The sequence below is a fragment of the Rhizobium sp. JAB6 genome, from assembly GCF_003024605.1.
Lineage (GTDB): Bacteria > Pseudomonadota > Alphaproteobacteria > Rhizobiales > Rhizobiaceae > Rhizobium.
The window spans coordinates 221,458-333,670 of the sequence record NZ_PYJQ01000005.1; the positions used below are offsets into that span (position 1 = coordinate 221,458).

A 112,213-nucleotide genomic window follows, 5' to 3' on the forward strand; every position below is an offset into this window, starting at 1 on the left:
CGTGGCTTTGGTCGCGTTCTGGGCGGTCTCGCCAGCCTTCTGTGCGTTCTCGTCGATCGTATTCTTCACCGCGTTGCTGGCTTGATTGACCACATTGCCGATCGGGGTCTTGTCGCCGTTGATGCGCGGCATCACGAAGAAGACCATCAACAGGGTCGCAATTGCCAACACCAACAGAGCCAGCCACCCGGCACGGTTCTTCATCATCATTCATCTCCACGCGGCGAAGTCGTCGCAACTCCTGAAATTGCTAGCGATTTCGCCTGCTTTTACAAGCTTTCTCAGCCATTTTCGCATGTAGTGGCACAAGTTTTCCTTTGAAAAATCTTGACTGAGCATCTGCAGCATAGTTGTTTGCATCTATGACCGACGATTCCACGCCAATTCGATCCATTTGCGTCTATTGCGGCTCACGGCCGGGACGCGATCCCTCCCATATGGCTGCCGGCCGCGAACTAGGCAAAAGCATTGCCGAAAACGGCCTGCGCCTGATCTATGGCGGCGGAACGAAGGGCATCATGGGCGCTGTCGCTAGCGGCGTGCTGTCACACGGCGGTCAGGTTACCGGCATCATCCCGGAATTTCTCGTCGATATGGAAGCGACGCGCCATTCGCTCGGTCAACTCGATGAGCTCATCATAACGCCTGACATGCATGCGCGCAAACATGGCATGTTCGAACGCGCCGACGCCTTCGTGGCATTGCCAGGCGGTATCGGCACGCTGGAAGAGATCGTCGAGATCATGACCTGGGGTCAGCTCGGCCGACACGAAAAGCCGATGGTCTTTGCCAACATCAACGGTTTCTGGGATCCAATGATGGAGCTTATCCGCCATATGACGGAAGAGGGCTTCGTCCATACCGCCCATCGCGTCCAGCCGCTCGTCATCGACAAGATTGCCGATATCATTCCGGCCATCCGCAAACACGCCGCCGAGACGCATGGCGACCGCGGCGGCGAAGAGGCCGTCATTTCCAAGCTTTGAGGAAGCGCTAACCAGGTCCGCTGGTCAGCGCTCTCTGCTCTGACGCAGCATCGACCAGCTGTAGAGCACGAGACCGGCCCAGATCAGCGAGAATGCGAGGAGCTGTGGCGTGTCGAACGGCTCCTTGAACAAAAAGACGGCGATCAGGAAGACCATGGTCGGTGCGATATACTGCATGATGCCGATGGTCGACATTCGGAGAAGCTTCGCGCCGTTGGCAAAGATCATCAGCGGCAGCGCCGTTACCAGCCCACAGCCGAGCAGAAGCGCCGTATCCGAAAGGCCGGTCTGGTAGAAGTGACCTTCGCCGCGCGCCTCGAGATAGAGGATGTAAAGCGCTGCCGGAACGCAGAGCAGCAGCACCTCGATGAAGAAGCCCTGATTGGCGCCAACAGGCAGGGTCTTGCGGAAGAAGGCATAGAAGCCCCAGGAGAAGGTCAGCGTCAGCGCCACCCAAGGTACGGTGCCGGCCTTCACCGTCAGGATGATGACAGCGATCGCTGCAAGGCAGATGGCAACGATCTGCGTCGGCGCCAGCTTTTCCTTGAGCAGGATCGCGCCGAGCGCGATGCTGAATAGCGGATTGATGAAGTAACCGAGGGCGGCATCGAGCGAATGGCCGGCGCCGATGGCCCACACATAGGTTCCCCAGTTGACGGTGACGAGCGCTGCGGTCAGCGACGCCATGGCGATCGTGCGCGGATTGCGAAATGCCGCCTTGATATCACCCAGACGGCCAAGCGCCAGCAACACGATGCCGGCCACGGGCACCGACCAGACAATGCGATGGGCAATGACCTCGAACGCCGAGATATGCGCGAGCGCCTTCATATAGAGCGGCAGAATGCCCCAGAAGAGATAGGCGGTCAGTGCGAAGCCGAAGCCCCGGACAGCGTCGTTGTTCTTGGTTTCAGGTTGGACCGCATCGGTGGCCATGAATTTTTCCCGTCATTTTCTGTTATTTGAGACGGGATTACTCCAATGCATGCGGCATGGCTAATTCATTTCATTGACGGCATCGTCAAGCTTTTTGATGGGCGGCGGATCACTCCGCCGCGATCCTGCCGGCCATATGCCGGTTTTTCATCAGCTTGTAGATGACGGAATCCATCAGGGCCTGGAACGATGCGTCGATGATGTTTTCGGAGACGCCGACCGTCCACCACCGTACGCCGTCGCTATCCGTGGATTCGATCAGAACGCGGGTGATGGCCTCCGTGCCGCCATTGAGGATACGCACCTTGAAGTCGGCCAGTTCCAGATCGTCGATCTCGTGCTGGTACTTGCCGAAATTCTTGCGCAGCGCCAGGTCGAGCGCGTTGACCGGACCGTCGCCTTCGGCAACCGACATGATGGTCTCGCCGTCAATGATGATCTTGACCACTGCTTCCGAGACGATTTTCACCCGGCCGTGGGAATCGAAGCGGCGTTCAACCATGACGCGGAAACCGTCGATCGCGAAAAATTCCGGGATGGTGCCGAGCGTGCGCCGCGCCAGAAGCTCGAAGCTCGCATCCGCGCCTTCGTAAGCATAGCCTGTCGCTTCCCGCTCCTTGACGATCTGGATCAGCTGGTCGAGCTTGGGGTCGTCCTTGCCGACCTCGATGCCGCGCCGCTTCAGCGCATTGATGAAGTTCGACTTGCCGCCCTGATCGGAGACCATAACCTTGCGGAAGTTGCCCACACTCTCCGGCGGCACGTGTTCATAGGTGCGCGGGTCCTTCAGCAGCGCCGACGCATGAATGCCGGCCTTGGTGGCAAACGCAGAGGCGCCGACATAAGGAGCCTGATGGTCCGGAGAGCGGTTCAGCAGCTCGTCGAAGGCATGCGAAAGGCCGGTCAGGCCCACCAGCCGCTCGGCATCGATCGTCGTTTCGAAGCGCTCGCTATAGGCTCTTTTCAGCGCCAGCGTCGGGATCAGCGTGATCAGGTTGGCATTGCCGCAGCGCTCGCCGATGCCGTTCAGCGTGCCCTGGATCTGCCGCGCTCCGGCTTCGACCGCGACAAGCGAATTGGCGACCGCCTGGCCGGTATCGTTATGGGCATGGATGCCAAGACAGTTGCCGGGAACGCCGCAGGCGATGACGGCCTCGACGATGGCGCGCACCTCCGGCGGCTGCGTGCCGCCATTGGTATCGCAGAGCACGACCCAGCGGGCTCCGGCATCATAGGCGGTCTTGGCGCAGGCGAGCGCATAAGTGGGATTGGCCTTGTAGCCGTCGAAGAAGTGCTCGCAATCGACGAGAGCTTCCTTGCCGGCGCCAACGGCCGCTTTGACGCTTTCTGCGATGCTTTCGAGGTTCTCCTCGTTGGTGCAGCCGAGCGCCACCTTGACGTGATAGTCCCAGCTCTTGGCGACGAAACAGATGGCGTCGGACTTCGCCTGCAGCAGGCTCGCCAGACCGGGATCGTTGGAGGCGGAGATGCCGGCGCGCTTCGTCATGCCGAAGGCGACGAAGCGCGCCGATTTCGTGCGTTTCTCGTTGAAGAAGGCCGTATCGGTCGGGTTGGCGCCGGGGTAACCGCCCTCGACATAATCCAGGCCGAATTCATCCAGCATGGTCGCAATCGCAATCTTATCCTCGACCGAGAAATCGATGCCGGGCGTCTGCTGCCCATCGCGGAGCGTCGTGTCGAAGAGATAGATTTTTTCGCGTGTCATACTGTTCCTCCGGCGAACCGGTTATTGTAACTGAGGCACTCGGCCTATGCTTTGCCTGCAAACTTGTCGGTGGCGCGGATCAACTGATCGAGAATGCCCGGCTCGGACACAGCATGGCCCGCGCCTTCGATCAGATGAAATTCCGCCTTCGGCCAGGCCTTGTGCAGTGCCCAGGCATAGCGTGCCGGGCAGGGCATGTCGTAGCGGCCATGGACGATGACACCTGGAATGTCCTTCAGCTTGTAGGCGTCGCGCAGCAACTGGCCCTCTTCGAGCCAGCCGGCATTGACGAAGAAATGGTTCTCGATGCGGGCAAAGGCGTGCGCATATTCCGCATCCTCGAACTGGGCGCTGACGGAGGGCTCCGGCAGAAGCGTGATCGTCTCGCCTTCCCATATCGACCATGCCTTGGCGGCCTCCAGGCGGGCAGCCTTGTCCGGATGCGTCAGCAGCCGATGGTAGGCGGCCATCATCTCATGGCGCTCTTCCGGCGGAATGGGTGCCACGAAGCGCTCCCATTTGTCGGGAAACATTTCGGAGACGCCGAACTGATAATACCAGTCGAGCTCGGCTTTCGTCAGCGTGTAGATGCCGCGCACGACAAGCTCGGAAACACGCTCCGGATGCGTTTCGGCATAGGCGAGTGCCAGCGTCGAACCCCAGGAGCCGCCGAAAACAAGCCATTTCTCCACGCCGGCCATTTTGCGCAGCCGCTCGATATCATCGACCAGATGCCAGGTCGTATTGGCTTCCAGGCCGGCATGCGGCGTCGAGCGCCCGCAGCCGCGCTGGTCGAACAGGGTCACGTCGTAAAGCGCGGGATCGAATAGGCGGCGATGGGTCCGCGAGATGCCGCCGCCCGGTCCGCCATGCAGGAAGACGGCGGGCTTGGAGCCGGGCGTTCCCACGCGTTCCCAATAGATCGCATGACCATCGCCGACATCGAGATGGCCGGAAGCGTAGGGTTCGATTTCCGGATAAAGCGTGCGCAGTATCTCGGTCATATTTTCAGCCCCTCCGCCGGCCAGACATCGGTATCGTGATCGGGATGCTGGAAGGAAATGATGTGCTCCTGCCGCGAATAGAGATCCGGATCCTGATAGACGGGCTTTTCGAAAATCGTCTCTACCCAAGGCAGACGATAGGCGTGGTTGACCTGGATCTGCGGGGCGAGATCGTCGCGCTCGTCGAAGGCGCCGATGGCGATTTCGAGGCCGCCCGGATGACGGTATGTCAGCGGTGTGCCGCAGTTCTTGCAGAAGCCGCGGTCGATGTTGACGGATGACTGGAAGTAGCTCGGTTCGCCGCGCGTCCATTCCACGCCGTCTTCAGGCGCGGTAACAAGCGCGGAGAAGAAATTGCCGAACTGCTTCTGGCACATGCGACAATGGCAGATCGACGGACGGCCGAGTTGGCCGCGAATGCGAAACCGCACGGCGCCGCATTGGCATCCCCCACTTCTGGTAGCTTCAGTCATGGTTCTTCTCCTCTGGCCAGCTTGAGGTATCGTGATCGGGATGCTGGTACGAGACGATCTCCAGCACGAAAGGCGCCTGCTCGGCGTCCTCTTCCGTCCGGTGTCCCGGCAGCAGATGCAGCCGGTCGACGAAGCCGATCTTGGCTTCCGTTCCATATTGCACGACAGGTGGCAGTTGCGAGGGATCGTCGAAGGCGCCGGCCGCGACTGCGAGACCATCGGGCGCCTCATAGGTCAGCGGCGTGCCGCAATCCCCGCAGAAGCCGCGCTTCACTAGATTGGACGACTGGAACAGCTTTCGCTCCCCGCGCGTCCATGCGAGCTCGGCGCCGCGCGTCGAGACCAGAGGCGCATAATAGGCGCCGAAAGCCTTCTGACACATGCGGCAATGACAGATGGAGGCATCCTTCAGCTCGCCCCGCACCCGGAAGCGAACGGCGCCGCACTGACAGCCGCCGGTGTAGGTCGAGACGATCATGATCTAGCCTTTCCGGCGACGGTGAGGAGATGCATGCAGACGTTATCGATATCCCTTAGGACATCGTCATTCCAGAAGCGCAGGACGGTCCAGCCATCTGCTTCGAGACGGCGGGTGCGACGCTGGTCATAGGTCTGATCACGATTATTGCCGTGGTGCGAGCCATCGACTTCGACGATGAGCTTTTCTGAAAGGCAGGCGAAATCGATGATATAGCCGGCGATGGACAGCTGACGGCGAAAGCCGAGGTCCATGAGGCGGTGAGCGCACAGTTCATTCCAGAGGCGCAGTTCCGCGTCCGTCATTACCTGGCGCATGCGGCGGGCATTGCTTCGGATTTTCGGCGGGACTGGAGTGTGCGGCAATGGAACCAGACTCACCGCTTGATCTCCCAAGTCGTGATGCGCTCGCCCGTCGCCGCATCCTTGCCGTCCTTGAGCTGGATGCCAATTTCCGTCAGCTCCTCGCGAAGCTTGTCGGCCTCGGCGAAGTTCTTTGCCTTCAGCAGTTCCAGACGCTGGCGCACCTTGGCATCGATCTTCGCGACCACAGCTTCGTCCATCTCTGCCTTCGTCGGCAGCACGCCGAGTAGATCGGCGCTGGCCGCGAAGACCGGCAGGAGGCTGGCATCGGCATTGGCGGCCTGTGCGAGGGCATGCAGCGCCTGGATGGCGGCGACGGTGTTGAGATCGTCGGCGAGAGCGGCCAAGACCGTCTGATCCGGTGCCGCGTCGCCAATATCCGCCGCCGGCCATTTGGCGATCAGCCGTTCGGCTTCCTCGAGGCGCTTGACGGAAAAGTCGATCGGCTCGCGATAGTGCGTCATCAGCATGGCAAGCCTGAGCACATCACCCGGCCAGCTGCGGCCGCCGAGCTTGTCCGTCTGCAGCAGCTCGTGGATGGTGACGAAATTGCCTTCCGATTTCGACATCTTGCGGCCTTCGACCTGCACGAAGCCGTTATGCATCCAAACGTTCGCCATGGCATGCGTGCCATGGGCGCAACGCGACTGGGCGATCTCATTCTCATGATGCGGGAAGATCAGGTCGAGCCCGCCGCCATGAATGTCGAAGACCTCACCGAGATAGCGTCCGCTCATGGCCGAGCATTCGATATGCCAGCCCGGACGGCCGCGGCCCCAGGGGCTTTCCCAGCCCGGCTCGTTCTCGTCCGACAGCTTCCACAGCACGAAATCGCCGGGGCTCTTCTTGTGCTCGTCGACGGCGACGCGGGCGCCCGCCTGCTGCTCGTCGAGATTGCGCTTCGAGAGCTGGCCGTAATCGGTCATCGACTTGGTGTCGAACAGCACTTCGCCGGCGGCGCGATAGGCATGACCCTTGGCGAGGAGTGTTTCGATGATCGCGATCATCTGTGCGATATTGTCCGTCGCCCGCGGCTGCACCGTCGGCTCCATGCAGCCAAGTGCCGTCGTATCCTCCCGGTACTGCCGCTCGGTCTTTTCCGTTACCAGGCGGATAGCCTCGTTCAACGGCAGGCCGGGATGGTCGCGCAGTGCGCGCGCGTTGATTTTGTCATCGACATCGGTGATGTTACGGACATAGGTGACATGGCTTTCGCCATAGACATGCCGCAGCAGGCGGAACAGCACATCGAAGACGATGGCGGGGCGGCCATTGCCGATATGGGCGAAGTCGTAAACCGTAGGGCCGCAGACATACATGCGGACGTTGTCGCGGTCGATCGGCTGGAAATCGACCTTTTCGCGCGTCAGCGTGTTGTAGAACTTCAATTGCGGCTCGGCGGCCATATCACTCTCCCAAGGCATAAATCCGAAAAATACCGTCACCGGCAGGCCGGACGTTTGTCATCTTGGATTTTGGGAGACGAAAACGGCCAGGCCAGCGAAACGCTAGCGAATAATCTTCCGGCAGATAATGCAGATAACCGTTTTCATGGGCGGCTTTATCGCGCGCCGGATGAATTTGGTCAAGTAGGGATAAGGCGTCTCGCGTAAAGGCCTGGGATGTTTTTATTCCGGCATCCGATAGCCGACGAGCTTGTTCTCGCGCACGACGAAGAGCTTGCCGGTTTCGGTTACATCGCGGCCGACCAGAGGCAGGATCGCCTGGGCGACCTCTCGCGGATGCGGCAGCGTATCCGGATCTTCGCCGGGCATCGCTTGGGCGCGCATGGCGGTGCGGGTAGCACCCGGATCGACGCTGGTAATGCGCAGAGGCGTGCTCTGTGTTTCCCCGGCCCATGTCCGCGCCAGCGCCTCGACGGCGGCCTTGGAGGCGGAATAGGGACCCCAGAAGGGCCGGCAGCGATGGGCGGCGGCCGAAGAGAGGATGACGGCGCGGCCCGCCTCGGCGCGCATCAGCAGCGGCTCGACGGAACGGATCAGCCGCCAGGTGGCGGTGACATTGATCGTCATCACCTTTTCGAAGACCTTCGCTTCGACATGGCCGATCGGCGAGATCACGCCGAGAACACCCGCATTGGCGACGAGAATATCGAGTTTGCCCCAGCGTTCGAAGATCGAAGCTCCGAGCGCATCGATGGCATTCATGTCGGCAAGGTCGAAAGGAACGAGCGTTGCCGAGCCGCCGGCAGCCTTGATGGCATCGTCCAGCTCTTCGAGCCCGCCCACCGTACGGGCGCAGGCGATCACATGCGCGCCGGCCTTGGCCAGCTCCAATGCCGTGAAATAGCCGATACCGCGCGATGCGCCGGTGACGAGGGCGATCTTGTCCTTGAGATTGACGCTCATGCTGCCTTGATCCGGATATGTTGCGAAGGAATAGGGGCAGAGCGCCCCCGTCCTTTCTGGGGTCAACCGCTTATAAGGTCAACCATTGCTGGCGAGAACGGAAAGCTTGCGCACGTTGCTGGTGCTCTCCTTGTCGAGCAGGCGGGTCGGATAATCGCCGGTAAAGTAATGGTCGGTGAACTGCGGCTGCGCATTGTTGCGCGGCTCGCCGCCCACGGCCCTGTAGAGCCCGTCGATCGACAGGAATTCCAGCGAATCCGCGCCGATATAATCGCACATGGCCTTCAGGCTGCTGTATTGATTGGCGAGCAGCTTGTCAGCGTCCGGCGTATCGATGCCGTAGAAGTCGGGATGGAAGATCATCGGGCTTGCGACGCGGATATGCACCTCGCTGGCACCCGCATCGCGGATCATCTGCACGATCTTCACCGAGGTCGTGCCACGTACGATGGAATCGTCGACGAGCACGACGCGCTTGCCGGCAATGATCTCGCGGTTGGCGGAATGCTTGAGCTTCACGCCGAAGGCGCGAATCTGCTGCGTCGGCTCGATGAAGGTACGGCCGACATAATGGTTGCGGATGATGCCGAGCTCGAAGGGAATGCCGCTTGCCTGCGCATAGCCGATGGCGGCGGGCGTACCACCGTCCGGCACGGGCACGACAACGTCGGCGGCGACGGGCGCTTCCTTGGCGAGGTTGATGCCCATGTTCTTGCGGGCAACATACACGTTGCGGCCGCCGACAACGGAATCGGGGCGGGCGAAATAGACGTATTCGAACAGGCAGAGACGCTCCGGACGGGAAACTTCCGGCTTGCGAGCATCGATGGTGATCGAACCATCAGGCTGGATCTCGCAGATGATGACTTCGCCATTTTCAACGTCGCGGACATATTTCGCGCCGATAATGTCGAGAGCACAGGTCTCCGAGCAGAAGATCGGCTTGCCGTCGAGTTCGCCCATGACCAGCGGCCGGATGCCGATCGGGTCGCGGGCGGCGATCAGTTTCGTGCGCGTCATGGCGAGCATCGAATAGCCGCCTTCCATCTGCCTGATGGCATCGATGAAGCGATCCGACGAGGAGGCCTGCTTGGAGCGGGCGATGAGATGCAGCACGACTTCGGTATCCGAGGTCGACTGACAGATGGCGCCGTCGGCGATCAGCTGCCGGCGCATGGTCAGGCCGTTGGTGAAGTTGCCATTGTGGGCGATGGCGATGCCGCCGACTTCCAGCTCCGCAAACAGCGGCTGGACGTTGCGCAGTATCGTCTCGCCCGTGGTCGAATAGCGCACATGGCCGATCGAGCGGTCGCCGGGCAGCCGCGCGAGCGTTGCGGGGTCGGTATAGTGGTCGCCGACCAGACCCATCCGCCGTTCCGAATGGAAGCGCTGACCATCGAATGAGACAATGCCGGCCGCTTCCTGCCCGCGATGCTGCAGGGCGTGCAGACCGAGCGCCGTAAGCGTCGCCGCGTCCGGATGTCCCAAGATGCCGAAGACGCCGCATTCTTCATGCAGCGTGTCGCCGTCGATGTCGTCCTCGAAAGAAACGGAATGGTTCATGGCTGCGGGCCTTTGCTCTCAACGTGGGCGGATCGGGGCGGCGTCACGAGTGACCATTAAAATAGCTCAAAATCCGGCCGGAAAAAATATCGGGCCGGATCTTCTATTGTCACGCCGCTCAAATGGCGATTCTCGCGCGGCAGGTCAAGCCTGTAAACACGCCATCAGTTGTTTGTCTGCGGTGCCGGCGCGTCGTCCGAGGGCGCGGTATCGTTCGGCGCAGCGTTATCACCGCTTCCTTGCTGCTTCGGCGCGATCTTGTTGAGGATCTCGGCCGGCAGCCTTGCCTGAATGTCCTGCGGTAGCGCTGCGGTCAGCTTCTCCACCATGGAATCGAGGAATGGCTTCGACTTGGCATTGTTGACCCAGTCCGGACGGGCGGCCGGCGCTACCAGCCAGTTCCAGAAAGCGACGACGACCACCATCAGGAGCAGGCCGCGAGCCGCGCCGAAGAGGAAGCCGAGCGTGCGGTCGAGGGCGCCGATGCGGCTGTCGATGATGAAATCGGCGATCCGGATGGTGATGAAGGAAATGATGATGAGCGCCAGCAGGAAGATGACGGCGGCGGACGCGATCGTCGCGATCTTCGTATCCGCCTTGTATTGCAGGGCGTAGGGAACGAGCAGCGGATAGAGATAGTAGGCCGCGACTGCGGAGCCGCCCCAGCTGACGATCGAGAGAATTTCGCGCGAGAAGCCGCGAACCATGGCCAGAATGGCGGAGAAGAGAATAACGCCGATAACAATACCGTCGAAAATCGTAATGGGCATCTATAATCCACTTCAAGACTTGCAGACCTTTTGGTCGGCATCGGCCTCAATCAGGAGCCTCTTCTTCGCCAAGAACGGCTGAAGTAAGGCTCAGTCCTCATCTTCCACGCGCTTGAGCGCGCCCTTTGGTCCGGCAATGCGCGCCACCAGATCCGGCAGGCTGTCGATCTCGCTCCAGCGTCCGCCGTTGACCTTCGGCAGATCGGCGGAAGCGGCGGGCAGAACGGCCCCTGAAAATCCCAGCTTCTCGGCTTCCTTGAGGCGCTGGGCGGTGTGCGCGACCGGCCGGACGGCGCCCGACAGGCTGACTTCGCCGAAATAGACGCAATCGGCGGGCAGAGCAAGACCGGCCAGAGAGGAAACCAGTGCAGAAGCGACGGCGAGATCAGCAGCCGGCTCGGAAATGCGATAGCCGCCGGCGATATTGAGGTAAACGTCATGCTGGCCGAGCCTGACGCCGCAATGCGCTTCCAGGACGGCGAGAATCATCGATAGCCGCGCCGAATCCCAGCCGACGATAGCGCGGCGCGGCGTGCCCAGCGATGTCGGGGCGACCAGCGCCTGCACTTCGACCAGCACGGGGCGCGTCCCCTCCATGCCGGCGAAGACTGCCGCCCCCGGCGATTTTTCGTTGCGTTCGCCAAGAAACAGTTCGGACGGGTTGGGCACGTCACGAAGGCCGCTATCGGACATTTCGAACACGCCGATTTCATCCGTGGGACCGAAGCGATTCTTCACGGTGCGCAGGATTCGGTAGTGATGACCCCGATCGCCTTCGAAATAGAGAACGGCATCGACCATGTGCTCGACGACGCGCGGTCCCGCGATCTGGCCATCCTTGGTGACGTGGCCGACCAGCACCATGGCAGCGCCCGTCTGTTTCGCGAAGCGGATCATCGCCTGTACGCCGGTGCGTACCTGCGTGACCGTACCCGGCGCGGATTCGGCAAGCTCGCTCCACAGCGTCTGAATGGAATCGATGATGATGAGATCCGGCCGCTTGCCTTCGGACAGCGTTGCGAGAATGTCCTCGACATTGGTCTCTGCGGCCAACAGCACTTCCGTGTCGGCCGCCTTCAGGCGTTGGGCTCTGAGGCGGACCTGCGCCACGGCCTCTTCGCCCGATACGTAAACGATCTTGTGCCCCTGACGGGCGAGGGCGGCCGCCGCCTGCATCAGCAGCGTCGATTTGCCGATGCCGGGATCACCGCCGACGAGAACGGCCGATCCCCGTACGAAACCGCCGCCCGTTGCGCGGTCGAGCTCGGATATACCGGTGTGGATACGCGGCGCCTCTTCGATCTCACCCGAAAGCGATGTGAGCGTTACGGGCTTTCCCTTTCGTGGCGTCTTTGCCGGCCCGCCACCGATCCCGCCCAGCGGATCTTCCTCGACGATGGTGTTCCATGCACCGCAACCGTCACACTTGCCGGCCCAGCGATTGTGGACCGTGCCGCAGTTCTGGCAGATGAATTGTGTGCGGGCCTTTGCCATCGGATGCTGTTCTCAAGTTCAAATGCTGCGCTTTTCGCGACGAATCGCGATCGGCTGACAGATAATGTCTTCCCACGCCTATCAAAACTAATGATTTCCGTATCAATGACGATCGTGTCAGCCTTTATGCCGGGTTTTTATGGATAACGACCGATGTTTGACTATTCGCTTGCCCACTGGATCGCCTTTCTCACCGCTGCAACCCTCCTCAATCTGTCACCCGGGCCGGATATCGCCTTCATTCTCGGCCATACGATCCGAAGCGGTATGCGCTCCGGCTTTGCAGCGCTGTTCGGCATATGGAGCGGCGCGTGCCTGCATGTACTGATGGCGGCTGCCGGCCTTTCGGCGATCCTTGCTGCCTCCGCGCTGGCCTTCTCGACCGTCAAATGGATCGGCGCCGCCTATCTGATATGGCTCGGCGTGCAGGCGCTGCGCTCGAAGGGCGAGGCGGCGTGGATCAAGGAGGCTGGTAAGACCTTGTCCTTTGGCCGCATCTATCGCCAAGGCATCCTGGTCTCGCTGCTCAATCCTAAGGTCGCGATCTTCTTTTTGGCTTTCCTGCCGCAATTCGTCGTCGAAGGCGCAGGTCCCGTCTGGGCGCAACTTCTGCTGCATGGCAGCCTGATTATCGTCGTTGCAGCCTTCATCGAGCCGCCGTTGATCCTGCTTGGCGGCCGCCTGAGCGAGGCTCTGCGGCGCAATCGAAGCCTCGGCCTATGGCTCGACCGAGGTCTCGGCGCGCTCTTCGTCGCCCTTGGCGTCCGGCTGGCAATCAGCGCCCGCTAAATATTCTGAGGAGTAGCCGAGCTATTCCTCCGTTTCTTCCGAGATATACCGGCGCTCGTGGCGCAGGCCCATGCTGGTCAGCATCTCGTAGCCGATCGTTCCGGCCGATCTTGCGGCCTCGTCGACGGAGATGTTGCTGCCGAAAAGCTCGATATAGTCGCCGGCGCGCGCCAGGTTGTCCGGCAGGTCGGTGACGTCGAAGATGGTAAGATCCATTGTGATGCGGCCGGCGACCGGCACCTTGTGTCCGGCAATGAACCCATGGCCGCCTGGGATGCCGGTCTGGCGCAATGGCACGCCGGCGCTCGACTGGCTGCGCATATAACCGTCGGCATAGCCTGCAGAGACGATCGCCAGCCGGCTGTCGCGGGTCAATTGCAGGGCACGACCATATCCCACCGTCTCGCCTGATTTGACCGAGCGGGTCTGAATGATCCGCGCCTCGGCCGTTGCCACCGGCCGCATCGGATTGGCCATGCCGGGAACGGCCTCGCCGCCATAAGTGGCGATACCGGGACGTGTGAGGTCGAAATGATAGTCGGCCCCAAGAAATATGCCGGCCGAATTGGCAAGGCTCGCCTTGATGCCTTCGAAAGCGGTACTGACTTTGCGGAAAGCCTCGAGCTGCTGCCTGTTCATCGCGTTGGACGGATCGTCGCCGCAGGCGAGATGGCTCATCACGAGAACCGGCGCAAAGCTTGCCGGGCGGGAGACGTCATCGGCCAGCGCGATCGCATCGTCCATCGGCAGACCGAGCCGGTTGAAACCCGTGTCGACCTGCAGCGCACAGGGATAGTCGCCATAGTCGGATAGAACGGACATCCAGAAGGTCAGCTGCTCCTCCGACGCGATGACGGGCACGAGATCGTTTTCGAAGAACCGACGCTCCATGCCCGGCCAGATGCCGCTGAGCACGAAGATGCGCGCCTCGGGAGCAAAGAGCCGGAGGGTCGCGCCTTCATCCGCGGTGGCGACGAAGAAATCGCGCGCACCTGCAGCATAAAGCGTTTCGCCGACATCCTCGATCCCCAGCCCGTAGGCATCGGCCTTGACGACGGCCGCCGTGCGGGCCTTTCCCGAGCGGCGCGCGAGGTCGCGCCAATTTTCGACGAGCGCGCCGAGATCCACCGTCAGCCGCAGGCCGGCGGAAGCGAAGGCATCATCGTCATTAAAATTATCTGTCATGGAGCGCCCTGAACAAGGAAGTGGCCGGAGGTGATTGGCTCGAGCCAGGATACTGGCCGTCGATGAAAAGAAAAAGTGCTGCGAGGCATGTATGCGGAACTGGACAAAACTGCCACCACATTTCTGATGTCGGCCTCCGGCGGGGCCGGAAGCCGACAGATTGTTCGAGGCCCAAATTGGCTGAGGAGCAGCCTTCAGCACGCATGCTGTGTGCGTCGTCTGGAAAGGCGGAGCCCATTGGCAATCGCCAATCGCCGGAATAGAGCTCAGCCGTCACGCCATTTCACCGCCCATGAGGCCGTATCGTGGTCGGGATGCTGGTTGTTGCTCTCCCTGATCGCCGCTGCCCAGTCGGCGCCGTTGTTTTCGGTCACGCCGGTGTTTTCTATGTCCGTGATCGTATCGAACCACGCCACCATGTTCTCGGTGCAGGTATTGGCATGCGGCGGGAAGGCGTGCGGATCGTCCAGCGAACCGATCATCAGGTTGGTGCGGCCGTTTTCGAGCTGATGGAAGAATAATGGCGTGCCGCAATTTGCGCAAAAGCCGCGCTCGACAAGCTCCGAGCTTTTCCAAACGCTCGGCCTGCCGCGTGTCCAGGTGAGCGCATCGTCGGGTGCGGCAAGGAGTGCGGCAAAGATATTGCCCGAAGCTTTCTGGCACATGCGGCAATGACAGATATGCGAATTGTCAAGCATGGCGGTTGCGTGATAGCGCACGGCCCCGCACTGGCAGCCGCCGCTCACCTTCATCTCGATGCGTTTCAATTTGTCTCCTCCTTCAGCGGCGGGTTTGGGACTTAAATGCTTTTTAGGTTTTCATCTTTTGTTCGTCCAGCAGAGCGACGGATCCGATCACGCGTTCTCAAACGCCTGCCTGTGACTTCCGCTCCGGCTGCCGGCTATAAGCGGTGGCCGGAGTTCGCAGAGACTGTTGGGTCCGCTCGGGCTCGCGCCTTCGCGGCCACCTCCTCACGGTCGCGAGGAGGTTGAGACGTTTCCAGCGAATAGAGCAATTCCCGGGCGCAGTTCGCAATCGACAGGACCGCGCTCTCGAACACAGCCTCGTTGCGTTTCGACGGCTTGTTGGTTCCGCTCAGCTTGCGCACGAACTGTAGCGCTGCATCATGGATTTCCTCATCCGTCGCCGGCGGATCGAAATTAAAGAGGGGTTTGATATTTCGGCACATGCCCTGCTTCCCTTTATCGTCTTTCCACCACTCACAGGCGTGGCGTCCTATCAAAACTAGCCACGTGAGGGTGAATTACAACAAAGTGCAGGCAGAATTCCAGCGAATGACCGCCCAAAGCGGGCCGCGATCTTTCAGCTTCGCTTCCCACTTTGGGTCTTTGATTTGGCGCATGCCGTTGTCGCAAAACCGCTGCATTTTTCGCGCGACATGCTTTAGCGTCGGATACCGCCGTCCTACGCCGCATTGGTGCATAACGCCTTATGCACGCGCCGCAGAGCACGGCTGTCAGTGCTCCTCATACTGCATAAAGGAGGAATCGGCGAGATCGGCAAAGCGGGTGAATTCCGACTGGAAGGCGAGCTTCACCGTGCCTGTGGGTCCGTGACGCTGCTTGGCGATGATGACGTCGGCCGTGCCCTTCACGCGGTCGAACAAAGCTTCCCATTCCCCGTATTTGGGGTCGTTCGGATCGCGCGGCTCCTGGTTCTTCACATAATATTCCTCGCGGAACACGAAGAGCACCACGTCGGCGTCCTGCTCGATCGAGCCGGATTCACGCAGGTCCGAAAGCTGAGGCCGCTTGTCGTCACGGCTTTCGACGGCACGCGACAGCTGGGAAAGCGCGATGATCGGAACGTTGAGCTCCTTGCCGAGCGCCTTTAGGCCGGTGGTGATTTCGGTGATTTCCTGCACGCGGTTTTCGCCTGATTTCTTCGAGCCGGTCATCAGCTGTACGTAGTCGACGACCAGAACGTCGAGGCCGCGCTGGCGCTTCAAGCGGCGGGCGCGGGCGGCGAGCTGGGCGATGGAGATACCGCCGGTCTGGTCGATATAGAGGGGCACCTTCTGCATCATCATCGAGCAGGCCACCAGCTTTTCGAAATCGGCATCGTTGATGTCGCCGCGGCGGATTTTCGAGGAGGAGACTTCCGTCTGCTCGGAGATGATACGCGTGGCGAGCTGTTCCGACGACATTTCCAGCGAGTAGAAGCCGACGACGCCGCCGTTCTTCGCCTTCATCGAGCCATCAGGCTGCACTTCGCCTTCATAGGCGGCGGCGATATTATAGGCGATGTTGGTGGCCAGCGAGGTCTTGCCCATGCCGGGGCGGCCGGCAAGGATGATCAGGTCGGAGCGCTGCAGGCCGCCCATCTTGCTGTCAAGCGAGTGGATGCCCGTGGAGATGCCGGAGAGGCCGCCGTCACGCTCCTTGGCAACGGCCGCCATGTCGATCGCAAGGGCCACGGCGTCGTTGAAGGACTGGAAACCGCCGTCGTAGCGGCCATTCTCGGCAAGCTCGAACAGCCTGCGCTCCGTATCCTCGATCTGCGCCTGCGGCGGCATGTCGAGCGGCGCGTCGTAAGCGATGTTGACCATGTCCTCGCCGATGGTGATCAGCGCTCGGCGCAGCGCCAGATCATAGATGGCGCGGCCGTAATCTTCCGCATTGATGATCGACACGGCTTCGACGGCAAGCCGCGCGAGATATTGCGCGACCGTCATGTCGCCGACCTTCTCGTCTGCCGGCACGAAGCTCTTGATCGTCACCGGGTTGGCAGTCTTGCCCATGCGGATGATGTCGCCGGCGACCTCGAAGATCTTGCGGTGCAGCGGTTCGTAAAGATGGATCGGCTTCAGAAAGTCGGAGACGCGGTAATAGGCATCGTTATTGACGAGGATGGCACCGAGGAGCGCCTGTTCCGCCTCAATGTTATTGGGCGCTTCGCGATAATGCTGGTCGGCGGGAGCAATGGCGGCGAGCTTGCGCGCTGCTTCGTTCATTTTCCATCTCTTCGTACTTTAGGGCGTCGTCTGGTTTGCGACGATCCGATGTCATGGTCAACCGTGCAAACGGGCGGCCATACCGACCTTTTAACGTTGTTCCACTCGTCCACAGGGACAAGTTTCCGCCACGTAAAAAATCCCTTGTGGCCACTTTGCAACGCAAAGATCGACACACGAATCACTTATGCAAACTATCCGTGGGAGTATTTTAGCCGGGTCTTTCGCTGCACGCATCAACTGTTGCGGCTATCCTGCTTGAAAAGCTGGGAAAATCCAGGTATTCCATTGAATTCGGGTAGGATGCTAATAGTATAAAGTTGCAATAATGCCAGGTGCGCCATCAAGACAAGAACTCTTCGACGACCTTTCCGCCTTCAATCGCAAGCTGAGGGCGGCTTTCGACGCTCTCGTTCGCGAACACGGCATGACCCTTTCCCGTGCGAGGGTTTTTCGCAAGCTCTCCCGCCGGGACGGGATAAACCAGAGAGAGCTCGCCGATGAGCTGGAGCTGGAAACGCCGACGCTCGTGCGCATCCTCGATGCGATGGAGGCGCAGAATTTCATCGAACGCCGGGCCGCCGTATCGGATCGCCGCGCCAAGCAGATCTTCATGACGGAATCGGGGAAAGTCGTTGCCGCCGAGGTCGAAGCTCTTGCCACCAGTGTGCGAGCGGATATCTTGGAAGGGATTTCGGACAAGGATGTCGGAATGGCGCTCAAGGTTATTCGCGCCATGACTGCCAATCTTCAGAATATCGGCAAATCATGAGGTAATGCATGAGCGGGGATCCGGGCCCGGTCGCCAATGCGCAAGCCAACGCCGTCCCGCCCGCTCCACCGCCTATGCCGGGCTGGAAAGTGCCGCTCTATATTGCGGCATCCGTCATGTTCTTCCTGACCCAGGGCCTCGGTCTTAATCTCGCCTTCGCCAATCTGACGCAGATCCAGGGAACCATCGCGGCGACCACCACCGAATCCGCATGGCTTTCTGCTGCCTATATGGCGCCCAATGTCAGCCTGGCCATCGCGTTGGTGAAGATCCGCCTTCAATATGGCGTGCGCAATTTCGCCGAGGTGAGCATTCTCGGCTTCGTGCTCGCCTCCCTGCTCAATCTCTTCGTCTCCGACCTTCATTCCGCGATCGTCGTCCGCTTTTTGAGCGGGATAGCCGCCGCGCCGCTATCGACGCTCGGCTTCCTTTATATGCTGGAGGCCTTCGAGCCGGCGAAGAAGATGACCGTCGGCGTCAGCCTGGCGATGATGAACACACTGCTTGCCGCTCCCATCACCCGCCTCGTGTCGCCTTCGCTGCTGGATTATGGCGAATGGCGCGGCCTCTATACGCTTGAGATGGCACTGGCGCTGCTCGTCATGCCGATCATCTATCTCTTGCCGCTCACACCGCCGCCGCGCGTCAAGGTCATCGTGCTGGGCGATATCTTCAGCTATCTTCTCGTGGCGATCGGTTTCGGCTGTCTGGCTGTCGCCCTGTCGGTCGGGCGTCTCTACTGGTGGCTGGAGGTGCCATGGCTCGGCGTCGTGCTGGCGATTGCCGTTGCGTCCCTGACCGTTGCCATCGTCGTCGAGCTGAGGCGGTCGACACCTTTGATCGACGTCCGCTGGCTGCTTCGGCCTGAAATTCTGCACCTGACGGCGATCCTTCTGGTCTTCCGCATCATTGCCGCCGAGCAGACCTCCGTCATCATGACCTTTTATCAGAATGCCGTCGGGCTGCTCTATGATCAGCTTTCCATACTGTACTGGATCATCCTGGCCTTCTCCATCATCGGGGGCCTCGTCTGTACCGTGTTCATGAGCTACGGCTTCGGCTGGCAGATCCAGGCCGTCGCGCTCATCCTGATGGGGGTAGGCGCGCTGATGGATTCGCAGGTGACGAACCTGACCCGTCCCGAGCAGATGTATCTCAGCCAGGCATTGGTGGCGGCCGGCGCGGCTCTCTTCCTGCCGCCCTCCATGTCGCAAGGCTTCAAGGAGGCTATATCCAGGGGGCCGCCTTATCTGGTGACGTTCTTCGTCGTCTTCACTTTCACGCAGAGCATCGGCGGGCTGATCGGCTCGGCTTTTTACGGCACGCTGATCACCATTCGCGAAAAGTTCCATTCAGCCGTCCTGACGGAGCGCGTGCTCCTGACCGATCCGCATGTGGCCGCACGCGTCAGCCAGCTTTCATCCTCCTATGGCAAGGTGATTGGGGATAGCGCGCTTCTGAAGGGGGAGGGGCTGGCGCTGCTGGGTGCGCAGGTCAGCCGCGAGGCTAACATGCTTGCCTATGGAGACGCCTTCTTCGTCGCCGCCGTAATCGCCTTCCTTTCGCTTGCCGGCCTGACCATCCATGTTCTCTACCGCTTCGTCAGCGCTCGCCTGGGCGATGACCGCGTAGAGGTCGCGACATCCAACCCATGAGGATATGAAATAGCTCCATGTCGAGGCTCGTTCGCTCCCCAATCGAAGTCATTGCGGTTCTTGCCGGTGTCGGCGGCGTCATGCTGGTGCTCTACGCCTGGCATCTACCGCCGTTCAAAACCTCGGTCGAGACCACGGACGACGCCTATGTCAAAGGCTATGTCACGACCATCAGCCCGCAGGTCAGCGGTTATATCACCGACGTGCCGATCAAGGACTACAAGCTCGTCAAGGAGGGCGATGTGCTCGCCCAGATCGATAACCGCATCTACAAGCAGAAGGTGGCCCAGGCGCGGGCAACGCTGGACGGACAGAAGGCGGCACTCGCCAATTCGCAGCAGCAGGAGCAGGCTGCCAGGGCCGGCATCGTCTCCAGTCAGGCGCAGATCGACAGCGCCAATGCTGCTCTGAAGCGCGCCCAGCTTGCGGCCGATCGCGTGACGACGCTGGTCTCGAGAGGCGTGTCGACGACAAGCGATGCCGAACAGGCGCAGGCGACGCTGCAGCAGGCTCAGGCTTCGCTCAACCAGGCGAAAGCCGGTCTCGACGTCTCTCAGCAGAACCTGACGACGATCATCGTCAACCGCGCCTCGCTCGAGGCCGGTGTCAGCGGCGCGGAGGCTGCCGTGCAGCTCGCCGATATCGATCTCGACAATACGACCATCAGGGCGCCGCAGGACGGCCGTATCGGGGAGGTCGGCGTACGCCTCGGCCAATATGTGACGCCTGGCACGCAGCTGATGAATCTGGTGCCGAAGGACGTCTGGGTCATCGCCAATTTCAAGGAAACGCAGCTCGACGGCATGAAGCTCGATCAACCCGCCACGATCTCCGTCGATGCGCTCGGGCATCGCGAAATCAAAGGCCGCATCCAGCGCTTCTCCCCCGCCGCGGGCTCGGAATTTGCCGTCATCAAACCCGACAACGCCACCGGCAATTTCACGAAGGTCGCCCAGCGTCTCGGTGTCAGGATCAAGATCGAGGATGGGCAGCCGCTCGCCGATCAGCTGGCACCCGGCATGTCCGTCGTCGTTTCGATCGACAAGGATTCGGCTCCGTTGCCGGAGCCCAGGACCGGTGACTGAAAATCAAGCTTTGTCCCGTGCAAGGCAGCATATTGTGCCAAGCCTTGCACCAGAGCGCGCTCTATCCTCGCGCCCAAGCGCGAGGCCTCGAAGGGCGAGGGCGGCTCGTGCATTCCAACCAACAAAAAAGCCTGGGCCGCAAGACCCAGGCTTTTTCATTCGCACTACTGCGAAAGCTTGAAGATCAAGCTTCTTCGTCGCCGTCGCGGTCTGCTTCCGGATCGAAGAAGTCTTCCGGACGCAGGGCGTCTTCGTCAACGCCGTAGATGGCGTCGGCGGAGGTGAGGGTTTCGCCCTTGGCCTGACGCTCTGCTTCTTCGGCGGAACGGGCAACGTTGAGCTCGATCGTGATTTCGACTTCGGCGTGAAGTCCGATCGTGACATTGTGCAGGCCGATGGCCTTGATCGGCGTATTCATGTGAACCTGGCTGCGACCGATGTTGAAGCCTTCTGCGGCGAGGATTTCAACGACGTCACGGGCAGCGACCGAACCATAGAGCTGACCGGTTTCGCCGGCCGAGCGAACGACGATGAAGGACTTGCCGGCGAGAACGTCGGCAACCTTCTGGGCTTCGCTCTTGCGCTCGAGGTTGCGGGCTTCGAGCGTGGCGCGCTCGGCTTCGAAACGAGCCTTGTTTGCGGCGTTGGCGCGCAGCGCCTTGCCGAGCGGCAGCAGGTAGTTGCGGGCAAAGCCGTCGCGAACCTTGACGGTTTCGCCCATCTGGCCGAGCTTGGAGATGCGTTCGAGAAGAATGACTTCCATTTTCGTTGTTCCTTTCGATGTCAGATTTTCGTGTCTTGTTTGGGTGTGTCGGCATTCTTGTTCGGGGTCAGCGATATCGCCTTGCGGGTATCGTAAAGACCGAGAACAAGAATGATGAAGAGCGGCAGCGTCACAAAGAAGCATACCAGGTAGCAGATGATCAGAACGGGCAGGCGCCAGTCCTTGCCCCGCGTCCGGTAATGCAGCGAAGCAAAGCCGGAAACGATGAAGCCAGCGCCGAAGGCGCCGAGCACGGCGGCGGCGATGAGGCCGAGGACGCCGCCGAAGAAGATAGCGACGATCGCCACGAGAAAGACGAAGATCGCATTGCGGTTCATGCGCAGCGACGAGGGGATATCATCGCGCGGGCGCAGATTGTGGCTCGAAGCCGCGACGATGCGGGTCGCCACATAATAGGCGGCCAGCAGCATCATGACCCAGATCATGCCCCAGGCGATCGGGATCATGTAGAGCATCAGCGACTTCATTTTCGCGATCGCAGCCGGATTGAGCTGAAGATCGGGAGACTGCTGGTTCACCGCGGCGGTGTAGGCGTCGACGACCTGGCTCACCAGATCGGCGCCGTAGCCCATGACCGCGCCGGCGACGATGATGACGACGGCTGCAAGGCCGCACAGATGCAGCATGATGTCGGAGAGCGGATACCAGGCCATGAGATTATCCGGCCCGCCGAGTTCGGAGGCGGGACGCGCCAGATTAGCGAGATGGCTGAGCCACGCGGGGATCAGCGTCAGGAGAATGACGAAAAGCCCGAAATAGACGGATTGCGTAACGGTTCCTACGATGCCGGCGACGATGACGGCAACAATGACGGCCATATTGCCCCAGCCGAGGCCGACGATCAGGATCGGGAGAGCGGAAAGCGCACCGAACAAAATGAACAGCAAAGGCTGTACCGTCGCGCCGTACACGAGTAGGGCGGCGGTCAGACCGGCGAGTGCGCCGATGCCAAGCTCTTTTGCGTTCAACTTTTTCACGTCGCTGTCCTGCTTCGCATCGAGCAGTTAGAGGATGCCTTCGCCACGCGGGTCTGAAAGCTTATCCCCAACATGGGGTTTCAAGGTTCCGATCCGCGCCCACCGCGAAAGGGAGAAGGGAAGGCATCGCTGCCTTCCCCTTATTCATTCTGCGTCAGGCGCTGTTAGGCGACGACGTAGGGCAGCAGGCCGAGGAAACGGGCGCGCTTGATCGCCTGGGCGAGTTCGCGCTGCTTCTTCTGGGAAACGGCCGTGATGCGGGAAGGAACGATCTTGCCGCGCTCGGAAATGTAGCGCTGCAGGAGACGAACGTCCTTGTAGTCGATGCGCGGCGCATTGGCGCCCGAGAACGGGCAGGTCTTGCGGCGGCGATGGAACGGACGGCGGACCGGTGCGGAAGAAACTTCAGACATCTCTCAAATCTCCTTATACGCGGTCTTCGCGCGGACGGCGCGGACGGTCTTCGCGGTCACCACGATCCGGGCGCGGACCACGATCGCCGAAGCTGCGTTCCGGACGGTCGCCATCGCGGCGCGGACGGTCGTCGCGGTCGCGCTTCTGCATCATGGCGGACGGGCCATCTTCGTGCTTCTCGACAGCGATCGTCATGTAACGCAGGACGTCTTCGCTGATGCGCATCTGGCGTTCCATTTCCTGGATCGCAGCGGCCGGAGCATCGATGTCCATCAGGGCGTAGTGAGCCTTGCGGTTCTTCTTGATGCGGTAGGTGAGGGACTTGAGGCCCCAGTTCTCGATACGCCCGACTTTTCCGCCGTGAGCTTCGATGACACCCTTGTACTGTTCTACGAGGGCGTCGACCTGCTGAGCGGAAATATCCTGTCGGGCAAGGAATACATGTTCGTAAAGAGCCATGGATAGCTTTGCCTTTCTTGCGTTGGTCTGAACCCGATATTCGGCGGCTAAGCCTCAACGACTGCTCCTGAGAGGGTAAACCCAAGCAAGAAAAGCGTTTCCGAGACGGTCGAGAGCGGAGACACGGGAGGCTGGAACGCTTCCGTTCCGAACGGCTTCTCTTACGAAAAACCGGCCCTCCGTTCAGCCACCAGCCAGAAGACCGGGTTGCGAACAGGGCGGCTTATACGGATTTTTCTTGGAAAGGCAAGGGTAGAGGGGAAATTATGCCGCTTGCCCCGAAGCCGCGCCGATCCCAGGGCTATATCGCGAGCTTCCATCCGCCGCAGCGTTGCACCCGCCGCGCTCTCCCATATGATGGGAGGCGAATTGCAGCAACAGGGATGGTTCATGCGCATCTTTCTCGTTCGGCACGGCGAATCCCTCGGCAATATAGACGACCGAGCCTATCGGCAGTTCGGCGATCATAACGTGCCCCTAACGGAATGGGGCTATCGGCAGGTGCTGGAGGCGGGTGAGGCGATATCAGCCTATCTGAAGGCATTGCCATCAGCCGAATTACGCAAGCTGAGCGTCTGGTACTCGCCCTTCCTGAGGACGCGGCAGAGCAAGGATGCCCTGCTGGAGGTTCTGCCTGCCGAACTCATCGGGAATACGAGAGAGGATTATCTCCTGCGCGAGCAGGATTTCGGGCTCTTCACCGAAATCTACGACCATGCTGAACAGAAGCGGAAGTTTCCCGACGAGTTCGAGAAATGGGCAAGGCTGCGCAACAATAACGGCAAGTTCTATGCGCGTCCGCCGGATGGCGAAAGTCGCGCCGACGTCGCCCAGCGTGTGCGCTTGTTTCTGCAGACCGTCATGCACGACGCCGAAAACGGAAAGAACAATGTCATCATCGTCGGCCATGGCGTCACCAACAGGGCTTTCGAGATGAACTTCCTGCACCACCCCGTCGATTGGTTCAAGCGCTCGGACAATCCGGGAAACGCCGATGTCACCTTGATCGAGGGGCGGAGTTCGGAAGGCTATCGCTCGATCCTGCTTCATAAGTCCGTGGACCGCGTGAAAGGGCAGGAGGAATTGAAGGCGGCTTATGGTTCCGAATTGGCGATTGCGCCGAAGACGGGGCAATAGGCCGCTTGCCGTAAGCATGGCTTTCCCGCTGCCGTATAGATCTGCTTTTATTTCATCGGCACGGCCGACTCTCTCGAATGAGTATTTGCAATCACGGCTTGTGAAACGGCTGGAGCTGTGGAATTCATGGTTTGGCTGCAAGGGGGTAGGCTGTGAAGACTGTGAAGAAAAGCTTTGCTTTGCTGGGTTTTGCTTTAAGCTTCGCCCTTCTTGCGCAAGACGCTGCGGCTCGGTTGAGCTACGACGTTCGAACTGCGGATGATGGAACTACCTACATTACGGTAATTGGCAGCTTCGAAGCCGACGATGATTTGAGCTTATTCCGCGATAAGGCTGTTTCCAGCCACGCTGACTACGTCGGCTTCGACAGCGGCGGCGGAAATGTATCCAAGGCATTGGAGCTCGGCCGGCTGATTAGATCTCTGGGACTCAGCACTCTCGCTGTAAGAAGCGCCGAATGCTCCTCGGCTTGTTCCTTGTCATTTCTTGGCGGAGTGGGGCGTTTTGCGGAACCGGGCTCGATCGGCGTTCACAAATCCTCGTTCAGCGATACAAAAGGAATGGATGTCGAGACTGCCGTTGCAGCCGTCCAACGGCAGACTGCCGACGTGATCGCCTATATGAACGAAATGGGTGTCGATCCAGGTTTGCTGCAGCTCACGCTCAAATATGACAGCAACGATATTCGTTATCTGTCATCGAGCGAAATGACACAGTTTCGGGTAACAACCGTGTCATACCAGGAGATTCAGGAGTTCGCAGCAAAGTCGTCGTCTATCAAGGCTCCGGCGGCGAGTGCTGAAGCGAGTAAGGCAACTCAGCCACTGAGCGAGCAGTCGCCGCTTCTGCAAATTCCAATCCCCAGAAACGGCATTGTTCAAGACGACACAGGAGCGGCCCTGCTGAAGACAAGCCGGAACATGAGCGCCAAGACGATTGCGGCTTTCCCGAATGGGAGCGAGTTGACGATCAAGAAGAGCATTGGCGACTGGTATCGTGTGTCGATCGGTAAAAAGTCCGGCTATATGCGTCAGACCTCGGTGTGGGTGCGTGAATTCGAAGAAAATCGCTTTGGCAAACAATATATACAAATATTCGTCGATCATTCGTTGACCACAGCCATACGGTTGGCCAGGGGGCAAACCCTCCTATGGCGGTCCATTTGACCGCGCAGGGGCGGTATGCCCTTACCATTAAGGACGTCTACGACAAAAATATCGCTCCGCTGGTATATCAACACCTGCTGGGGAGTAAAAAAATCCCTCTCGACGCCATCATCACTCATGGCAACGACTACGTTCGCGAAATCTGCTGCAGTGCTTCCGCTGCAGCGGCCGAATAAACGGGCAAACTTGCCCGTTTATTCGTTTCGCATGTTACCGGTAGGCTCTTCACATCGGCATCGGATACTTGCGATGCACCTGCTCGATTTCGGCCAATGCCTCTTCCGGAAGCGTCACATAAGCGGCAGCCACGTCGGTTTCGAGCTGCGCCATCGTCGTCGCGCCGATGATGACGGAGGTCATGAAGGGCTTGATGAGGCAGTAGGCCAGTGCCAGCTTCGATGGGTCGATGCCGTATTTGGCGGCGATTTCGAGATAGGCCTTTACCGGCGGTTCCTGCAGCGGCTGCAGGCGGCCGCCGATGTCTTGATTGATCGAGCCGCGCGAGCCGACCGGCCTTGCGCCGCCGACATATTTGCCGGTGAGGATGCCGCCGGCGAGCGGCGAATAGGCGAGCAGCCCGACATCTTCGTGATGGGACAACTCGGCAAGATCCAGGTCGAAATGGCGGTAGAGCAGGTTGTATTCGTTCTGCGTGGTGGCGACGCGCGGCAGGCCCTTTTGCTCGGCAATCGTCAGATATTTCTGGATGCCCCAGGTCGTCTCGTTCGAGAGGCCGACGGCGCGGATCTTGCCGGCCTTCACCAGCTCGCCCATCGTCTCCAGGATCTCGGTGATCTCGGCGATGACTTTCTCGCGATCCTGATTGAAGGGGTTATAACGCCAGTTCTGACGGAAATGGAAATGGCCGCGGTTCGGCCAGTGGACCTGATAGAGGTCGATATAATCGGTCTTCAGCCGCTTCAGGCTGGCATCGACCGCTGCATTGATATTGGCGGCGTCCGGACCTTGTCCGCCGCGCAGATATTCGCGGCCTGGGCCGGCGACTTTGGTGGCGAGCACGATATCCCTACGCTTGCCGGTCTTCTCGAACCAGGTGCCGATATATTCTTCGGTGCGGCCCTGAGTCTCCGGTCCGACCGGCGTCGTCGGATACATTTCGGCGGTGTCGAAGAAATTGATACCCTTCTGGACGGCATAGTCCATCTGCTCATGCGCTTCGGCTTCGCTGTTCTGCGTGCCCCAGGTCATCGTGCCCAGGCAAATCTGCGAAACGGAAATATCGGTGCGGCCTAATCTCTTATATTTCATGGGAAAACCTTGGGATGGGAGAAGGTCAAATGAATGAGGTCGCGCAAACTTAGGCTCGATCTGAGCGAGCGCAAGAAAAAAATCATTGCGCTTCGCAGGCGCAAAAGCCTGTGGCAGCGGGGCTTGCACTATTGACTCCGCCGTAAACAATGTCATTGGGAAGCAAAACGACCCCCAAAAGGACGCTTTATAATGACTGTTGCTTTCACATTTCCCGGCCAGGGCAGCCAAGCCGTCGGCATGGGCAAGGACCTCGCCGACAATTTCGCCGAGGCGCGCGCCGTGTTCGAGGAAGTTGATGAAGCGCTCGGTGAAAAGCTCTCCGACGTCATCTTCAACGGCCCGGAAGACAGGCTGACCCTGACCGCCAATGCGCAGCCTGCGCTGATGGCGGTGTCGATGGCAGTTATCCGTGTCCTGCAGGCGCGCGGCCTGGATCTGAAGAGCAAGGTCGCCTATGTTGCCGGCCATTCGCTCGGCGAATATTCCGCGCTCTGTGCCGCCGGCACTTTCTCGCTTGCCGATACGGCGCGCCTGCTGCGCATCCGCGGCAATGCCATGCAGGCGGCAGTTCCCGTCGGCGTCGGCGCCATGGCTGCGATCATCGGCCTTGAACATGCCGACGTCGTCGCGGTTTGCGAGGAAGCCTCCGCGATTGGCGCCTGCCAGATCGCCAACGACAATGGTGGCGGCCAGATCGTCATCTCCGGCGAGAAAGCCCCGGTGGAAAAGGCAGCGGAACTTGCGACCGCCAAGGGCGCCAAGCGCGCCATCCTGTTGCCCGTCTCCGCGCCTTTCCATTCTGCGCTGATGGCGCCGGCTGCCGATGCCATGCGTCAGGCACTCGCCGGCGTCGCCAAGGCCAATCCGGTCGTGCCCGTTATCGCCAATGTGAAGGCGGCTCCGGTTACCGACGCCGATGAGATCGCGCGGTTGCTCGTCGAGCAGGTCACCGGCCAGGTGCGCTGGCGCGAGACGGTGGAATGGTTTGCCGCCAACAATGTGACGACATTGTATGAAATTGGCGCCGGCAAGGTGCTGACGGGTCTTGCCCGCCGCATCGACAAGTCAGTCAACGGCATCGCCGTCAACAATGCTGCCGATATCGACACGGCGCTCGCCGCCTTGCTCGGCTAATAGATTAAGGAACGAGGGACACACATGCTTGATTTGACCGGCCGCAAGGCCCTGGTAACCGGTGCATCCGGTGGCATCGGCGAAGAAATTGCCCGGCTCCTGCACAAGCAGGGCGCCATCGTCGGCCTGCACGGCACCCGCGTCGAAAAGCTCGAGACGTTGGCCTCCGAACTCGGCGATCGCGTCAAGATCTTCCCGGCGAACCTCTCGGATCGCGATGAGGTTAAGGCGCTTGGCGCCAAGGCCGAAGAAGAGCTCGGTGGCGTCGATATTCTCGTCAACAATGCCGGCATTACCAAGGACGGCCTGTTCGTTCGCATGAGCGACGAGGATTGGGACAGCGTGCTGGAAGTCAATCTGACCGCCGTTTTCCGCCTGACACGGGAGCTCACCCACCCGATGATGCGCCGCCGCTATGGCCGCATCGTCAATATCACCTCCGTCGTCGGCGTAACCGGCAATCCGGGCCAGGCGAACTACTGCGCCTCCAAGGCCGGCATGATCGGCTTCACCAAGTCGCTGGCGCAGGAAATCGCGACGCGCAACGTCACGGTCAACTGCGTTGCCCCCGGTTTCATCGAAAGCGCCATGACGGGCAAGCTGAACGACAAGCAGAAGGAAGCCATCATGGGCGCCATCCCCATGAAGCGCATGGGCACCGGCGCGGAAGTCGCTTCCGCCGTTGCCTATCTTGCATCTTCGGAAGCAAGCTACGTCACGGGTCAGACGATCCACGTCAATGGCGGCATGGCGATGATCTAAAGGAATTGCTGTTGGAGGGGCTTTCCCGCCAATAGCATGTTGAGCAACCCGCAGCCGGCTATTTTCTGGCTTTGCGACGGACTTAAACCGTGTTAAGCGGGCCATGACTGTGAACAGTCGTCCGGAAAATTCAGGCGGACTGGGCCATATTCAAGGCGCAGGACCGGATCTCAATGCCGGGTTGAACGGGTTTGCCAGCGGCGTCGGAACAGATGCTGCAGGTTTGAATTAGGGTAGGGATGTCACAAGGCATTCTCATCAGGACATAAGGTCGAGGAAACCGACATGAGCGATATCGCAGAACGCGTAAAGAAAATTGTTGTTGAGCATCTTGGCGTTGACGCCGACAAGGTTGTTGAAAGCGCAAGCTTTATCGACGATCTCGGTGCGGACTCGCTCGACACCGTCGAACTGGTCATGGCCTTCGAAGAAGAATTCGGCGTTGAAATTCCGGACGACGCAGCTGACTCGATCCTGACGGTCGGCGACGCGGTAAAGTTCATTGAGAAGGCCCAGGCCTGATCTTTCGCGCTTTTTGACGGGGCGGGCTGAAGAGTCCGCCCTATTTCGTCCGGCGAAGCCGGCCGAAACCTACATATACGCATATCATCATAAAAAGACGGGGGTCTGCGGGCGATGAGACGTGTCGTTATCACGGGTACCGGCATGGTATCACCTTTGGGCTGTGGCACTGAGGTGTCCTGGACGCGTTTGCTCGCTGGGCACAACGGCGCCCGCCTCGTAACCGAATTCGAGGTCGAAGACCTCGCGGCGAAGATTGCCTGCCGCATTCCTGTCGGCGACGGCACCGACGGCACCTTCAACGCCGACGATTGGATGGAGCCGAAGGAGCAGCGCAAGGTCGATCCCTTCATCATCTATGGCATGGCCGCTGCCGACATGGCGCTGGCCGACGCCGGCTGGCATCCGGAAGCGGATGAGGATCAGATTGCAACGGGCGTCATGATCGGCTCGGGCATCGGCGGTCTCGAAGGTATCGTCGAAGCCGGCTATACGCTGCGCGACAAGGGTCCGCGCCGCATCTCGCCCTTCTTCATCCCCGGACGTCTCATCAATCTCGTTTCGGGCCAGGTCTCGATCCGCCACAAGCTGCGCGGCCCGAACCATGCCGTCGTCACGGCATGTTCCACCGGTGCGCACGCAATCGGCGACGCCGCCCGTCTCATCATGCTCGGTGACGCCGATGTCATGGTCGCCGGCGGCGCCGAGGCCCCCGTCTGCCGCATTTCGCTTGCCGGCTTCGCCGCCTGCAAGGCGCTGTCGACGGAATATAACGATACGCCGCAGAAGGCTTCGCGCCCCTATGATCGCGACCGTGACGGCTTCGTCATGGGCGAGGGCGCCGGCATCGTCGTGCTTGAAGAGCTGGAACACGCCAAGGCGCGCGGCGCCAAGATTTATGCCGAAGTGGTAGGATACGGCCTCTCCGGCGATGCGCATCACATCACCGCTCCGTCCGAGGACGGAGAAGGTGCTTTCCGTTGCATGACGTCGGCTCTGAAGCGCGCCGGCCTGACGCCAGCCGATATCGATTACATCAACGCGCACGGCACCTCAACCATGGCGGATACGATCGAGCTCGGCGCGGTCGAGCGGCTGGTCGGCAATGCCGCGTCGAAGATTTCCATGTCGTCCACCAAGTCGGCGACCGGTCATCTCCTCGGAGCAGCCGGCGCCATCGAGGCCATCTTCGCAACACTCGCCATTCGCGACAATATCGCCCCGCCGACACTCAATCTGGACAATCCGGAACGCGAAACCGCCATCGATCTCGTTCCGCACAAGGCCCGCAAGCGCGAAATCAACGTCGCGCTCTCGAACTCATTCGGCTTCGGCGGCACGAATGCGTCGCTTGTTCTGCGTCGCTATGAGGCTTAATAACAACGCGTAACTTTGAGGGCGAGAATGCCTTTCGGCAATCTCGCCCGAATCCTTGATTGTTGTTGCGCGCCTTCGCCTTCTCCGGAATGCGGCGCGGGAACGCCTGATCGGTCGAAGTCGGAGCCTTAGGTTCCGCCTTATCTTCTGAACCTGTTTTTTGCCGCATTGCTTGGCCAAAGAGCAGGCAATCACAAAAGGGAAGGGATTGCCGGTGAGCGATACGAACCAGAGCAACGGAACTCCGAACGGGCAGAAAGGGCCGATCATTCCGAAATCGGCCAACGAAGCCCTGCGTCCGGAGCGTGTTCCGGACCCGCCGAAGCGTTCGCGCAAAGCCCGCAGCCAGATGGTCATCTTCCTGAACTTCCTGATGACGCTGGCAGTTTTCGTTGCTGTCGCTGCGATCGGCGGCGCCTATTACGCCTTTTCGATCTATCAGGGTCCCGGTCCGCTGACGACCAACACGAATTTCATCGTGCGCAATGGTGCCGGTCTCAGCGAGATTGCCAACCGTCTGGAATCCAACAACATCATCACGGATCAGCGCATTTTCCGCTGGCTGACGACCACCTATCTCCGTGACGGCGAAACTCTGCGGGCCGGCGAATATGAGATCAAGGCCGGCGCCTCCATGAAGGACATCATGGAACTGCTGAAGTCCGGCAAATCGATCCTCTATTCGGTCACCCTGCCCGAAGGGCTGACGGTTCGGCAGATGTTCAACAAGCTGCAGGCCGATACCGTTTTGGAAGGCGATCTGCCTTCGGCGCTGCCGCCGGAAGGCAGCCTGAGGCCTGACACCTACAAGTTCACGCGCGGCACCAAACGCACGGAAATCATTCAGCAGATGGAGGCCGCGCAGACGAAGCTGGTCGAACAGATCTGGGAAAAGCGCGACTCCAGCGTGCAACTGGCGAACAAGCAGGATTTCATCACGCTGGCCTCGATCGTGGAAAAGGAAACCGGCCTTGCCGATGAGCGCGCGCACGTCGCTTCCGTCTTCTTGAACCGCCTTAGCAAGGGAATGCGTCTGCAGTCCGACCCCACCGTCATTTACGGCCTCTTCGGCGGCGAAGGGAAGCCGTCCGATCGTCCGATCTATCAGTCCGACCTGAAGAAGGACACGCCTTATAATACCTATCTCATCAAGGGATTGCCGCCGACGCCGATCGCAAATCCGGGCAAGGACGCGCTGGAGGCCGTTGCCAATCCGTGGAAGACGCAGGACCTTTATTTCGTCGCCGACGGCTCAGGCGGACATGTCTTCGCCGCGACGCTGGACGAGCACAATGCCAATGTCAGACGGTGGCGCAAGCTGGTTGCTGAGAAGGGTGAAGATCCCAGTGCCATCGCCGTGGATGGTCAGCCGGACGACTCTGCGGTAGCCCCCGGTTCCGGCGCACAGCAGAAGAAGAAAACCAACTAATCCCCAATGCGCTGCGGCTAACCTAGGAAGCGCGGCGCGGATTCACTTTACATTGATCCCTATTGCGAAGATTTTTCGTTGGATGAGGGATGGAACTATCGGAGGCTTGCATGGCATTGCAGTCCATGACCGGCTTTGCCCGGCGTGAGGGAACGAGCGGTCGCGGCCGATGGGCATGGGAACTGCGCTCTGTGAACGGCAAGGGATTGGACATCCGCCTGCGCTTGCCGCCAGGCCTCGAGCGCCTTGAGGCTGATGTTCGCAAGTCGATTGCGGATCGGCTCACGCGTGGCAATCTGCAGGTCGGCCTGTCCCTTTCCATCGAAGAGAGCCGCGTCGAGGTCGTGGTGAATCAGGATGCGCTGGCGGCGGTGCTGGCGTTGCGCGATCAGCTGGCCGGCATCGTTGATCCCTCGCCATTGCGGCTGGAAAGCCTGATGTCTGTGCGTGGCCTGGTGGAATTCAAGGAAGCCGAGGAAGACGAGGATGCGGTCGCAGCGCGAGACGCCGATATCATGGCGGGCCTTCAGGCGGCGCTGGACGATCTTCGCGACATGCGCCGCCAGGAAGGCGATGCGCTCGGCAAGGTTCTGCTCGGTCATGTCGCAACGATCGAGATGCTGACGACGACGGTCGAACGCGATCCCTCCCGTTCGCCGCGGGAAATTGCCGCAAGGCTTGCCACGCAGGTGTCGATGCTTCTCGATGGCTCGTCGGGCCTCGACCGCGACCGGCTGCACGCGGAGGCAGCGCTTCTCGCCACCAAAGCCGATCTGCGCGAAGAGATCGATCGTCTGAAGGCGCATGTGGCGGCTGCGCGCGATCTCATCTCCAAGGGCGGTCCCGTCGGCCGTAAGCTCGATTTTCTTGCACAGGAATTTAACCGGGAATCGAATACTATCTGCTCGAAATCGAATGCTGCGGCCGTGACTGCCGCCGGCATCGAGCTGAAGGTGGTAATCGACCAGTTCCGCGAACAGGTCCAGAATTTGGAGTAGGCCATGAAGCCGGCGACATCCACATCCATTCCGATCGCCCGCCGTGGGTTGATGCTGGCCATCTCCTCGCCGTCAGGTGCCGGCAAGTCGACGATCGCGCGCACATTGCTTGATAGGGATAAGCAGGTAAGCCTCTCCGTCAGCGTGACGACGCGGCAGCGCAGACCCAGCGAAATCGAGGGCGTGCACTATCACTTTGTTTCGCAGCGTGAATTCGAGCGCCTTCGCGATTCCGACTCGCTGCTCGAATGGGCCGAGGTGCACGGCAATTTCTACGGCACGCCGCGCGAGCCCGTGGAGACCGCCATGGCGGAGGGCCGCGACATGCTCTTCGACATCGACTGGCAAGGCGCTCAGCAGTTGCAGGAGAAGATGCCGGCCGATGTCGTCTCCATTTTCGTGCTGCCGCCAACCATGACGGAGCTGCAGTCGCGCCTGCATCGCCGTGCCGAGGACTCCGAAGAGGTCATCGCCATGCGCCTCGCCAATTCGCGGGCCGAGATCGCTCACTGGCGCGAATACGACTATGTCATCGTCAATGACGATCTGAACGTTGCCTTCGATGCGGTTCAGTCGATCGTCAAAGCCGAGCGCCTGCGCCGCGACCGCCGGCACGGCATGTTCGATTTCGTTCGGGACCTGCTGGAAGAGACGCCGAAGCTGTAAAGCCGGTCAAAGGCTGTTTGCCAACCGGCAGAATTCTTCCACCGAAAGCGTTTCGGCGCGGCGCTGCGGATCGATATCGGCCTTTTGCAACAGGACTTCGCCGCCAAGCGGCTTGAGGCTCTGGCGCAGCATCTTGCGGCGCTGGCCGAACGCGGCCTGTGTCACCTTCTCCAGCTTGTCGATTGAGCAAGGAATGGGGTTTTCCTTTGGTGTCAGGTGTACAACCGTCGATGTGACCTTCGGGGGTGGGGTGAAGGCCTGCGCAGATATGTCGAACGCCATGTGAGCCAGTGTCCGCCAGCCGCAGAGCACGCCGAGCCTGCCGTAATGGTCGTCATCCTCCTGCGCCACGATCCGCTGGCCGACTTCCTTCTGGAACATCAGCGTCAGCGACTGCCAGAAAGGCGGCCATCGCGCCGGCAGCAGCCAGTTTACCAGAAGCTGCGTCCCGACATTATAGGGCAGGTTGGCGATGATCTTCACCGGCCCTTGTGGCGCAAGGGCGGCGAAATCTGTCTTCAGCGCATCACCTTCGATTACTTCGAGCCGGCCCGGATAGTGATCGGCGATTTCCGCCAGCGCCGGCAGGCAGCGCGCATCGCGTTCGACGGCGATGACCTTGGCCGCGCCGAGCGCCAGGATAGCGCGCGTAAGACCGCCGGGTCCGGGCCCGACCTCGAAGACGGTGACGCCCTCGAGAGACCCGGCTGTGCGCGCAACCTTCTGCGTCAGATTGAGGTCGAGAAGGAAATTCTGCCCAAGCGCCTTGCGCGCATCGAGGCCATGGCGCTGGATGACATCGCGAAGGGGAGGTAAACCGTCCAGTGCGGCCATCAGGGATTGTTTCCGGTCTTGCTGCTGATCTCGCTTGCCAGCTTGAGGGCGGCGACAAGGCTGTCTTCCTTGGCAATGCCCTTGCCGGCGATACCGAAGGCCGTGCCATGATCCGGGGAGGTGCGAACGAAGGGCAGACCGAGCGTGACATTGACGGAATCGTCAAAGCCAAGCGCCTTGGCGGGGATCAAAGCCTGATCGTGATACATGCAGATGGCAACGTCGTAACGTCGACGCGCGTCGTCATGGAACATGGTGTCGGCGGGCAGGGGGCCGAATGCATCGATGCCCTCGCTGCGCAGCATATCGATCGCGGGCCGGACGATCTCGTCGTCCTCCTTACCGAGAGCGCCGTTCTCTCCGGCATGCGGATTGAGGCCGGCAACGGCAAGACGCGGCTTGGAGATGCCGAAGCGGCTGCGCAGATCGTGATCGGTGATCCGGCATGTCTCGGCGATCAGATCGGAGGTCAGTGCCTCAGGCACCTCTTTCAGAGCAATATGTATGGTGACCGGAATGGCGCGGAGCTTCGGGCCGGCCAGCAGCATGACCGGCATGACCGGTTTTCCGGTTGCGCGCGTCGCGAGATCCGCCAGGAACTCCGTATGACCGGGAAAGCCGAAGCCGGCATCGTAGAGCACGGATTTGGCGATCGGGTTGGTGACGACTGCGGATGTCTGGCCGCTCATGCTGAGAGAAACGGCGGTTTCGATGGCGGCAATCGTGCCCTTGGCAGTCGCAACATCCGGTTCGCCGGCGATGACACTCATTCCGGCTTCGATCGGCAGGATAGGTAGGGCGTCCGGAAAGATATTGCGGGCATTTGTCGGATCGGTGACCGCAAACGGCACGGTCAGCCCGAGCTGAGAAGCCCGTGCCGCAAGCACGGCGGCATCGCCGAGAAACAGGAAGGGTGGCAAATTCAGCTCGGCACGGCGAAGCCAGGCGGCGAGCGTAATATCGGGACCAATGCCGGCCGGATCCCCCTGCGTGAGGGCAAGGGGGAGGGAAGAGCGCGGTGGCATCGTCAAATCAGCGATAGACGATCTGCGCCTTGGAGCGCAGTTCGTCCATGTACTTCTTGTCGTTGGCGCTCACACCCTCTGCCTTGGCCTTGCCAATATCCTCGGCGCGGAACACGGCAGCCGCGGCAACGTCATCATTCACCTGGCGCTGCGAGCAAATGGCAACATATTCGACCCCACGATCGGTCACGATAGGAGCGGTCGTGTTGCCGGAAGCCTTTTCCAGCAGCGGCTTCCACATTTCCGGGACTTCCGGTGCAAGCACGCGGCCGAGATCCTGGACGGAGACGTCGCGCATCGTAGCGGCAAAAACCTTTGCTTGATCGCAGCCGGGGAATTTGGACCGCGACGCCTCGGCTTCTGCCTTGCGCGCATTCAGGATCGCGTTCCGCTTTGCCGCCGGTACGACGAAAATGATCTGCTTCAGAAAATACTCGGTCGTAACGGGCTTCGTCTTGTTTTCCGTCATGCGCGTCACGAGATCGTCGTTCGACATACGGCTTCTTGCACCGAAGCGCGCGTTGACGATCCGCGGCCAGCTCATGGAAACGGCGATATAGGATTTGAAATGATCGACGCCGACGCCGGCCTTTTCCAGAATCTGGCTGAGCTGCGCCGTCGACATCTTGTTGCTGGAGGCGAAACGGGCGAAGGCAGCATCGACGTCCGTCGTCGAAACGGACATGCGCAGGCGGGAGATCTCCGCGCGCTTCAACGTTTCGTCGACGAGTTGCTCCTTGGCAAGCTTGTTTAGGTCACCCTTCTGGCGCTGCAGCTTGAGGAAGGCGACGCGCTTGGCTATGTCGCCGGATGTGATCACCTGGCTGTTGACGAGGACCTTCACTTCGCTTGCTGCGAAAGCGACATCGCTGCTCGGCACGGCGAAGCTCGCCATGATCAAGGCCGCCGCTCCGAACGCCAGAGCTCGCATCGGTGTCTTTCCAGAAAACATCAACTACCCCTTCCCAAAGGTATTTCCTGCCAGCATTGCGCCGTTTTGATACGCCTGTCGCGCAATACGGCAACTTTGCGCCACATGTCTACATCAAGCGCGATGAATTGCAAAATCCTTGCGGCGAAACAATGACGCCGGTAACCGCAACCGCATCCATGCAAAAGAGCCGGCGGTGAAGCCGGCTCCCTGCAAGTTCGATCTTTATCAGAACGTCGCTTCCTGGACGCTGCCGAGATTGACGTCGCCCAACGTACGGAAGGTCAAACGGGCACCGATCGACCAATTGGTTGCCGAACTGGCGGTCGTATCCTTCTTGTCGAGGAACGACACGGTAAAGATCGTGCATTCGTCCTCGTAGGAAAGGCCGACACCCTGGCGGGTGATCTGATTGTTGTTAAGATCGTAGCTGACCGTACCGAAGACGGACCAGTATTCCTTGAACTTGATCTGCGCGCGCGACTGGATTTCGTCCTGATTGGTGGTGAAACCATATTGCGGCTGGGCCGCAATATGCGTGTAGATCAAGGATGTCTGGAACACATCGTTCGAGAAGCCGACGGATGTATCGCCACGCTTGAAAGCGAAATCCTTCTGATCGAAGCGATAGGATGTTGCGAGCGAGATTCCCTGCGGTGTCGTTAGACCGAACATGGTGACGTAGTCGGAACGGGTCGTCTCAAGACCGGAATCCGAACCGACGCCGGCCAGATCGTTTGTCGCAAACGAGTTGCGGCCCGCGAGCTGATAGGACTGTCCGAAGATATGCTGCAGCTTGTAACCGCTGTCGAAGCTGGCCGTATAACGCCACCCGACATTGGCGCGTGTGCCACCCTCGATGCGATCGAAGCCCGAGAACTTGTCACGATCAAAGAGGTTCGTCGCATCGAAAACGAGGCTCTGTGCATCTTCGTTGGGCAACCGGCCGGCAAGCTGCTCGTCCGGCCGCACATAGATCTGCGCGATCGGCTCGAACACGTGCGTGCTGTTGCTTGTCGTGATCAGGAACGGGTATTTGGCTTCGAGACCCGCCGTGACCATGCCGCGCGAGGCATAGTCGCTGGTATCGTAATTGCCGGGATAGCTGAACGATGCGCCGAAGGAGTTGGGCGAGTTCATATCCAGACCATAGACGTCACCGCGCGCCGCCGCCAATGGCGTCAGCACAAGGCCCTCATCGGTCGTAAAGGTACGCTGCCACTGCAGTTCTGTGCTGAAGCGGGTATAGCTGCCGGAGAGACCGAGGAAACGGTCGTTCAAGTTGGCGTCACCAAGATTGACGACGTTGTCGAGTGCGGATGTCTTCTCACGCGACAGGTGCGTGAAATTCATCGTCGCCGACAGTTCGCCGCCATAGACCGATTTCGGATCGACATAGTGATAGTCCACGCTCGGATAGACATATGCCTGCTGCTTCTGTGCCGTGGCATTATTGTCTGTGTCCTGCACGTTATAATAGAAAGCGCGCATATCGAAGAAATTGCGCTTTCCGATACCTGTCAGATAGGCTTGGTTCGTATGGGTGGTTTGGTTGAGACCGTCCAGGCTGTAGGTGCGCGAGAAGTTATTATCGCTTTGCACCATGACATCCCAGCCGAAAGTCCAGCGAGGATTGATCCTGAAATCGGCCTTGGAATTGATCATGCCGCGAGTTTTGTGCTCGGCATCGGTCGTACCGGCGACGAAGGCATCCGGATTCATCTGATTGATGCCGGCAACGCGCAGGATATGGGTGCCATTCTCGAAACGCTGGCGGAACTCACCTTCGAGCAACAGCCCCTGATTGGTAAAGCCCGTGGCGGTGACCGTCGCATCCATGCTCGGCGAGATGACGTAATAGTATGGAACCCTTACGCCGACGCCGAGACGCTGCGAGACGCTAACCGACGGAAACAGGAAGCCTGACTTGCGCTTGACTGTGTTGTCGGGAACTTCGACCCACGGAACATAGGCGATCGGCTGACCGAACAATTCGAAACGAGCATGCTCGAGACGAATGGTATGGGTCACGCCGTTCTGGACCACACGTTGGGCTTTGACCTGCCACAGCGGTGCGCGCCCCTGTTCGGAACAGGCCATGCAGGCGGTATAGACGCCCTTTGTGAGAATCAGCTGATTGCCGCCGACCCGCTCGCCCTTTTCGGCGACCATGCGGGTGTTGTCAGGCATTTCGATGCGCAGGGCATTCACGAACCCGTCGGAGAAGCTGTCGGTGACGTCCATTTTGTCACCGTACATGCGATTGCCGTCGGGGGTGATCAGCTCGACATTGCCGAGAGCCGTCATTCGCCCGGACTTCTGATTATACTCGACCTTCTGGGCGACCATCTTGTAGCCGCCATAGTTGATCTGGACCGCACCGCTTGCGGTGACGATCTGCGCATCCTTGTTATAGACCAGTTCGTTGGACGAAAGGACTAGCTTTGCGCCTTCCGGCACCTTCACCTTGATAGGAGAAGTGGTAGCGCCGGCGCCGCCATTGTTATTGCTGGCACTATTATTGTTGACCTGGGCGTAAGCGCCGACCGGGCTCAAAACATATGCACATGCGGCCGTGCCCGTAACCAGGGCAGCCACAAACTTTCTGATACTCTTGCGGTTGCCTGCCGCCACTTAGCCGTCCTCCTGATGAAGCAGGATCGTTGCTCCGAATGCCAATGCGACGATCACGGGTATCCATGTCGCCACGTAGGGAGGAACCACTCCGCTGCTCCCGAATGCCTTTACAAGCACGGTGACAACATAAAGCACGAAGCCGGAGAGGATTCCACCCAGAATCACAGAGCGCGATTGATTGAATCTACTGAATTTTAGGGACACAGTTGCCGCAATCAGAGTCATTGCCACCAGAAGGAACGGCTGCGACAGAAGCGAATAAAACTGTGTCTCAAGTGCGTTGGTCGATATGCCGAAGGTGCGTGCGACCTTTATTCGATTAGAAAGATCATAAAAAGCAATGGTTTCCGGTTGAGCCAGACGTTGCGAAACAAAATCCTGTTTCAGATTCGTACGAACCTGTACCGAACTCTTGTGGTCGGGAATTTCACCGGGCCGCCGCTCGACGACATTGTTAAGAAGCCAGTAACCATCTTGCAACTTAGCCGAGTCGGCATCCTGCCGCAGGACGATATTTCCCTGTGAATCAAAGTGGATAAACACGACACCCGTCAACGTCGTTCCGTTGTTCAGAATGGCCTTGGCACCGATGATCGTGTCGTCTTTTCCGCTGGATTGACGCAGCCACGGAATAGAAAGCGTATTGCGATAGGATGGGTCTCCGCGCAGGTCGGCTTCGATGGTTTCGGCATGTCGCTGACCCCACGCCGCGACCGGATTAAGCGCGAGCATGGTCATAAGACCGACGCAGAAAGCACCCATCACGAAGGGCGTCATGAACTGCCACACGGAAATGCCGGCCGCGCGCGCGATAACCAGTTCACGGCGGCGGTTGAGGGCGATCAGCACCGTCATGCCGACGAACAGCGCGATGAACGGTACCGTCTGCTGCAGGATGAACGGCAGCCTGACTGCCGTCATCAGCAAGCCGACGGAGACGGTGTATCCGGGCAGCCCGGCAAGACGCCCGGCGGTTTCGCTGAAATCGACAAGATAGACGATCGAGATGACGCCGAGGAAGAACCAGAACGTCGTCACGATGTAACGCGTGAAGAAGTAGCGCCAGAGCGTGCCGAAAATCATGCACCGCCCCCGTTCGAGCTGCCGGGTGCGGTCGGCATGCGGTCCTGGACTTTTTGCCGCCAGTTGTTGAGGCGGTTGCGGATCGAGACGGGCATCGTCATCTTCCGGGTCCGCAGCAGGAGGACGATTGCGATCAGCGCCGCGATGATATTGATGGCGTAGAGAACGCCGATGAATTTGGTTGAATGATCGATCTGGTTGGCAGCGTAGAAATCAGCCCAGCGCAGCGCGAACGATATGCCGAGCGCCGACACCATCGGATGCAGCCGCGCCTCGCGATGTGATCGCGCATCGCCTGCAATCACCAGAGATATCAGCGCGAAGATCGCCGGCAGCGCCCAGTCGTTGAGCCGGCGGTGCAATTCGGCCCGGTAATCGCCAGGTCTTTGCTTATAGTCCGGATCGTTCGTATCCGGATTGAGCAGGAAGCCAAGGCTGCGGTCGCTGGCCCGCGCATTCGGCTGGCCACGATTTTGCGTCATATCAGACAGGTCGAAGGAGTAGGAATCGAACTTGATGACCGAGACGCTGCCGTCGGGTGTTTTGCGGTGAACTTCGCCGTCCTTCATGAGCAGCGACGTACCGCTGGGGTCGACCGCCCCTTCCTTAGCATAATAGATGAGATCGAAGGCGGGATCGCGCGAATCGACCACGAACAATCCCTTGAGAATGCGCCCCGACAGACGCTGCGAAATCTGCACGTAGAGCCCGTCTTCGATGCGCCGGAAGTTCTTCTCTTCGATGACTGTGGATAGAAGGTCCGCATAGGCTTCAGCCACCATCTGACGCGCGGCCACGCGGGCTCTCGGTTCGACGACGTTATCCACGAAGAACGAAAACGCGCTGATCACGATCGCGAGAATCATGATCGGGCGGATGATGATGCTGCGCTTCGCGCCCGCGGCCTCCATGACTGTGAGTTCGGAGTCGCTGTTCATCGCGGTCAGCGTCTGCGTAATGCCGATGACGAGCGCAAAGGGCAGAACGATAGGGATGATCGTCGGCAGGATGAGCGTCGCGAGCTTTGCGAAGGAGCCCATGGACTGACCACTGTCGGTCACGAGGTTGATGCGCTGCAGAACCTGGGTGGTCCAGATAATGGCGAGCACCGGCAGCAGTGCTACCAGGAACATCATACCGACACGCCGTACGATATATGTCTCGAATAACTTCATGCCGGCCCTTAAACGCAACAGCTGCCGGGCGAGCCGACAGAGATTCACCCTCCTCTACGCTGTTTGCGTTTTTTTGGCGACAACCAACTCGAAAAAAATTCGTTAATTTTCCGAGATTCTTCTGCCGTGTGGCGTTTGAGATAGAGCGAGCAGGGCGGCGAATATGACGGGCGAAGAAAGCCAGCGGAGGACGGCATCGGAGAGATAATGTGCGCCAAAAACTACCCTGGGTGCGGGAATCAGCAGTGAAACCGCCGCGATCGGCAGGGCTGCGGCCGATCGGAACGGCTGCGGGATGAGGATGAGACAGAATAGCCGGCCGGCCGCCGCGGCCTCGCCCGAGATGAAAGAGCAGTTGCCGACACATTTGCGGAGAAAGAGCCTGCATGCAGGAAATCGAACGTGCCGCCGCAGAGATCGGTCTGCCGTGGCCGCGGACGGCCTGAGAATGCCTTCAGCCAGAGATTGACGATCAGCGCCGGTCCAGGGTTCTGTGCGCATTGAAGATCGCGCCGGGATCCTGCCAGCATCCAGAGCAGCGCGAAGGCGACGGCATAGGGCAGATGAATGAAGATTTCCCTCACCAGGTACCGCGGGGGCAGTTAAAACACTCTCACGCTTGGCCTAATCCTGCTGAATGACAGGGATTTGAAGCAGCCGGACGTCTCTTATGGAGAGAAACCGCGCCGAAGCTTGTATTCCTTCTTGAGACCTTGAATGATGGTTGTGCAAAGTTCTGTCACTACGACGCATATTTATCGGAGCAGAAATGTCTGTGAAATTCGAGATTTCCTTTGCCAAGTCGGCACGTCTCAGCGGTGGTCTGGCCATTCTCCTGAAAGACACGGACAGTGAGCTGCCGGCGGGTGCGGAGAGCGCCGATCCGGCGAATGTTTTCGCCAGGGCGGCGCCCGTATCCGGCTTCAAAGGCAAAGTTCTGAGCAGTCTGGATATCATCGCGCCGGAGGCGGCGCCCGTCGATCGAATCATGGTGATCGGTGCCGGCAAGGCCAAGAACCTGACCGCGCACGACTGGCTGAAACTCGGCGGCAGTGCGGCGGCAAAAATCCGCAATACGGAGATGGTCGCGATCTTCCTCGATGCGCGCAACATCGAAGTCGGCCCCAAGGAGGTCGCCGATTTTGCCTTGGGTATGCTTTTGCGCGCCTACAGTTTCGATACATACAAGACGAAGAAGGGCGATGACGACGAGAAGGGGGCCTCGCGCAAGGCGGTGAAGGTCACGATCGTCACCCAGGAAGCGGCAGCCGCCAAGAAGCTCTACGCGACCTCGGAAGCCGTGGCCGGCGGCGTGATTCTTGCACGCGATCTCGTCAACGAGCCGCCGAATGTTCTCGGCCCGGTCGAATTTGCGGCTAAGGCCAAGGAATTGGAAAAGCTCGGCGTCGAGATCGAGATCCTGACGGAGCGTGAAATGCGCCGGCTCGGTATGGCCGCCCTGCTGGGCGTCGCGCAAGGTTCGGCCCGGCCGCCGCGGCTCGTGGTCATGCAATGGAAGGGCGGCAAGGCAAAGGACAAGCCGGTCGCCTTCATCGGCAAGGGCGTCGTCTTCGACACCGGCGGCATTTCGATCAAGCCGGCTGCCGGGATGGAGGAGATGAAGGGCGACATGGGAGGAGCTGCGGCCGTCACCGGGCTCATGCATACGCTTGCCGCACGCAAAGCCAAGGTCAACGCCATCGGCGTCATTGGCCTTGTGGAAAACATGCCCGACGGCAATGCACAGCGCCCGGGCGATATCGTCACCTCCATGTCCGGCCAGACGATCGAGATCATCAACACGGATGCCGAGGGTCGTCTCGTTCTCTGCGATGTGCTCTGGTACACGAACGACCGCTTCAAGCCGCAGTTCATGATCGATCTGGCGACCCTGACCGGCGCGATCCTTGTCGCGCTCGGCAACCTGCAAGCCGGCCTCTTCTGCAATGACGATAGGTTGGCGGGCGAGCTGACGGCGGCAGGTCTTTCGACAGACGAGCGTCTGTGGCGCATGCCGCTCGGCAAGGATTACGACAAGATGATCGACAGCAAGTTCGCCGATATGAAGAATACCGGCGGTCGTCATGCCGGTTCGATCACCGCCGCCCAGTTCCTCAAGCGCTTCGTCGGCGACACGCCCTGGGCCCATCTCGATATCGCCGGCACGGCGATGGGCTCCGTCCAGGACGAGATCAATCAATCCTGGGGTTCGGGTTTCGGCGTGCGCCTGCTCGACGAACTGGTCCGCGCCAATTACGAATCGTGACCGGCCGGATTGTGTGAGATAGAGCCTTTCCGCTTTTCTTCGAATTGCGAAAACGCTCTATCCTTTTTGTGACGCAATTCCGAACGGAAAACCGCTTCGCACTTTTCCTGGAATTGCTTTAGAAGTGGCGCCATGACCGACGTTCTCTTCTATCACCTGACGGAATCGAAGCTCGAAGACGCCCTGCCGCCGTTGATCGACAAGAGTGTCGAACGCGGCTGGCAGGTCGCCGTGCAGATGCGCGAGCCGGCCCGGCGCGATCTCCTCGATAGCCATCTCTGGACCTATCGCGAGGACAGCTTTCTGCCGCACGGGACGGATGAGGGAGACATGGCTGACCAACAGCCGGTGCTGCTGACCATTTCCTCCGACAACAAGAATAATGCAACGGTACGCTTCTTCATCGACGGCGCCGAAGCCACGGACGTCGGGGCCTATCAGCGCGTCGTGCTGATGTTCGACGGCTATGATCAGGAACAGTTGGAAAGCGCACGCGCTCAATGGAAGCGGCTGAAAGGCGAGGGGCACAACCTCACCTATTGGCAGCAGACGCAGGACGGCCGCTGGGAGAAGAAGGCCTGACTTTCTTCCGCTTTGTCGGAAGGCGATTTACGCGCCTTCCGACAGGATCTTCTGGATGAAATCCTTCTTCGCCGCCGTATAGGACGCGCGATCATTGGCATATCTTGCCGCAAGCTCGATCTTCAGTGCCTCATAGGCATGCGCCAGATCCGGCTCCCTGCGCAATCGGTCGCGAAAGATCAGGAAGTTGCGCCAGGTCGGGCCGCCATGTTCGACCACATGCACGAGATGCGTGCGGGTATCCCCTTGAATGTCACGACCGAAAATATGATCGTCCGGCACGATATTGCTGCCCGCATAGACGTAGCCGATGGAAGCCATCGGCTCGATACAGGCAAGCCCATCCTCGAAGCGCCGCACACCGACGGCAATATCGATGATCGGCTTTGCTTTTATCGTTGGGATCGACGTGCTGCCGAAATGCTGGACATCGACGGCGAGATCGCCGAGCGCCTTGCGAATGGCAGCTTCCTCCAGCAAATAGGCTTCGTGCCAGCTCTGGTTCGGGTCGGCAAGCTTGACGGACTTGTTGCCGACGCCGAGGCCGAAAGATTGTTCATGCTCCGATGCCATAGGCATCTCTCCAGTGAAGACGATGCGCCACGCTAGCACGCCGCGGGCAGCATTGTCTTTACCGGGAAGGGCCCATCAATCGTAAAATGCTTCGACAAATTTGCGCTTGCCGAGCATGAAGGCATCGGCGACGTGGCGCAGTGGTGAAAGATCGACGTCGGAGGTACCGGCTTTGACGATCTCCGCAAAACGGCGATAGAGCGAGGGATATTCGGCCTCGGGCTCGGAGAATGTCAGCTCGCCATTGAACGAAAGCTTGGAGCCGCCTTCGGCGAGAACCATCTGGCCGGCATCCGTTTCGGCGACGATATCCCAGCTCTGCTTGCCCGTCTGGCGCCAGTCGAATTCGGCATGGACCGGAAGGCCGGTTCCGCTCTTGAAGTGCAGGTCGGCCGCGATCGGCGAATCGCGGTTTTCCGGGAATTCGAGCGTCGCCCCGGTCAGGAACAGCGGTGGCAGGATATGGGTTACGATCGACAGCGCATTGATGCCCGGATCGAAGACGCCGAGGCCGCCAGCCTGCCAGATCCATTCCTGGTTCGGATGCCAGTGGCGCACGTCTTCCTTCCAGATCACGTGAGCGCTGCGGATAGTCGTTCCCGCGAGGAAGCTCTTTGCAGCCTCCACGGCCGGCGCATAGCGTGAGTGCCAGCTTGCGAAGAGCGAGACGCCCTTGGCCTTGGCGAGGTTTTCGAGATCGGCCACTTCGCTGAGAGTCGCGCCGGGAGGCTTTTCAAGGAAAACATGCTTGCCGGCCGAGAGCGCCTTGTAGGCGGCTTCATAGCGATATTGCGGCGGCATGCAGAGAGAAACGGCATCGATCGCCGGCACGGCATCGAGCATGGCTTCGATCGTGGTGAAGGCCGGAATTCCGTCAACGGTGCCATGGCGGCTCGCCGTGGCGATCAGTTTGAAATCCGCGTTGTTCGCGATGGACGGAAGATGTTGGTCGCGGACGATCTTGCCGACACCGACGATAGCGAGGTTGATGGGGGACATGGGTGTCTCTCGATTAGTATGATTATTGATGCGATCTTTATCAGAATGCCTGATGTGGGCAAGGGCGGCAAATCGCAAATGCGGGCATCAGGCCCAATCTTGGATCATTCCCAATCGTGGACCATTGTGGTCAAGTGTCGTCATGCTTGGAAAACGAGTGCCGGCTCTTGATTCACAGCCTGAAATCGGCACTCTTTCCCCGCGCGGCCAAAAGATCCGGGAAGAATCGCTGCGGGGGGAAATCATGAAAACATTGCTCGGCTTCAGCCGAATTGTCGATTATGTGGCTGAGATAATAGGAAAATCAGTCTCATGGCTTATTCTGGTCGCCGTCTTGGTCAGCGCCGGAAACGCGCTCGTCCGCAAGGTCTTCAATACCTCGTCCAATGCCTGGCTGGAAGCGCAATGGTATCTGTTCGGCGCGGCCTTCATGCTCGCAGCCGCCTATACGTTGCGCCAGAACGAGCATATCCGCATCGACATCGTCTATGGTTCGCTGCCGCGCCGGGTGCAGCACTGGATCGATCTTATCGGCCATTGCCTGTTCCTGATGCCCTTCGTGCTCCTGATGGTCTATGATCTCGTGCCTTATGTCCGCACGTCCTTCCTGTCGGGAGAGGTATCCTCCAGCGCCGGCGGCCTGATCATCTGGCCCGGCAAGGCGCTGTTACTGGCCGGGTTTTTTCTGCTGGCGCTGCAGGGGGTCTCCGAGATCATCAAGAAGATCGCCGTCATGCGCGGCGATATGGAGGATCCGACCCCCTATGTGCCGAGCCATGCACCCCTCGAGGTCGAAACGCCGGCAGGGGAGGCGCGCTGATGCTCGAATTCATTGCCGTGAACATGGCGCCGATCATGTTCGCCTCGCTGATCATTTTCCTGCTTCTGGGCTATCCGGTCGCCTTCGCGCTTGCCGCCAACGGGCTGCTGTTCTTCTGGATCGGCGTCGAGCTCGCCCCCTATTCGGGTGGCACCATCAATCTCTCATGGCCGCTCCTCAATGCTCTGCCGGATCGCTTCTGGGGCGTGATGTCGAACGACACGTTGCTAGCGATTCCGTTCTTCACCTTCATGGGCATCGTGCTGGAGCGATCCGGCATGGCCGAAGACCTGCTCGATACGATCGGCCAGCTGTTCGGGCCTATTCGCGGCGGTCTCGCCTATGCGGTGATTTTCGTCGGTGCGCTGCTGGCGGCCACAACGGGTGTCGTCGCGGCTTCGGTTATCGCCATGGGGCTGATCTCGCTGCCGATCATGCTGCGTTATGGCTATGACCGGCGGGTCGCTTCCGGCGTTATCGCGGCCTCCGGAACCCTGGCGCAGATCATTCCGCCGTCGCTTGTCCTGATCGTGCTTGCCGACCAGCTCGGCCGTTCGGTCGGGGACATGTATGCCGGCGCACTCATTCCCGGCCTGGTGCTGACGGGCATTTACATGGCCTATGTGCTGATCATGACGATCATCAGGCCGGATTCCATGCCGGCCTTGCCGAAGGAAGCCCGCTCGCTCGGCTCCGGCGTCACGTCCTTGCTCATCGCTTTGCTTATATGCGCCGGCGTAGCCTATGGCGCACACGTTTACCTGACGCCCACCTATGGCGAAAACGCGGATATTCTCGGTGCTACCGTCGGCGTTGCCGTCATCTATGCCGTTGCCGTCGTGGACAAGGGGCTGAAGCTCAACGTGATGTCACGGCTGGCGCAGCAAGTCATCATCGTGCTCATTCCGCCCTTGGCGCTGATCTTCCTTGTGCTCGGCACCATCTTCCTCGGCATCGCGACGCCGACGGAAGGCGGCGCCATGGGAGCGGTCGGCGCTCTGGCGATGGCTGCGGCCAAAGGTAGGCTGAACATGGAGGTCGTGCGCGCGGCATTGACCTCGACAACCCGGCTTTCGGCCTTTGTGCTGTTCATCCTGATCGGCTCGCGCGTCTTCTCGCTGACCTTCTATGGCGTCAACGGCCATGTCTGGGTCGAGCATCTGCTGGTATCGCTGCCCGGCGGCGAAGTCGGCTTCCTGATTGCCGTCAACTTGCTCGTCTTCTTCCTGGCTTTCTTCCTCGATTTCTTCGAGCTTGCCTTCATCATCGTGCCGCTGCTGGCACCCGCGGCCGACAAGCTCGGCATCGATCTGATCTGGTTCGGCGTGCTGCTCGGCGTCAACATGCAGACGAGCTTCATGCATCCGCCTTTCGGCTTTGCGCTCTTTTATCTCCGCTCCGTGGCCGCGCGCGTGCCTTATCTCGACAAGGTGACGGGCAAGCAGATCGCGCCTGTCACGACGGGGCAGATCTATTGGGGATCCGTGCCTTTCGTCGGCATCCAGATTCTGATGGTGGCGTTGACCATCATGTTCCCGCAGATGGTCATGCACTACAAGGGAGCAGGCACGGGCGTCGATCCCAACACGATCAAGATCGAGGTTCCCGGTTTCGGGGCGCCCGGCCAGGATAATGGCGGCGGCCTCGGTCTGCCGGGGCTGCAGCTTCCAGGCGGCAATCCGCTTGACGGCAAGCCGGCGGACCAAGGCGGTGGCGATCAGCCGAAGTCCCCGGCCAACGATCTCAGCCAGCCGCCATCTTTTAATTGATCACGCGGTCCGCATCGGTCAGCTTTTCGATCGGACACAACGAAAAACCCCGAAGCGTCGCTCCGGGGTTTCCTTCTTTGCCTCAGCTATTCGATTAGATCTTCCCGGCCCGCTGCAGCGTCATCATGTAGACGTCGTAGCTGTATTCGGCGACCTGGGTATAGAGATAGTGCTGGCCGCGGAAGCCCTTGATCGATTCCCAGATCTTCTTGAAGGTCGGATTGTTGGCTTCCATCTCGGCATAGACCTCGTTGGCCTTGTCGAAGCAGGCATTCATGATCTCGGTGCTGAAGGGCCTGAGCTTCGCCCCTTCGGCAACGACCCGCTTGATGGCGGCCGGGTTCAGGTAATCGTATTTCTGCAGCATGTTGGCGTCCGTCGCCTGGGCGGCCGTGCGCAGCAGCGATTGATAGGCCTTCGGCAAGCGTTCATAGGCCGCCTTGTTGAACATGACATGCACCGTCGGACCGCCTTCCCACCAGCCGGGATAGTAGTAGTAGGGTGCTACCTTGTAGAAGCCGAGCTTCTCGTCATCATAGGGACCGACCCATTCGGCCGCGTCGATCGTGCCCTTTTCCAATGCCGGGTAGATGTCGCCGCCCGCGATCTGCTGCGGCACGACGCCGAGGCGTTCGACCACCTTGCCGGCAAAGCCGCCGATGCGCATCTTCAGACCCTTGAGATCGGCAACCGTAGTGATTTCCTTGCGGAACCAGCCGCCCATCTGCACACCGGTATTACCGGCCGGGAAGCCGATCAGCCCCTGCGTCGCCAGGAATTCGTTGAACATGTCGATGCCGCCGCCGTGATATTGCCAGGCATTCATGCCGCGGGCGTTGAGCGCGAAAGGAACGGCAGCTCCCAGCGCCCAGACCGGATCCTTGCCCCAATAATAATAGGCGACCGAATGGCAGGCCTCCACGGTTCCGGCCGAAGTTGCGTCGGCGGCCTGCAGGCCCGGCACGATTTCGCCGGCCGCAAAGACCTGGATGTTGAAATTGCCGTCAGTGGCTTCAGACACATATTTCGACAGCACTTCGCCGCCGCCATAGATCGTATCGAGCGACTTCGGAAACGACGATGTCAGGCGCCAATTGATCTTCGGATTGCTCTGTGCAAGGGCCGGAGCAGCAAGCGTTGCGGCAGCAGCCACCGACCCCGCGCCGGCGACGCCGGCCTTGCGCAGAAATGAACGACGATCCATCTAATATTCCCCCCGGATACGAGCGGGCGGACTCACCCGCTCTTCGTGATCACGGCCGCAGCTAATCATGCCGCTAGGCGCGTTTCAAGCGTATCCGCCGCTGGCGCAACCATTGATTAGGTTATTGGACCGCGCTTCTTGCAGGGTCGCCTCAGCGGACCATCTTCGTGTCGGCCTGTGCGACCAGATTGGTCGCCGGGGCTGGCTCGCGCTTGTATTTCAGCGTCACGACCTTGTAGCCATCATTCTCGAGCCGGCTCAGGAGAGCGGGCAGCATCCTGACCGTGCGCTGATGGATGTCGTGCATCAGAACGATGCCACGGCCACGCTGACGAAGCTCTTTCATAGTGCGATCGACCACCGAGGCAGGCGTTGACGTGAAGTAATCCTTGCTGTCGATATCCACATCCATGACGATCATGTCGCGGGCTGCAATGGCGGAGCGCAGGCGCTTGGAGTCGGCAAGATAGGGGAAACGGAAGAAGGGAACATCCGTGCCGATCGCCTTGGTAACGGCATCCATGCCGCGGGCAATCTCGGCCATCGCCGCATCGAAGGTCATCTTGTCGAGATCGGGATGGCGGAAGGTGTGGCTGCCGATCGCATCGCCATGTGCAAGTACTTCGCGCGCGGTTGCCGGATGAGCCTGCGCCATTTCGCCGACCATCATGAAGGCGGCCTTGACGCCGAACTTGTCGAGCGTGGCGAGAATGCGGTCCGTCTTGCCGGGGGCCGGGCCATCGTCGAAGGTCAGGAGGACCTCCTTGTCGGCCAGCCTGATATCCTTGAGCGAGGAGACTTCCAATGTCCGTCCGGCGAGTTTGTGCGGGCCGTTCATGCCCGCCAGATCATCCCGGGTTTCGAGATCGGCAACGAGCCATTTCTTCGGCTCCATCTCGATGGGATCGTTGGCCTTCAGCGGCTTATGGCGGGGCTCTTCGGCGGCATAGCTGCTCTTGAGCGATGCTTCATTGCCCGGCTTCGTGGCGCATCCTCCGAGAGCCAGGGACACGGCGAGGCAAGCCAGCAACACACGGTAGTTCATCAGAATCGCTCAACAATATGTCTATGAAAATCGAGCGTATTTTCTGCAGTTATGGTTAATGATCGGTTAGGACCGGCTGCGAATTCCTTAACGGAGCGTCGGCTTCAGCCGGCCATGCCGCTCTCATATTCCGACGACAGTTCCAGCCATTGCTCTTCGGCGGCCGCGAGCTTCTCGGCGGCATCCGCACGCTGCTTTGCCTTTTCCGCAGCCTTTGCGGGCGCTTTCTCGTAAAGGGCGGGGTCCGCAAGTTCCGCGTCAAGGGCCTGAATCAATTTCTCAAGCTTGCCGGTCAAGGATTCGATTTCATTGATCTTCTTCTTGAGCGGCGCGAGCGACGCGCGTCGATCGGCATTGAGCTTGCGCTGATCCGCCTTGGAAACCGAATCGTCGCCGGCGCTCGCCTTGGCCTTGTCGTCCTTGGCCTTCGGGCTGGCAACGACGAGGCTGCGGTATTCTTCAAGATCGCCGTCGAAGATCGAGACAGTGCCATCGCGCACTAGCCAGAGCCGGTCGACGGTGGCTTCGATCAGATGGCGGTCGTGCGAGATCAGGATGACGGCGCCGGAATAGTCGTTCAGCGCCTGGATCAGCGCATTGCGGCTGTCGATATCGAGATGGTTAGTCGGTTCGTCGAGGATCAGCAGGTTCGGTGCGTCGAAGGCGGCAAGTCCCATCAGCAGCCGCGCCTTCTCGCCGCCGGAGAGATCCTTGACCTGCGTGTCCATCTTCTCCGTCGCCAGGCCCATCTGCGCAACGCGGGCACGCACCTTCGCCTCGGGCGTTTCGGGCATGCGGCGGCGTACATGTTCGACGGCCGTCTGGTTCGGAATGAGATCGTCGAGCTGATGCTGGGCGAAGAAGCCGATCTTCAGGTTCGGTGCCAGCCTGACTTCGCCGCTCTCCGCGCCCAACCGGCCCGAAATGAACTTCGCGAAGGTCGATTTGCCGTTGCCGTTCGAGCCGAGCAGGGCGATGCGGTCGTCGGCGTCAATGCGCAGGTTCAGGCGCTTGAGGATCGGCTTGCCCGGCTCGTAGCCGACGGCCCCGCCGCTGATCGCGATGATCGGGGAGGCGGGCTGCTTCTCCGGCTCCGGAAAGCTGAAGCCCATCACGTGGTCTTCGATGACGGCGGCGACGGTGCCCATGCGTTCGAGTGCCTTGATGCGGGACTGCGCCTGTCGCGCCTTCGAGGCCTTGGCCTTGAAGCGGTCTATGAAGCTCTGCAGATGCTTGCGCGCCGCGTCGTTCTTCGCCTTCGCCTTCATCTGCAGCTCGTCGGCCTCGGCCTTCTGCCGCTCGAACTGGTCGTAGGAGCCGCGATAGAAGGTGAGCTTCTTCTGGTCGAGATGCACGATGGAATTGACCGCTGTGTTCAGCAGATCGCGGTCGTGCGAGATGATGATGACCGTATGGGGGTAGCGGCGGATATAGTCCTCCAGCCAGAGCGTGCCTTCAAGGTCGAGATAGTTCGTCGGCTCGTCGAGCAGCAAAAGATCAGGCTCGGAAAACAGCACCGCGGCGAGGGCCACGCGCATGCGCCAACCGCCGGAGAAGGAGGAGGCCGGGCGCTTCTGTGCCTCGTGGTCGAAGCCGAGGCCGGCAAGAATGCTGGCAGCGCGCGCTTCGGCCGAATGCGCGTCGATATCGGCAAGCCGCGTCTGGATATCGGCGATGCGGTGCGGATCGGTCGCGGTTTCCGCTTCCGCAAGCAATGCGGAGCGCTCCTTGTCCGCTGCAAGGACGATATCGATCAGAGGCTCCTCGGTGCCGGGCGCTTCCTGCGCAACCTGGCCGATGCGGGCATTGCGCGGGATCGAAACCGAGCCGCTTTCGGCTGAGAGATCGCCGGTGATGATCCTGAACAGCGTGGATTTGCCGGCACCGTTCTTGCCGACGAGGCCAGCCTTCGTGCCCGCCGGAAGCGTCACGCTGGCATGGTCGATGAGAAGGCGGCCGGCAATGCGGGCGGAAAGGTCTGAAATCGAAATCATGGCGCGGTTTTGGCCGAACTCGGCGCCGAAGGCAAGAGTGCTGGGCGTTCAGGCGCCTGTGCTGCGCGACGGTTTCGGCACGTGCGCGCAGTTCCGCAGCCGCTCGGTCAACTCCGTCTCGTAGAGCATGAGATTGCTCAGCGTCGCGTTGAGGGTATCGAGAGCGTCATTGGCATGCTGTGCCGTTTCGGTTTCGCGAGCAAAACGCTGCTTCTTCATCAGCCCCTTGGCGAGCTGATCCGCCACTTCTCGCAGCATTTCGGCCGCATCGCTTTCCGATTTGCGCGCCACCAGCCCGCAATGGCTGACGAGACGATACTTCAGCCCGATCTCGTCCAGCCCGCTTTGCGAGGGAAGGGGGCCGAGCGCATCGATCTCTTCGGCAAGACGGCGGTCCTGCCCGTAGAGCGCTTCGTAAAATAATTGGTAGTTGCGCGGCAGGTTCTTCACTTTCAGCCGCGTCATGAAGCGGCCGATGACCTCGAGCTCGGTTTCCGTCTCATCATCATCGATGGAATACGCCGAAACGCTTGTCTGCGAGTTCTTCATGCCTGCTTCTGACCGTGAGCTGATATATCCCGTCAATTTGCAGGTCGGCAGGTTAAGGGAACATGAACAAAATGCCCTATTCGCGTTGCGTCGCAACAAAGTGAGGCAGCTGCTCAACGTTTGGGCGAAAGCAGAAAAGAGCGGTTCGCCTTACGCTCACATCCAGTGCGTCCCTTCACTGCGCAGGAAGTGCAGCAGGTCGAGCACCAGCGACGGTTTGCCCATGGATGTGAGGATAGTATGGCACTGGCCGCGGTGGTGGGTGTGGTGATTGAACATATGGGAGACCGCCGCATGGAGGGGAACCGTAATGGCGCCCGGTCGCAGGATCGAGGTGTAGGTGATATCGACGGCAAGTGCATCGGCATCGAGCGTTTCCAGCCAGGTAATGATATTTCGATCTTCCGCCTCCCGCAGGCGATAGAGTCCTTCAAGGGTGTCATGCAGGATGGTATCGAGCGACGCCGGCACCCCGCCGGTGCCGTTGAAACGGTGCATCCACAGCCGGTCCGCTACCAGCAGGTGATTTAGCGTTCCATGGAGCGAGCCGAAGAAGGCGCCGCGGTCTTCATTGAATTCTGCGTTACTGAGTTCGGCGGCGGCATTATAGACCTGAACATTGGCCCAACGATTATAGTCGGCAAGCATCCTGAAATGTTTGAGCATACGGCTTCTCCTCGACGGTGCGGCGATGTTGCCGCCAAGTTTGCAAATAAATCTTCGCAGTGCCACCGGCCCGATCGCGAATCGGACGCGCGGACTGTGACACCGGCGTGAAATTGGGCGATCCCCCTTGTTTTCGGGCCTTGGGGCAGGTAAAGACCGCCCACTTTTCTCTGATTACAAGGAATGGACCCATGGCGATTGAACGTACTTTCTCGATGATCAAGCCGGACGCGACGAAGCGCAACCTGACCGGCGCCATCACCAAGGTTTTTGAAGACAACGGCCTGCGCGTCATCGCCTCCAAGCGCGTCTGGATGAGCAAGCGCGAAGCTGAAGGCTTCTACGCCGTTCACAAGGAACGTCCGTTCTTCGGCGAACTCGTCGAAGGCATGACCTCCGGCCCGACCGTCGTTCAGGTCCTGGAGGGCGAAAATGCCATCCTGAAGAACCGCGAGATCATGGGTGCGACCAATCCGGCCAATGCTGCCGAAGGCACGATCCGCAAGATCTTCGCCCTGTCGATCGGCGAAAACTCGGTTCACGGCTCGGACGCTCCGGAAACGGCTGCCGTCGAAATCGCCTATTGGTTCTCCGAAACCGAAATCGTCGGCTGAATCAGCCTTTCAGCTTCGGCGCCGAACGATTTGAATTGACTCACGAAAGCCGGGATCTTGCATCTCGGCTTTTTTCATGCCGGGCAGGCAACGTCATGCCCGTAATCGGCGCTGCCGTCACCCTTGAAAATATCCGGATTGGCCGTGTAGGCCGGCCCGACGACCAGCGGCTTCGTGGGCAGCACGGTCTGGTCGAGATCGGATTTGACCTCGGTCTTGATCGTCTGGATCGTCTTGTCGCTGGCATCGACCAGCTTGATCGAGACGGAATAGGGACGGTCCTTGCGGACACAGCGCAGATCTGGGCTTTCCAGCGTGATCTTGTCCCAGAACGTATAGATCTTCTGATTGATGACGAGCGGATCGCCGCCGGCAGGGTTTTCAAACTCGGCCACGGCTGTCGTTCCCTCAGGGATCGGGGCGATCTTCTTGAGCGTAATCATATAGCTCGCGCTCGCCACGCGATAGTTGAAGACGAAGAGGCGGCCGGTGAGTTGGGTCGGCCCCTCATCCTCCTTCCGCTGGCAGCCTGTCAGCGCCAGGCCGGCGACGATCCCGGCACCTATCGTTGTCAGTATAATCTTTCTTATTTTCATGGCGCAGTCTCCTCCTTCTTGCGCCGGTAGTGGCGGCTGGCCTTGGCGCGATTGCCGCAAACCGCCATGTCGCACCAGGCGCGGCTCCTGTTCTTACTGCGGTCGATAAAAAGCCAACCGCAGTTGCGGCATATTTTCATTCGTTCCGGGTCGGGCATGGCGATGAGGCGCAGCGTCGAATGCGCGGTTGCAGCATCGAGCCCGTCGGATGAGGCGCGCTTCAGAACTCTCGCCAATGCCGCAAGCAGATCCGCAAGCAGCAGATCGGCAGCCTCCCCAAGAACCCGAGCGCGGAAATAACGATCGATCAGTTCACGGAGGGCGATGAAATCGGCCCGGTTTTCCCGCTTCACCGGCAGGATGTCGCCGAACAGCGCCCGCTCCGCGCAGAAATTGGCAGCCGCCTTGGGGAAGCTATCCATCTGTCCCTGTGCTTCGAAACGGTCGGTCCGGCGCTCGTCGTCGTGGCGCAGGATCACGCTGTTGGCGACATCGAGCGCAAGCGCGCCACCGGAAAAGCGATGTGGGGTCCAGGAAAAACTCATGACGAAAGTTATAACTGGTAAAATGAATTTTGCCAGTTACTATTTGCTGATTCTTCGGAGGGGTGGAATGGCTTATCTTCTGCAGCAACTGGCGAATGCCGTTCCGCTCGCTGCGCTCTATGCGGCTCTGGCCTTCGGCTATTCCATCGCATTCGGGGTCATGAAGCGAGCCGACATCACCTATGGCGCGCTCTTCGCCTTTGCCGGCCAGATGCTCGTGCTCTTCACCGATGTCGGTTACACGAAGATGTATCTCATCCTGCCTGCTGCCTTTGCTTTCGGCGCCGTCATCGCTGTCGGCTATACGATCGGTACCAGCTTTCTGGTCGGCCGCGCGATCATGCTGCCGCTGTCGCGCAAGTCGCCGAACACTGTCATCGTCGCAGCACTCGGCGTGATGATCGTGCTCATGGAAACGGCGCGGCTGGCGTCGAATACGCGCGGTATCTGGCTGCCGTCCTTCCTGAACGGCGCGGTCGTGTTCTGGGATAGCGGTAGTTTCCGCGTGACGCTGACCGAAATTCAGCTGCTTAACACCGCCCTGATGATCCTTGTCATCCTCGCAGGCGCCTATGTGCTGAAATGCACCGGCTGGGGCCGCATCTGGCGAGCGGTAACGGACGATTCCCTTGCGGCCGAGCTTTGTGGGGCGAGTGCCAGCCGTGTCTTCCTGCTGGCCTATGTCGCGTCAGCCATGGTCGCAACCATCTGCGGTCTGCTCGCCACCTCCTACTATGGAACCATGGATTTCGGGGCTGGGCTGATGTTCGGGCTGAAGGTTCTGATGATAGCAGCAGTCGGCGGCTATTCCGATCCGCTGAAATCGGCCGGCGGGGCAGCGCTCCTTGGCCTCGCCGAGACCATGTGGGGCGCCTACGGCCCGTTCCTGTGGCGCGATTTCGTTATCTTCTCGCTGCTGGTGCTGTTGCTGGTGTTGAGCCGCCGCGAGCGGGTCGTCCCGTAAACCTATTTATTGCCGCTCCACTTGGCGCGGGCCGCATCGTCGGCATCCTTGGCCGAGACCCAGCCGCCTTCAGTGCCATCCTTGCCGTGTTCCTTCTTCCAGAAGGGCGCGGAGGTCTTCAGGAAATCCATGACGAAATTGGCGCCGTCGAAAGCCGCTTGCCGATGCGATGCAGCGGCAATGACCAGCACGATGTTTTCGCCGGGCTCGATTTTCCCGTAGCGGTGGATAGCGGTCAGGCCAAGAAGTTCGAAGCGTTCGACGGCCAGCTTGGCGATGCGGGTGATCTCCGCTTCCGCCATGCCGGGATAGTGCTCGAGTTCCAGGGCTCCGAGCGAACCCCCTTCGTCACGGCAGAGCCCGGAGAAGGTCACGACCGCCCCGATATCGCGCCGCCCCGACCTCAGCCTGTCGATTTCCGTCTGTAGCTCGAAATCCTCGCGCTGAACCTTGACGAATGGTGAAATCATCGCAATTTCCTTGATCGCCCTCTCAAACAGTTTGAGGGGCCTCCGGCCCTTCGCTTTCGCTCAGGGTGTTCGTCGCTCGGGCTCTGCCCAACCGCTCCTCACCCTCCCGTCATCGGCGGGAAGAGCCCGATCTCCCGCGCCCCGGCGATCGGCTCATCGTGCTCCGCATGCTCCATGTTGATGGCGACACGGATTGCGTTGGGAAATTGAAGTGCCGCCTCGTATTCTTCGCCCAAGTCCTTCAAATGATTCAGGAGATCGCTGACGGTAACGACATCGGCGGGCAGGGAAACTTCCTCTTCCGCTTTGCCGATCCGCTCACGCACCCAGGCGAAATAGACGAGTTTCGTCATCATTCCTCATCCACGACATGCTTCAGCCCGGCACGGAAATAATCATAGCCGGTGTAGATGGTCAAAAGCGCCGCGACCCAGAGCAGGACGATGCCCATCTCCGTCGTATAGGGTAGCACCTTGTCGCCCGCCGGCCCAGCCAGCAGGAAGGCGATGGCCACGAGCTGGGCGGTCGTCTTCCATTTCGCGATGCGCGTCACGGGAACGCTGACCTTCAGTGCCGCCAGATATTCGCGCAAGCCCGAAACCAGGATTTCGCGGCACAGAATGATGATGGCGGCCCAAAGCGACCAGCCGGCAATGGTGCCATCGGCGGCGACCAGCAGCAGGATCGCGGAGACCAGCAGCTTGTCGGCGATCGGATCGAGCATCCGGCCGATATTGGAGGTCTGGTTCCAGATGCGCGCAAGATAGCCGTCGAGAAAATCGGTGATCGAGGCGATGACGAAGATCCAGAGTGCGACCCAGCGCGCGAAATCCGACCCCTCCAGCTTGCCTTCGATGAAGAAGCACAGAACGATCAAGGGTACGCAGAGGATGCGGCCGTAGGTGAGCAGATTGGGGATGCTGTAAGCGCGCGAAGCCATGGAAATCGTTTCGTTTCTGTTGTCTTGGCGGATCGCGATGAGGCTCGATTTCGGGACTCACCATGCTCCGGGCATTTGATTATCTCGATCTTCTCCAAAAACCGCTTCGCACTTTTTGGGATCAAATCCTAGATGATGGTTTGGTGGCCTTATCGTCAATATTGTTTCTGTTTTTTCATCGCCATTGCGTGGAATTTGCGACCAGCATTTCTTATTTCGCGGCGTCCTCGTGGAAATGGTTGTACACCTGCCGCGCGACGGCTTCGGAGATGCCTTCCACCGCCATCAGATCCGACAGGGCTGCGCGCGATACCGCTTTGGCGGTGCCGAAATGCTGAAGCAGCGCGCGCTTGCGCGAAGGGCCGATGCCGCCGATCTCGTCCAGCGGATTCTTCACCATTTCCTTCTTGCGCCGGGCACGGTGCGAGCCGATCGCGAAGCGGTGGGCTTCGTCGCGCAGGCGCTGGATGAAATAGAGCACGGGATCGCGCGGAGGCAGGGTGAAGCTCTCGCGGGATGGCGCGAAGAAGCGCTCGCGACCGGCATCGCGGTCGACACCCTTGGCGACGCCGATGGCGATGACGCTGTCGGTAATGCCGAGCTCATCGAGAATGGCGCGCACCGCCGTCATCTGCCCCTGGCCGCCGTCGATGAGAATGACATCGGGCCACGCCGGGAAGGGCTGGTCGGCCGCATCGGTGCCGGAGGTCTCTACGGCAGCTGTCCGATCGGGCTTTCCCTCTTCCTTCAGCAATCGCGAGAAGCGGCGCGTCATGACCTCGCGCATCATGCCGAAGTCGTCGCCCGGCGTGATGTCGGTCGACTTGATGTTGAACTTGCGGTACTGGTTTTTGACGAAGCCTTCCGGCCCGGCCACGACCATGCCGCCGACGGCATTCGTGCCCATGATATGGGAGTTGTCGTAGATTTCTATGCGTTGCGGCGTATAGGGAAGCTTGAAGGTTTCCTTGAAGCCTTCCAGCAGCCGGGATTGCGAGGCGGTTTCCGCCAGCTTGCGGCCATGCGCCTCGCGCGCATTGGCGATGACATGCTCGACCAGATCGCGCTTTTCGCCGCGCTGCGGCACGAGGATCGCGACCTTATGGCCGGCTTTCTCGCTGAGCGCTGCCGCCAATAGTTCCATTTCCTCGATGGTCTCCGACAGCAGGATCTGCCGCGGCACGGGCTTGTCGTCATAGAATTGCGCGAGAAAAGCGTTCAGCACCTCCGCGCCGGAGAGCGACGGATCGGCCTTCGGGAAATAGGCGCGGTTGCCCCAGTTCTGTCCGGTGCGGAAGAAGAAGACCTGGATGCAGGAAATGCCGCCCTCGTGATGGATGGCAAAGACATCCGCTTCCTCCACTCCGGCCGGATTGATGCCCTGATGGCTCTGCACATGCGAGAGCGCGGCAAGCCGGTCGCGAAAGAGCGCGGCGCGCTCGAAATCCAGATCTTCCGCGGCGGCATTCATTGCTTCGGCCATATGGGCCTTGACGTTCTGGCTCTTGCCGGAAAGGAAGTCCTTCGCCTCCTGTACCAGTTCCGCATAACCTGCATCACTGATCTCATGCGTGCAGGGGCCGGAACAGCGCTTGATCTGATAGAGCAGGCAAGGCCGGGTGCGCGTCTCGAAGACGCTATCCGTGCAGGTGCGGATCAGAAATGCCCGCTGCAGCGAGTTGATGGTGCGCCCGACCGCCCCAGCCGAAGCGAAGGGGCCGAAATAGTCGCCCTTCCGGGCGCGGGCACCGCGATGCTTGAAGATCGCCGGCGCACGATGATCGCCCGTGATGAGAATATAAGGAAAGGATTTGTCGTCGCGCAGCAGAACGTTAAAACGCGGGCGCAAGCGCTTGATAAGATTCGCTTCCAGCAGCAGCGCTTCCGTTTCCGTGCGCGTGGTGACGAATTCCATATTCGCGGTTTCGCGCACCATGCGAGCGATGCGGTTGGAATGTACTTTGCCCAGCGCGTAGTTGGAAACGCGCTTCTTCAGGTTCCGTGCCTTGCCGACATAGAGTACGTCGCCGGCTTCGTTGAACATGCGGTAGACGCCAGGATTGTTCGGTAGCCGCTTGACGAATTCGGCGATCAGTTCGGCGCCGCGAAGCCCGGTCTCGTTCTTTCCGCCTTCGTTCCAATCGACAGGTGCGACAGGGGCGGCGGCGGCATCGCCCTCCACCTCGATGTCGTCTTCGATATCCTCTGATTCGTCGTAGAGAACGCCGCCATCGGGCAGCTTTCTTCCATTCATTCCGCACTCTCCGACACGTCTGGCGTTTCCCAGGCAAGGTGCTGGCCGCCATCGAGCGCTATCATTTGGCCCGTGATCGAGGGCGTGTCAAAAAGAAAGCGGATGGTCCTGCCGAATTCTTCGAGCCTTGGCGCCGCCTTCAATATGAGGCCGTCGATCTGCGCTTGAAAGTCCTCTTCGGTCTGCCGCAGGCTGCGCACCGTCGGGCCTGGACCGATCGCATTGACGCGGATGCGCGGCGCAAAGCTCTGCGCCATCGTCTGGGTCGCGGTCCAGAGGGCTGCTTTCGACAGCGTATAGGAATAGAAGCGGGGATTGAGCGCCCAGACCCGCTGATCGACCATGTTGACGATCAGGCCCGCGTAGGGCTCAGGTAGCTGCCTTACGAAATCGGCAGCCAGAATCGAGGGCGCGCGCACGTGGACGGCGAAATGCGCCTCGAAGGCTTTGGCGTCGAAACGCTCCGCGGAATCGCCGAGGAAAGCCGAGGCGTTGTTGACCAGAAGATCGAGTGGACCGAAGGCATGCACCACCTTCTCGACGAGGGTTGATGTCTCGCCCAAATTCTGCAGATTTGCCTTGATCGCGATGGCTCTTCGACCCGCTTGCCGCAGTTTTGCCGCAATTTCCTCCGCATCGGTCAGGGATTGGTTGGCATGCAACGCAACCGCGAAGCCATGAGCCGACAAATCCTCGGCGATTGCCAGACCTATTCTTTTGGAAGCGCCCGTTATCAGCGCCGTGCGTAGTTTTTCCTGGCTCAAGGGATCGCCTTCTGCTCGTCTTTACCCAATCGACGTTCATATAGGGCGTCGATACACCATGTGAAAAGATGTGCGGGCAAATGAGGCCCTTCGGAACTTCTTATGTAAAACTTGCCATATATTTAGTCTAAAATAAGTATACATGCTTTAATCATTAATTATGGTTAACAATTCATCTGTTGCGATGAAGCAACATCGAAATTCAGCCACGTCTGTGCCACAATGATATCATATTTTGGCTCTTCCAATTCCTCATTTGCATTCCAATTTCAACCTCGATCCGGGAGGGATATGTTTAATTGCTCGTGCCGCTTCGCAGTCAAGGACAGTAAGCGAGGCACACGGGCCTGAAAGGAGAAAAGTATGCGTACTCTTATCAAGACCCTCATGGTCTCGGCTCTCGCCCTCGGCGGCTACACCGCAGCTCACGCCGCTGACGCTGTCGAGCAGATCCCGCAGCCGCCCGTCGCTCAGGAAGCAGCTCCGGTCGTAAACAACTGGTCGGGCTTCTACATCGGTGGCGCAGGCGACTGGAACAAAGGTCACTTCACCCGCAATGGCAACGGCTATGGCTTCGGCGGCCAGGCTTTCACCGGCTACAACTGGCAGCAGGGCCAGATCGTATACGGCGTTGAAGCAGACCTCGGCTATGCAGGCATTGACAGCACCCGCAACGGTCTGACCGCCAAGAACGGCGTCAACGGCTCTGTTCGCGGCCGCCTTGGTTACGACTTCAACCCCTTCATGCTGTACGGCACGGCCGGTCTGGCACTCGGCCAGAACAAGCTCGAAGACGCTACCTCGTCCGACAGCAAGACGGCTGTTGGTTACACGGTCGGTGCAGGTGCTGAAACCTTCATCACCAACAACATCACGGCTCGTCTCGAGTACCGTTACACCGACTACGGCAAGAAGAACTTCGACCTCGACTCCGGCCGGTTCTCGCGCGGTTACGACGAGCAGAGCGTCAAGCTTGGTATCGGCGTCAAGTTCTAATCGCTTGATCGCATGCAATGAAGAAAAAGCCGGGGTGAAAACCTCGGCTTTTTTGTTTGCCCGATATCAGATGCCCCCGCTATCATTTGCCGATGTGACGCACGACGTCGCAGAGCCGCGTCAGGCCTGTGGCTTCATCGCCGGAAAATCAGGGAAATGCTTCTCGAACTCGTGTGCCCAGGCAACGAGTTCCGTGCAGTCGGTTTCCCATTGGCCCTCGAAGCGCAATTGAAGGTAGCCGATGAGGGCGGCAAGCGCAAAATGACCCGCGTGCAGCTTCTTGCCGATCTTCGGCGGCTCGGCAGCGAGATGGGTGAGGGCACGGCTCGCCTTCGTCCACTGCCGTTCGATCCAGGGCTGATGCTGCTTTTCCATCTCCCGAAAGCGGCGTTCGTAGACGATCGACAGCAGGCACTCGTTGGTGCCGTCGATCAGCGCTTCCAGGACCTCGATCTCGGTACGCTTGCTCTTTTTCGAAGGATAGAGCCCGCCCGCGCGCCGGTCGAAATAATGCATGATGGCGCGGCTGTCGAAAATGGCGTCGCCGTTGCTGGTGAGCAAGGTCGGGATCTTGCCGAGCGGATTGTTGTCGATCAGCAGTGTCGGCGCCGCATTCGTGTCGACATGGATTTCCTCCAGCTTGATGCCGAGATGGCGAGCGGCCATGCGCACCTTGCTGGAGAAGGGCGAGGTGGACGAGCAAAGAAGTCTCATGAAAATCACCTGTGGGATATGTATGTGGAAAGTCTCAATGTTCGCCACGCAGCCAGAAGGCGCGCTGAGAAGCGAAGCGGTCCTGCGCCAGAATGTCCTTCAAAGCCGGCAGCAGTGCATGCAACTCATCCTTCAGCGTAAAGGGCGGATTGACGATGATGAGGCCTGATCCGGTAAGCCCGGTAAAGCCGCGATCGCTTTTGACGCTCAGCTCGGCGCAGAGCATTTTCGGAACTTCCAGCGCTCGCAGCGCGTCGTGGAATTCCTTGATCGGCGCATCCTTCTTGATCGGATACCAGAGGCAATAGGTGCCGCCCGGAAAACGGCGCCAGGCCTTCGCAAGGCCCTCGATCAGCCGCTCGTATTCGCCTTCCTGTTCGAAGGGTGGATCGACGAGCACGATCCCACGCTTCTCCTTCGGCGGCAGGTGCGCGCCGAGCGCCAGCCAGCCGTCGAGCTCCGTAATACGGGCGTGATGATCACCCTCGAACAGCCGGTGAAGCCGCTGAAAATCATCCGGATGCAGCTCCATCGCCGAAAGCCGGTCCTGCGGGCGGAACAGCATTCGGGCGAGCTTCGGCGAACCGGGATAGAGCCGGACGCCGCCTTCCGGGTTCAGTTCGCGGATGGCTGCAAGATAGGGCTCCAGGAGCGCCGCCACCTGCGGTACAAGTTCCGCCTGCAGCACCCTGCCGATGCCGTCGCGCCATTCGCCGGTCTTCTGCGCTTCCTCGGAGGAGAGATCGTAGAGCCCGATGCCAGCATGCGTATCAAGGACGCGAAATGCCTTATCCTTGTTCTGCATATAGCGGACGAGGCGCGCGAGAGCGGCGTGTTTCAAGACATCGGCAAAATTGCCCGCATGGTAGATATGCCGATAGTTCATTGTCGGTGAAGTCCGCATGAATTGTTGAGATGGGCCGGATTGTCTCTAGTGGCCGGTCCTCGCTTGAAATATACAAACCTCATGAACATTGCGACCCCCATCCAAGCCAAATCGCGCATCGGCCACACCGCCTGTCCGCATGACTGTCCCTCCACCTGCGCGCTGGAGGTGGACCTGACGGAGGACGGCAAGATCGGCCGGGTCCGTGGCGCCAACGATCATTCCTATACCTCCGGCGTCATCTGCGCCAAGGTTGCCCGCTATGCCGAGCGGCTCTACCATCCAGATCGCCTGATGAAGCCTCTGCGCCGTGCCGGCGCCAAGGGGGAGGGGCGCTGGCAGGAAATTTCCTGGGACGACGCGCTGGATGAAATCGCCGAAGCCTTCGTGAAAGCGGAAGCCAGGGACGGCAGCGAGGCGATTTGGCCCTATTTCTATGCCGGCACGATGGGCTGGGTGCAGCGCGATTCCATCGAGCGCCTGCGCCATGCCAAGCGCTATTCCGGCTTCTTCTCCTCGATCTGCACCAATCCGGCCTGGACGGGTTTCACCATGGCGACGGGCGTGCTGCGCGGTCCCGATCCCCGCGAGATGGGCCGCACGGATTGCGTCGTCATCTGGGGCACCAATGCCGTGGCCACCCAGGTCAACGTCATGACCCATGCGGTGAAATCCCGCAAGGAGCGCGGCGCCAGGATCGTCGTCGTCGATATCTACGACAACCCGACGATGAAGCAGGCCGATATGGCCCTGATCGTCAAACCGGGCACGGACGCGGCGCTTGCTTGCGCCGTCATGCACATCGCCTTTCGCGACGGCTACGCCGACCGCGGCTACATGGCCAAATATGCCGACGATCCCGCCGGCCTGGAAGGGCATCTGAAGTCGAAGACTCCGGCCTGGGCTGCGGATATCACGGGACTTTCGGTCGATGAGATCGAAGCCTTCGCAAAACTCGTGGGAACGACGAAGAAGACCTACTTCCGTCTCGGCTACGGCTTTACCCGGCAGCGCAACGGCGCGATCGCGATGCATGCCGCAGCGTCGATCGCAACCGTTCTCGGCTCCTGGCAATATGAGGGCGGCGGCGCCTTTCATTCGAACAGCGATATCTTCCGCATGGACGCGAGCGAACTCACCGGCCGCGCGCTGAAGGATATGGACATCCGCATGATCGACCAGTCGCAGATCGGCCGCGCCTTGACGGGCGATGCCGTGGCGCTGCGCCATCGCGGCCCGGTCACGGCCATGCTGATCCAGAACACCAATCCGGTGAATATCGCGCCTGAACAGCGGCTGGTGAAGCGTGGTTTTGCCCGATCCGACCTTTTTGTCGCCGTGCATGAGCAATTCATGACCGATACGGCTGAGATGGCCGATATCGTCATCCCAGCCACGATGTTCGTCGAGCACGATGACATCTATCGGGCCGGCGGCCAGAACCATATCCTTCTCGGCCCGAAGTTGGTCGAGCCGCCGCCAACCGTGCGCAGCAATCTTTTCGTGATCGAGGAGCTGGCGAAGCGTCTCGGCGTTGCGGATCGCCCCGGGTTCGGTTTCTCCGCCCCCGAGATGATCGACCGGGTCCTGTCGAGAAGCGGCTTACCGGATTACGATTATTTCCTCGAGCACAAATGGTTCGACCGCCAGCCGGCTTTCGAGGAGGCGCATTTTATCGACGGTTTCGCGCATCCCGACGGCAAGTTCCGCTTTCGCCCCGATTGGACGAACCAGCCGGCGCCGAACCGTCCGCCAGCATCCGTCGGTCTGCTCGGCCCTCATGTCGAACTGCCCGAGTTTCCGGATCAGGTCGATGTCATCGAGGTCGCCGACCCCGAGCATCCGTTCCGGCTTGCGACCTCGCCCTCGCGTAGTTTCCTGAATTCGAGCTTTTCAGAAACGAAAACGTCGCGGCAGAAGGAAGGCCGCCCCGAAGTGATGATCAATCCGGCCGATGCCGAGCGGCTCGATATCGTCAATGGCGAGCTGATCCGCATCGGCAATGGCCGCGGTGATATCCGCATTCATGCGCGTGTGACGACGGACGTAAAGCCGGGCGTGCTGATCGCCGAGGGGCTGTGGCCGAACAAGGCTCATGTCGACGGCGAGGGGATCAATGTGCTCACCGGCGCCGATCCGGTCGCGCCCTATGGCGGCGCGGCGGTCCACGACAATAAGGTATGGCTTCGCAAGGACGTGGCATGAGTAAATTCGAAAAGGCTAGGGCCGAGATCGTCAGCGAAAAGACGCTGGCGGATCAATGGACGCGGCTCAGCACCTTTGAGCTCGATTACACGGATTCGCGCGGCGAAAAGCATCGCCTGAAGCGCGAGGTCTATCATCGCACGCCGGCAGCCTGCATTCTCCTCTATGACCCCCGCCATGAAACCGTGGTGCTTGTTCGGCAACATCGTCTGCCGGCCCAGCTGGTCGGCGAGCCGGCCTGGATGATCGAAGTGCCCGCGGGATTGCTCGACGGCGACCATCCGGAAGCCGCGATCCGCCGCGAGGCCATGGAGGAAACCGGTTTTCGCGTGCGCGACGTGCGCTTCCTGTTCAAGGCGATGACCTCGCCCGGCTCCTCGACGGAGGTCATCCATTTCTTCGCCGCCGTGATCGATACGACCGACCGTGTTGCCGATGGCGGCGGCCTTGCTGAAGAGCATGAGGATATAGAGGTGCTGGAAGTTCGCCTGTCCGATGCGATTGTCATGATCGAAAAGGGTGATATCCGCGACGCCAAGACGATCATGCTGCTGCAATGGGGAGCTTTGAATGCCGCCGGCCTGAAATAGGCCGCTGCGTGGGTGGGAGCTTGCTCTCCCATCATCACAATGTCACGAATCGAGCTTACCGGGGCGTACTGGCCGAAGACACTCGAATGTTTCCGCGCCCCCTTCGTTTATGGACGCTGTTTCAGGAGAAAGCCGATGTGGCTCAGCAATTTCACGCTCGTTCTTCCTCATGAAGTCGTCGAGAAGGGCGCAGTGCGCATTGAGGACGGGATGATTGCTGAAATCCGCTCGGAGCCGGTGGGCCAGCCGACGTTCGATGGCGGTGGCCGCCTGCTGATGCCGGGCTTCGTCGATCTGCATTGCGACATGGTAGAGCGCGAGATCGCGCCACGGCCGAATGCGATGATGCCGATCGATTTCGGCATTCATGAGCTGGACAAGAAGCTTGCGGCGGCCGGCGTCACCACGGCCTTTGCGGCGCTCTCCTTTGCAACCGAAAGCGTCTACGGCCATGTCCGTTCGCTCGAAACCACCTCGGCGGTGATCCGTGGCATTGGCAGCCTGCGCGATGACCTGCTGATAGACCACCGTGTCCATGCACGTTACGAGATCACCAATCTCGGCGCGGCGCCGGCTCTGGAGCGGCTGCTGGAGGAAGGCGTCGTCGATATGATTTCGCTCACCGACCATACGCCGGGGCAGGGGCAATATAATGACATCGAAAGCTACATCCGCAGCATGTCCGAGCGCCGCTCCATGTCGCACGAGGCGGCCGAGGAGGTTGTGGCAAAGCGCATCGCGCAACGCGAGGACCCTGCGATCGAACGCAAGCTGCATGAGGTGGTCGAGCTTGCGCTGAAGCACAAGCTGTCGCTCGCCTCGCATGATGACGACAGCCCGGAGAAGGTGGCAGCAATGCACGATCTCGGCGTGACGATCAGCGAGTTTCCGGTGACGGGGCCAGCAGCGGAGGAAGCCTGCCGCCGCGGTCTCTGGACCTTGATGGGCGCGCCGAACGCGCTGCGCGGCCAGTCCATGTCCGGCAATCTCAGTGCCCTGGATGCGGCGCGCTCCGGTCTGCTCGGCATCATCGCCGCCGATTATCACCCGGCGGCCTTCGTTCCGGCGATCTTCAAGATCGCCGATGTTGTTACTGGCGGTCTGCCGGCGGCCGTTGCGATGGCAACCTCGAATGCCGCCCGTTCGGCCGGTCTGACGGATCGCGGTGAGATCGCTATCGGCCAGCTTGCCGATCTGGTCGCGGTCGAGCCCGGCTCGGTTCACCGCATCCGCGCCACCTTCCGCGGCGGCCGCATCGTCTATAGCGACGGCACGCTGCACCCACTGATGGCGATTGCGGCTTGAGGAAGGGCGATTAGAGGTGTTCCGCACCCCCTCATCCGCCCTTTGGGCACCTTCTCCCCGAGGGGAGAAGGGGTTTTTGCCAGCCGCAGCAGCTCGGCAAAAGTATCTCGCTGAGAGGGTGATGTTTCCACCTTCCAATGAAGTTACGCAACGCCGGACGGGATAGCTTCGTTATTGAAACGGCAGCATCCGAAGCGCTCCCTCCTTCTCCCCTGGGGGAGAAGGTGCCCGAAGGGCGGATGAGGGGGCGGGTTGCCGCCGGAATTCCCTATTTAACCTGCATCACCAAGCAGCGACAAAATCTGCCGACCATCGACAGCACGCGCCTTGCAGAGGCTCACGGCCTTGCCGCCTTCCATCCTGACCTTGCCTTCCGCCAGCAGCCGCAGCGATTGCGGATAGAGCTGGTGCTCGACCGTCAGCACGCGGGCGGCAAGACTATCGGCGCTATCGTCGGTCAAGACGGGCACGGCAGCCTGGCCGACGATCGGGCCTTCGTCCATGCCTTCGGTGACGAAATGCACGGTACAGCCGGCGATGCGCATGCCGGCATCGATGGCGCGCTGATGCGTGTGCAGGCCGGGGAAAAGCGGCAGCAACGAAGGATGGATATTGATGATCCGGCCCTCATAGGCCTGGATGAAGCGGCCGGAGAGCAGCCGCATGTAGCCGGCAAGGCAGATGATGTCGGGGGAGAGGGCTTCGAGCTGCGCAAGGATTGCCTCTTCATGGGCTTCCTTGCTGGCAAATTCCTTGCGCACGAAAGCGAAGGTCGCGATGCCCTCGGCGGCAGCCTTTGCAAGACCGCCCGCATCAGCCTTGTCGGAGATGACGCCGACGATCTCGGCCGGGTAGTCCGCTGCCTTCGTGGCTTTCAAAAGAGCCAGCATGTTGGAGCCGCCGCCAGAGATGAAGACGACGACGCGTTTGCGCGGCGTGGTCATAGAGCGAGCGTGCCCTTGTAGACGGTGCCGGGAGCGCCTTCTTCGCGGGCGACCATGCGGCCGAGCGCGATAACCGCTTCACCTTGGGCCTCGAGTGCCGCCTTCACGGCATCGACATTTTCTTGAGCGACGACCACGATCATGCCGATGCCGCAGTTGAAGGTGCGCAGCATTTCCTTGGCCTCGACGCCACCCGTTTTGGCAAGCCACGAGAAGACCGGCGGGACCTTGACCGCGGCCAGATCGATCTCGGCGGCGAGATGCTTCGGCAGTACGCGCGGAATATTCTCCGGAAAGCCGCCGCCGGTGATGTGGGCGAGAGCCTTCAGGGCATGAGTTTCGCGGATCGCCTTGAGCAGCGGCTTTACATAGATGCGCGTCGGCGTCAGTAGCGCTTCGCCCAGCGCCTTGCCATCGGCGAAGGGGGCCGGCGCATCCCAGCCAAGCCCTGAAAGCTCGACGATCTTGCGCACCAGCGAGAAGCCGTTGGAGTGCACGCCGGATGAGGCGAGGCCGAGAATGATATCGCCTTCGGCAATGTCGCCTGACGGCAGCAACTGGCCGCGCTCGGCGGCGCCGACGGCAAAGCCCGCCAGATCGTAATCGCCATGAGAGTACATGCCCGGCATTTCCGCCGTCTCGCCCCCGATCAGCGCGCAGCCCGCCTCGCGGCAGCCGGCCGCGATGCCGCCGACGATCGTCGCACCTTGGTCGGGGTCGAGCTTGCCGGTGGCGAAGTAATCGAGGAAGAACAGAGGTTCGGCGCCCTGGACCACCAGATCGTTCACGCACATGGCAACGAGGTCGATGCCGACGGTGTCGTGATAGTTGGCGTCGATCGCGATCTTCAGCTTGGTGCCGACGCCATCATTGGCGGCGACCAGCACCGGATCGGCGAAGCCGGCGGCTTTGAGGTCGAACAGGCCGCCGAAGCCGCCGATCTCGCCATCCGCACCCGGCCGGCGCGTCGAGCGGACGGCGGGCTTGATCTTTTCGACCAGCAGGTTGCCGGCGTCAATATCGACACCCGCGTCGCTATAGGTCAGACCGTTTTTTCCAGACTGGCTCATGCTTCCGCCTCCGATGGCCGCCCGTCCATTATGACAGGGCTTTGATCGGGTCGCCATTGCATGATAGGGGCCTTTATGCAAGGCGCAAGTGCCGCAAACCCTTCGATTTTCCCCGCTTCCCATTGCCCAAGGGAGATTTCCAGACGCAGGCTTGACCATAATTGCGGCATCATCCTATGTCCTAAGCACACGGAAAACGGGCGCGAAGTAACGGGGAAGACGATGGAGCAGAAGGTCAGCGGAGCGAGCCTCAAGCGTCAAGTCACCTTCTGGGTGATCGTGCTCGTCGTCTTCGTCGCCTTTGTCTATATTTTCAGCACGATCCTGCTGCCATTCATAGCCGGCATGGCGGTCGCTTATTTCCTCGATCCGATAGCCGACCGGCTGGAGCGGATCGGCCTCAGCCGTCTGATGGCGACAGTGGTGATCCTCGTCTCCTTCGTACTGGTCTTCGCGCTGGCGCTGACCATCTTCATTCCGATCATCGTCAACCAGTTCAACGATTTTATCCAGCACATTCCGACCTATGTGCAGCAGATCCAGCAGCTGATCGCCAAGGCGCAGACGATGGTGCTGCCGGATTGGATCCGCAACCAGCTCGGCGCGATCAAGGACAATTTCTCCAGCATCATGTCCGAAGGTTTGGGCTTCGTCGGCGGTCTGTTCGCGCAGCTATGGAGCTCGGGCAAGGCGCTGGTCAACATCATCTCGCTGATGGTCGTCACACCCGTCGTCGCCTTCTATATGCTGCTCGATTGGGATCGAATGGTCGCCAAGGTAGACGACTGGATCCCGCGCGATCATGTTGCCACCGTCCGCCAGATCGCTCGCGAGATCGATCAGGCGATCGCGGGTTTCATCCGGGGGCAGGGCTCTCTCTGCATTATTCTCGGAGTCTATTACGGCGTCGGTCTCTCGCTGGTCGGCCTGAACTTCGGCCTGCTGATCGGCCTTTTTGCCGGCATGATCAGCTTCATTCCCTATGTGGGCTCGATGGTCGGTCTCGTTCTGGCCGTCGGCGTCGCGCTCGTTCAGTTCTGGCCGGATTATCTCTGGGTCGGCCTGACGCTCGTCGTCTTCTTCACAGGCCAGTTCCTCGAAGGCAATGTGCTGCAGCCTAAGCTCGTCGGCGAAAGCGTCGGCCTCCATCCGGTCTGGCTGATGTTCGCCCTTTTTGCCTTTGGCGCGCTCTTCGGCTTTGTTGGGCTGCTGATTGCGGTCCCGGCGGCCGCCGCCTGCGGCGTTCTTGTCCGCTTCGCCCTTTCGCGCTACCTTCAGAGCGATCTCTATTACGGACGCTCGGAAGCGGGCAAGGCGCGCAGAGCCAAGGCCCGCAAGCCCGAGAATAGCTAGACATGACCGACGCAAAGAACGCTGATCTAAGGCGCAAGGCCGCCGAGCAGCTGCCCTTGGCCTTTACGCATGATCCCGCAACCGGGCGTGACGATCTGCTCGTCGCCGATCCCCTCCACGCGGCGGTGAAGATCGTCGATTCCTGGCCGAATTGGCCGTCGCCTGTCGTCATCCTGGCGGGGCCGGTCGGCTCGGGCAAATCGCATCTTGCCAGCATATGGGCCGAGCGGTGCGGCGCCGTTCACATTCATCCTGTCGGCGGCTCCGATGCCGCAGTCGCAGCGGCAAACGGCCCCGTTATCTTCGAAGACGTGGATCGCCTCGGTTTTGACGACACCGAGCTCTTTCACGTCATCAACAGCGTTCGCGAAAACGGCACCAGTCTGCTGATGACGAGCCGCCTCTGGCCGATGTCATGGCCGGTGACGCTGCCTGACCTGCGTTCCCGCCTGAAGGCTGCGACGGTGGTCGAGATCGGCGAGCCGGACGAGGAGTTGCTGTCGCAGGTGATTGTCAAGCTCTTCGCCGACCGCCAGCTTTATATCGATGACAAACTCGTCCTCTATATCGTCAATCGCATGGAGCGTTCGCTGAATGCGGCGCAGCTGATCGTCGACAGGCTCGACCGGCTGGCATTGGCGCGAGGAACAAGGATCACGCGCCTGTTGGCCGCCGAGGTCTTGAACGAGCTGGGTGGCTCCGGTCAGCCGGATTGAGTTGGCATCGACTGTCACAGTTCCGTCGTCAAACTGATATACGTGGCACAGGATTGGAAAGAGGGTAGGTGGAACATGGACTCGGCACTCACGGAACATCAGGACGCCAACCAGGAAAATCCAGAGGCCGCACCTGCGGTCAGCGAATTGCTGAGCAGCCCCGAGCGCTTCATCAACCGCGAATTCTCCTGGCTGCAGTTCAACCGTCGCGTCCTTGAGGAGACGCTGAACACGGCCCATCCACTGCTGGAGCGCGTTCGCTTTCTCTCCATCTCCGCCGCCAACCTCGATGAATTCTTCATGGTGCGCGTCGCCGGCCTCGAAGGCCAGGTGCGCCAGAAGATCCTGGTGCGCACGCCGGACGGCAAGACGCCCGCCGAGCAGCTCGACGATATCCTGCGCGAGATCGACAATCTTCAGATGGAGCAGCAGGCCTCGCTCGCCGTCCTGCAGCAATATCTCGCCAAGGAAGATATTCTGATCGTCCGTCCGGCTGCCCTTTCCGATGCCGATCGCCAATGGCTCCATAACGAGTTCGAACAGGCGATCTTTCCGGTTCTGACGCCGCTCTCTATCGACCCGGCCCATCCGTTTCCGTTCATTCCGAACCTCGGCTTCTCGATCGCGCTGCAGCTGAAGAGCATGAATGGCCGCGAGCCGATGACGGCGCTGCTGCGCCTGCCGCCGGCGCTCGACCGCTTCGTTCGCCTGCCGGATGCCAGCAACGTCATCCGCTACATCACGCTGGAAGACGTAGTGAACATCTTCATCCACCGGCTCTACCCAGGCTACGAGGTGCAGGGTTCGGGTACGTTCCGCATCATCCGCGACAGCGATATCGAAGTCGAGGAAGAGGCCGAAGATCTGGTGCGCTTCTTCGAAACCGCGCTGAAGCGTCGCCGCCGCGGTTCGGTGATCCGTATCGAAACCGACTCCGAAATGCCGCTCGAGCTTCGCCAGTTCGTGGTGGAATCGCTGAACGTACCGGGAAACCGCATCGCGGTTCTGCCCGGCCTGCTCGCGCTTAACACGCTGTCGGAAATCTGCAAGGCGCCGCGCGACGATCTGCGTTTCGAACCCTATAATGCCCGATTTCCTGAGCGTGTGCGTGAGCATGCCGGCGATTGCTTCGCCGCGATCCGCGAAAAGGACATGGTCGTCCACCACCCCTACGAATCCTTCGACGTGGTGGTCCAATTCCTTCTCCAGGCTGCTCGGGATCCTGATGTTCTGGCGATAAAGCAGACGCTTTACCGCACGTCGAACGACAGCCCGATCGTCCGCGCGCTGATCGATGCCGCCGACATGGGCAAGTCCGTGACCGCGCTAGTGGAGCTCAAGGCCCGCTTCGACGAAGAGGCGAACATCCGCTGGGCGCGCGACCTGGAGCGCGCCGGCGTTCAGGTCGTCTTCGGCTTCATCGAACTCAAGACACACGCGAAGATGTCGATGGTCGTACGCCGCGAGGACGGCAAGCTGCGCACCTACTGCCATCTCGGCACCGGCAATTACCATCCGGTCACCGCCAAGATCTATACCGATCTTTCCTACTTCACCTGCGATCCGACCATCGCCCACGACATGGCGAATATCTTCAACTTCATCACCGGTTACGGTGAGCCGGAACAGGGCATGAAGATCGCGGTTTCCCCGTATACGCTGCGTTCGCGCATCCTCCAGCATATTGAGGGCGAGATCGAGCACGCCAAGAACGGCCGTCCGGCTGCGATCTGGATGAAGATGAATTCGCTCGTCGATCCCGACATCATCGACGCGCTCTATCGTGCCAGCAATGCCGGGGTCGAGATTGACCTCGTGGTGCGCGGCATCTGCTGCCTGCGTCCGCAGATCCCCGGCCTTTCGGAGAGGATTCGCGTCAAGTCGATCGTCGGCCGCTTCCTCGAGCATAGCCGCATCTTCTGCTTCGGCGATGGCCATGGCCTCCCGTCGGACAAGGCACTGGTCTATATCGGCTCGGCCGACATGATGCCGAGAAACCTCGATCGCCGCGTCGAAACTCTGGTACCGCTCACCAATAAGACCGTGCACGAACAGGTGCTTTCGCAGATCATGCTGGGCAATATCATTGACAATCAGCAAAGCTACGAGATATTGCCGGACGGGACTTCACGGCGCATGGAAGTGCGTCAGGGAAAAGAGCCATTCAATGCGCAGCAGTATTTCATGACCAATCCCAGCCTGTCCGGCCGTGGTGAAGCCTTGAAATCCAGCGCACCGAAACTCATCGCTGGGCTGCTGTCGGGCCGCAACAAATAAATTGGACCTGCATGGTTGAATCAGAAGCCCAGGGGCGTCTTCCGGGCATCGCCCCTGTCTCCGTTGTCGATATCGGGTCGAATTCGGTCCGTCTCGTCGTCTATGAAGGCCATTCGCGGTCTCCGACCATCCTCTTCAACGAAAAAGTGCTATGCGGCCTGGGCAAAGGCATAGCACTGACGGGAAAGATGGACGAGGAAAGCGTCGCACGGGCGCTTGCCGCGTTGCATCGCTTCAAGGCGCTCTCCGATCAGGCGCGTGCCGCTACCATCTACGTTCTGGCAACGGCTGCCGCGCGCGAAGCCAGCAATGGTCCGCATTTCATCCATCAGGCCGAAGCCATTCTTCAGCGCAAGGTGCGGGTGCTTTCGGGCGAAGAAGAGGCACGTTTCTCTGCACTCGGCATCATCAGCGGTTTTTTCCACCCCGACGGCATCGCCGGCGACCTTGGTGGCGGCTCGCTGGAGCTGATCGACATCAAGGATCGGGAGATCGGCAAAGGCATCACGCTGCCGCTCGGCGGCCTTCGTCTCTCCGAATATGCCGGCGGCTCGATCGAGAAGGCGCGCAGCTTCGCCCGCAAGCACGTCAAGACGGCAAAGCTCTTGAGCAAGGGCGAGGGCCGCACCTTCTATGCGGTCGGCGGCACGTGGCGAAACATCGCCAAGCTGCACATGGAAATCCGCAAATATCCGCTGCATATGATGCAGGGCTATGAAGTGCCGCTGGACGAGATGCTGCGCTTCCTGGATCAGATCGTCGAATCGAAGGATTCGAAGGATCCGGCGTTGCAGGCGGTGTCCAAGCATCGCCGTTCGCTGCTCCCCTTCGGCGCAGTCGCAATGCGGGAAGTGCTGACGGCCATGAAGCCGTCCGTCATCTCCTTCTCCGCTCAAGGCGTGCGTGAGGGTTATCTTTATTCGCTGCTGACGGAGGCGGAACGCAACAGCGATCCGCTGCTCGTGGCGGCCGGCGAACTTGCCATCCTGCGCGCCCGCTCGCCGGAACATGCCCGCGAGCTTGCTGATTGGACCGGGCGGATGATGCCCTTCTTCGGTATCGCCGAGACCGAAGAAGAGAGCCGCTATCGCCAGGCAGCCTGCCTGCTTGCCGATATCAGCTGGCGTGCCCATCCCGACTATCGCGGTCTTCAGGCGCTGAATATCATCGCGCACACGTCCTTTGTCGGTATCACCCATGCCGGCCGCGCCTTCATCGCGCTTGCAAACTACTACCGCTTCGAGGGCTTGAACGACGACGGAGCGACCGAGCCGCTGGCGACGATCGCAACTCCGCTCTACACAGAGCGCGCCAAGCTGCTCGGCGGCTTGCTACGCGTCGTCTATCTGTTTTCGGCGTCGATGCCGGGCATCGTCCGCAACCTGTCGTTCCGCCGTTCGACCAATCCGGATCTGGATTTGGAATTCGTCGTCCCCGCCGAATATCATGATTTTGCGGGCGAAAGGCTGGACGGGCGCCTGCAACAGCTCGGCAAGCTGACGAACCGCCGGCTGGCCTTCCGCTTCGAGAATTAGGTATGAAACCTCTCCCCGCATGACAGGGAGAGGCGGTGTTTTCGCGACTTACTTCGCGTTCAGGAAATCGCCCACTTCGAGCAGGCTGAACTCGTTATCGTCGGCCTTGTCAACGGCGCGGCCGGCGGAGAAGGGCAGGTTGTTGTCGTTGCCGATGATGACGTGCGAGGCATCGACGCGATCGACGTTCTCAATGGTGACGAAGGGCATGTCGTAGAAGCCTTCGCCGCCGCCCTGGCGACGCTTATGGTCCGGATCTTCGATGCGCATCAGGTCGATGTAGCCGATCTGGCGAACGGACTTGCCGACATTGGCGTCGCTGAACTCGATCTTGTAGACACGCTTCAGCTCGGCTGGAGCCTCGAAGCAATCCGGCTTCGGCTGCTTCGGATCGGCGCAAGCCTTGTCCTTCGTGCCGGCGCCATTGTCGCGTTCGATCACCAGCGCCGTCGTTGCGTCGAGCATGTTGAAATCGCCGATCGACACACCCTTATCAGCGAAGGGATAGAGCCAGCTGCGGCCGGTCCAGCTCTTCGAGGCGACGTCGAATTCGATGATCCGGATGGCCGTCTTGCCGTCGACGCTCTCCATCTGGCCGTCTTCCTTGTAGATCGGGCCTTCCAGGAGCCCGTAGAGCTTGGAGCCGTCCTTCGACATGGCGAGGCCCTCGAAGCCGCCGGAGCGCTTGAGGTTGAAGGCCGGCATCTTCTGCGTGGGGGTGCCCGGCAGCTGGATCAGCGGATTGTCGGGCGACATGACCGGCTTGCCGTCGAGCGTCGTTGCGAAAACGTCCGTCAGCTGGCCGTTCGTGTCGAATTTCAGCAGGTAAGGGCCGAACTCGTCGCCGATCCAGAAGCCATCGGAGACCGGCTGGATCGATTCGATGTCGAAATCGGCGCCTGTCAGGTAGCGCTTGTCGGCGCCTTCCATGACGATCGGGAAGGGGGCTTTCTTGTTCGGGTCGGACAGGAACAGGTTCTTGACGACCTCAACCTTGCCGCTGTCCCAGTCGAACTTCAGCTGATGCAGGAAAAGCATCGCATCCGACGAGTTCTGCTTGGAGCCGAAGCCGTTGTCGGAGAGCGTCCAGAAGGTGCCGTCAGGCATGGACTTGATGCCGGAAAAGCCCTGGATCGGCTGGCCGGCGAACGGCAGTTTCAGGTCGGTGACGCGGGCGCCATCCTTGCCCGGCACGGTGCCGAGAGCGTCGGTGCGCTTGCGATCTGGCGTGGTGAACTTGCCCGAGGTCTTCAGGAAATCGGGGGCATCGGCAGGAGGGGCGGTAATGGTGTTGGCCGGCAGGATCGCCTGCCCGACGAGCTTTGCCTTGAACTGCTGCTCGTCTGCCTGCGCCGAGGCGGCAAGCAGAATGAAGAGCGCCGCGGAGGCGGAAAGGATTCGGGTCATCATGTCACCTCGTGGTGGGGTTGGTGAAAACAACCCCGCTTAGCAGGCGACCTGTGTCCGCGAGTTAACGCTTAGGTGAAGATTTGGTGACTGTGGACAACCTATAGGATATGAAGCTCAGACGTGCATCCGTATCGAAACGCAGCCACTAATTCGTATTATTTACAATCCGCCGCGAGCGGTCTTCAGCGCTTGCCGGTCTTGTGTATGAAGGGCGATGACGCCAAGGTGCTGATCGCGGCCGCGAACGGCATGTTCGCCGAGCTCTTCCTTGATGATCTCTTCCGGAAGCTCCATCCGTCTGGCAAGGTCGCTGGAAATCAGCACTTGGCGCTCCAGCGTTTTGCAAAGTGACTCCAGCCTTGCCGTCGTATTCACGGTGTCGCCGAAATAGGCGATCTTGTGATGGTCGACGCCGATTTCCGCCGTCACGACGCTGCCGCCATGCAGAGCGGCTCGCAATCGCGGCACCCTGCCGTAGGACTTCAGCCATGTCTCGGCATTCTTTTCGATATCGTCGAGGATGTTGAAGACGCAGCGCACGCAATTGTCATTCTTGACGCCCCGTTGAAGCGGCCAGGTGATGATGGCCGCATCGCCGATATAATCGTCGATCGCCCCCTTGTGCCGCCGCACCGGCTCGGCCATGGCACTGAACACCGCGCCTAGGAATTCTTGCGTTTTCAAGTCGCCATGTTCCTCGGCAAAGGCGGTGGAGCCGACGAGATCGATGAAAAGGAAGACACGCTCCTCCTGCACCGGATTGCGGTAACGGCCGGTCAACAGACTGGAGAAGACGTCGCGACCGAGCAATTCCCGTACGCGGCCGATGAAAATGACGATGGCGGTTACGACGACGGCGTAGAGGTAGACGTCTATCGTCAGCAGCGTGAGATCTTTCCAGGAGCCATTAACCAGCCCCAGCAGCTTCATGAGACTGCCAGCCATGGCGTAGCCGGCGCTCATCAGCAGGAAATCGACCAGCAGGGCCGAAAGGATGAAGGCCGGCGTCGGCAGCCGATGCATCCAGTCGTTCAGCCGCGGCAGGATCATGCGGCGTTCGAACACCAGCAGCGGCATGCCGCAGAACAGCGCGAAGACGGCGCCGATATAGGCCGGCGCCTGTGGAAAGAACAGCTTGCCGTAGATGACGCCCGTCGAAGCGACGAACAGCGATGTCAGGATCCAGTTGCGCATCGAATGGAAAATGCCCATTCACTTTTCCGCCAAGAAGCGGCGCCGTCATCGACGCGGGATTGCGCCGGCAAACTGGAACGCCATCGAAGATAACGAGTCATCAGACGTTCATTCCACGAGATTTGCGGCGCAATCGTGATCGCGACCGGCATCTCGATGCGCCAATCATACGCAATCGCCAGGAGCCGGAAAAGGAGAATGTCGCGGTTAGAGAGCGACAGTCTCGATCCGCTTACCGACGAAGCGCAGAGCCACTTGCCCCTGGATCAGCTGTAAGGCCGTCTCGCCGAAAAGGTCGCGCCGCCAGCCGCTCAGAGCCGCGACGTCGGCCTTTTCTCCTTCGGCGGCGATCTTGTCGAGATCGTCGCTGTTGGCGATCACTTTCGGCGCGACACCATGCTTTTCCGCAATCAGCTTCAGCAGCACCTTCAGCAGTTCGGACGCAGCGGCAGTGCCTTCCGGCGCCTGATGATGGCGTGGCGGATGCGGCATTTCGGATTTCGGCAGTGCCAGCGCCGCATTGATCGCTTCGAGCACCGCCGTACCGCCGGCCGAGCGCTCCCACCCCTTGGGGATCGTTCGCAGGCGCGCCAGCGCCTCGGTGTCCTTCGGCTGCTGTTGCGCGATCTCATAGATCGCATCGTCCTTCAGCACGCGTGCTCGTGGCACATTGCGTGCGCGGGCCTCGCGTTCGCGCCAGGCGGCCACAAATTTAAGAACGGCCAGTTCCTGCGGTTTGCGCAGCCGCATCTTCAGCCTCTGCCAGGCATCGTCGGGGTGCAGGTCGTAGGTCTCGCGTGCCTCGAGGATCGCCATCTCCTCCTGCAGCCAGGAGGCGCGTCCTTCGCGCTGTAATTGCTCCTTCAGCGAGAGATAGACGTCACGAAGATGGGTGACGTCGGCGAGCGCATAGTCCAGCTGCTTTTCCGAGAGTGGACGCCGGCTCCAGTCGGTAAATCGCGAGGATTTATCGATATGGACGTTCTTGATACGGCTGACGAGCTGGTCGTAGGACACGGAATCGCCGAAGCCGCAAACCATTGCCGCGACCTGCGTATCGAAGATCGGATGCGGAATGAGGTTGCCGCGATGGAAGATGATTTCGATATCCTGCCGGGCAGCATGAAATACCTTCAAAACAGACGGATTGGCCATCAGTTCGAAGAAGGGCGCCAGATCCAGCCCCTTGGCCAGCGGATCCACCAGCACCTCGGTCGTAGAGCTTGCCATCTGTATCAAACACAGCTCCGGCCAGAAGGTCGTTTCTCGCAGGAATTCCGTATCGATGGTAATGAATTCCGACTTGGCCAGCTCTTGGCAGGCCGCCTCCAATTGGGCGGTAGTTTCGATCATATCAACACATTCAATGGTAAAATACTTTCTTAACTTCCTTCTCCTTTCAGCCGGATATGTCAATACTTTCGCGGACAAAGCCTTCGCCGCATTTCGCTTTTCGCTGAAATTGCCGGCAGCAGGGACGGCTTTGACCAAGGCCACGGGTAATTGAAGCGGCCCGCGACCGGCTATGCCACCCGCACGTAACTCGTCATGCCCGTCTTCTGATGCTCGATGATATGGCAATGCAGAAGCCAGTCGCCGGTATTGTCGGCGACGAAGGCGAGCTGCACCTTTTCATCCGGCTGGATCAGATAGGTATCGGAGACGAAGGGCTGCACCTGCCTGGTCGAGGAGGAGAGAACCGTAAAGCTCATCCCGTGCAGGTGGATCGGGTGGCTGTGCGGGGTGACGTTTTCCAAGTCGAGGACATAGCTCTTGCCCAGTTTCAGTTCGGCGAGCGGCGCCGAGGGATCGGGGGTATCGCCCGGCCACGGCACCTTGTTGATCGCCCAGAAGCTGTAGCCGAGGGAGCCGCAAATGCTGTTGCCGGCGGTGTTTTCCGCCGTCGAGCTCAGGATCAGCGGAATATGGGTGGCGGAGCCGATATCTGCCTTCTGCACGGGATTGTCTTCGAGTGGCGCCAAGTCACGCACGTCGCGCTTCAATGATGCGCCTACGGCGCGCAGTGTCGCCAGCACCTTCGGATTGGTGCCCTTGATATCCTCGAGCTTGACGACTGCGCCTTCGCTGTCCGGCATCCGCACGGCGAGCTCCAGCCGTTGCCCCGGCCCGAGCTGGAGGAGATCGAGCGGAAAGCGCTGCGGCACGGGGTTGCCGTCAATCGCGATCACGGTCGCCTCGGCGCCGTCCATGCGGAAGGAATAGATGCGCGTGACGTCGGTGATGGCAATGCGCAGCCGCACCAGCCCGCCGGACGGCGCATCATATCGCGGCTCCTGCTGCCAGTTAGCGGTCCGCACCGTACCGTAGGTGCCGGACTTGGCCGCGTCGCGCGGCTTGAATTGCACGATGAACTGCCCGTCTCCCCCCAGGCGCCAGTCGCGCAGATTGAGCACGACTTCCGAATCGAAGGCCGGATCCCTGGGGTTTTCGACCACAACGACGCCGGTCATGCCGTGGCCCATCTGCTCCAGCGTATTGCAATGCGGATGATACCAGAAGGTGCCGGCATCGGGAGGCGTGAAGGCGTAATCGAAATGATCGCCGGTATAGACATAGGGCTGGGTGAGGAACGGCACGCCATCCATCGCGTTCGGAAGCCGGATGCCGTGCCAGTGGATTGTCGTCGGATCGTCTATGCCGTTGATCAGCCGCGCCGCGAAGGGTTCACCTTTCTTCATGCGTACGACCGGCGGCATGCCGGCATCGCCATAGGTCAATACGTTCTTGGTCTTGCCGCCATCAGTAAGGCTGGCCTCGATCTTCGCCGTCTTCAGTATGAGCGGCTCGGCTGCCGCCGCTTTGGCCGTAAACTTCCCCGCGATGCCGAGGCCGACACCATAGGCACCGGCAACGGCCGAAGCTTTCAGGAGATTGCGGCGGGTAAGGATCGGCATGTCGGGCTCCCGGGGGCGAAGAGATATGGATGTCTGTTTAAAGTTGACCCGGGCATTCAGCAATAGCGCCGTTGCAGCCAAACTGCCGCAGCGGCGACTTACGGATGCTATTATGGGTAGCGCATAACTCTCGTTTGAGTGGATATTGGTTAAATTGCACGCTTTATAGACGGTAACTAGGAGAACTCATGCGCCGCGACGTGCCGGATCGATTGCGCCAATTCGCCAAGGCAATGCGCAGTGATGCCACCAAGGCTGAAAACATGCTTTGGCAGGCTTTGCGTCGAAGTCAGCTTGGGGGCTTCAAGTTCAAGCGGCAGGTTCCCATCGACGGATACATCCTCGATTTCGTATGCTTCGAAGCGCGGTTGATCGTTGAGGTGGATGGCGTGCAACATGCCGAAAGCACCAAGGATCTTGCGAGAGACGCCCATTTCTCGAAGCAGGGCTTTCGTACTGTGCGGGTCTGGAACCACGAAGTGACGACAAATCTTGGGGGAGTCTGCCTGACGATTCTGGCAGAGCTGAAAAATAGCGGGGAATGAGCGAGAGGGTGAAGTTGGCGCGGCTCTATCTCGCCCCTGGCGGGCGAGAAAGCAATTTCACTGGTTTAGGAATTGCGAACTGGGGGCTGCGTCGTATTCCAAAGCGCAGCGCAATTTCTAAGCCATTGAAATTGCAAGAGCGGGGGACTGGTTCTTGCTCGTACAATTCACAGATTGGGTGCGTCCTTACTTACCCCCTCTCTTGCAAAAACTAAGACTTAGAAGAGGGACGAGCCCTCATCTAAGCCTAAGTTTTTGCTTTCTCGCCCGCCGGGGGCGAGATAAGCCATGTGTTCGAGCCTTGACAAATCGGGCGCGCCATGCGCTTTTCCGCCCGATTTTCTCGTCGGCGGGCGAGGGGTCTGCGTGTCCTTTCGCCGCCGCCCGCCAAGTCCAGGATATACATTATGCATCGCTATCGCAGCCACACATGCGCCGCCCTGCGCAAGTCCGACGTCGGTTCGACCGTTCGCATTGCCGGCTGGGTTCATCGCGTCCGAGATCATGGCGGCGTGCTGTTCATCGACCTGCGCGATCACTACGGCATCACCCAGGTCGTTGCCGACCCCGATTCTCCGGCCTTCAAGCTCGCCGAAACCGTTCGCGGCGAGTGGGTGATCCGCATCGACGGCCTGGTCAAGGCCCGTACGGAAGACACCGTCAACAAGAACATGCCGACCGGCGAGATCGAGCTTTATGCTCAGGAGATCGAAGTGCTCTCCGCCGCCAAGGAGTTGCCGCTGCCCGTTTTCGGCGAGCCGGATTATCCGGAAGACGTTCGCCTGAAGTATCGCTTCCTCGATCTGCGCCGCGAAACGCTGCACAAGAACATCGTCAAGCGCACGCAGATCATCTCCTCCATGCGTCGCCACATGGGTGAAGTGGGCTTCACCGAATACACGACCCCGATCTTGACGGCCTCATCTCCGGAAGGCGCACGCGACTTCCTCGTGCCGAGCCGTATCCATCCCGGCACGTTCTATGCGCTGCCGCAGGCGCCCCAGCAGTACAAGCAGCTGCTGATGGTTGCCGGCTTCGACCGCTACTTCCAGATCGCACCCTGCTTCCGCGATGAAGACCCGCGCGCCGATCGTCTGCCGGGCGAATTCTACCAGCTCGACCTCGAAATGAGCTTCGTCACCCAGGAAGATGTCTGGAACACGATGGGTCCGCTGATAAGCCGGGTGTTCGAGGAGTTTGCAGACGGCAAGCCGGTCACCAAGGAATGGCCGCGCATCCCTTACGACGTCGCCATCCGTAAGTACGGCTCCGACAAGCCGGACCTGCGCAACCCGATCGTCATGGAAGCCGTCACCGAGCATTTTGCGGGCTCCGGCTTCAAAGTCTTCGCCAACATGATCGCCTCCAACCCGAAGGTCGAAGTCTGGGCAATCCCGGCCAAGACGGGCGGCTCGCGCGCTTTCTGCGATCGCATGAACGCCTGGGCACAGAGCCAGGGCCAGCCGGGCCTCGGCTACATCTTCTGGCGCAAGGAAGGCGAAAAGCTCGAAGGCGCCGGCCCGCTTGCCAAGAACATTGGTGAAGAGCGCACGGATGCGATCCGCACCCAGCTCGGTCTTGATGATGGCGACGCCTGCTTCTTCGTCGCCGGAGACCCCTCGAAATTCTACAAGTTTGCCGGTGAGGCGCGCACCAGGGCTGGCGAGGAGCTGAACCTGGTCGACCGCGACCGCTTCGAGCTCTGCTGGATCGTCGACTTCCCGTTTTTCGAATGGAGCGAGGAAGAAAAGAAGATCGACTTCGCCCATAATCCGTTCTCCATGCCGCAGGGCGGCCTTGAAGCGCTGCAGACCCAGGATCCCCTCACGATCAAGGCGTTCCAGTACGACGCAGTCTGCAACGGCTTCGAAATCGCTTCGGGCTCGATCCGTAACCAGTCGCCGGAAACCATGGTCGCCGCCTTCGAAAAGGTCGGCCTCAGCCAGACCGACGTCGAAGAGCGCTTCGGCGGTCTCTACCGCGCCTTCCAGTATGGCGCGCCTCCACACGGTGGTGCTGCCTTCGGTATCGACCGTATTGTCATGCTGCTGGTCGGTGCCAAGAACCTGCGCGAGATCTCGCTGTTCCCGATGAACCAGCAGGCGCAGGACCTGCTGATGGGCGCTCCTTCGGCCGCAACGCCGACGCAACTGCGCGAACTGGCGATCCGCCCGGTGCCGCCAGTCAAGAAGGACTGAGGTTCTTTAGCCTTGCAGAAATGCGAAAACCCGGCGACCGAAATCGCCGGGTTTTTGTTGGAGTGCAAATGACCATTAGATCGCAGCATAAACCGCTTTGGCGAGGTCGATCGTGAATTGCCCCCACATGCCCTCGAGAGTCGTATTGGTCAGCGCGACCACCGTCAGGCCCTTTTGGGCATCGACGAACCAGCTGTGTCCATAGACGCCGCCCCATTTGATCGTGCCAGCTGAGAAGGGGACCTGCGCGACCACGGGATCGAGGACGACGGACCAGCCGTAGCCGAAACCGAAACCGGCCTGCTGCGCCTGCATATGTCCGCCGGCCTGATCGGTCTTCATGGTCTTCACCGTATCGGCCGACAGCAGCGGTGCTCCACCCTTTCTGATCGTGTCCAGTATGGCAAGGATGTCGCTTGCCGTTCCCGCCATACCGGCGCCGCCGGAGTGGTAGGAAGCGGGGTCGAATATCCTGTCGGGTGTAAAGCGGATCGTGCCGTCGAAGATCGGAACGAGCGCCTCGTCGCCCATCCGCTTCGGTTCCGGTGAGCCATTTACATAGGCTGCCGCCAGGCGGCTGCGGTCGTGCACGGAGAAGGCCGTATCGGAAAGGCCGAGCGGCTTCATGACAAGATCGGCAACGGCTTCGCCAAGCCGGCCGCCGGTTTCCTTTTCGATGATGCCGCCAAGCACATCCATTGCCAGGGAATACTGCCAGCCTTCGCCGGGCGCAAAGAGAAGGGGCGCGCTGGCGATACGCTTGAGGTTGTCTGCCAGCGAACGACCCGGGGTGTCCAGCCCGTCGGATACACCAGCGCGATGATAGGGGCCGTCCTGCGCCTCCGCGAAAGTGTAACCCAGCCCGGACGTATGCGTCAGAAGGTGCCGGATACGGATAATGGCCTCGCCGCCATCGGGCAAACGCGGCCGGAAATCCGGCAGCCATTTGGTGATCGGATCATCGAGCCCGATGCGGCCCTGTTCGACAAGCCGCATGGCGGTAATGGTGACGATCGGTTTGGTGATTGAGGCAAGGCGGAAGATGGCATCTTCCCGCATTGCCACTTTGTTTTCGCGATCCGCCAGACCAGCGGCGCGGCTGTAGACCAGCTCTCCATCCTGAGCGATCAGAACGACGGTCCCGACCAGCCTTTTGTCCGCCAGGGCGGAGTTGATTGCAGCATCGACACCTTCAGCAAGGCTGCCGTCGCTGAGGCGTGCGGAATTTTCCAGGGGAAGACTCATGGGGCAAAACCTTATATAATCACAATGACCATTCCTGAATAAATCAAAACGGGAAATAATTCTAGAGTGACCATTGTGAAAAATATTGAAGTGAAGGACAATTCTTCACGGCGCAAGCGTGGGCGCCCGCCCGCCTTCGATCGTGAAACGGTTCTTGCCGCCGCGCGGGATACTTTCTGGCAGCACGGCTATGACGGTTCCTCCATTGCCGATCTGACGGCGGCCATGGGCATCACGCCACAAAGTCTCTATGCAGCCTTCGGTTCGAAGGCCGAGCTCTATCGCGAGACGCTCGATCAATATCGGCGCATGCCGCGGCCGGAGCCCGGCAATCCCTTTCAGGACAAGCTGGATACGGTGACTGCCTTCGAGCGTTTTCTGACGAACTCCGCAAAAATCTTCACGGCGCCGGAGCATCCAAAGGGATGCATGATATCCACGGCGGTGCTGAATTGTGCGGAGGAGAATGAGCCGATCGCCCATCATGTTGCATCCATGCGCCTGCAGACGCTGGATATCTTCACCGCCCGCATTGAGCGTGGTATCGCCGAGGGGGACATGCGGCCGGATACAAGCGCACGTCCCCTGGCGCGTTTCCTGGGGGCGATCGTGCAGGGCATGTCCGTTCAGGCCCGCGATGGAGCGACGACGGAGGAATTGCTTGCCCTGATGTCCCATGCGCTTAACGAGCTCAGGAGATATCAGCGTCCGAAAGCGTCCGAGCTTTGAGGCAAAGAAAAACCCAGCGACCGAGATCGCCGGGTTTCTGAATAAGGTCGAGAGCGACCGTTTAGTCGTTCGAGGAAACCTTGAGGCCGATGACCTGCGGGATCGTCGTCGGCGCGCCCATGGCGGCACCGATGATCATCGGCACCGGCACCGGCTTGCCGGGAGCGGCGGTGACCGTCAGGCTCTTTGGATTGTCGAGATAAGCGCTTACTGCTGCCGAAACGGCATTTTGCAGTTCCGGAATGTTGAGCTGCGCCATCATGATCGGCGTCATGGCCTTCAACGTGTCGGCGAGCTGCTTGCCCGTGACGCCCTGCTGCTTGCCAGCGAAATCGAGCGCGCGTGCCGTGATCGACGCGTCGTCGAAGCGGATCTGGGCACTGTTGAAGGTGAGCTGCTGCAGCAGGCCGAGCATGGCGAGACCGGCCGACTGCTGTGCTTCCTGCTTATTCGGATTGGAGCGAACCGTCTTCATCGCATCCTGCAGCGATTTAGCGAAAGCGGGCGTGTAGCCCGAGATGCTGAAGGCGAGGTTCAGCTTGCCGATGTCCCTGAAGTCCAAGGAGTATTCGGCGATGTTGATGGTGCCGGGTCCCATGTCCCAGCTTCCCTTCATGGAAATCGTGCCGTCGATCTGCTGCAGCTTCAGCGCCTCGATGGCTTCCTTGGTCTTGGCATCGTCGACCTTGCTGAGATCCGCCTTGATGCCGTTGATCTTGGCATCGAAATCCAGCCCCGACTTGTCGTCGCGCTTCTTCAGGTTGGCGTCGGCGCCCTCGATCGAGAACACCTCGACATCGTCCTTGGTGACGGAGACGGCGCCGGCATGGGCGCTCTTGTAGTAGAGCAGCGAGCTCAGGTCGCCCTTGCTCGTGTCGGCCGGGATCTCGACGCCGCTCAGCTTGAGGTCGGTAGCGGAAACAGTGGCGCCGTCCTTTTCGAAGTCGACATCCGCGAAATCGATTTCCTCGATCGTGTAGCCACCGTTGTTTTCCTCGACGCCGTCCATGGTTATGTCGCCGAGCGGAATGCTGTCTTCCACGCCGGCTGGCTTGAAGCTCGCGCCCTTCAGTGTCACCGTGCTGCCGTCGACATCGATGCCCGTAGCGGCAATCGAACCGCCCTGCTGGCCGTAGACGTCGTTGATCTTCTTCAGCAGATCATTGCCGTCGAGCGCAAAGGCCGAGCTGGCGAAAGACAGGATAGCGGCACTGCAAAGCATAAGCCGCGTAGTCCGGTAGAAAGTCATTATGGCGTTTCCTCTTCAAGCCGATGGTCGTTTGGGCGGGGGAGTACAGATTGAGCGTGTGCTGCGCTGACTTATATTGATTTTTCTTTGAAAATCCAATGACAATGAATGTTGAAGGCATGTGCAGCAAAAATGCATCGGTCGCCGTCCCGCAAGGGGACTGGAAGGCCTTCATCCACAGGTGCTTTCCACCGATTTCTTGCCCGGAATCGCCATCTCTTATAGTCAAGAACCATGGGAAAAAATCTGACACCGCCGCCCGGTGACGGCGACGACAATATCCTTCCGGTCGATCTGAAGGCCGCGCTCGAAGAGCGTTACCTGGCCTATGCCTTGTCGACGATTACGCAACGCGCGCTCCCCGATGTTCGCGACGGGCTGAAGCCGGTGCATCGCCGGATCGTCTATGCGATGAGCGAGATGGGGTTGCGCCCGAACGCCGCCTTCCGCAAATGCGCGAAGATCGTCGGCGAGGTGATGGGTAACTATCACCCGCATGGCGATCAGTCGATCTATGATGCGCTGGCGCGCCTCGCGCAGGATTTCTCGCAGCGCTATACTTTGGTGAACGGCCAGGGCAATTTCGGCAATATCGACGGCGACAGCCCCGCCGCGATGCGTTACACCGAATCCAAGATGACGGCGGTTTCCGAACTGCTGCTCGAAGGCATCGATCAGGACGCGGTCGATTTTCGCGATACCTATGACGAGTCGAATTCCGAGCCGGTCGTCCTGCCCGGCGCTTTCCCGAACCTGCTCGCCAACGGCTCCTCGGGTATTGCCGTCGGCATGGCGACGTCGATCCCGCCCCATAACGTCCACGAGATCTGCGACGCCGCCCTGCATCTGATCAGGGATCGCGATGCGACGGTCGAGAAGCTGGTGGAACTGTATATTCCAGGTCCGGACTTTCCGACCGGCGGCATCATCATCGATGATCGTCAGAGCATCATCGAAAGCTATAAAACCGGCCGTGGCGGCTTCCGCGTCCGGTCCAAATGGGAGATCGAGGATCTTGGCCGTGGCGGCTATCAGATCGTCGTTACGGAAATTCCGTTCCAGGTGCAGAAGTCGCGGCTGATCGAAAAGATCGCCGAACTGCTGCTGGCGCGCAAGCTGCCGCTGCTCGAAGATGTGCGCGATGAATCCGCCGAGGATATCCGCGTCGTTCTCGTGCCGAAGAGCCGCACGGTCGACGCGACGATCCTTATGGAATCGATGTTCAAGCTGACCGAGCTGGAAAGTCGCTTTCCACTCAACATGAACGTCCTGTCCATGGGCCGCATCCCCAAGGTCATGGCATTGAACGAAGTGCTGAGGGAATGGCTGGACCATCGCCGCGAAGTCCTGCTGCGCCGTTCGCGTTTCCGGCTCGCCGCCATCGAAAAGCGCCTCGAAATTCTCGGCGGTCTGCTGGTCGCCTATCTCAACATCGATGAGGTTATCGCCATCATCCGTGAGGAGGACGAGCCGAAGCCCGTCATGATGGAGCGGTTCGGTCTCACGGACAATCAGGTCGAGGCGATCCTCAACATGCGGCTGCGCTCCCTGCGCAAGCTGGAAGAATTCGAGATCCGCAAGGAATTCGACGGCCTGACCAAGGAGAAGGCCGATATCGAGGCATTGCTCGCCTCGGAAGAAAAGCAGTGGCAGACGGTGTCGTGGGAAATCGGCGAGGTGAAGAAGAAATTCGCCAAGGCGACCGAGATCGGCCGCCGCCGCACCCAGTTTGCCGAAGCGCCGGAAGCCGACGATGCCGCCATCCAGCAGGCGATGATCGAGAAAGAGCCGATCACCGTCGTCGTTTCGGAAAAGGGGTGGATCCGTGCCCTCAAGGGCCACATCTCCGATACGTCTTCGCTGACCTTCAAGGAAGGCGATGGCCTCAAGGTTGCCTTCCCGGCGCAGACGACCGACAAGATCCTCATCATTACGACGGGCGGCAAGGCCTATACGCTGGGTGGCGACAAGCTGCCTGGCGGCCGCGGCCATGGCGAGCCGCTGCGCATCATGATCGACATGGAGAACGATCAGGATGTGCTGACCGCCTTCGTCCATGATCCGCAACGCAAGCAGATAATCGCATCGACCGCGGGCAATGGCTTCATCGTTGCCGAGGCGGAACTGGGCGCCAATACCCGCAAGGGCAAGCAGATCATGAATGTCTCCTATCCTGACGAAACGAAGCTTCTGGTTCCGGTTTCGGGCGATCATGTCGCCGTGGTCGGCGAGAACCGCAAGATGGTGATCTTCCCGCTGTCGCAGGTGCCGGAAATGTCGCGCGGCAAGGGCGTGCGCCTGCAGCGCTACAAGGATGGCGGGATCGCCGATATCAGGTGTTTTGCGATCGCCGATGGTCTGACCTGGGAAGACAGCGCCGGCCGCACCTTCACCAAGACCAAAGACGAATTGGTGGAATGGCTGGGCGACCGCGCCGGTGCCGGCAGAGCGGTGCCGAAGGGTTTCCCGAGAAGCGGCCGGTTTTCAGGGTGAGGATCGGTTGAGCTAAGCTCGAACAATCGGCCGGCTGGGCCGATTGCAGCGACGAACGCCCTGAGCCCCAGCGAAGGCCGGCGTGTTGCGGCTGATGGGATAGTGTCATCGGGCCAACAGAACGCTGAAATCTCTCAGGAATTGCGTCGCACCTATCTCGTCGATTTCTCCGGCCGCGACACCCAATACAAAGGTCACGACCATTCCATCGTCGGCGTCAATCAGATAGCCGTTGATGTAGAGAAATGTGAAGGCAGCCAGATATCCAGTTCTTTTATTGCCGTCGGAAAAAGGATGGTTTCGTACAAAGCCATAAAGATATGCAGCAGCCAGAGCGAATACGTCATTTTCGCCATCTGCAGCCTTGTTCAGTGGGCGCGCCAGCGCCGCCTCCAGACCATTCTCGTCCTTTAGGCCCGACAATCCGCCATGCTCGGCGATCTGCTCTTCGTGCATGATCTCAATGGCTTCGCGGGAGAGCCATTTGTATTCGGTCATTTTGCGAGCTCGCGCAGAGCGGCACGATATTTCTGCATGCCAAGTCTTGCCGCACGCAACTGCTCGGCAAGATCGGCGCGCTCGGGAATCAGTTCGATATTGCCGTTCACTTCCCGTATTTCGAATGCATCGCCGTTCTTCAGGCCAAGCCTTTGGAGAACTTCCTTCGGAATAATCACGCCTTCGGAATTGCCGATCTTGCGGATGGTAACGTTCATGTTCATCTCCTGTGTAATAACATAGTTATAACATGTGATGAGGGCGACTTCAATGCGCGAGGCTCTGCGCGCTGATTGCCGCTCTGGCCTTGACCCGCGCCTGCCAGAGCGAGTGAGCGGCCAGCGCCAGGATCAGAATGGCACCACCGGCGAGCGTCATGTTGGTCGGCGCCTCCAAAAAGATCAGCCAGACCCAGATCGGCGCCAGGATCGTTTCCAGAAGGTAGAACATCGCCACTTCCGGCGCCGACAGAAAGCGCGTGCCTGTCGCAAGGCACCAGAAGGAAAGCGGCATCAGCACGGCGCCGTCGAAAAGAATCCAGCCGGGATGCTCGATGGAAAAGCCCGAGGGTGCCACATGGTAAAGCCCAACCGTCGCTGGAATGATGGCGGCCAGCAAGGAAGCAAAACCCATGTCTCGCCCCGAGGCGCGGCTGATCGTGATCGCGCAGGCGATGGAAAGCGACGCGATTACCGAGAGCGCATCGCCAAGCAGGTGCCCAGCCTCCATGCCGTCGCCGACGATCAGGCCGACACCGAGGATCATGACAGCCATGGTGACGAAGGTGGAAAGGGCAGGGCGCTCTTTCAGGAAGATCCAGGAAAGCAGCGCCGTGAACATCGGGTTGAGGGCGATGATGAAGACCACATTCGCCGCGCTGGTATAATAGACGGCGAGAAGAAAGGTGATGGTGGTCAGCCCATAGAAAAAGCCAACGGGAATTCCGAGCCAGCCCGGCAGCACGCTTTGCAGCGAGCCCGTGACCCGGCGAATGACGAAGAGGGCTGCCAGCGCTACGACGATGGTCGCAAGGCTGCGGGCTGAGAGAACCGACCAGACTTCGCCGCTGGAAAGACGGATCAGCGGTATGTCCATCGACAGCGCCAGACCGCCGAGCGTCGTCAGCAGCAGGCCCTTCTTATGATCCGAGAGTTGGGCGAACATTCAGCGGAAGGTATCTTTATCGCCATCGGCTGTGGGATCGAAACGTTCCCAGCCGCGCGGCGTCAGATGTTCCTGCGGCTGAAAGCGGGTCTTGTAGTCCATTTTGCGCGAGCCCTTGACCCAATAGCCGAGATAGACGTGCGGCAGCCCCAGTGCCTTCGTCCGCCTGATATGATCGAGGATCATGAAGGTACCGAGCGATCGCCCGTCCAGATCGGGATTGAAATAGGAATAGACCATGGATAGGCCGTCGCTCATGACGTCGGTCAGAGCGGCAGCCAGCAGTTCGCCTTTCGGGCGCTGTTCCAGCCCTGCGCCTTCTTCGCGGCGGCGATATTCGATGATGCGCGTGTTCACATGCGTGTCCTCGACCATGATCGCATAGTCGAGCACGGTCATGTCGGACATGCCGCCTTGCTGGTGGCGATAGTCGAGATAGCGGCGGAAGAGCGAATATTGCTCGCTGGACGGCTGTGCGGGAAATTCGGTGGCGATGATATCCTTGTTGGAAGCGAGCACGCGCCGCATCGACCGGCTGGGTTCGAATTCCTGGGCCAGAATGCGGACCGAGATACAGGCCCTGCACGATTCGCAGGCGGGACGATAGGCAATGTTCTGAGAACGCCTGAAGCCGCCCTGCGTGAGGATATCGTTCATTTCGGCGGCACGCGGTCCCACAAGATGCGTGAAGACCTTGCGTTCCATCTCGTGCGGCAGGTACGGGCAGGAAGCCGGTGCCGTCAGATAAAACTGCGGAGATGGCGTCGACTGCGTGTTCATCTGCCGTTGATTGACCTTTCTCTCGGCACCCGTTTCTACAAGCATGGCCCAAGTTTAGAAAACGTCAACTACGTCCTTCGCTAAAGATCGAAGTTTCCTAATTGACCATGCACAGAAATAATCTCCCGCGGGCCATCAGGCGGGCGGGAAATCATGAGGATGTCCTATGCTTATGCGTTGCTTTAGGCCGTCCGGGCAATGACCGTGCCAAGCAGCAGATCGTGTACCAGCCGGCTGCGGTCGGTGAAGAGGCCAACCAACAGGATCAGCGGCGTCAGGACGGAATTCAGGATCCAGAACAGTGCCAGATGGACGATCGCCGTCAGGAAATCCATGCGTCGGCCGTCGACGCGGACCATGGTGAGACCCATCGCGCGCATGCCGAGCGAGGCCTGGTAGGGACCGCCGAGGGTCCAGCCGAAATAGAGGCCGGCAACAAGGATGAACAGCACCGAATAGAGGTAAAAGCCGAGCCCCAGCGTCAGGATCGAAACGAAAAACAGAAGCACGGCCGCGGGAATGCAAAGCAGCGCGACGATGATGTAGTCAACGATGAAGGCAAAGATGCGCCGGCTCAGCACGCCACTATAGGCGCGCCAGTCATTCGGTGCTGCATAGAGCGGGCTGGGGTTCAGGCTCATCGTTTTGCTCCTTCGCGCTAGCCCCGTCAATTCTTCGGATCCGCAAGGGGCCAATGCCAATTAAAGATCCCTCTGCGACTTTTGTGCGGCTGATAGGGCACGCAAAGTCGCGGCGGGGAAACATTTGCCGAACATATGGTATTGGCTTCAGCAAATACAATAAGCGGACGGCGTGACGTTATTTCTTCGCCAGATGTCTCGCCACATCCATGGCGAAATAGGTGAGGATGCCGTCGCAGCCAGCGCGCTTGAAGGCGAGCAGGGTTTCGAGCATCACGCGGTCACCGTCGATCCAGCCATTGGCGGCGGCGGCCTTGATCATCGCGTATTCGCCGGAGACCTGATAGGCGAAGGTTGGAAGGCCGAAGGCTTCCTTCAGCCGCCAGCAGATGTCGAGATAGGGCAGGCCGGGCTTGACCATCAGCATGTCGGCGCCTTCCTCGACGTCGAGCGCGGCGTCGCGCACGGCTTCCGTGCCGTTCGCCGGATCGATGTAATAAGTCTTCTTGTCGCCCTTCAGCAGGCCGCCGGTCGAAATCGCCTCGCGGTAGGGACCGTAGAAGGCCGAGCTGAATTTCGTTGCATAGCTCATGATGCCGACATTCTGGTGGCCTGCGGCATCGAGCGCCTGGCGGATCGCGCCGATGCGCCCGTCCATCATTTCCGAAGGCGCGATGATGTCGGCGCCGGCATCCGCCTGGTAGACGGCGGCGCGCGCCACCTGCTCGACCGTTTCATCGTTGACGATCTCGTTGCCGCGCAGGATGCCGTCATGGCCGTGGCTGGTGAAGGGATCGAGCGCGACATCGGTGATGACGCCGATATCAGGCACGGCCTTCTTGATCGCAGCGCTGGCGAGATTGATGAGATTGTTCTTCTCGAGGCTGTTGGAGCCGGTCTCGTCGCGCAGCTCCATTTCGATGTTCGGAAAAGTAGCGAGCGCGGGAATGCCGAGATCGGCCGCTTCCTTGGCCGCTTCCACGGCCTTGTCTACGGTCATGCGGTTAACGCCTGGCATGGCGGGGATCGGCTCCACGATGCCGTTGCCCGGGATCACGAAGATCGGCCAGATCAGATCATCGACCGTCAGCCTGTTCTCCTGCACCAGCCGCCGCGTCCAATCGGCCTTGCGGTTGCGTCGCATGCGGCGATGTCCGGTGATCTCGTCGACGAGATGCGTCTTGTTCTCCATGATACCGCCATCCTTCTTCGTTTATTTAGGGCACTCTATATAGGCCGCGTACCTATCATGCTGTCCCCAGGATTCAAAACCCGGCGAAAGGCCGCAGCCATTATATTCTGGCGAGGCACGTGCCTCCTACGTATTGTTCGCCCATGGAACCTGATTCTTCGACCGTACCCAAGAACACGCTGACGGACATCCTGTTCGTGCTGTTCCTGCGGCTGATCGCGATCGCCTGCTTCTGGCTCGGGCTTCAATATTGGGCCATGCTGGTCGGCTACTCCCTGGAAGGGCATGCCCGCTTCGATCTGCTGGCGCTGCCATGGAGGGTAGCCGGCGCGGGTCTGGCCGTTGTTTTCCCCGTCGCGGCACTCGGATTGTGGCTCACGGTATCCTGGGGACCGGTCATGTGGGTGGTGGCGGCAGGCGGGCAGGCCTTGATGTATGGCGTATGGCCGGAGATCTTCGGATCCAATCCGCTGATCATGATCTTGCATGCCTGCGTCGCCGTGATCTATTGCCTTTTCCGCGTCCTTTTGTGGCAGGAAAAACGCAGGCGCCGTCAGCAGCAGGTAATGGTTGATTTACCCTGAGACAGCAACACTTCCTGGTAAGGTGCTGTTAAGCCTGCAGTTTAAGTAGAATTTTATGTGTATTCGATAGGGTCTCACTCAAGGCGGGAAGAAAACGACACCGCCAAACAAAACAGAGTGAGGCCAAGTCATGATGAACACGAAAATCAAGCCGCAGGCAGTTGCAAACGCTCGGGATCAGCAGGTTGATGACATCCGGGCTCTCTACATGGAATCCCTTCACCTGGTCGAGCGTCTGCACCGCCGCCTGCTTGATGTTATCAAGGACGAGTTCGACCGCCAGGGTCGCGACGACGTCAACGCCGTCCAAGCGCTGCTCCTTTTCAATATCGGCAATTCCGAGCTGACGGCTGGCGAACTGCGCTCGCGCGGTTTCTACCTCGGCTCCAACGTCTCCTACAACGTCAAGAAGTTGGTCGACCTCGGCTTCATCAACCATCAGCGCTCGCGCATCGACCGCCGCTCGGTCCGCATCAGCCTGACGGAAACCGGCCAGGAGATCGCCGAAACCGTTGCAAAGCTCTACGAGCGCCACATCGGCTCGATCGACAAGGTCGGCGGCATCGGTACCGACGAATTCACCCAGATGAACAAGCTCCTGCAGCGCCTCGACCGCTTCTGGAACGATCAGATCCTCTATCGCCTGTAAGTAACGGACAGGGATCGATCCTAAGGCCTTCCAGTCAAGCTGGACACGTTCCCTGCGTGTCCGGCTTGAAGCGCATTGCCGAGCCGGCCGTTGTGCGCTTTTTGCCACGTCCGCGTTTCACCTTTCGTCCCATGTAACGTCCCTGGCGGCTAAGCCATTGACGCCGGATCAGGACAGGCTATGAACCACGCGCAGCTGTGGTATTTTAGCAAATGCAGTTTGGCTTTTCTTTTGCACTCGCGCGGCAAGGCAAGTTTCATGCCGGGAGACACGAATTGGCCATATTGCTATGACAGCGGAAATCGACTGCAGGCAGCGTTCTCGAAATACGATCTTCCGACCTGAAGGTCTTGGCTTCGCGATATTGTGATAATTCGTGGCCAAGTTTTTGGTGGTGCATTAAGGGAACGGATTGATACTGAGCCACGTTACTTGGCGCAAGCTGCGCTATTACTGCTTCCTCTCTAGGCTGCGCATGATTGGATCGCAGCGTTGAACGGTTAGGATATGTCGAAGATAAACGGAATTGGACCCTTTTCGCGCCGCGCTTTCCTGCGGTCGGCTGCAACTCTTGGCGCTGCCGCACTGGCCGCTCCGGCCCTTGCGCAGAACGCAACTCCGCTCGAGGCGCTGATCAACGATCGCTCCCGTGGCAATTGGGACGACCAGTTCGACGCCAAGGCTGCGGCGCGCACCGCCGCCGCCGTCCAGTCGAACGCGCCGATCCTGGGGCCGGATTCCGTGCCGAATATTCAGCAGGCGATCGCGCAATATCAGAACATCGTTGCCAACGGCGGATGGCCGCAGATCAATCCGACAAGCCAGCAGCCGCTGCAGCTCGGTGTGACCGATCCCTCCGTACAGTCGCTGCGCCAGCATTTGATGATTACCGGCGATCTGCCGCGTGAGGCTGGCATCTCCTCTGCCTTCGACTCCTACGTCGACGGTGCGGTCAAGCGTTTCCAGGCCCGTCATGGACTGCCGGCAGACGGCGTCATGGGCGATTTCACGCTGAAGGCGATGAACATCCCCGCCAATGTCCGCCTGCAGCAGCTCAACACCAATCTCGTCCGCCTCCAGACGTTCCCGTCCGACCTCGGCCGCCGTCATGTCATGGTCAATATCCCGGCAACACGTGTCGAAGCCGTCGAGGATGGTCAGGTGGCGCTGCGCCACCAGGCGATCGTCGGCCGGGAATCGCGGCCGACGCATATCATCAACTCGAAGATCTACGAGGTCATCCTCAACCCGTACTGGACGGCGCCACGCTCCATCGTCGTCAAGGACATCGTGCCCCTGATGCGCAAGGACCCGACCTACCTGACGAAAAACAACATTCGCCTTATCGACAGCAAGGGCCAGGAAGTGGCGCCCGAGACGATCGACTGGAATTCGGACAAGGCGCCTGACCTGATGTTCCGTCAGGACCCGGGCAAGACCAACGCCATGGCGTCCACGAAGATCAACTTCCATAATCCGAATAACGAATACATGCACGACACGCCGGAACAGGGCCTGTTCAACAAGCTGATGCGTTTCGACAGTTCGGGCTGTGTTCGCGTTCAGAACGTGCGCGACCTCGCAACCTGGCTGTTGGCCGAAACGCCGGGCTGGCCGCGCCAGCATATCGAGCAGGTCATTTCCAGCCGAGTCAACACGCCGATCACCTTGGCGTCGGAAGTGCCGGTCTATTTCGTCTATATTTCGGCCTGGAGCGCCCGCGACGGCATCGTCCAGTTCCGCGACGACATCTATAATCTCGACGGCAACTCCCAGCTGGCGCTCAATACGACCCAGGGCATGGAACAGCCGGTTCAATAATCGGCGTTCTTCGAACCCCATCTGCATGGAAGCCGCATCCCGGGATGCGGCTTTTTCGTTTGCCGGCGTCACCTATCGTAGTTTGCCCAGCAAATGTCGCTGGTCGTATTGCTCTCCGGCGACCCTGACGTTAATACCGTTTGCATTGCCGTTCCGGCCCGTTCAGGAGCTTTCACGATGACCAACGCGTCCACCGAACCCTTCTTCAATCGTTCGCTTGCCGATACCGATCCGGAAATCTTTGGTGCGATCGGCAAGGAGCTCGGTCGCCAGCGGCACGAAATCGAACTGATCGCCTCGGAAAACATCGTCTCGCGCGCCGTGCTGGAAGCGCAGGGCTCCATCATGACCAACAAATATGCCGAGGGATATCCGGGCAAGCGCTATTATGGCGGCTGCCAATATGTCGATATTGCCGAGGAGCTCGCCATCGAGCGCGCCAAGAAGCTGTTCGGCGTCAACTTCGCCAACGTTCAGCCGAATTCCGGCTCGCAGATGAACCAGGCCGTGTTCCTGGCGCTCTTGCAGCCCGGCGACACCTTCATGGGCCTCGACCTGAATTCGGGCGGTCACCTCACGCACGGTTCGCCGGTCAACATGTCCGGCAAGTGGTTCAACGTCGTGTCCTACGGCGTGCGCGAAGGCGATAACCTGCTCGATATGGATGAAGTGCAGCGCAAGGCGGAACAGCACAAGCCGAAGCTCATCATCGCCGGCGGCACGGCCTATTCCCGCATCTGGGACTGGAAGCGTTTCCGCGAGATCGCCGACAGCGTCGGCGCCTATCTGATGGTCGACATGGCCCACATCGCCGGTCTCGTCGCGGGTGGTCAGCATCCGTCGCCGTTCCCGCATTGCCACGTTGCCACCACGACCACGCACAAATCGCTGCGCGGCCCGCGCGGCGGCATGATCCTCACCAATGACGAGGATCTGGCGAAGAAGTTCAACTCGGCCGTCTTCCCAGGCCTCCAGGGCGGCCCGCTGATGCACGTCATCGCCGCGAAGGCCGTTGCCCTCGGTGAAGCGCTGCAGCCGGAGTTCAAGGACTACGCGGCCCAGATCGTAAAGAATGCCAAGGCGCTTGCCGAAACGCTGATCTCCGGCGGCGTCGACGTCGTATCCGGCGGCACGGACAACCACCTGATGCTGGTCGACCTGCGCAAGAAGAACGCCACCGGCAAGCGTGCGGAGGCAGCACTCGGCCGCGCCTACGTCACCTGCAACAAGAACGGCATTCCCTTCGACCCCGAGAAGCCCTTCGTCACCTCGGGTGTCCGCCTCGGCACCCCGGCCGGCACGACGCGCGGCTTCAAGGAAGCCGAATTCCGTGAAATCGGTAATCTGATCATCGAAGTGCTCGATGGCTTGAAGGTTGCCAATTCCGACGAAGGCAATGCTGCCGTCGAGGCTGCCGTGCGTGAGAAAGTGGTCAAGCTCACGGACCGTTTCCCGATGTACGGCTATATGGGCTAAGGAGAGCGCATGCGCTGCCCCTATTGCGGCTCGGAAGACACCCAGGTCAAGGACTCGCGCCCGGCGGAGGACAATACGTCCATCCGCCGTCGGCGCATTTGTCCGGATTGCGGCGGCCGCTTCACCACCTTCGAGCGCGTGCAGCTGCGCGAGCTCATGGTCATCAAGAAGACGGGCCGCAAGGTGCCGTTCGATCGCGACAAGCTGGTGCGCTCTTTCGAGATCGCGCTGCGCAAGCGTCCGGTCGATCGTGACCGTATCGAGCGGGCCGTATCCGGCATCGTGCGCCGCCTCGAGAGCTCCGGCGAGACCGAAATCAGCTCCGAGCAGATCGGTCTGCAGGTGCTGGAGGCGTTGAAGAGCCTCGATGACGTCGCCTTCGTGCGCTACGCCTCCGTCTACCGCGATTTTTCGCATGCGGAGGATTTCGAACACGTGATCGACGAGATCAACGCCAAGATCGCTCGCGATCCGCTGGACCCTTGACCATGGTGCTGCGGCCCGAGGACGAGCATTTCATGGCCGCGGCCATCCGTCTGTCGCGCCAGCATCTGGGGCTGACATCCACCAATCCATCCGTCGGCTGCCTCATTGTCAAAGATGGCGTGATTGTCGGCAGCGGTGTGACCGCGCTCGGCGGGCGGCCGCATGCTGAGCCTCAGGCGCTAGCCGAGGCAGGTGAGGGGGCCAGAGGTGCCACCGCTTACGTGACGCTTGAGCCTTGCTCACATTACGGCAAGACGCCTCCATGCGCCGAGGCGTTGATCGCTTACGGTGTGGCACGCGTCGTCATCAGCGTCACCGATCCCGATCAGCGCGTCTCCGGGCGCGGCATCAATATGCTGCGCGAGGCCGGGATTGAGGTCGAGACCGGTATTCTGGAGACGGAGGGCAGGCGATCTCTCGCGGGCTATCTCATGCGCCAAACGAGAAACCGCCCCTATGTGACTCTCAAGCTTGCGATTTCCGCCGATGGCATGATTGGCAAGACGGGCGCGGGGCAGGTTCGCATCACCGGCGACGCCGCACGCGCTGAGGTGCAGATGCTGCGGGCCGAAAGCGACGCCATCCTCGTCGGCATCGGCACGGCGATATCAGACGATCCGGAATTGACCTGCCGGCTCCCCGGCCTGGAGGATCGCACGCCGCTGCGCATCGTCATCGACGAGCAGCTGCAGCTTCCGCTTGGCAGCAAACTGGTGCAGACGGCGCGCAAATATCCGGTCGTCGCCGTTGCCGGCTATCCGCCGTCTTTCGATGACGCGAATGACGAAGCGCTTCTCCGGCGCCGCGAAGCGCTGGATGCCGCGGGCGTCGAGGTGTTGCAATCCAATGTCAACGAGCCGGGCGAACTGCTGGAAGCATTGGGCACGCGCGGCATCTCCTCTTTGCTGGTCGAAGGCGGCGCTAGGACGGCGCGGCGCTTCCTCGATGCTGGAATGGTCGATCGTATCCTGCTGTTTCAAGGTCCTGCCGAGATCGGCGAGGGCGGTATTGAATCGCCGGTTCTCAAATCCAATATCCCTGCTGAATTTATGCATGTTGGCCAGAGTCGCTTCGGCGACGATCTCTGCGACGAATACGAAAGAGGTTTTTGATGTTTACCGGAATTGTCACCGACGTCGGCACGGTCGAATCCATTTCCCCCTTGAAGGAAGGCATCAAACTGCGGGTTGCCACGAATTACGATCCGGCCACGATCGACATGGGCGCGTCGATTTCGCATGCCGGCGTCTGCCTGACAGTCACCGGGCTGCCGGAAGAGGGCAGCAACGGCCGCTGGTTCGAGGTCGAGGCATGGGAAGAGGCGCTTCGCCTGACGACCATCGGCACCTGGGAAGCCGGAGCCAGGATCAATCTTGAGCGCTCCCTGAAGATCGGCGACGAACTCGGCGGTCATATCGTTTCCGGCCATATCGACGGCAAGGCGGAAATCCTGTCCGTGACGCCGGAGGGCGAGGCCACGCGCTTCCGTCTGCGTGCGCCGGAACATCTTGCCAGGTTCGTCGCGCCAAAGGGTTCGGTCGCGCTCGACGGTACCTCGCTGACGGTCAATGCCGTCGAGGGTACGGAATTCGACGTGCTCCTGATCCGCCATTCCCTGGAGGTCACGACCTGGGGCGAGCGCAAGGCTGGTGACTTCGTCAATTTCGAAGTCGATACCATGGCGCGCTATGCCGCGCGCCTGGCGGAGTTCCCGGTGGTCCGCGAAGCCCAAGCTTCGTAAATTCGTCGCAGGGGGTCGACGCTTTTACGGGCCTACGCGAGTGTTTTTTCCATAAGAAAATTCGACAAAATCTGGCCGCGCTTTTCTACTTGCTGCGCGGTCACGACGACAAAGCCTCTACGGTCGAAGAAGGGGCGGGCGGCTAGGCTCGCTTCGGTAAATATCCGTTGAAAGCCCTGTTTGCGGGCCGCATTTTCGACGGTCGCAAGCAACAGGCTGGCGACGCCCTTTCCCTGATAATCGGGCGAAACGAACATCATATCCAAGCAGCCATCCGATTTCAGATCCGTAAAGCCGATCGGTTTAGAATCGTCTAGGGCAAGCCAGGTCGGCCGGCTTGCCCGATACTGCGCCCAGACGTCGGCATCGTCGACCTTGGCCCAGGCGGCGATCTGCTCAGGACTGTAGTTTTTCGTTGCGACCTCACGAATGGCCCGCAGGAAAATATCGATCGTGGCTTGGGCGTCGCTTGGTTCGTAACGCCGGACCGAAAACCCATTCTGCGAAGCCGCCATGATGGTTCACCCCCGTAGCGTCCAACGTTCGAAGATGGCGCTGGACCTGCCCTTGAGCATGAGCTTATCGATGCGGCGGAAGCCGATCTTTTCGGCAACCCGCAATGACGGTAGGTTCTCAAGATCTACGATGCAGGTCATGCGGCGGCCGGCAAATCGCTTGTCCGCCCAGGCGATCGCCGCGTTCATGGCTTCCGTCGCATAGCCCTTGCCCTGCATCGGCGGCGTAATGCCCCAACCGGCCTCCAACGTGCCTTCCGTCATCGGTGTCATGTCGCGATGCAGGTCGAGGAATCCCACTTCGCCGATCAATCGGCCGCTTTGGCGTTCCTCGACGGCAAAGAAGCCGAAGCCGAGATGATGCCACAGGCCGGCATAGCGCAGCAGGCGAGCCCAGACCTGTTCGCGTGTCGGCACCTCGCCGCCGATGAAGCGGACAATGTCCTTGTGCTTCCAGAGTTCGAGAAAGGCGTCGAAATCATCAAGCGTATGGCCGCGCAGCAGGAGCCGGTCGGTGGTCAGTGTTGGAATATAGGTCATGGCATCAATGTCTTTGGTGCTGATCAGTCGTTCGAGGCGCCGGGTTCGCCATCCCAGTAGTCGAGGTTGGTAGCGGCGGCGCGGCCGATGACACGCAACGCCGCTTTGCCATCGCCGGAGGTTTTGGCCAGGAACTTGCCGGAGTCGGGATACTCGACGATTTCGGTTCGAGCTTTGGTGGAAATGACGAGATAGGTGAGCACGCCGGGGCCGATATTGATCAGCTGATGCGCCGTTTCCGGGCCGCCGGCCGGCGCACCCAATACGTCGCCTTTGCCGACCGCGATGCGCTGGTCGCCGAAGCGATACTCGCCTTCGCCGTCGAGAATGACGAACATCTCCTCCTCGACATGATGATTGTGAAACGGACAGCCGGATTTGCCCGGCGGCACCTCATTGTAGCTCACGCCGAGCTGTTTCAGTCCGAGCTTGGCCCCGAAGGACGTGTCGCTGCCGGCAAAGAAGCTGCCTTGCTGCCAATGTTCCAGTTCAAGCTCGCCGACATTGACGGCGGGTGCGGATTTCTTCGTCATGAACCTCCCCCTCGCAGGGTTCGAATTATTACCGAAGCGGTTGCGTGTGCGGAAGCCACAATTTCCGCGGCGCACCGATCGTTTCCAAATAGGGGCTGGAATCGGCGCGAACCATTGAAAAACACTTGCCAAGCGAGGCCCGCCGTGGTTTGACCCCGCCTGACAAGGTGCCGCGCCCCTCTCAGATTGCAGGTGATGTATGACCAGCTCTTCCAATGCTCATATCCTTATCGTCGAAGCTCGCTTCTATGACGATATGGCCGATGCCCTGCTCGATGGCGCCAAGGCCGCTCTCGACGAGGCTGGCGCGACTTACGATATCGTGACTGTGCCCGGCGCGCTGGAGATCCCGGCGGCGATTGCCATGGCGCTCGATGGCGGCGACAATGGCAACGTTGTTTATGACGGCTACGTCGCTCTCGGGATGGTCATCCGTGGCGAGACATATCATTTCGATATCGTTGCCAATGAATCCTCGCGGGCGTTGATGGATCTGGCCGTCAGCGAATCCCTCGCGATCGGCAACGGTATCCTCACCGTCGAGAACGATGAGCAGGCATGGGCGCGTGCGCGCCGTTCGGAAAAGGACAAGGGCGGCTTCGCTGCCCGGGCGGCGCTGACCATGATCGCGCTGAAAGAGAAGTTGGGTGCATAATAGATGAGCAATCAGGATAACGAGCGACCGGCCAAGCCCGCCAATCAGCGGGGTGCCGCACGTCTTGCGGCGGTTCAGGCGCTCTATCAGATGGATATCGGCGGAACCGGCGTTCTGGAGGTGGTGGCTGAATACGAGGCCCACCGTCTCGGTCAGGAGCTGGATGGCGAGACCTATCTGAAGGCCGATGCATCCTGGTTTCGCTCCATCGTGTCGGGTGTCGTGCGCGAGCAGACGCGGCTCGATCCCTTGATCGGCTCCGCCCTTCAGGATGACTGGGCGCTGTCGCGTCTCGACAGCACCGTACGCGCCATCCTGCGCGCCGGCACCTTCGAACTTATCGACCGCAAGGACGTGCCGGTTCCCGTCATCGTCACCGAATATGTCGAGATTGCCCATGCCTTCTTCGAGGAGGACGAGCCGAAGCTCGTGAATGCCGTGCTTGACCGAATCGCCAAGCAGGTTCGCGGCGAAGCGAAGAAATAAGCCTCGTCGGACGCTCGGATCGTAGCGTTACGCATTTTCGTTTCCTTCGTTCGCGCCTGATTCCATCTTCGAATATTCTTTTGAACCTCCTGCGGGTGTTTTACCCGCGGACGGTCTTGACGCGACGTTTTCCCGCCATCAATCTCGCAACTGCACATCGGCCGATCTCCTGGAGGAGGGGACCGACCGTTGTTGCAGGCGGCCGGGGGGAGGAGTGAACCGCCGGCTTTTTTGGAGGGAAAAAGCGAAATGTCGATTCTTTTAGGAGTGATCGCATGCGGACTGCTCTCGGTCATCTATGCCGTATGGGCAACCCGGTCGGTGCTCGCTGCCGATCAGGGCAATGCTCGCATGCAGGAGATTGCCGGGTATATTCGTGAAGGAGCGCAAGCCTATCTAGCGCGCCAATATAGAACCATCGCCATCGTCGGGATCATCGTTTTCATCGCGGCCTGGCTTCTTTTGTCGTCCGAAGCCGCTTTCGGCTTCCTGATCGGCGCAATCCTCTCAGGCGCCGCGGGTTTCATCGGCATGCATGTCTCCGTGCGCGCCAATGTCCGGACCGCGCAGGCCTCGTCGCAAAGCCTGTCCGCAGGCCTCGACATCGCCTTCAAGTCGGGTGCCATCACCGGCATGCTGGTTGCAGGTCTCGCCCTGCTCGGCGTCTCCATCTACTTCTATATCCTGACCGGCATTCTCGGTCATGAAGCAGGCTCGCGTGACGTAATCGATGCGCTCGTCGCCCTTGGTTTCGGCGCTTCGCTGATTTCGATCTTCGCCCGTCTCGGCGGCGGCATCTTCACCAAGGGTGCGGATGTCGGCGGCGACCTCGTCGGCAAGGTCGAGGCAGGCATTCCGGAGGACGATCCGCGCAATCCCGCCACCATCGCAGACAACGTCGGCGACAATGTCGGCGATTGCGCCGGCATGGCGGCGGACCTGTTCGAGACCTATGCGGTATCCGTCGTCGCGACGATGGTTCTCGCCTCGATCTTCTTCGGCGGCTCGCCGCTTCTCGGTTCGGCCATGATCTATCCGCTGGCGATCTGCGGCGCCTGCATCATCACGTCGATCATCGGCACTTTCTTCGTGAAACTCGGTGTCAATGGCTCGATCATGGGCGCCCTCTACAAGGGTCTTATCGCAACCGGTGTCCTGTCGATCATCGGCCTCGCGGCAGCCACTTCGCTCACCATCGGCTGGGGTTCGGTCGGCACCGTCGCCGGCTTCGACATCACCGGCACGAAGCTCTTCACCTGCGGCATCGTCGGCCTGGTCGTCACGGCACTGATCGTCGTCATTACCGAATACTACACGGGCACAAACAAGCGGCCGGTCAACTCCATCGCTCAGGCTTCGGTCACCGGTCATGGCACCAACGTCATCCAGGGGCTCGCTGTCTCGCTGGAATCGACGGCACTGCCGGCGATCGTCATCGTCGGCGGCATCATCGCCACCTACCAGCTCGGCGGTCTGTTCGGCACCGGCATCGCGGTCACCGCCATGCTCGGCCTTGCCGGCATGATCGTCGCCCTCGATGCCTTCGGCCCGGTTACGGACAATGCCGGCGGCATTGCGGAAATGTCGCATCTTCCGCCGGAAGTGCGCAAATCCACCGATGCACTGGACGCGGTCGGCAACACCACCAAGGCCGTCACCAAGGGTTATGCAATCGGCTCGGCCGGCCTCGGTGCGCTCGTGCTGTTTGCCGCCTATGCGAACGACCTGCAATATTTCGCGGCGCACGGCGACAAGTTCCCGTATTTCGCCAATGTGGGCACGATCTCTTTCGAGCTTTCCAACCCTTACGTCGTTGCAGGCCTGCTGTTTGGCGGCCTCATTCCCTATCTCTTTGGCGGGATTGCAATGACGGCCGTCGGCCGTGCGGCCGGGTCGATCGTGGAGGAGGTGCGCCGGCAGTTTCGCGAGAAGCCCGGCATCATGCAGGGTACGGAACGTCCCGACTATGGCCGCGCCGTCGATCTGCTGACCAAGGCCGCCATTCGGGAAATGATCATCCCCTCGCTGCTGCCGGTTCTGGCGCCGGTCGTCGTCTATTTCGGCGTCCTGCTGCTGTCCGGCTCCAAGGCTTCGGCCTTTGCCGCTCTCGGGGCTTCCCTGCTCGGCGTGATCATCAACGGCCTCTTCGTCGCCATTTCGATGACGTCGGGCGGCGGTGCGTGGGATAATGCCAAGAAGAGCTTCGAGGACGGTTTCGTCGATAAGGACGGCACGCGTCATATGAAGGGCTCGGAAGCTCACAAGGCTTCTGTCACGGGTGACACCGTTGGCGATCCTTACAAGGATACGGCAGGCCCGGCCGTCAATCCGGCGATCAAAATTACAAACATCGTCGCCTTGCTTCTGCTTGCCATTCTCGCCGGCTAAGTAAACCGGATGCAAAAGAAAACCCGCGGGGCATCGTGCCTCGCGGGTTTTTCGCTGAAATGATAGCCCGGCTTATTGGCCCGGGTTGAGGTTGTTGAGGAAGTTCTTCGCGCCATTGACGCCGTTGCCGCTGCCCTGGAGGATCTGCTGCAGGAAGGTGATGTCGCGACCGCCGGTCGGAGTCGTGCGGCTGATCATGTCGAAGACCTTGCCATCCTTCAGCGTATAGTTGGCTTCCTGCTTCACTACGCCGTCCTTGTCGAAATAGATCGCCAGAATGTTCTGGTCGACCAGTTTCGGCTTCATGAAGGCTGCGGCACGCGTGCGCTTCTGGGAGATATAATAGAAGACTTCGCCGTCGAAGGTCGCTGTGGTCGAGGGCGTGCCGAGCGAGAGCAGAACCTGCTCGCGGCTCGAGCCGACCGGCGCCAGTGCCAGCGACTGCGGATCGAAGATGTAGCCGTTGTTCATGACCTCGCTGGTCTTGCAACCCGAAAGGCCCATGGTCGCAATCACCAGGGCGATGGCGGCAGTGCTGCTGAAAGTAATGTCAGACTTGAAATACCGTCTGGTCAACGACATCTCATCTCCCCTAATGAATCAATCCGATGGCCGGACGGCCGGTGTGACCTTGCTGTGCACATCATTGTGGCCTTTCCGCGATGGCAAAAGGCACAATCATGTTGTTCGGCACTCTTCGTCACCGATCATGCACAACGTGACGACGGTAAGGGCTGGAGCCTCGAAGCGGGCACAAACGGCATTGCAATTCGCGCCTGCTTCGGTAAACCAGCTTTTGCGTGGATGCAACAAGGCCAAGCAAAATCGGCGCGCTCCGAGGGAGCCAATTCCGGGAATTTTCATGATTTTTGGGCTCTTTCGCAAAAGAAATCACAATCAGATCATCGTCGTCAGACAGTATGAAGCTCTGACCTCCATGGCGCGGCAGCCGGTTTTCTATACCGATTACGGCGTGCCCGACACGGTGATGGGGCGCTTCGAATTGCTGTCTGTCATGATGATCCTGTTCTTCCGCCGTACGCGGTCCGCGACGACAAGCGGCCAGGAACTGGCGCAGGAAATTGTGGATGCTTTCTTCGAGGATATCGATTATTCGATCCGCGAGCTCGGTATAGGTGACAATAGCGTGCCGAAGCGCATGAAGAAGCTGGCCGGCATGTTCTATGGACGCCTCGAAAGCTATGCGGGTGCCATGGATGCCGATGATCGCGCTGCGCTCGCCGCGGCGTTACAGCGCAACATCTATCCCAAGGCGAACGAGGCCGCGGCTTCCATGAGTGCATTGGCCGATTGGATGATGATCGCGGAAGCGCATCTGGCAACCGTGACGGAAGATCAGATCGCCACAGGCTCGGCGACGCTGCCGAGGCCAGACAAAGTCGGCCGCGAGGCCGGTTAGGAGATAAAAATGAAAAGACATGACTCCGATGAAACGCCATTTTCCTATCCGGTGAAGGTAGGGCATATCTCGGCCAATCCGGTGGATGTGCACCTCGAGGCTGACGATCGCGAGCTGGCTGGGCTTGCCGCCCTCTGGGATGTTCTGTCGGTCGGCAAGCTCGAAGCCGATCTCAAGATTTCGCGCTGGAAGCGTGACGGCGTGCGCATCAAGGGCAATGTGAAGGCAAGGGTCGTTCAGGCTTGCGTTGTCACACTCGAGCCGGTCGAATCTGATATCGATGAGGACTTCGAGCACATATTCGTGCCCGAGGATTCCAAACTGGCGCGCGCGCCCTCTGTGGATGCCGGAGAAATGATACTTGATCCCGATGGTCCGGACCTTCCGGAGACCTTCATCGGCGATACGATTGACGCTGGCGCGGTGGTTGCGGAATTCGCAGCCCTCGCCATCGATCCCTATCCGCGCAAGCCTGGTGTCGAGTTCGAAGGGCATATTGAAGATACCGGTGAAGACGACAGAAAACCTTCGCCGTTTGCCGTTCTGAAAGATTGGAAAAAGGAATAGGCCCCGGTGGCGTTCGAGCACAATTCAGTTGTAACCGGGGGAGAAAACGGTATTTTGACGCCAAATTCGCCGGCCGCGGCGGAGAAAAAGGACTAGGGACGCGTGATCAGAATTTCTCTTGACCTAATGGGTGGCGACTTCGGCCCTGAGGTTGTTGTTCCCGGCGCGGCCAAGGCGCTGGATAGGCATCCCGATATCACATTCATCATGTACGGACAGAAGGATCGCTGCGAGGCGGTTCTCGCCAAATATCCCAAGCTTCGCGAAAAGTCGGTCTTTCACGAATGCGAGGTCGCCATCAGCATGGACGAAAAGCCGAGCCAGGCGCTTCGACGGGGCCGCTATGTCTCCAGCATGTGGCGCTCGATCGAGGCGGTGAAGGTGGGCGATGCCGATGTCGTCGTCTCCGCCGGCAATACCGGCGCGCTGATGGCGATGGCAAAATTCTGTCTCCGCACCATGGCCAATATCGAACGTCCGGCCATTGCGGCGATCTGGCCGACGCTGCGCGGCGAAAGCATCGTGCTCGATGTCGGCGCTACGATCGGCGCCGACGCCCAGCAATTGCTCGATTTCGCCTTGATGGGCGGCGCCATGGCGCGCGCGCTTTTCGAGATCGAGCGGCCGACAGTCGGCCTGCTGAATGTCGGTGTCGAGGAAATCAAGGGCCAGGAAGAGGTCAAGGACGCTGGGCGCCTGATCCGCGAAGCCAATCTTGAATCGCTTGAATATTACGGCTTCGTCGAGGGCGACGATATCGGCAAAGGCACCGTGGACGTTGTCGTCACGGAAGGCTTCTCCGGCAATATCGCATTGAAGGCCGCCGAAGGCACGGCAAAGCAGATCGGCTCCTATCTGCGCGCCGCAATGTCGCGCACGCTGCTGGCGCGCATCGGCTATATCTTTGCCAAGGGCGCCTTCGATCTGTTGCGCGAGAAGCTCGACCCCAGCAAGGTCAATGGCGGTGTCTTTCTCGGCCTCAACGGCATTGTCATCAAGAGCCATGGTGGTGCGAATGTCGAAGCCTTCGCAGCCGCTATCGATGTCGGCTATGATATGGCCAAGAATGGGCTCACGCAGAAAATCGAAAACGATTTGAAGAGATACCATGCCAAACGGCTGCCCCCCATCGGGCCGGAAGCGGCATGAGAGACGGGGTAGAAGCAGAATGATCCGTTCAGTTGTTCGCGGTTTTGGGGCGGCGCTCCCGAAGCGCGTCATGACCAATGCCGAGATGGAGCAGGTCGTCGATACCAGCGACGACTGGATCGTCCAGCGCTCCGGCATTCGTCAGCGCTATATCGCCGGCGAAGGCGAAACCACGGCTTCGCTTGGCGAACAGGCGGCGCGTGCTGCTCTCGCCAACGCCGGGATGACGCCGAATGATCTCGATCTGATCATCGTTGCCACCTCGACGCCGGACAACACCTTTCCTGCGACGGCGGTGAATATCCAGAACCGGCTCGGCATGCATCATGGCTTCGCCTTCGATGTCCAGGCGGTCTGCACTGGCTTCGTCTATGCCGTGACCACGGCCGACGCCTATATTCGCGGCGGCCTTGCCAAGCGCGTGCTCGTCATCGGCGCAGAGACATTTTCACGCATCCTCAATTGGACCGACCGCACGACCTGCGTTCTCTTCGGCGATGGTGCCGGCGCGCTGATCCTGGAAGCTGGCGAGGGGAGCGGCGACAATAGCGATCGCGGCGTGCTGACGGCAAGCCTGCGCTCCGATGGCTCGCACAAGGACAAGCTCTATGTCGATGGCGGCCCGTCGACGACCGGAGCGGTCGGTGTCCTCCATATGGCGGGACGCGAGGTCTTCAAGCACGCCGTCGGCATGATCACCGACGTCATTCAGGCCGCATTCGATGCGACGGGTACCACGCCCGACGATCTCGACTGGCTCGTGCCGCATCAGGCCAATCGCCGCATCATCGACGGCTCCGCCAAAAAGCTCGGAATTGCTCCCGAGAAGGTTGTGGTCACCGTTGACCTTCACGGCAACACTTCGGCTGCATCCATCCCGCTTGCGCTTGCCGTAGCCGCCGGCGACGGGCGGATTAAGAAAGGCGATCTGGTGATGCTGGAGGCCATGGGAGGTGGCTTCACCTGGGGGGCGGTCCTGCTGCGCTGGTAGCGCCGCATCTCTAAAAGCCGTTCCGAACAAGAGCTTGACCGTTCGGCGCAACGGCAATAGTCTCGCAAAACTGAAGAAGATTACGCAGCAATATGGGCGGGGAGCTATGACGGGCAAGACAGTGACGCGCGCAGACCTGGCGGAGTCGGTATTCCGGAAAGTCGGTCTCTCCAGAACGGAGTCGGCGGAACTCGTCGAGACTGTTATCGATGAAATTTGCAACGCCATCGTGCGAGGAGAAACGGTAAAGCTCTCCTCGTTTGCGACATTCCAGGTGCGCGACAAGAATGAGCGCATCGGCCGCAATCCGAAGACCGGCGAGGAAGTGCCGATTTCCCCGCGGCGTGTCATGACCTTCAAGGCGTCGAATGTCCTGAAGACCCGTATCCTGAAGGCCCATACCAGCCGCAAGGCCAAGACCAAGCCGGCTAATCCCGCCTCCTGATCCATTCTCGATATTTCGATTTCGGCCGGTCGCATGCTTTGTCGCGCGGTCGTTTTAAGGTGATTTGTTTGCGGATTTGTCGCAAGCTTGTGTAACGGCTGAATATCTGACTTGAATTTCCTCCGCCAAACCGTTGAAATATGGTGAGTCGTATCCTCAAGCGATATGAATGCCGAAATCTGTTTATGTGTGATTCGGCCAAACGGCACCGCATGTGCAGTGTGGGAGTATGATGATGGACAAGAGCCCGGATGCATTCCGCACGATCAGCGAAGTCGCGGAAGACCTTGATCTGCCGCAGCATGTCCTACGCTTCTGGGAGACCCGCTTTCCGCAGATAAAGCCGATGAAGCGAGGTGGCGGCAGGCGCTATTATCGCCCCGAGGATGTCGACCTGCTGAATGGTATCCGCCATTTGCTCTACGACCACGGCTATACGATCAAGGGCGTCCAGAAGCTCCTGAAGACCAACGGCAACAAGTTCGTCATCGCCGTCGGACATGGTGATCTGGCCAGCGTGGAAGCCCTTGCCGCCGCGCAGGAGCCCGCGGCCGTCGAGCCCCGCGTCGCCTCCGCCAATTCCGAGGAAGACCAGATCGTCGGCCGCGCCAAGGCGCCGATCAGCCGCCGCTTCTTCAATTTCGTCAGCGGCGATGACGGCGTGCCGGATGTTTCCATCGGCAAATCGAGCGTCGGCAAGGAAGATCGCGCTTTGCTTCAGGAAACGCTTTACGATCTTCTGGAATGCAAGCGCCTCCTCGACCAGGTACGATAGAGCCTGACCGGCGCATTGTAATTGCGACAGCTGAGTGACATTATTGTCACGCCCGCCACCCTTCTGCGTTGTGAAAATTAGTTCGGCAGCCTTATTAACTTGATGAGTTGAGATCGCGGGTCCAGTTTGACGGCGAAGCTTAAGGCTTCGCCCTGTTTTGAGGGAACAGTCAGGCTATGGAGGGGCGCGTTGTTGTCTGCCGGGAGACTCCATCTCTGACGGATAGTCGAATGGAGATATCATGAATATCAAGAGCCTTCTTCTTGGCTCCGCCGCTGCTATCGCCGCAGCTGGCGCTGCCCATGCCGCAGACGCCATTGTCGCCGCTCAACCCGAACCGCTTGAATATGTCCGTATCTGCGATGGATACGGCGCAGGCTATTTCTATATTCCCGGTACCGAAACATGCCTGAAGATCGGCGGCAAGGTTCGAACCGAGGGCGAGTGGTATGATGCCTATAATCCGCGCAGCAGGGTCGGCACGCTCTGGCACGAGCGTGTGGAGCTCAATGTCGATACCGCGACCGATACCGAATACGGTCCGCTGAAGACCAACACCATCTTCCGCTGGGAGTGGAACGATGGGGGAGCGACGTCCTCGAAGTTGCTGTTCGCCAACATCAGCCTCGGCGGCTTCACGGTCGGTAAGCTCGACTCTCAATACAATTTGTATGCCGGCTATGCCGGCGATGTCGTCAACGACGACGTGATTTATGACGGCCCGTACGAACTCAATCAGCTGACCTATAAATACGAGCCAGACAGTGGCTTCTCGGCCGTGATCTCGCTGGAAGATTCCAATTCCACCTCCGACGGCGAGGCCTCTTACGGCGCCAGCTGGTGGACGGACGACAAGTCCAACCACTATGCACCCGACGTCGTTGCCGGCCTCGGCTACAAGGCTGGCAACTGGGGCATCAAAGTCGTCGGTGGCTATGATTCCATCGTCGAGGAAGGTGCCATCAAGGCTCGTCTCGACGCCAAGTTTGGCGGCGTGGAAGCTTTCCTGATGGGGGGCTGGAATACGGACGGTGACAAGCTGAACAAATATGCTGGCACGAACCAGGACATCTCGGCCTGCACGAGGTCGAACGGCACCGTCAATGCCGCCAAATGCGGCTGGGGCGACTG

At 60.1% G+C, this 112,213-nt stretch carries 111 protein-coding genes (2 of these 111 running past the window's edge); 50 read left to right on the forward strand and 61 right to left on the reverse strand.

Annotation, left to right across the window (positions count from 1 at the left end):
- Positions 1–207, reverse strand: partial view of a LysM peptidoglycan-binding domain-containing protein gene (locus tag C7U61_RS06900; protein ID WP_106997698.1) — the 5' end (the start) only. 1,848 nt of this gene lie to the left of the window's left edge; only the first 207 of its 2,055 coding nucleotides appear in the window; its start codon is at positions 205–207; its stop codon lies off the left edge, out of view.
- Between the two features lie 155 nt (positions 208–362).
- On the opposite strand from C7U61_RS06900, the gene C7U61_RS06905 reads away from it, so the two are divergent.
- Complete coding sequence (locus C7U61_RS06905) at positions 363–986, forward strand: TIGR00730 family Rossman fold protein (RefSeq protein WP_106997410.1); 624 nt, start codon at positions 363–365, stop codon at positions 984–986.
- A gap of 24 nt (positions 987–1,010) precedes the next feature.
- On the opposite strand, the gene rarD is transcribed toward C7U61_RS06905, so the two are convergent.
- The 11 genes from rarD to radA all read right to left on the reverse strand — a co-directional run bounded on the left by rarD (position 1,011) and on the right by radA (position 12,161).
- Positions 1,011–1,922 (reverse strand): EamA family transporter RarD, encoded by a 912-nt coding sequence (gene rarD / locus C7U61_RS06910; RefSeq protein WP_106997411.1) that lies wholly within the window; start codon positions 1,920–1,922, stop codon positions 1,011–1,013.
- Positions 1,923–2,031: 109 nt separating this feature from the next.
- Positions 2,032–3,648 (reverse strand): citramalate synthase, encoded by a 1,617-nt coding sequence (gene cimA, locus C7U61_RS06915; RefSeq protein ID WP_106997412.1) that lies wholly within the window; start codon positions 3,646–3,648, stop codon positions 2,032–2,034.
- A 44-nt stretch (positions 3,649–3,692) separates the two neighbouring features.
- Positions 3,693–4,652 (reverse strand): prolyl aminopeptidase, encoded by a 960-nt coding sequence (gene pip, locus C7U61_RS06920; RefSeq protein ID WP_106997413.1) that lies wholly within the window; start codon positions 4,650–4,652, stop codon positions 3,693–3,695.
- Positions 4,649–5,125: a GFA family protein gene (locus C7U61_RS06925; RefSeq protein ID WP_106997414.1), complete on the reverse strand. Its 477-nt coding sequence runs from the start codon at positions 5,123–5,125 to the stop codon at positions 4,649–4,651. The genes pip and C7U61_RS06925 overlap by 4 nt, the downstream gene beginning before the upstream one ends.
- Positions 5,118–5,603 carry a GFA family protein gene (locus tag C7U61_RS06930; RefSeq protein WP_106997415.1) on the reverse strand — a complete coding sequence of 162 codons (486 nt, stop codon included), beginning with the start codon at positions 5,601–5,603 and terminating at the stop codon, positions 5,118–5,120. The genes C7U61_RS06925 and C7U61_RS06930 overlap by 8 nt, the downstream gene beginning before the upstream one ends.
- Positions 5,600–5,968 carry a DUF559 domain-containing protein gene (locus C7U61_RS06935; protein ID WP_106997699.1) on the reverse strand — a complete coding sequence of 123 codons (369 nt, stop codon included), beginning with the start codon at positions 5,966–5,968 and terminating at the stop codon, positions 5,600–5,602. Before C7U61_RS06935 ends, C7U61_RS06930 begins: the two co-directional genes overlap by 4 nt.
- 11 nt (positions 5,969–5,979) lie before the next feature.
- A complete protein-coding gene (gene cysS / locus C7U61_RS06940) occupies positions 5,980–7,371 on the reverse strand; it encodes a cysteine--tRNA ligase (protein ID WP_106997416.1) in 1,392 nt (463 codons plus the stop codon).
- Between the two features lie 222 nt (positions 7,372–7,593).
- Positions 7,594–8,334: an SDR family NAD(P)-dependent oxidoreductase gene (locus tag C7U61_RS06945; protein WP_106997417.1), complete on the reverse strand. Its 741-nt coding sequence runs from the start codon at positions 8,332–8,334 to the stop codon at positions 7,594–7,596.
- Between the two features lie 78 nt (positions 8,335–8,412).
- The gene (purF, locus tag C7U61_RS06950; RefSeq protein ID WP_106997418.1) at positions 8,413–9,897 is read right to left on the reverse strand and encodes an amidophosphoribosyltransferase; all 1,485 of its coding nucleotides are present in this window, start codon (positions 9,895–9,897) and stop codon (positions 8,413–8,415) included.
- A gap of 164 nt (positions 9,898–10,061) precedes the next feature.
- Positions 10,062–10,667 (reverse strand): CvpA family protein, encoded by a 606-nt coding sequence (locus tag C7U61_RS06955; protein ID WP_106997419.1) that lies wholly within the window; start codon positions 10,665–10,667, stop codon positions 10,062–10,064.
- A 90-nt stretch (positions 10,668–10,757) separates the two neighbouring features.
- Positions 10,758–12,161, reverse strand: a complete 1,404-nt coding sequence (gene radA / locus C7U61_RS06960) for a DNA repair protein RadA (protein ID WP_106997420.1) — start codon at positions 12,159–12,161, stop codon at positions 10,758–10,760.
- Positions 12,162–12,314: 153 nt separating this feature from the next.
- Here radA and C7U61_RS06965 point away from each other — a divergent pair, with 153 nt between their 5' ends.
- A complete protein-coding gene (locus C7U61_RS06965; RefSeq protein WP_106997421.1) occupies positions 12,315–12,950 on the forward strand; it encodes a LysE family translocator in 636 nt (211 codons plus the stop codon).
- Positions 12,951–12,971: 21 nt separating this feature from the next.
- Here C7U61_RS06965 and alr read toward each other — a convergent pair whose 3' ends face one another.
- From alr to C7U61_RS06985, 4 genes are all read right to left on the reverse strand, one after another.
- Positions 12,972–14,135 (reverse strand): alanine racemase, encoded by a 1,164-nt coding sequence (alr, locus tag C7U61_RS06970; protein WP_106997422.1) that lies wholly within the window; start codon positions 14,133–14,135, stop codon positions 12,972–12,974.
- Positions 14,136–14,401: 266 nt separating this feature from the next.
- Positions 14,402–14,902, reverse strand: coding sequence for a GFA family protein (locus C7U61_RS06975; protein WP_106997423.1), 501 nt, complete (start codon positions 14,900–14,902; stop codon positions 14,402–14,404).
- 134 nt (positions 14,903–15,036) lie between these two features.
- A complete protein-coding gene (locus C7U61_RS06980) occupies positions 15,037–15,324 on the reverse strand; it encodes a DUF2277 domain-containing protein (protein ID WP_106997424.1) in 288 nt (95 codons plus the stop codon).
- A 288-nt stretch (positions 15,325–15,612) separates the two neighbouring features.
- A complete protein-coding gene (locus C7U61_RS06985) occupies positions 15,613–17,109 on the reverse strand; it encodes a replicative DNA helicase (RefSeq protein ID WP_106997425.1) in 1,497 nt (498 codons plus the stop codon).
- A 328-nt stretch (positions 17,110–17,437) separates the two neighbouring features.
- On the opposite strand from C7U61_RS06985, the gene C7U61_RS06990 reads away from it, so the two are divergent.
- From C7U61_RS06990 to C7U61_RS07000, 3 genes are read left to right on the forward strand one after another with little or no spacing between them, the layout of a single operon-like run.
- Positions 17,438–17,881 carry a MarR family transcriptional regulator gene (locus C7U61_RS06990; RefSeq protein WP_106997426.1) on the forward strand — a complete coding sequence of 148 codons (444 nt, stop codon included), beginning with the start codon at positions 17,438–17,440 and terminating at the stop codon, positions 17,879–17,881.
- 8 nt (positions 17,882–17,889) lie between these two features.
- A complete protein-coding gene (locus C7U61_RS06995; protein WP_106997427.1) occupies positions 17,890–19,536 on the forward strand; it encodes an MFS transporter in 1,647 nt (548 codons plus the stop codon).
- Between the two features lie 17 nt (positions 19,537–19,553).
- Complete coding sequence (locus C7U61_RS07000; protein ID WP_106997428.1) at positions 19,554–20,621, forward strand: HlyD family secretion protein; 1,068 nt, start codon at positions 19,554–19,556, stop codon at positions 20,619–20,621.
- Positions 20,622–20,805: 184 nt separating this feature from the next.
- On the opposite strand, the gene rplI is transcribed toward C7U61_RS07000, so the two are convergent.
- The 4 genes from rplI to rpsF form a co-directional block, all read right to left on the reverse strand.
- Positions 20,806–21,384: a 50S ribosomal protein L9 gene (gene rplI, locus C7U61_RS07005; RefSeq protein WP_106997429.1), complete on the reverse strand. Its 579-nt coding sequence runs from the start codon at positions 21,382–21,384 to the stop codon at positions 20,806–20,808.
- A gap of 20 nt (positions 21,385–21,404) precedes the next feature.
- On the reverse strand, positions 21,405–22,382 hold the full coding sequence (locus C7U61_RS07010; protein WP_106997430.1) for a DUF2232 domain-containing protein: 978 nt from the start codon (positions 22,380–22,382) through the stop codon (positions 21,405–21,407).
- A 164-nt stretch (positions 22,383–22,546) separates the two neighbouring features.
- Positions 22,547–22,795, reverse strand: coding sequence for a 30S ribosomal protein S18 (rpsR, locus tag C7U61_RS07015; protein WP_004122103.1), 249 nt, complete (start codon positions 22,793–22,795; stop codon positions 22,547–22,549).
- Positions 22,796–22,808: 13 nt separating this feature from the next.
- Positions 22,809–23,255 carry a 30S ribosomal protein S6 gene (gene rpsF / locus C7U61_RS07020; RefSeq protein ID WP_015339354.1) on the reverse strand — a complete coding sequence of 149 codons (447 nt, stop codon included), beginning with the start codon at positions 23,253–23,255 and terminating at the stop codon, positions 22,809–22,811.
- A gap of 390 nt (positions 23,256–23,645) precedes the next feature.
- Here rpsF and C7U61_RS07030 point away from each other — a divergent pair, with 390 nt between their 5' ends.
- From C7U61_RS07030 to C7U61_RS19495, 3 genes are all read left to right on the forward strand, one after another.
- Positions 23,646–24,392 (forward strand): phosphoglycerate mutase family protein, encoded by a 747-nt coding sequence (locus C7U61_RS07030; RefSeq protein WP_106997431.1) that lies wholly within the window; start codon positions 23,646–23,648, stop codon positions 24,390–24,392.
- Between the two features lie 152 nt (positions 24,393–24,544).
- Positions 24,545–25,558, forward strand: a complete 1,014-nt coding sequence (locus tag C7U61_RS07035) for a hypothetical protein (RefSeq protein ID WP_181315813.1) — start codon at positions 24,545–24,547, stop codon at positions 25,556–25,558.
- The gene (locus C7U61_RS19495) at positions 25,555–25,734 is read left to right on the forward strand and encodes a hypothetical protein (RefSeq protein WP_181315814.1); all 180 of its coding nucleotides are present in this window, start codon (positions 25,555–25,557) and stop codon (positions 25,732–25,734) included. The genes C7U61_RS07035 and C7U61_RS19495 overlap by 4 nt, the downstream gene beginning before the upstream one ends.
- Positions 25,735–25,783: 49 nt before the next feature.
- Here C7U61_RS19495 and C7U61_RS07040 read toward each other — a convergent pair whose 3' ends face one another.
- Entirely contained in the window at positions 25,784–26,827 is a 1,044-nt protein-coding gene (locus C7U61_RS07040; protein ID WP_106997700.1) for an aldo/keto reductase, read from the reverse strand.
- A gap of 192 nt (positions 26,828–27,019) precedes the next feature.
- On the opposite strand from C7U61_RS07040, the gene fabD reads away from it, so the two are divergent.
- The 7 genes from fabD to gmk all read left to right on the forward strand — a co-directional run bounded on the left by fabD (position 27,020) and on the right by gmk (position 33,718).
- Complete coding sequence (gene fabD / locus C7U61_RS07045) at positions 27,020–27,964, forward strand: ACP S-malonyltransferase (protein WP_106997432.1); 945 nt, start codon at positions 27,020–27,022, stop codon at positions 27,962–27,964.
- Positions 27,965–27,988: 24 nt separating this feature from the next.
- Positions 27,989–28,726, forward strand: coding sequence for a 3-oxoacyl-[acyl-carrier-protein] reductase (gene fabG / locus C7U61_RS07050; RefSeq protein WP_106997433.1), 738 nt, complete (start codon positions 27,989–27,991; stop codon positions 28,724–28,726).
- A 285-nt stretch (positions 28,727–29,011) separates the two neighbouring features.
- Positions 29,012–29,248 (forward strand): acyl carrier protein, encoded by a 237-nt coding sequence (locus tag C7U61_RS07055; protein WP_106997434.1) that lies wholly within the window; start codon positions 29,012–29,014, stop codon positions 29,246–29,248.
- Between the two features lie 114 nt (positions 29,249–29,362).
- The gene (fabF, locus tag C7U61_RS07060) at positions 29,363–30,625 is read left to right on the forward strand and encodes a beta-ketoacyl-ACP synthase II (RefSeq protein ID WP_106997435.1); all 1,263 of its coding nucleotides are present in this window, start codon (positions 29,363–29,365) and stop codon (positions 30,623–30,625) included.
- Between the two features lie 214 nt (positions 30,626–30,839).
- Positions 30,840–32,054 (forward strand): endolytic transglycosylase MltG, encoded by a 1,215-nt coding sequence (gene mltG / locus C7U61_RS07065; RefSeq protein ID WP_106997436.1) that lies wholly within the window; start codon positions 30,840–30,842, stop codon positions 32,052–32,054.
- A 110-nt stretch (positions 32,055–32,164) separates the two neighbouring features.
- Positions 32,165–33,052 (forward strand): YicC/YloC family endoribonuclease, encoded by an 888-nt coding sequence (locus C7U61_RS07070; RefSeq protein ID WP_106997437.1) that lies wholly within the window; start codon positions 32,165–32,167, stop codon positions 33,050–33,052.
- A 3-nt stretch (positions 33,053–33,055) separates the two neighbouring features.
- Positions 33,056–33,718 carry a guanylate kinase gene (gene gmk / locus C7U61_RS07075; RefSeq protein WP_106997438.1) on the forward strand — a complete coding sequence of 221 codons (663 nt, stop codon included), beginning with the start codon at positions 33,056–33,058 and terminating at the stop codon, positions 33,716–33,718.
- Positions 33,719–33,724: 6 nt separating this feature from the next.
- Here the strand turns inward: gmk and rsmA are convergent, their stop codons facing one another.
- From rsmA to C7U61_RS07105, 6 genes are all read right to left on the reverse strand, one after another.
- Positions 33,725–34,552 (reverse strand): 16S rRNA (adenine(1518)-N(6)/adenine(1519)-N(6))-dimethyltransferase RsmA, encoded by an 828-nt coding sequence (rsmA, locus tag C7U61_RS07080; protein WP_106997439.1) that lies wholly within the window; start codon positions 34,550–34,552, stop codon positions 33,725–33,727.
- Positions 34,552–35,577, reverse strand: coding sequence for a 4-hydroxythreonine-4-phosphate dehydrogenase PdxA (gene pdxA / locus C7U61_RS07085; RefSeq protein WP_106997701.1), 1,026 nt, complete (start codon positions 35,575–35,577; stop codon positions 34,552–34,554). The genes rsmA and pdxA overlap by 1 nt, the downstream gene beginning before the upstream one ends.
- Before the next feature lie 7 nt (positions 35,578–35,584).
- The gene (locus tag C7U61_RS07090) at positions 35,585–36,472 is read right to left on the reverse strand and encodes a peptidylprolyl isomerase (protein ID WP_245410772.1); all 888 of its coding nucleotides are present in this window, start codon (positions 36,470–36,472) and stop codon (positions 35,585–35,587) included.
- Between the two features lie 264 nt (positions 36,473–36,736).
- The gene (locus C7U61_RS07095) at positions 36,737–39,142 is read right to left on the reverse strand and encodes an LPS-assembly protein LptD (protein ID WP_106997441.1); all 2,406 of its coding nucleotides are present in this window, start codon (positions 39,140–39,142) and stop codon (positions 36,737–36,739) included.
- A complete protein-coding gene (lptG, locus tag C7U61_RS07100) occupies positions 39,143–40,228 on the reverse strand; it encodes an LPS export ABC transporter permease LptG (protein WP_106997442.1) in 1,086 nt (361 codons plus the stop codon).
- Complete coding sequence (locus C7U61_RS07105) at positions 40,225–41,403, reverse strand: LptF/LptG family permease (RefSeq protein WP_106997443.1); 1,179 nt, start codon at positions 41,401–41,403, stop codon at positions 40,225–40,227. Before C7U61_RS07105 ends, lptG begins: the two co-directional genes overlap by 4 nt.
- 769 nt (positions 41,404–42,172) lie before the next feature.
- Between C7U61_RS07105 and C7U61_RS07115 the strand changes: the two genes are divergently transcribed.
- Complete coding sequence (locus tag C7U61_RS07115) at positions 42,173–43,669, forward strand: leucyl aminopeptidase (RefSeq protein ID WP_106997444.1); 1,497 nt, start codon at positions 42,173–42,175, stop codon at positions 43,667–43,669.
- Positions 43,670–43,801: 132 nt separating this feature from the next.
- Positions 43,802–44,251 (forward strand): DNA polymerase III subunit chi, encoded by a 450-nt coding sequence (locus C7U61_RS07120; protein ID WP_106997445.1) that lies wholly within the window; start codon positions 43,802–43,804, stop codon positions 44,249–44,251.
- Positions 44,252–44,278: 27 nt separating this feature from the next.
- On the opposite strand, the gene C7U61_RS07125 is transcribed toward C7U61_RS07120, so the two are convergent.
- Both C7U61_RS07125 and C7U61_RS07130 read right to left on the reverse strand, forming a co-directional pair.
- Complete coding sequence (locus C7U61_RS07125) at positions 44,279–44,824, reverse strand: GrpB family protein (RefSeq protein ID WP_106997446.1); 546 nt, start codon at positions 44,822–44,824, stop codon at positions 44,279–44,281.
- A gap of 75 nt (positions 44,825–44,899) precedes the next feature.
- A complete protein-coding gene (locus tag C7U61_RS07130; RefSeq protein WP_106997447.1) occupies positions 44,900–45,823 on the reverse strand; it encodes a Gfo/Idh/MocA family oxidoreductase in 924 nt (307 codons plus the stop codon).
- Positions 45,824–46,067: 244 nt separating this feature from the next.
- Here C7U61_RS07130 and C7U61_RS07135 point away from each other — a divergent pair, with 244 nt between their 5' ends.
- On the forward strand, positions 46,068–46,643 hold the full coding sequence (locus C7U61_RS07135) for a TRAP transporter small permease subunit (protein ID WP_106997702.1): 576 nt from the start codon (positions 46,068–46,070) through the stop codon (positions 46,641–46,643).
- Positions 46,643–48,412 (forward strand): TRAP transporter large permease subunit, encoded by a 1,770-nt coding sequence (locus C7U61_RS07140; protein ID WP_106997448.1) that lies wholly within the window; start codon positions 46,643–46,645, stop codon positions 48,410–48,412. Before C7U61_RS07135 ends, C7U61_RS07140 begins: the two co-directional genes overlap by 1 nt.
- A gap of 94 nt (positions 48,413–48,506) precedes the next feature.
- Here C7U61_RS07140 and C7U61_RS07145 read toward each other — a convergent pair whose 3' ends face one another.
- The 5 genes from C7U61_RS07145 to C7U61_RS07165 all read right to left on the reverse strand — a co-directional run bounded on the left by C7U61_RS07145 (position 48,507) and on the right by C7U61_RS07165 (position 53,870).
- On the reverse strand, positions 48,507–49,616 hold the full coding sequence (locus C7U61_RS07145) for a TRAP transporter substrate-binding protein (protein ID WP_106997449.1): 1,110 nt from the start codon (positions 49,614–49,616) through the stop codon (positions 48,507–48,509).
- 151 nt (positions 49,617–49,767) lie between these two features.
- On the reverse strand, positions 49,768–50,661 hold the full coding sequence (locus C7U61_RS07150; protein ID WP_106997450.1) for a polysaccharide deacetylase family protein: 894 nt from the start codon (positions 50,659–50,661) through the stop codon (positions 49,768–49,770).
- Between the two features lie 104 nt (positions 50,662–50,765).
- Entirely contained in the window at positions 50,766–52,655 is a 1,890-nt protein-coding gene (locus C7U61_RS07155) for an ABC-F family ATP-binding cassette domain-containing protein (RefSeq protein WP_106997451.1), read from the reverse strand.
- Between the two features lie 48 nt (positions 52,656–52,703).
- Positions 52,704–53,204 carry a hypothetical protein gene (locus C7U61_RS07160; protein ID WP_106997452.1) on the reverse strand — a complete coding sequence of 167 codons (501 nt, stop codon included), beginning with the start codon at positions 53,202–53,204 and terminating at the stop codon, positions 52,704–52,706.
- A gap of 156 nt (positions 53,205–53,360) precedes the next feature.
- On the reverse strand, positions 53,361–53,870 hold the full coding sequence (locus tag C7U61_RS07165) for a DinB family protein (protein WP_106997453.1): 510 nt from the start codon (positions 53,868–53,870) through the stop codon (positions 53,361–53,363).
- Positions 53,871–54,061: 191 nt separating this feature from the next.
- On the opposite strand from C7U61_RS07165, the gene ndk reads away from it, so the two are divergent.
- Positions 54,062–54,484 (forward strand): nucleoside-diphosphate kinase, encoded by a 423-nt coding sequence (ndk, locus tag C7U61_RS07170; protein WP_106997454.1) that lies wholly within the window; start codon positions 54,062–54,064, stop codon positions 54,482–54,484.
- Between the two features lie 74 nt (positions 54,485–54,558).
- Here the strand turns inward: ndk and C7U61_RS07175 are convergent, their stop codons facing one another.
- Together C7U61_RS07175 and C7U61_RS07180 are read right to left on the reverse strand one after the other, a co-directional pair.
- The gene (locus tag C7U61_RS07175) at positions 54,559–55,080 is read right to left on the reverse strand and encodes a hypothetical protein (RefSeq protein WP_106997455.1); all 522 of its coding nucleotides are present in this window, start codon (positions 55,078–55,080) and stop codon (positions 54,559–54,561) included.
- A complete protein-coding gene (locus tag C7U61_RS07180) occupies positions 55,077–55,625 on the reverse strand; it encodes a CGNR zinc finger domain-containing protein (protein ID WP_106997456.1) in 549 nt (182 codons plus the stop codon). Before C7U61_RS07180 ends, C7U61_RS07175 begins: the two co-directional genes overlap by 4 nt.
- Before the next feature lie 67 nt (positions 55,626–55,692).
- Here C7U61_RS07180 and C7U61_RS07185 point away from each other — a divergent pair, with 67 nt between their 5' ends.
- Positions 55,693–56,589, forward strand: coding sequence for a branched-chain amino acid ABC transporter permease (locus C7U61_RS07185; protein ID WP_106997457.1), 897 nt, complete (start codon positions 55,693–55,695; stop codon positions 56,587–56,589).
- A 2-nt stretch (positions 56,590–56,591) separates the two neighbouring features.
- Here the strand turns inward: C7U61_RS07185 and C7U61_RS07190 are convergent, their stop codons facing one another.
- The 5 genes from C7U61_RS07190 to C7U61_RS07210 all read right to left on the reverse strand — a co-directional run bounded on the left by C7U61_RS07190 (position 56,592) and on the right by C7U61_RS07210 (position 61,017).
- Positions 56,592–57,059 (reverse strand): molybdenum cofactor biosynthesis protein MoaE, encoded by a 468-nt coding sequence (locus C7U61_RS07190; RefSeq protein WP_106997458.1) that lies wholly within the window; start codon positions 57,057–57,059, stop codon positions 56,592–56,594.
- Between the two features lie 98 nt (positions 57,060–57,157).
- Positions 57,158–57,412, reverse strand: a complete 255-nt coding sequence (gene moaD / locus C7U61_RS07195; protein ID WP_106997703.1) for a molybdopterin converting factor subunit 1 — start codon at positions 57,410–57,412, stop codon at positions 57,158–57,160.
- Positions 57,412–57,999: a CDP-diacylglycerol--glycerol-3-phosphate 3-phosphatidyltransferase gene (pgsA, locus tag C7U61_RS07200; protein WP_106997459.1), complete on the reverse strand. Its 588-nt coding sequence runs from the start codon at positions 57,997–57,999 to the stop codon at positions 57,412–57,414. Before pgsA ends, moaD begins: the two co-directional genes overlap by 1 nt.
- Positions 58,000–58,210: 211 nt before the next feature.
- Positions 58,211–60,253: an excinuclease ABC subunit UvrC gene (uvrC, locus tag C7U61_RS07205; protein ID WP_106997460.1), complete on the reverse strand. Its 2,043-nt coding sequence runs from the start codon at positions 60,251–60,253 to the stop codon at positions 58,211–58,213.
- Positions 60,250–61,017 (reverse strand): SDR family oxidoreductase, encoded by a 768-nt coding sequence (locus C7U61_RS07210; RefSeq protein ID WP_106997461.1) that lies wholly within the window; start codon positions 61,015–61,017, stop codon positions 60,250–60,252. Before C7U61_RS07210 ends, uvrC begins: the two co-directional genes overlap by 4 nt.
- Before the next feature lie 363 nt (positions 61,018–61,380).
- Between C7U61_RS07210 and C7U61_RS07215 the strand changes: the two genes are divergently transcribed.
- Entirely contained in the window at positions 61,381–62,013 is a 633-nt protein-coding gene (locus C7U61_RS07215; protein WP_106997462.1) for an outer membrane protein, read from the forward strand.
- A gap of 120 nt (positions 62,014–62,133) precedes the next feature.
- Here C7U61_RS07215 and C7U61_RS07220 read toward each other — a convergent pair whose 3' ends face one another.
- A complete protein-coding gene (locus C7U61_RS07220; protein ID WP_106997463.1) occupies positions 62,134–62,727 on the reverse strand; it encodes a glutathione S-transferase in 594 nt (197 codons plus the stop codon).
- Positions 62,728–62,761: 34 nt separating this feature from the next.
- Positions 62,762–63,613, reverse strand: a complete 852-nt coding sequence (locus C7U61_RS07225) for a 23S rRNA (adenine(2030)-N(6))-methyltransferase RlmJ (protein WP_106997464.1) — start codon at positions 63,611–63,613, stop codon at positions 62,762–62,764.
- Positions 63,614–63,694: 81 nt separating this feature from the next.
- Between C7U61_RS07225 and C7U61_RS07230 the strand changes: the two genes are divergently transcribed.
- From C7U61_RS07230 to C7U61_RS07240, 3 genes are all read left to right on the forward strand, one after another.
- Positions 63,695–65,818, forward strand: coding sequence for a molybdopterin oxidoreductase family protein (locus tag C7U61_RS07230; protein WP_245410764.1), 2,124 nt, complete (start codon positions 63,695–63,697; stop codon positions 65,816–65,818).
- On the forward strand, positions 65,815–66,408 hold the full coding sequence (locus C7U61_RS07235; protein WP_106997466.1) for an NUDIX domain-containing protein: 594 nt from the start codon (positions 65,815–65,817) through the stop codon (positions 66,406–66,408). The genes C7U61_RS07230 and C7U61_RS07235 overlap by 4 nt, the downstream gene beginning before the upstream one ends.
- Positions 66,409–66,543: 135 nt before the next feature.
- Positions 66,544–67,713, forward strand: coding sequence for an alpha-D-ribose 1-methylphosphonate 5-triphosphate diphosphatase (locus tag C7U61_RS07240; protein WP_106997467.1), 1,170 nt, complete (start codon positions 66,544–66,546; stop codon positions 67,711–67,713).
- Between the two features lie 272 nt (positions 67,714–67,985).
- Here the strand turns inward: C7U61_RS07240 and purN are convergent, their stop codons facing one another.
- Both purN and purM read right to left on the reverse strand, forming a co-directional pair.
- The gene (purN, locus tag C7U61_RS07245; protein ID WP_106997468.1) at positions 67,986–68,657 is read right to left on the reverse strand and encodes a phosphoribosylglycinamide formyltransferase; all 672 of its coding nucleotides are present in this window, start codon (positions 68,655–68,657) and stop codon (positions 67,986–67,988) included.
- The gene (gene purM / locus C7U61_RS07250; protein WP_106997469.1) at positions 68,654–69,727 is read right to left on the reverse strand and encodes a phosphoribosylformylglycinamidine cyclo-ligase; all 1,074 of its coding nucleotides are present in this window, start codon (positions 69,725–69,727) and stop codon (positions 68,654–68,656) included. The genes purN and purM overlap by 4 nt, the downstream gene beginning before the upstream one ends.
- 222 nt (positions 69,728–69,949) lie before the next feature.
- On the opposite strand from purM, the gene C7U61_RS07255 reads away from it, so the two are divergent.
- The 4 genes from C7U61_RS07255 to ppx all read left to right on the forward strand — a co-directional run bounded on the left by C7U61_RS07255 (position 69,950) and on the right by ppx (position 75,608).
- Positions 69,950–71,080, forward strand: coding sequence for an AI-2E family transporter (locus tag C7U61_RS07255; protein WP_106997470.1), 1,131 nt, complete (start codon positions 69,950–69,952; stop codon positions 71,078–71,080).
- Positions 71,081–71,082: 2 nt separating this feature from the next.
- Positions 71,083–71,796: a DnaA regulatory inactivator HdaA gene (gene hdaA, locus C7U61_RS07260; RefSeq protein WP_106997471.1), complete on the forward strand. Its 714-nt coding sequence runs from the start codon at positions 71,083–71,085 to the stop codon at positions 71,794–71,796.
- Positions 71,797–71,871: 75 nt separating this feature from the next.
- A complete protein-coding gene (locus C7U61_RS07265; RefSeq protein WP_106997472.1) occupies positions 71,872–74,073 on the forward strand; it encodes an RNA degradosome polyphosphate kinase in 2,202 nt (733 codons plus the stop codon).
- An 11-nt stretch (positions 74,074–74,084) separates the two neighbouring features.
- Positions 74,085–75,608 (forward strand): exopolyphosphatase, encoded by a 1,524-nt coding sequence (ppx, locus tag C7U61_RS07270; RefSeq protein ID WP_106997473.1) that lies wholly within the window; start codon positions 74,085–74,087, stop codon positions 75,606–75,608.
- A gap of 48 nt (positions 75,609–75,656) precedes the next feature.
- Here ppx and C7U61_RS07275 read toward each other — a convergent pair whose 3' ends face one another.
- The 4 genes from C7U61_RS07275 to C7U61_RS07290 all read right to left on the reverse strand — a co-directional run bounded on the left by C7U61_RS07275 (position 75,657) and on the right by C7U61_RS07290 (position 81,127).
- The gene (locus C7U61_RS07275; RefSeq protein WP_106997704.1) at positions 75,657–77,015 is read right to left on the reverse strand and encodes an esterase-like activity of phytase family protein; all 1,359 of its coding nucleotides are present in this window, start codon (positions 77,013–77,015) and stop codon (positions 75,657–75,659) included.
- A 162-nt stretch (positions 77,016–77,177) separates the two neighbouring features.
- On the reverse strand, positions 77,178–78,230 hold the full coding sequence (locus C7U61_RS07280) for an adenylate/guanylate cyclase domain-containing protein (protein ID WP_106997474.1): 1,053 nt from the start codon (positions 78,228–78,230) through the stop codon (positions 77,178–77,180).
- Positions 78,231–78,419: 189 nt separating this feature from the next.
- Positions 78,420–79,565, reverse strand: coding sequence for a ribonuclease D (gene rnd / locus C7U61_RS07285; protein ID WP_106997475.1), 1,146 nt, complete (start codon positions 79,563–79,565; stop codon positions 78,420–78,422).
- Positions 79,566–79,735: 170 nt separating this feature from the next.
- Positions 79,736–81,127, reverse strand: coding sequence for a multicopper oxidase family protein (locus C7U61_RS07290; protein WP_106997476.1), 1,392 nt, complete (start codon positions 81,125–81,127; stop codon positions 79,736–79,738).
- Between the two features lie 188 nt (positions 81,128–81,315).
- Between C7U61_RS07290 and C7U61_RS07295 the strand changes: the two genes are divergently transcribed.
- Both C7U61_RS07295 and aspS read left to right on the forward strand, forming a co-directional pair.
- A complete protein-coding gene (locus C7U61_RS07295; protein ID WP_106997477.1) occupies positions 81,316–81,672 on the forward strand; it encodes a DUF559 domain-containing protein in 357 nt (118 codons plus the stop codon).
- Positions 81,673–82,079: 407 nt separating this feature from the next.
- A complete protein-coding gene (aspS, locus tag C7U61_RS07300; RefSeq protein WP_106997478.1) occupies positions 82,080–83,870 on the forward strand; it encodes an aspartate--tRNA ligase in 1,791 nt (596 codons plus the stop codon).
- Positions 83,871–83,945: 75 nt separating this feature from the next.
- Here the strand turns inward: aspS and C7U61_RS07305 are convergent, their stop codons facing one another.
- The gene (locus C7U61_RS07305) at positions 83,946–85,115 is read right to left on the reverse strand and encodes a serine hydrolase domain-containing protein (RefSeq protein WP_106997479.1); all 1,170 of its coding nucleotides are present in this window, start codon (positions 85,113–85,115) and stop codon (positions 83,946–83,948) included.
- Positions 85,116–85,181: 66 nt separating this feature from the next.
- On the opposite strand from C7U61_RS07305, the gene C7U61_RS07310 reads away from it, so the two are divergent.
- The gene (locus C7U61_RS07310) at positions 85,182–85,844 is read left to right on the forward strand and encodes a TetR/AcrR family transcriptional regulator (RefSeq protein ID WP_181315815.1); all 663 of its coding nucleotides are present in this window, start codon (positions 85,182–85,184) and stop codon (positions 85,842–85,844) included.
- Positions 85,845–85,905: 61 nt separating this feature from the next.
- Here C7U61_RS07310 and C7U61_RS07315 read toward each other — a convergent pair whose 3' ends face one another.
- Positions 85,906–87,093 carry a hypothetical protein gene (locus C7U61_RS07315; protein ID WP_106997480.1) on the reverse strand — a complete coding sequence of 396 codons (1,188 nt, stop codon included), beginning with the start codon at positions 87,091–87,093 and terminating at the stop codon, positions 85,906–85,908.
- Between the two features lie 234 nt (positions 87,094–87,327).
- Here C7U61_RS07315 and parC point away from each other — a divergent pair, with 234 nt between their 5' ends.
- On the forward strand, positions 87,328–89,586 hold the full coding sequence (gene parC, locus C7U61_RS07320) for a DNA topoisomerase IV subunit A (RefSeq protein ID WP_106997481.1): 2,259 nt from the start codon (positions 87,328–87,330) through the stop codon (positions 89,584–89,586).
- A gap of 105 nt (positions 89,587–89,691) precedes the next feature.
- On the opposite strand, the gene C7U61_RS07325 is transcribed toward parC, so the two are convergent.
- The 6 genes from C7U61_RS07325 to hemB all read right to left on the reverse strand — a co-directional run bounded on the left by C7U61_RS07325 (position 89,692) and on the right by hemB (position 93,861).
- Entirely contained in the window at positions 89,692–90,084 is a 393-nt protein-coding gene (locus C7U61_RS07325) for a type II toxin-antitoxin system death-on-curing family toxin (RefSeq protein ID WP_106997482.1), read from the reverse strand.
- On the reverse strand, positions 90,081–90,302 hold the full coding sequence (locus C7U61_RS07330; protein WP_106997483.1) for an AbrB/MazE/SpoVT family DNA-binding domain-containing protein: 222 nt from the start codon (positions 90,300–90,302) through the stop codon (positions 90,081–90,083). Before C7U61_RS07330 ends, C7U61_RS07325 begins: the two co-directional genes overlap by 4 nt.
- Before the next feature lie 49 nt (positions 90,303–90,351).
- Positions 90,352–91,248, reverse strand: a complete 897-nt coding sequence (locus C7U61_RS07335; protein WP_106997484.1) for a DMT family transporter — start codon at positions 91,246–91,248, stop codon at positions 90,352–90,354.
- Positions 91,249–92,028 (reverse strand): arginyltransferase, encoded by a 780-nt coding sequence (locus C7U61_RS07340; RefSeq protein WP_106997706.1) that lies wholly within the window; start codon positions 92,026–92,028, stop codon positions 91,249–91,251.
- 182 nt (positions 92,029–92,210) lie between these two features.
- On the reverse strand, positions 92,211–92,669 hold the full coding sequence (locus tag C7U61_RS07345) for an RDD family protein (RefSeq protein WP_106997485.1): 459 nt from the start codon (positions 92,667–92,669) through the stop codon (positions 92,211–92,213).
- Between the two features lie 178 nt (positions 92,670–92,847).
- Positions 92,848–93,861, reverse strand: coding sequence for a porphobilinogen synthase (hemB, locus tag C7U61_RS07350; RefSeq protein ID WP_106997486.1), 1,014 nt, complete (start codon positions 93,859–93,861; stop codon positions 92,848–92,850).
- Positions 93,862–94,004: 143 nt separating this feature from the next.
- Between hemB and C7U61_RS07355 the strand changes: the two genes are divergently transcribed.
- The 7 genes from C7U61_RS07355 to C7U61_RS07385 all read left to right on the forward strand — a co-directional run bounded on the left by C7U61_RS07355 (position 94,005) and on the right by C7U61_RS07385 (position 100,618).
- A complete protein-coding gene (locus tag C7U61_RS07355) occupies positions 94,005–94,445 on the forward strand; it encodes a DUF6163 family protein (RefSeq protein WP_106997487.1) in 441 nt (146 codons plus the stop codon).
- Between the two features lie 133 nt (positions 94,446–94,578).
- Positions 94,579–95,094, forward strand: a complete 516-nt coding sequence (locus tag C7U61_RS07360; RefSeq protein WP_106997707.1) for a MarR family winged helix-turn-helix transcriptional regulator — start codon at positions 94,579–94,581, stop codon at positions 95,092–95,094.
- Positions 95,095–95,601: 507 nt separating this feature from the next.
- Complete coding sequence (locus tag C7U61_RS07365; RefSeq protein WP_106997488.1) at positions 95,602–96,915, forward strand: L,D-transpeptidase family protein; 1,314 nt, start codon at positions 95,602–95,604, stop codon at positions 96,913–96,915.
- Between the two features lie 177 nt (positions 96,916–97,092).
- The gene (glyA, locus tag C7U61_RS07370) at positions 97,093–98,391 is read left to right on the forward strand and encodes a serine hydroxymethyltransferase (RefSeq protein WP_106997489.1); all 1,299 of its coding nucleotides are present in this window, start codon (positions 97,093–97,095) and stop codon (positions 98,389–98,391) included.
- A gap of 9 nt (positions 98,392–98,400) precedes the next feature.
- The gene (gene nrdR / locus C7U61_RS07375; protein ID WP_015339425.1) at positions 98,401–98,877 is read left to right on the forward strand and encodes a transcriptional regulator NrdR; all 477 of its coding nucleotides are present in this window, start codon (positions 98,401–98,403) and stop codon (positions 98,875–98,877) included.
- 2 nt (positions 98,878–98,879) lie between these two features.
- On the forward strand, positions 98,880–99,989 hold the full coding sequence (gene ribD, locus C7U61_RS07380) for a bifunctional diaminohydroxyphosphoribosylaminopyrimidine deaminase/5-amino-6-(5-phosphoribosylamino)uracil reductase RibD (protein ID WP_106997490.1): 1,110 nt from the start codon (positions 98,880–98,882) through the stop codon (positions 99,987–99,989).
- Positions 99,989–100,618 (forward strand): riboflavin synthase, encoded by a 630-nt coding sequence (locus tag C7U61_RS07385; protein WP_106997491.1) that lies wholly within the window; start codon positions 99,989–99,991, stop codon positions 100,616–100,618. Before ribD ends, C7U61_RS07385 begins: the two co-directional genes overlap by 1 nt.
- A gap of 32 nt (positions 100,619–100,650) precedes the next feature.
- Here C7U61_RS07385 and C7U61_RS07390 read toward each other — a convergent pair whose 3' ends face one another.
- Genes C7U61_RS07390 through C7U61_RS07400 form a run of 3 tightly spaced genes read right to left on the reverse strand, consistent with a single transcriptional unit; the run spans position 100,651 to position 102,206 of the window.
- Positions 100,651–101,133 (reverse strand): GNAT family N-acetyltransferase, encoded by a 483-nt coding sequence (locus tag C7U61_RS07390; RefSeq protein WP_106997492.1) that lies wholly within the window; start codon positions 101,131–101,133, stop codon positions 100,651–100,653.
- Positions 101,134–101,139: 6 nt separating this feature from the next.
- Positions 101,140–101,673, reverse strand: a complete 534-nt coding sequence (locus tag C7U61_RS07395) for a GNAT family N-acetyltransferase (RefSeq protein ID WP_106997493.1) — start codon at positions 101,671–101,673, stop codon at positions 101,140–101,142.
- A gap of 23 nt (positions 101,674–101,696) precedes the next feature.
- Positions 101,697–102,206 (reverse strand): cupin domain-containing protein, encoded by a 510-nt coding sequence (locus C7U61_RS07400; RefSeq protein ID WP_106997494.1) that lies wholly within the window; start codon positions 102,204–102,206, stop codon positions 101,697–101,699.
- A gap of 199 nt (positions 102,207–102,405) precedes the next feature.
- On the opposite strand from C7U61_RS07400, the gene C7U61_RS07405 reads away from it, so the two are divergent.
- The 3 genes from C7U61_RS07405 (at position 102,406) to C7U61_RS07415 (ending at position 105,735) form a co-directional block, all read left to right on the forward strand.
- Positions 102,406–102,861: a 6,7-dimethyl-8-ribityllumazine synthase gene (locus C7U61_RS07405; RefSeq protein WP_106997495.1), complete on the forward strand. Its 456-nt coding sequence runs from the start codon at positions 102,406–102,408 to the stop codon at positions 102,859–102,861.
- Between the two features lie 3 nt (positions 102,862–102,864).
- Positions 102,865–103,347 (forward strand): transcription antitermination factor NusB, encoded by a 483-nt coding sequence (gene nusB / locus C7U61_RS07410; protein ID WP_047627120.1) that lies wholly within the window; start codon positions 102,865–102,867, stop codon positions 103,345–103,347.
- Positions 103,348–103,596: 249 nt separating this feature from the next.
- Complete coding sequence (locus C7U61_RS07415; protein ID WP_106997496.1) at positions 103,597–105,735, forward strand: sodium-translocating pyrophosphatase; 2,139 nt, start codon at positions 103,597–103,599, stop codon at positions 105,733–105,735.
- A gap of 72 nt (positions 105,736–105,807) precedes the next feature.
- Here the strand turns inward: C7U61_RS07415 and C7U61_RS07420 are convergent, their stop codons facing one another.
- Positions 105,808–106,317, reverse strand: a complete 510-nt coding sequence (locus tag C7U61_RS07420; protein ID WP_106997497.1) for an outer membrane protein assembly factor BamE — start codon at positions 106,315–106,317, stop codon at positions 105,808–105,810.
- 280 nt (positions 106,318–106,597) lie between these two features.
- Here C7U61_RS07420 and C7U61_RS07425 point away from each other — a divergent pair, with 280 nt between their 5' ends.
- From C7U61_RS07425 to C7U61_RS07455, 7 genes are all read left to right on the forward strand, one after another.
- Positions 106,598–107,155, forward strand: a complete 558-nt coding sequence (locus C7U61_RS07425) for a ubiquinol-cytochrome C chaperone family protein (protein WP_106997498.1) — start codon at positions 106,598–106,600, stop codon at positions 107,153–107,155.
- A gap of 9 nt (positions 107,156–107,164) precedes the next feature.
- Positions 107,165–107,722, forward strand: coding sequence for a DUF177 domain-containing protein (locus C7U61_RS07430; RefSeq protein ID WP_106997499.1), 558 nt, complete (start codon positions 107,165–107,167; stop codon positions 107,720–107,722).
- Positions 107,723–107,824: 102 nt separating this feature from the next.
- Complete coding sequence (gene plsX / locus C7U61_RS07435; RefSeq protein WP_106997500.1) at positions 107,825–108,871, forward strand: phosphate acyltransferase PlsX; 1,047 nt, start codon at positions 107,825–107,827, stop codon at positions 108,869–108,871.
- A 19-nt stretch (positions 108,872–108,890) separates the two neighbouring features.
- The gene (locus tag C7U61_RS07440) at positions 108,891–109,862 is read left to right on the forward strand and encodes a beta-ketoacyl-ACP synthase III (RefSeq protein ID WP_106997501.1); all 972 of its coding nucleotides are present in this window, start codon (positions 108,891–108,893) and stop codon (positions 109,860–109,862) included.
- A 106-nt stretch (positions 109,863–109,968) separates the two neighbouring features.
- Positions 109,969–110,307, forward strand: coding sequence for an integration host factor subunit alpha (locus tag C7U61_RS07445; protein WP_041677339.1), 339 nt, complete (start codon positions 109,969–109,971; stop codon positions 110,305–110,307).
- A 229-nt stretch (positions 110,308–110,536) separates the two neighbouring features.
- Positions 110,537–111,082 carry a MerR family transcriptional regulator gene (locus C7U61_RS07450; protein WP_106997502.1) on the forward strand — a complete coding sequence of 182 codons (546 nt, stop codon included), beginning with the start codon at positions 110,537–110,539 and terminating at the stop codon, positions 111,080–111,082.
- A gap of 241 nt (positions 111,083–111,323) precedes the next feature.
- On the forward strand, positions 111,324–112,213 hold the 5' portion of the coding sequence (locus C7U61_RS07455; RefSeq protein WP_106997503.1) for a porin. 217 nt of this gene lie beyond the right edge of the window; 890 of the gene's 1,107 nt are visible here — the first part of the coding sequence; its start codon is at positions 111,324–111,326; its stop codon lies beyond the right edge, outside the window.

Bases quoted from the DNA above. Each gene is read 5' to 3' on its own strand.
- C7U61_RS07115 (WP_106997444.1), top strand. From the start codon at position 42,173: ATGTCTGTGAAATTCGAGATTTCCTTTGCCAAGTCGGCACGTCTCAGC.
- C7U61_RS07330 (WP_106997483.1), bottom strand. From the start codon at position 90,302: ATGAACGTTACCATCCGCAAGATCGGCAATTCCGAAGGCGTGATTATT.
- C7U61_RS07415 (WP_106997496.1), top strand. From the start codon at position 103,597: ATGTCGATTCTTTTAGGAGTGATCGCATGCGGACTGCTCTCGGTCATC.
- fabD (WP_106997432.1), top strand. From the start codon at position 27,020: ATGACTGTTGCTTTCACATTTCCCGGCCAGGGCAGCCAAGCCGTCGGC.
- C7U61_RS07120 (WP_106997445.1), top strand. From the start codon at position 43,802: ATGACCGACGTTCTCTTCTATCACCTGACGGAATCGAAGCTCGAAGAC.
- pgsA (WP_106997459.1), bottom strand. From the start codon at position 57,999: ATGGCTTCGCGCGCTTACAGCATCCCCAATCTGCTCACCTACGGCCGC.
- C7U61_RS07235 (WP_106997466.1), top strand. From the start codon at position 65,815: ATGAGTAAATTCGAAAAGGCTAGGGCCGAGATCGTCAGCGAAAAGACG.
- C7U61_RS07340 (WP_106997706.1), bottom strand. From the start codon at position 92,028: ATGAACACGCAGTCGACGCCATCTCCGCAGTTTTATCTGACGGCACCG.
- C7U61_RS06995 (WP_106997427.1), top strand. From the start codon at position 17,890: ATGAGCGGGGATCCGGGCCCGGTCGCCAATGCGCAAGCCAACGCCGTC.
- aspS (WP_106997478.1), top strand. From the start codon at position 82,080: ATGCATCGCTATCGCAGCCACACATGCGCCGCCCTGCGCAAGTCCGAC.
- C7U61_RS07275 (WP_106997704.1), bottom strand. From the start codon at position 77,015: ATGACCCGAATCCTTTCCGCCTCCGCGGCGCTCTTCATTCTGCTTGCC.
- fabG (WP_106997433.1), top strand. From the start codon at position 27,989: ATGCTTGATTTGACCGGCCGCAAGGCCCTGGTAACCGGTGCATCCGGT.
- ppx (WP_106997473.1), top strand. From the start codon at position 74,085: ATGGTTGAATCAGAAGCCCAGGGGCGTCTTCCGGGCATCGCCCCTGTC.
- rarD (WP_106997411.1), bottom strand. From the start codon at position 1,922: ATGGCCACCGATGCGGTCCAACCTGAAACCAAGAACAACGACGCTGTC.
- ribD (WP_106997490.1), top strand. From the start codon at position 98,880: ATGGTGCTGCGGCCCGAGGACGAGCATTTCATGGCCGCGGCCATCCGT.
- purN (WP_106997468.1), bottom strand. From the start codon at position 68,657: ATGACCACGCCGCGCAAACGCGTCGTCGTCTTCATCTCTGGCGGCGGC.
- C7U61_RS07180 (WP_106997456.1), bottom strand. From the start codon at position 55,625: ATGAGTTTTTCCTGGACCCCACATCGCTTTTCCGGTGGCGCGCTTGCG.
- C7U61_RS07225 (WP_106997464.1), bottom strand. From the start codon at position 63,613: ATGAACTATCGGCATATCTACCATGCGGGCAATTTTGCCGATGTCTTG.
- alr (WP_106997422.1), bottom strand. From the start codon at position 14,135: ATGACAGATAATTTTAATGACGATGATGCCTTCGCTTCCGCCGGCCTG.
- C7U61_RS07150 (WP_106997450.1), bottom strand. From the start codon at position 50,661: ATGAACTACCGTGTGTTGCTGGCTTGCCTCGCCGTGTCCCTGGCTCTC.
- cimA (WP_106997412.1), bottom strand. From the start codon at position 3,648: ATGACACGCGAAAAAATCTATCTCTTCGACACGACGCTCCGCGATGGG.
- C7U61_RS06955 (WP_106997419.1), bottom strand. From the start codon at position 10,667: ATGCCCATTACGATTTTCGACGGTATTGTTATCGGCGTTATTCTCTTC.
- C7U61_RS07000 (WP_106997428.1), top strand. From the start codon at position 19,554: ATGTCGAGGCTCGTTCGCTCCCCAATCGAAGTCATTGCGGTTCTTGCC.
- C7U61_RS07215 (WP_106997462.1), top strand. From the start codon at position 61,381: ATGCGTACTCTTATCAAGACCCTCATGGTCTCGGCTCTCGCCCTCGGC.
- C7U61_RS07105 (WP_106997443.1), bottom strand. From the start codon at position 41,403: ATGAAGTTATTCGAGACATATATCGTACGGCGTGTCGGTATGATGTTC.
- C7U61_RS07430 (WP_106997499.1), top strand. From the start codon at position 107,165: ATGAAAAGACATGACTCCGATGAAACGCCATTTTCCTATCCGGTGAAG.
- C7U61_RS07055 (WP_106997434.1), top strand. From the start codon at position 29,012: ATGAGCGATATCGCAGAACGCGTAAAGAAAATTGTTGTTGAGCATCTT.
- C7U61_RS07185 (WP_106997457.1), top strand. From the start codon at position 55,693: ATGGCTTATCTTCTGCAGCAACTGGCGAATGCCGTTCCGCTCGCTGCG.
- gmk (WP_106997438.1), top strand. From the start codon at position 33,056: ATGAAGCCGGCGACATCCACATCCATTCCGATCGCCCGCCGTGGGTTG.
- C7U61_RS07240 (WP_106997467.1), top strand. From the start codon at position 66,544: ATGTGGCTCAGCAATTTCACGCTCGTTCTTCCTCATGAAGTCGTCGAG.
- fabF (WP_106997435.1), top strand. From the start codon at position 29,363: ATGAGACGTGTCGTTATCACGGGTACCGGCATGGTATCACCTTTGGGC.
- C7U61_RS06930 (WP_106997415.1), bottom strand. From the start codon at position 5,603: ATGATCGTCTCGACCTACACCGGCGGCTGTCAGTGCGGCGCCGTTCGC.
- rplI (WP_106997429.1), bottom strand. From the start codon at position 21,384: ATGGAAGTCATTCTTCTCGAACGCATCTCCAAGCTCGGCCAGATGGGC.
- C7U61_RS07365 (WP_106997488.1), top strand. From the start codon at position 95,602: ATGTCGAAGATAAACGGAATTGGACCCTTTTCGCGCCGCGCTTTCCTG.
- C7U61_RS07090 (WP_245410772.1), bottom strand. From the start codon at position 36,472: ATGGCGAGCTTCGCCGTGCCGAGCAGCGATGTCGCTTTCGCAGCAAGC.
- rsmA (WP_106997439.1), bottom strand. From the start codon at position 34,552: ATGGCCGCACTGGACGGTTTACCTCCCCTTCGCGATGTCATCCAGCGC.
- C7U61_RS07345 (WP_106997485.1), bottom strand. From the start codon at position 92,669: ATGAGCCTGAACCCCAGCCCGCTCTATGCAGCACCGAATGACTGGCGC.
- C7U61_RS07255 (WP_106997470.1), top strand. From the start codon at position 69,950: ATGGAGCAGAAGGTCAGCGGAGCGAGCCTCAAGCGTCAAGTCACCTTC.
- C7U61_RS06965 (WP_106997421.1), top strand. From the start codon at position 12,315: ATGTTTGACTATTCGCTTGCCCACTGGATCGCCTTTCTCACCGCTGCA.
- rpsF (WP_015339354.1), bottom strand. From the start codon at position 23,255: ATGGCTCTTTACGAACATGTATTCCTTGCCCGACAGGATATTTCCGCT.
- C7U61_RS07390 (WP_106997492.1), bottom strand. From the start codon at position 101,133: ATGGCGGCTTCGCAGAATGGGTTTTCGGTCCGGCGTTACGAACCAAGC.
- C7U61_RS06980 (WP_106997424.1), bottom strand. From the start codon at position 15,324: ATGTGCCGAAATATCAAACCCCTCTTTAATTTCGATCCGCCGGCGACG.
- ndk (WP_106997454.1), top strand. From the start codon at position 54,062: ATGGCGATTGAACGTACTTTCTCGATGATCAAGCCGGACGCGACGAAG.
- lptG (WP_106997442.1), bottom strand. From the start codon at position 40,228: ATGATTTTCGGCACGCTCTGGCGCTACTTCTTCACGCGTTACATCGTG.
- nrdR (WP_015339425.1), top strand. From the start codon at position 98,401: ATGCGCTGCCCCTATTGCGGCTCGGAAGACACCCAGGTCAAGGACTCG.
- C7U61_RS07160 (WP_106997452.1), bottom strand. From the start codon at position 53,204: ATGAAGAACTCGCAGACAAGCGTTTCGGCGTATTCCATCGATGATGAT.
- C7U61_RS07135 (WP_106997702.1), top strand. From the start codon at position 46,068: ATGAAAACATTGCTCGGCTTCAGCCGAATTGTCGATTATGTGGCTGAG.
- C7U61_RS07145 (WP_106997449.1), bottom strand. From the start codon at position 49,616: ATGGATCGTCGTTCATTTCTGCGCAAGGCCGGCGTCGCCGGCGCGGGG.
- radA (WP_106997420.1), bottom strand. From the start codon at position 12,161: ATGGCAAAGGCCCGCACACAATTCATCTGCCAGAACTGCGGCACGGTC.
- cysS (WP_106997416.1), bottom strand. From the start codon at position 7,371: ATGGCCGCCGAGCCGCAATTGAAGTTCTACAACACGCTGACGCGCGAA.
- C7U61_RS07315 (WP_106997480.1), bottom strand. From the start codon at position 87,093: ATGACTTTCTACCGGACTACGCGGCTTATGCTTTGCAGTGCCGCTATC.
- C7U61_RS07405 (WP_106997495.1), top strand. From the start codon at position 102,406: ATGACCAGCTCTTCCAATGCTCATATCCTTATCGTCGAAGCTCGCTTC.
- purM (WP_106997469.1), bottom strand. From the start codon at position 69,727: ATGAGCCAGTCTGGAAAAAACGGTCTGACCTATAGCGACGCGGGTGTC.
- C7U61_RS07420 (WP_106997497.1), bottom strand. From the start codon at position 106,317: ATGTCGTTGACCAGACGGTATTTCAAGTCTGACATTACTTTCAGCAGC.
- C7U61_RS07130 (WP_106997447.1), bottom strand. From the start codon at position 45,823: ATGTCCCCCATCAACCTCGCTATCGTCGGTGTCGGCAAGATCGTCCGC.
- C7U61_RS06990 (WP_106997426.1), top strand. From the start codon at position 17,438: ATGCCAGGTGCGCCATCAAGACAAGAACTCTTCGACGACCTTTCCGCC.
- C7U61_RS07155 (WP_106997451.1), bottom strand. From the start codon at position 52,655: ATGATTTCGATTTCAGACCTTTCCGCCCGCATTGCCGGCCGCCTTCTC.
- C7U61_RS07400 (WP_106997494.1), bottom strand. From the start codon at position 102,206: ATGACGAAGAAATCCGCACCCGCCGTCAATGTCGGCGAGCTTGAACTG.
- C7U61_RS07220 (WP_106997463.1), bottom strand. From the start codon at position 62,727: ATGAGACTTCTTTGCTCGTCCACCTCGCCCTTCTCCAGCAAGGTGCGC.
- C7U61_RS07140 (WP_106997448.1), top strand. From the start codon at position 46,643: ATGCTCGAATTCATTGCCGTGAACATGGCGCCGATCATGTTCGCCTCG.
- rpsR (WP_004122103.1), bottom strand. From the start codon at position 22,795: ATGTCTGAAGTTTCTTCCGCACCGGTCCGCCGTCCGTTCCATCGCCGC.
- C7U61_RS07295 (WP_106997477.1), top strand. From the start codon at position 81,316: ATGCGCCGCGACGTGCCGGATCGATTGCGCCAATTCGCCAAGGCAATG.
- C7U61_RS07445 (WP_041677339.1), top strand. From the start codon at position 109,969: ATGACGGGCAAGACAGTGACGCGCGCAGACCTGGCGGAGTCGGTATTC.
- purF (WP_106997418.1), bottom strand. From the start codon at position 9,897: ATGAACCATTCCGTTTCTTTCGAGGACGACATCGACGGCGACACGCTG.
- C7U61_RS07280 (WP_106997474.1), bottom strand. From the start codon at position 78,230: ATGGGCATTTTCCATTCGATGCGCAACTGGATCCTGACATCGCTGTTC.
- C7U61_RS07335 (WP_106997484.1), bottom strand. From the start codon at position 91,248: ATGTTCGCCCAACTCTCGGATCATAAGAAGGGCCTGCTGCTGACGACG.
- C7U61_RS06945 (WP_106997417.1), bottom strand. From the start codon at position 8,334: ATGAGCGTCAATCTCAAGGACAAGATCGCCCTCGTCACCGGCGCATCG.
- C7U61_RS07125 (WP_106997446.1), bottom strand. From the start codon at position 44,824: ATGGCATCGGAGCATGAACAATCTTTCGGCCTCGGCGTCGGCAACAAG.
- C7U61_RS07325 (WP_106997482.1), bottom strand. From the start codon at position 90,084: ATGACCGAATACAAATGGCTCTCCCGCGAAGCCATTGAGATCATGCAC.
- C7U61_RS07425 (WP_106997498.1), top strand. From the start codon at position 106,598: ATGATTTTTGGGCTCTTTCGCAAAAGAAATCACAATCAGATCATCGTC.
- C7U61_RS07305 (WP_106997479.1), bottom strand. From the start codon at position 85,115: ATGAGTCTTCCCCTGGAAAATTCCGCACGCCTCAGCGACGGCAGCCTT.
- C7U61_RS07265 (WP_106997472.1), top strand. From the start codon at position 71,872: ATGGACTCGGCACTCACGGAACATCAGGACGCCAACCAGGAAAATCCA.
- nusB (WP_047627120.1), top strand. From the start codon at position 102,865: ATGAGCAATCAGGATAACGAGCGACCGGCCAAGCCCGCCAATCAGCGG.
- C7U61_RS07030 (WP_106997431.1), top strand. From the start codon at position 23,646: ATGCGCATCTTTCTCGTTCGGCACGGCGAATCCCTCGGCAATATAGAC.
- C7U61_RS07360 (WP_106997707.1), top strand. From the start codon at position 94,579: ATGAACACGAAAATCAAGCCGCAGGCAGTTGCAAACGCTCGGGATCAG.
- glyA (WP_106997489.1), top strand. From the start codon at position 97,093: ATGACCAACGCGTCCACCGAACCCTTCTTCAATCGTTCGCTTGCCGAT.
- moaD (WP_106997703.1), bottom strand. From the start codon at position 57,412: ATGACGAAACTCGTCTATTTCGCCTGGGTGCGTGAGCGGATCGGCAAA.
- C7U61_RS07070 (WP_106997437.1), top strand. From the start codon at position 32,165: ATGGCATTGCAGTCCATGACCGGCTTTGCCCGGCGTGAGGGAACGAGC.
- C7U61_RS07165 (WP_106997453.1), bottom strand. From the start codon at position 53,870: ATGCTCAAACATTTCAGGATGCTTGCCGACTATAATCGTTGGGCCAAT.
- rnd (WP_106997475.1), bottom strand. From the start codon at position 79,565: ATGATCGAAACTACCGCCCAATTGGAGGCGGCCTGCCAAGAGCTGGCC.
- hemB (WP_106997486.1), bottom strand. From the start codon at position 93,861: ATGGAGAACAAGACGCATCTCGTCGACGAGATCACCGGACATCGCCGC.
- pdxA (WP_106997701.1), bottom strand. From the start codon at position 35,577: ATGCCACCGCGCTCTTCCCTCCCCCTTGCCCTCACGCAGGGGGATCCG.
- C7U61_RS07190 (WP_106997458.1), bottom strand. From the start codon at position 57,059: ATGATTTCACCATTCGTCAAGGTTCAGCGCGAGGATTTCGAGCTACAG.
- C7U61_RS06905 (WP_106997410.1), top strand. From the start codon at position 363: ATGACCGACGATTCCACGCCAATTCGATCCATTTGCGTCTATTGCGGC.
- C7U61_RS07355 (WP_106997487.1), top strand. From the start codon at position 94,005: ATGGAACCTGATTCTTCGACCGTACCCAAGAACACGCTGACGGACATC.
- C7U61_RS07230 (WP_245410764.1), top strand. From the start codon at position 63,695: ATGAACATTGCGACCCCCATCCAAGCCAAATCGCGCATCGGCCACACC.
- C7U61_RS07175 (WP_106997455.1), bottom strand. From the start codon at position 55,080: ATGAAAATAAGAAAGATTATACTGACAACGATAGGTGCCGGGATCGTC.
- parC (WP_106997481.1), top strand. From the start codon at position 87,328: ATGGGAAAAAATCTGACACCGCCGCCCGGTGACGGCGACGACAATATC.
- pip (WP_106997413.1), bottom strand. From the start codon at position 4,652: ATGACCGAGATACTGCGCACGCTTTATCCGGAAATCGAACCCTACGCT.
- C7U61_RS07440 (WP_106997501.1), top strand. From the start codon at position 108,891: ATGATCCGTTCAGTTGTTCGCGGTTTTGGGGCGGCGCTCCCGAAGCGC.
- C7U61_RS07385 (WP_106997491.1), top strand. From the start codon at position 99,989: ATGTTTACCGGAATTGTCACCGACGTCGGCACGGTCGAATCCATTTCC.
- C7U61_RS07290 (WP_106997476.1), bottom strand. From the start codon at position 81,127: ATGCCGATCCTTACCCGCCGCAATCTCCTGAAAGCTTCGGCCGTTGCC.
- C7U61_RS06985 (WP_106997425.1), bottom strand. From the start codon at position 17,109: ATGAACGAAGCAGCGCGCAAGCTCGCCGCCATTGCTCCCGCCGACCAG.
- C7U61_RS07450 (WP_106997502.1), top strand. From the start codon at position 110,537: ATGATGATGGACAAGAGCCCGGATGCATTCCGCACGATCAGCGAAGTC.
- C7U61_RS07395 (WP_106997493.1), bottom strand. From the start codon at position 101,673: ATGACCTATATTCCAACACTGACCACCGACCGGCTCCTGCTGCGCGGC.
- C7U61_RS07040 (WP_106997700.1), bottom strand. From the start codon at position 26,827: ATGAAATATAAGAGATTAGGCCGCACCGATATTTCCGTTTCGCAGATT.
- C7U61_RS06925 (WP_106997414.1), bottom strand. From the start codon at position 5,125: ATGACTGAAGCTACCAGAAGTGGGGGATGCCAATGCGGCGCCGTGCGG.
- hdaA (WP_106997471.1), top strand. From the start codon at position 71,083: ATGACCGACGCAAAGAACGCTGATCTAAGGCGCAAGGCCGCCGAGCAG.
- uvrC (WP_106997460.1), bottom strand. From the start codon at position 60,253: ATGAATGGAAGAAAGCTGCCCGATGGCGGCGTTCTCTACGACGAATCA.